This is a genomic window from Burkholderia lata, from assembly GCF_902499025.1.
Lineage (GTDB): Bacteria > Pseudomonadota > Gammaproteobacteria > Burkholderiales > Burkholderiaceae > Burkholderia > Burkholderia lata_C.
Window position 1 is genome coordinate 1 of record NZ_CABVPW010000041.1, and the last position, 81,553, is coordinate 81,553.

At 62.7% G+C, this 81,553-nt stretch carries 73 protein-coding genes and 2 tRNA genes; 21 read left to right on the top strand and 54 right to left on the bottom strand.

The annotated features are described in order from the left end of the window. Window positions 1-420: 420 nt before the first annotated feature. Window positions 421-6,675, bottom strand: a complete 6,255-nt coding sequence (locus BDI24065_RS32190) for a hypothetical protein (RefSeq protein ID WP_175034608.1) — start codon at window positions 6,673-6,675, stop codon at window positions 421-423. 18 nt (window positions 6,676-6,693) lie between these two features. Further along, window positions 6,694-9,930: a hypothetical protein gene (locus tag BDI24065_RS32195; RefSeq protein WP_175034609.1), complete on the bottom strand. Its 3,237-nt coding sequence runs from the start codon at window positions 9,928-9,930 to the stop codon at window positions 6,694-6,696. Between the two features lie 858 nt (window positions 9,931-10,788). On the opposite strand from BDI24065_RS32195, the gene BDI24065_RS32200 reads away from it, so the two are divergent. Beyond that, the gene (locus BDI24065_RS32200) at window positions 10,789-11,169 is read left to right on the top strand and encodes a helix-turn-helix domain-containing protein (RefSeq protein WP_254609896.1); all 381 of its coding nucleotides are present in this window, start codon (window positions 10,789-10,791) and stop codon (window positions 11,167-11,169) included. Continuing rightward, entirely contained in the window at window positions 11,169-12,494 is a 1,326-nt protein-coding gene (locus BDI24065_RS32205) for a type II toxin-antitoxin system HipA family toxin (RefSeq protein ID WP_175034610.1), read from the top strand. The genes BDI24065_RS32200 and BDI24065_RS32205 overlap by 1 nt, the downstream gene beginning before the upstream one ends. 358 nt (window positions 12,495-12,852) lie before the next feature. Here the strand turns inward: BDI24065_RS32205 and BDI24065_RS32210 are convergent, their stop codons facing one another. Further along, the gene (locus BDI24065_RS32210; protein ID WP_175034611.1) at window positions 12,853-14,760 is read right to left on the bottom strand and encodes a restriction endonuclease; all 1,908 of its coding nucleotides are present in this window, start codon (window positions 14,758-14,760) and stop codon (window positions 12,853-12,855) included. A gap of 366 nt (window positions 14,761-15,126) precedes the next feature. Continuing rightward, on the bottom strand, window positions 15,127-15,588 hold the full coding sequence (locus BDI24065_RS32215; protein ID WP_175034612.1) for a hypothetical protein: 462 nt from the start codon (window positions 15,586-15,588) through the stop codon (window positions 15,127-15,129). Window positions 15,589-16,712: 1,124 nt separating this feature from the next. Between BDI24065_RS32215 and BDI24065_RS32220 the strand changes: the two genes are divergently transcribed. Both BDI24065_RS32220 and BDI24065_RS32225 read left to right on the top strand, forming a co-directional pair. Beyond that, on the top strand, window positions 16,713-17,081 hold the full coding sequence (locus tag BDI24065_RS32220) for a hypothetical protein (protein WP_175034613.1): 369 nt from the start codon (window positions 16,713-16,715) through the stop codon (window positions 17,079-17,081). 8 nt (window positions 17,082-17,089) lie between these two features. Beyond that, window positions 17,090-17,368 (top strand): hypothetical protein, encoded by a 279-nt coding sequence (locus BDI24065_RS32225; RefSeq protein ID WP_175034614.1) that lies wholly within the window; start codon window positions 17,090-17,092, stop codon window positions 17,366-17,368. Window positions 17,369-17,440: 72 nt separating this feature from the next. Here BDI24065_RS32225 and BDI24065_RS32230 read toward each other — a convergent pair whose 3' ends face one another. The 10 genes from BDI24065_RS32230 to BDI24065_RS32270 form a co-directional block, all read right to left on the bottom strand. After that, on the bottom strand, window positions 17,441-18,208 hold the full coding sequence (locus tag BDI24065_RS32230; protein ID WP_175034615.1) for a hypothetical protein: 768 nt from the start codon (window positions 18,206-18,208) through the stop codon (window positions 17,441-17,443). A gap of 31 nt (window positions 18,209-18,239) precedes the next feature. Next, entirely contained in the window at window positions 18,240-19,013 is a 774-nt protein-coding gene (locus tag BDI24065_RS32235; protein WP_175034616.1) for a hypothetical protein, read from the bottom strand. A gap of 72 nt (window positions 19,014-19,085) precedes the next feature. Then, entirely contained in the window at window positions 19,086-19,448 is a 363-nt protein-coding gene (locus BDI24065_RS32240; RefSeq protein WP_175034617.1) for a hypothetical protein, read from the bottom strand. A gap of 67 nt (window positions 19,449-19,515) precedes the next feature. Further along, entirely contained in the window at window positions 19,516-20,178 is a 663-nt protein-coding gene (locus BDI24065_RS41215) for a site-specific integrase (protein WP_254609897.1), read from the bottom strand. A gap of 6 nt (window positions 20,179-20,184) precedes the next feature. After that, window positions 20,185-20,586: a hypothetical protein gene (locus BDI24065_RS41220; protein ID WP_254609898.1), complete on the bottom strand. Its 402-nt coding sequence runs from the start codon at window positions 20,584-20,586 to the stop codon at window positions 20,185-20,187. 590 nt (window positions 20,587-21,176) lie between these two features. Next, on the bottom strand, window positions 21,177-21,425 hold the full coding sequence (locus BDI24065_RS32250; RefSeq protein WP_175034618.1) for a hypothetical protein: 249 nt from the start codon (window positions 21,423-21,425) through the stop codon (window positions 21,177-21,179). Next, window positions 21,418-21,642 (bottom strand): hypothetical protein, encoded by a 225-nt coding sequence (locus tag BDI24065_RS32255; protein ID WP_175034619.1) that lies wholly within the window; start codon window positions 21,640-21,642, stop codon window positions 21,418-21,420. Before BDI24065_RS32255 ends, BDI24065_RS32250 begins: the two co-directional genes overlap by 8 nt. A 103-nt stretch (window positions 21,643-21,745) precedes the next feature. After that, entirely contained in the window at window positions 21,746-21,919 is a 174-nt protein-coding gene (locus BDI24065_RS32260) for a hypothetical protein (protein WP_175034620.1), read from the bottom strand. A 336-nt stretch (window positions 21,920-22,255) separates the two neighbouring features. Next, window positions 22,256-22,720 carry a hypothetical protein gene (locus BDI24065_RS32265; RefSeq protein WP_175034621.1) on the bottom strand — a complete coding sequence of 155 codons (465 nt, stop codon included), beginning with the start codon at window positions 22,718-22,720 and terminating at the stop codon, window positions 22,256-22,258. Between the two features lie 45 nt (window positions 22,721-22,765). Next, complete coding sequence (locus BDI24065_RS32270) at window positions 22,766-23,311, bottom strand: hypothetical protein (protein ID WP_175034622.1); 546 nt, start codon at window positions 23,309-23,311, stop codon at window positions 22,766-22,768. A gap of 715 nt (window positions 23,312-24,026) precedes the next feature. Here BDI24065_RS32270 and BDI24065_RS32275 point away from each other — a divergent pair. Together BDI24065_RS32275 and BDI24065_RS41575 are read left to right on the top strand one after the other, a co-directional pair. Further along, window positions 24,027-24,302: a nucleotidyltransferase family protein gene (locus tag BDI24065_RS32275; RefSeq protein ID WP_175034623.1), complete on the top strand. Its 276-nt coding sequence runs from the start codon at window positions 24,027-24,029 to the stop codon at window positions 24,300-24,302. A 2-nt stretch (window positions 24,303-24,304) separates the two neighbouring features. Beyond that, window positions 24,305-24,670 carry a HepT-like ribonuclease domain-containing protein gene (locus BDI24065_RS41575; RefSeq protein WP_175034624.1) on the top strand — a complete coding sequence of 122 codons (366 nt, stop codon included), beginning with the start codon at window positions 24,305-24,307 and terminating at the stop codon, window positions 24,668-24,670. A gap of 28 nt (window positions 24,671-24,698) precedes the next feature. Here the strand turns inward: BDI24065_RS41575 and BDI24065_RS32285 are convergent, their stop codons facing one another. From BDI24065_RS32285 to BDI24065_RS32295, 3 genes are all read right to left on the bottom strand, one after another. Beyond that, window positions 24,699-25,211 carry a hypothetical protein gene (locus BDI24065_RS32285; protein WP_175034625.1) on the bottom strand — a complete coding sequence of 171 codons (513 nt, stop codon included), beginning with the start codon at window positions 25,209-25,211 and terminating at the stop codon, window positions 24,699-24,701. A gap of 100 nt (window positions 25,212-25,311) precedes the next feature. After that, a tRNA-Arg gene (locus BDI24065_RS32290) sits at window positions 25,312-25,388 on the bottom strand. A gap of 168 nt (window positions 25,389-25,556) precedes the next feature. Further along, window positions 25,557-26,387, bottom strand: a complete 831-nt coding sequence (locus BDI24065_RS32295; protein WP_027787856.1) for an undecaprenyl-diphosphate phosphatase — start codon at window positions 26,385-26,387, stop codon at window positions 25,557-25,559. 478 nt (window positions 26,388-26,865) lie between these two features. Here BDI24065_RS32295 and BDI24065_RS32300 point away from each other — a divergent pair, with 478 nt between their 5' ends. From BDI24065_RS32300 to BDI24065_RS32320, 5 genes are all read left to right on the top strand, one after another. Beyond that, window positions 26,866-27,777 carry an aldose epimerase gene (locus tag BDI24065_RS32300; RefSeq protein ID WP_175034626.1) on the top strand — a complete coding sequence of 304 codons (912 nt, stop codon included), beginning with the start codon at window positions 26,866-26,868 and terminating at the stop codon, window positions 27,775-27,777. A 140-nt stretch (window positions 27,778-27,917) separates the two neighbouring features. Then, on the top strand, window positions 27,918-28,619 hold the full coding sequence (locus tag BDI24065_RS32305) for a peptidoglycan DD-metalloendopeptidase family protein (RefSeq protein ID WP_027787858.1): 702 nt from the start codon (window positions 27,918-27,920) through the stop codon (window positions 28,617-28,619). Between the two features lie 369 nt (window positions 28,620-28,988). Beyond that, window positions 28,989-30,617, top strand: coding sequence for an acyl-CoA synthetase (locus BDI24065_RS32310; protein WP_175034627.1), 1,629 nt, complete (start codon window positions 28,989-28,991; stop codon window positions 30,615-30,617). A 76-nt stretch (window positions 30,618-30,693) separates the two neighbouring features. Then, the gene (locus BDI24065_RS32315) at window positions 30,694-31,017 is read left to right on the top strand and encodes a DUF2288 domain-containing protein (protein WP_041492800.1); all 324 of its coding nucleotides are present in this window, start codon (window positions 30,694-30,696) and stop codon (window positions 31,015-31,017) included. A gap of 10 nt (window positions 31,018-31,027) precedes the next feature. After that, window positions 31,028-32,392 (top strand): MATE family efflux transporter, encoded by a 1,365-nt coding sequence (locus BDI24065_RS32320; protein ID WP_175034628.1) that lies wholly within the window; start codon window positions 31,028-31,030, stop codon window positions 32,390-32,392. 19 nt (window positions 32,393-32,411) lie between these two features. On the opposite strand, the gene BDI24065_RS32325 is transcribed toward BDI24065_RS32320, so the two are convergent. After that, the gene (locus tag BDI24065_RS32325) at window positions 32,412-32,588 is read right to left on the bottom strand and encodes a hypothetical protein (RefSeq protein WP_175034629.1); all 177 of its coding nucleotides are present in this window, start codon (window positions 32,586-32,588) and stop codon (window positions 32,412-32,414) included. 136 nt (window positions 32,589-32,724) lie between these two features. Between BDI24065_RS32325 and BDI24065_RS32330 the strand changes: the two genes are divergently transcribed. Beyond that, window positions 32,725-32,895, top strand: coding sequence for a hypothetical protein (locus BDI24065_RS32330; RefSeq protein WP_011351621.1), 171 nt, complete (start codon window positions 32,725-32,727; stop codon window positions 32,893-32,895). A gap of 202 nt (window positions 32,896-33,097) precedes the next feature. Here BDI24065_RS32330 and BDI24065_RS32335 read toward each other — a convergent pair whose 3' ends face one another. Together BDI24065_RS32335 and sixA are read right to left on the bottom strand one after the other, a co-directional pair. Further along, window positions 33,098-33,904 carry a GNAT family N-acetyltransferase gene (locus BDI24065_RS32335; RefSeq protein ID WP_011351620.1) on the bottom strand — a complete coding sequence of 269 codons (807 nt, stop codon included), beginning with the start codon at window positions 33,902-33,904 and terminating at the stop codon, window positions 33,098-33,100. A 170-nt stretch (window positions 33,905-34,074) separates the two neighbouring features. Then, window positions 34,075-34,536 (bottom strand): phosphohistidine phosphatase SixA, encoded by a 462-nt coding sequence (sixA, locus tag BDI24065_RS32340; RefSeq protein WP_175034630.1) that lies wholly within the window; start codon window positions 34,534-34,536, stop codon window positions 34,075-34,077. 161 nt (window positions 34,537-34,697) lie between these two features. Between sixA and BDI24065_RS32345 the strand changes: the two genes are divergently transcribed. Beyond that, window positions 34,698-34,774, top strand: a tRNA-Pro gene (locus tag BDI24065_RS32345). A gap of 161 nt (window positions 34,775-34,935) precedes the next feature. On the opposite strand, the gene BDI24065_RS32350 is transcribed toward BDI24065_RS32345, so the two are convergent. From BDI24065_RS32350 to BDI24065_RS32375, 6 genes are all read right to left on the bottom strand, one after another. After that, on the bottom strand, window positions 34,936-35,187 hold the full coding sequence (locus BDI24065_RS32350) for a PAAR domain-containing protein (RefSeq protein WP_175034631.1): 252 nt from the start codon (window positions 35,185-35,187) through the stop codon (window positions 34,936-34,938). A 56-nt stretch (window positions 35,188-35,243) separates the two neighbouring features. Then, window positions 35,244-35,729: a hypothetical protein gene (locus BDI24065_RS32355; RefSeq protein WP_175034632.1), complete on the bottom strand. Its 486-nt coding sequence runs from the start codon at window positions 35,727-35,729 to the stop codon at window positions 35,244-35,246. Beyond that, on the bottom strand, window positions 35,726-37,708 hold the full coding sequence (locus tag BDI24065_RS32360; RefSeq protein WP_175034633.1) for a LysM peptidoglycan-binding domain-containing protein: 1,983 nt from the start codon (window positions 37,706-37,708) through the stop codon (window positions 35,726-35,728). The genes BDI24065_RS32355 and BDI24065_RS32360 overlap by 4 nt, the downstream gene beginning before the upstream one ends. 3 nt (window positions 37,709-37,711) lie before the next feature. Next, window positions 37,712-38,293, bottom strand: coding sequence for a hypothetical protein (locus BDI24065_RS32365; RefSeq protein WP_175034634.1), 582 nt, complete (start codon window positions 38,291-38,293; stop codon window positions 37,712-37,714). Next, window positions 38,290-41,040, bottom strand: a complete 2,751-nt coding sequence (locus tag BDI24065_RS32370; RefSeq protein WP_175034635.1) for a type VI secretion system Vgr family protein — start codon at window positions 41,038-41,040, stop codon at window positions 38,290-38,292. Before BDI24065_RS32370 ends, BDI24065_RS32365 begins: the two co-directional genes overlap by 4 nt. A gap of 865 nt (window positions 41,041-41,905) precedes the next feature. Continuing rightward, window positions 41,906-42,361: a hypothetical protein gene (locus BDI24065_RS32375; protein ID WP_175034636.1), complete on the bottom strand. Its 456-nt coding sequence runs from the start codon at window positions 42,359-42,361 to the stop codon at window positions 41,906-41,908. Window positions 42,362-42,593: 232 nt separating this feature from the next. Here BDI24065_RS32375 and BDI24065_RS32380 point away from each other — a divergent pair, with 232 nt between their 5' ends. Beyond that, complete coding sequence (locus BDI24065_RS32380) at window positions 42,594-43,028, top strand: hypothetical protein (RefSeq protein ID WP_175034637.1); 435 nt, start codon at window positions 42,594-42,596, stop codon at window positions 43,026-43,028. Window positions 43,029-43,115: 87 nt separating this feature from the next. On the opposite strand, the gene ppx is transcribed toward BDI24065_RS32380, so the two are convergent. Further along, entirely contained in the window at window positions 43,116-44,630 is a 1,515-nt protein-coding gene (gene ppx / locus BDI24065_RS32385) for an exopolyphosphatase (RefSeq protein ID WP_166963122.1), read from the bottom strand. Between the two features lie 279 nt (window positions 44,631-44,909). Between ppx and ppk1 the strand changes: the two genes are divergently transcribed. Continuing rightward, window positions 44,910-46,973: a polyphosphate kinase 1 gene (gene ppk1, locus BDI24065_RS32390; protein WP_175034638.1), complete on the top strand. Its 2,064-nt coding sequence runs from the start codon at window positions 44,910-44,912 to the stop codon at window positions 46,971-46,973. Between the two features lie 127 nt (window positions 46,974-47,100). On the opposite strand, the gene phoR is transcribed toward ppk1, so the two are convergent. The 11 genes from phoR to BDI24065_RS32445 all read right to left on the bottom strand — a co-directional run bounded on the left by phoR (window position 47,101) and on the right by BDI24065_RS32445 (window position 59,348). Beyond that, window positions 47,101-48,420, bottom strand: coding sequence for a phosphate regulon sensor histidine kinase PhoR (gene phoR, locus BDI24065_RS32395; RefSeq protein WP_175034639.1), 1,320 nt, complete (start codon window positions 48,418-48,420; stop codon window positions 47,101-47,103). A 57-nt stretch (window positions 48,421-48,477) separates the two neighbouring features. After that, window positions 48,478-49,179, bottom strand: a complete 702-nt coding sequence (phoB, locus tag BDI24065_RS32400; RefSeq protein WP_011351614.1) for a phosphate regulon transcriptional regulator PhoB — start codon at window positions 49,177-49,179, stop codon at window positions 48,478-48,480. A gap of 31 nt (window positions 49,180-49,210) precedes the next feature. Continuing rightward, window positions 49,211-49,915, bottom strand: a complete 705-nt coding sequence (gene phoU, locus BDI24065_RS32405) for a phosphate signaling complex protein PhoU (RefSeq protein WP_011351613.1) — start codon at window positions 49,913-49,915, stop codon at window positions 49,211-49,213. Window positions 49,916-49,933: 18 nt separating this feature from the next. Next, window positions 49,934-50,782 carry a phosphate ABC transporter ATP-binding protein PstB gene (gene pstB / locus BDI24065_RS32410; RefSeq protein ID WP_175034640.1) on the bottom strand — a complete coding sequence of 283 codons (849 nt, stop codon included), beginning with the start codon at window positions 50,780-50,782 and terminating at the stop codon, window positions 49,934-49,936. A 15-nt stretch (window positions 50,783-50,797) separates the two neighbouring features. Further along, window positions 50,798-51,691 carry a phosphate ABC transporter permease PstA gene (gene pstA, locus BDI24065_RS32415; RefSeq protein ID WP_175034641.1) on the bottom strand — a complete coding sequence of 298 codons (894 nt, stop codon included), beginning with the start codon at window positions 51,689-51,691 and terminating at the stop codon, window positions 50,798-50,800. Further along, window positions 51,688-52,674, bottom strand: coding sequence for a phosphate ABC transporter permease PstC (gene pstC, locus BDI24065_RS32420; RefSeq protein WP_175034642.1), 987 nt, complete (start codon window positions 52,672-52,674; stop codon window positions 51,688-51,690). The genes pstA and pstC overlap by 4 nt, the downstream gene beginning before the upstream one ends. A 94-nt stretch (window positions 52,675-52,768) precedes the next feature. Continuing rightward, window positions 52,769-53,803: a phosphate ABC transporter substrate-binding protein PstS gene (pstS, locus tag BDI24065_RS32425; RefSeq protein WP_175012158.1), complete on the bottom strand. Its 1,035-nt coding sequence runs from the start codon at window positions 53,801-53,803 to the stop codon at window positions 52,769-52,771. Between the two features lie 455 nt (window positions 53,804-54,258). Beyond that, window positions 54,259-55,614, bottom strand: coding sequence for a phosphoglucosamine mutase (gene glmM, locus BDI24065_RS32430; RefSeq protein WP_175034643.1), 1,356 nt, complete (start codon window positions 55,612-55,614; stop codon window positions 54,259-54,261). 28 nt (window positions 55,615-55,642) lie between these two features. Continuing rightward, entirely contained in the window at window positions 55,643-56,536 is an 894-nt protein-coding gene (gene folP / locus BDI24065_RS32435; protein ID WP_438820041.1) for a dihydropteroate synthase, read from the bottom strand. An 84-nt stretch (window positions 56,537-56,620) separates the two neighbouring features. Next, complete coding sequence (ftsH, locus tag BDI24065_RS32440) at window positions 56,621-58,519, bottom strand: ATP-dependent zinc metalloprotease FtsH (protein WP_011351605.1); 1,899 nt, start codon at window positions 58,517-58,519, stop codon at window positions 56,621-56,623. Between the two features lie 166 nt (window positions 58,520-58,685). Further along, complete coding sequence (locus BDI24065_RS32445) at window positions 58,686-59,348, bottom strand: RlmE family RNA methyltransferase (RefSeq protein ID WP_043182280.1); 663 nt, start codon at window positions 59,346-59,348, stop codon at window positions 58,686-58,688. Between the two features lie 192 nt (window positions 59,349-59,540). Between BDI24065_RS32445 and BDI24065_RS32450 the strand changes: the two genes are divergently transcribed. Next, on the top strand, window positions 59,541-60,068 hold the full coding sequence (locus tag BDI24065_RS32450; RefSeq protein ID WP_175034645.1) for a YhbY family RNA-binding protein: 528 nt from the start codon (window positions 59,541-59,543) through the stop codon (window positions 60,066-60,068). Between the two features lie 79 nt (window positions 60,069-60,147). On the opposite strand, the gene BDI24065_RS32455 is transcribed toward BDI24065_RS32450, so the two are convergent. The 8 genes from BDI24065_RS32455 to gloB all read right to left on the bottom strand — a co-directional run bounded on the left by BDI24065_RS32455 (window position 60,148) and on the right by gloB (window position 70,619). After that, window positions 60,148-60,606, bottom strand: coding sequence for a DUF4149 domain-containing protein (locus BDI24065_RS32455; protein WP_011351602.1), 459 nt, complete (start codon window positions 60,604-60,606; stop codon window positions 60,148-60,150). A gap of 14 nt (window positions 60,607-60,620) precedes the next feature. Beyond that, window positions 60,621-61,097 carry a transcription elongation factor GreA gene (gene greA, locus BDI24065_RS32460; RefSeq protein ID WP_057927897.1) on the bottom strand — a complete coding sequence of 159 codons (477 nt, stop codon included), beginning with the start codon at window positions 61,095-61,097 and terminating at the stop codon, window positions 60,621-60,623. Between the two features lie 118 nt (window positions 61,098-61,215). Beyond that, the gene (gene carB, locus BDI24065_RS32465) at window positions 61,216-64,470 is read right to left on the bottom strand and encodes a carbamoyl-phosphate synthase large subunit (protein ID WP_175034646.1); all 3,255 of its coding nucleotides are present in this window, start codon (window positions 64,468-64,470) and stop codon (window positions 61,216-61,218) included. Window positions 64,471-64,518: 48 nt separating this feature from the next. Continuing rightward, a complete protein-coding gene (gene leuE, locus BDI24065_RS32470) occupies window positions 64,519-65,178 on the bottom strand; it encodes a leucine efflux protein LeuE (protein ID WP_175034647.1) in 660 nt (219 codons plus the stop codon). Window positions 65,179-65,215: 37 nt separating this feature from the next. Continuing rightward, window positions 65,216-66,361, bottom strand: a complete 1,146-nt coding sequence (gene carA / locus BDI24065_RS32475) for a glutamine-hydrolyzing carbamoyl-phosphate synthase small subunit (RefSeq protein ID WP_041492797.1) — start codon at window positions 66,359-66,361, stop codon at window positions 65,216-65,218. A gap of 365 nt (window positions 66,362-66,726) precedes the next feature. Further along, complete coding sequence (locus BDI24065_RS32480) at window positions 66,727-67,944, bottom strand: MFS transporter (protein ID WP_175034648.1); 1,218 nt, start codon at window positions 67,942-67,944, stop codon at window positions 66,727-66,729. Between the two features lie 157 nt (window positions 67,945-68,101). After that, the gene (locus BDI24065_RS32485) at window positions 68,102-69,661 is read right to left on the bottom strand and encodes a transglycosylase SLT domain-containing protein (protein ID WP_175034649.1); all 1,560 of its coding nucleotides are present in this window, start codon (window positions 69,659-69,661) and stop codon (window positions 68,102-68,104) included. A gap of 151 nt (window positions 69,662-69,812) precedes the next feature. Beyond that, window positions 69,813-70,619 carry a hydroxyacylglutathione hydrolase gene (gene gloB, locus BDI24065_RS32490; RefSeq protein ID WP_175034650.1) on the bottom strand — a complete coding sequence of 269 codons (807 nt, stop codon included), beginning with the start codon at window positions 70,617-70,619 and terminating at the stop codon, window positions 69,813-69,815. Between the two features lie 18 nt (window positions 70,620-70,637). On the opposite strand from gloB, the gene BDI24065_RS32495 reads away from it, so the two are divergent. Genes BDI24065_RS32495 through dnaQ form a run of 3 tightly spaced genes read left to right on the top strand, consistent with a single transcriptional unit; the run spans window position 70,638 to window position 72,663 of the window. Next, the gene (locus BDI24065_RS32495) at window positions 70,638-71,450 is read left to right on the top strand and encodes a class I SAM-dependent methyltransferase (RefSeq protein ID WP_174983220.1); all 813 of its coding nucleotides are present in this window, start codon (window positions 70,638-70,640) and stop codon (window positions 71,448-71,450) included. Next, entirely contained in the window at window positions 71,447-71,890 is a 444-nt protein-coding gene (gene rnhA, locus BDI24065_RS32500) for a ribonuclease HI (RefSeq protein WP_011351593.1), read from the top strand. The genes BDI24065_RS32495 and rnhA overlap by 4 nt, the downstream gene beginning before the upstream one ends. A 38-nt stretch (window positions 71,891-71,928) precedes the next feature. Continuing rightward, entirely contained in the window at window positions 71,929-72,663 is a 735-nt protein-coding gene (gene dnaQ, locus BDI24065_RS32505) for a DNA polymerase III subunit epsilon (protein ID WP_175034651.1), read from the top strand. A 30-nt stretch (window positions 72,664-72,693) separates the two neighbouring features. Here dnaQ and BDI24065_RS32510 read toward each other — a convergent pair whose 3' ends face one another. Further along, entirely contained in the window at window positions 72,694-73,026 is a 333-nt protein-coding gene (locus BDI24065_RS32510; protein WP_129514214.1) for a YnfA family protein, read from the bottom strand. Window positions 73,027-73,565: 539 nt separating this feature from the next. On the opposite strand from BDI24065_RS32510, the gene proP reads away from it, so the two are divergent. After that, complete coding sequence (proP, locus tag BDI24065_RS32515) at window positions 73,566-75,053, top strand: glycine betaine/L-proline transporter ProP (protein ID WP_175034652.1); 1,488 nt, start codon at window positions 73,566-73,568, stop codon at window positions 75,051-75,053. Window positions 75,054-75,162: 109 nt separating this feature from the next. Here proP and BDI24065_RS32520 read toward each other — a convergent pair whose 3' ends face one another. Then, window positions 75,163-75,357 carry a hypothetical protein gene (locus BDI24065_RS32520; protein WP_069249260.1) on the bottom strand — a complete coding sequence of 65 codons (195 nt, stop codon included), beginning with the start codon at window positions 75,355-75,357 and terminating at the stop codon, window positions 75,163-75,165. A gap of 185 nt (window positions 75,358-75,542) precedes the next feature. Further along, window positions 75,543-76,172, bottom strand: coding sequence for a glutathione S-transferase family protein (locus BDI24065_RS32525; RefSeq protein ID WP_175034654.1), 630 nt, complete (start codon window positions 76,170-76,172; stop codon window positions 75,543-75,545). A gap of 252 nt (window positions 76,173-76,424) precedes the next feature. Here BDI24065_RS32525 and BDI24065_RS32530 point away from each other — a divergent pair, with 252 nt between their 5' ends. Continuing rightward, on the top strand, window positions 76,425-77,645 hold the full coding sequence (locus tag BDI24065_RS32530; RefSeq protein ID WP_175034655.1) for a polyhydroxyalkanoate depolymerase: 1,221 nt from the start codon (window positions 76,425-76,427) through the stop codon (window positions 77,643-77,645). A gap of 7 nt (window positions 77,646-77,652) precedes the next feature. Here the strand turns inward: BDI24065_RS32530 and BDI24065_RS32535 are convergent, their stop codons facing one another. From BDI24065_RS32535 to mdcG, 5 genes are all read right to left on the bottom strand, one after another. Next, a complete protein-coding gene (locus BDI24065_RS32535; RefSeq protein WP_175034656.1) occupies window positions 77,653-78,297 on the bottom strand; it encodes a phosphoribosyltransferase in 645 nt (214 codons plus the stop codon). 125 nt (window positions 78,298-78,422) lie between these two features. Further along, the gene (locus tag BDI24065_RS32540) at window positions 78,423-78,944 is read right to left on the bottom strand and encodes a phospholipase D-like domain-containing protein (protein WP_175034657.1); all 522 of its coding nucleotides are present in this window, start codon (window positions 78,942-78,944) and stop codon (window positions 78,423-78,425) included. 117 nt (window positions 78,945-79,061) lie between these two features. Continuing rightward, entirely contained in the window at window positions 79,062-79,994 is a 933-nt protein-coding gene (locus BDI24065_RS32545; protein WP_175034658.1) for an acyltransferase domain-containing protein, read from the bottom strand. Next, window positions 79,991-80,857 (bottom strand): triphosphoribosyl-dephospho-CoA synthase MdcB, encoded by an 867-nt coding sequence (mdcB, locus tag BDI24065_RS32550; protein ID WP_175034659.1) that lies wholly within the window; start codon window positions 80,855-80,857, stop codon window positions 79,991-79,993. Before mdcB ends, BDI24065_RS32545 begins: the two co-directional genes overlap by 4 nt. Then, complete coding sequence (gene mdcG, locus BDI24065_RS32555; RefSeq protein WP_175034660.1) at window positions 80,854-81,522, bottom strand: malonate decarboxylase holo-[acyl-carrier-protein] synthase; 669 nt, start codon at window positions 81,520-81,522, stop codon at window positions 80,854-80,856. The genes mdcB and mdcG overlap by 4 nt, the downstream gene beginning before the upstream one ends. Window positions 81,523-81,553: the final 31 nt, after the last annotated feature.

An 81,553-nucleotide genomic window follows, 5' to 3' on the forward strand; every position in this document is an offset into this window, starting at 1 on the left:
ATAGATGTACTACGCTGTCTCAGGGTGGGTCAGATTTAGATGAAATCGGTGGGTTAAGACTCGGTGGAAATCAACACCCAACATGCCCATGGCACGGACCCCTCATCCGAATTGCCTAGCATGCAACCAGTTGCATGCTAGGCAATTCCATTTCAGAAATTTCAATCTTGAGCGGCGGGGTCAACGCAAGGCCGGAAGAATTGCTCATACAACGCCATCATCACCTCAGACTTTCGGGCATGACGGGCTCACGGCGGCGAGCATGCCAACATGAGCATTTTTATGTAACAACCTAATACCTAATGTCGGCGCCGATGAGTTGTGTGTTCGTTGCACTTTTTGAACGCAACAAGGGCTTGCCTCGACCGTTGAGCGTGCGTCCCGAAGGACACGACGCTCACGCTCGTTCCGAAATTGTCCTTAGCTCGCGCTTCGGGCATGGAGTTCCGCGCATGTCGCGGGCCCAGAACGCCATCTATCAGCGCTGGACAGTAGCCTCAACCAGACCGCCGCAGTTGCGGAAGGGGTTCCAATCGGTATCACAAGGCAAGCTCGCTTTGTCGCGTCGTCAAGCCACGCGCTACGCTCTTCGCACCCACGATAGGCTCCCGCAGCAATCGCAAGAGCTCTCAGCAGAGTTACCACCCTTTCCTCTGACGAAGCACCGCTCGCGCTCCGAATAAGGAGGTCACGCAACACATCGGATAGCTCGCGGTCTCCGGTTATCAAGGCTAGTAGTGCCACGGCTCCTAAGCGTACGGCCTTTCCCTCCCAATCCGGGTCCCCAGAATCGATTGTGTATGTCATCAAAGCGGCAACCCCGGGAGCGTAATCGTCCCTCTTCAGCGTCACTAAGTGAGCAAGTACTCCTAACGTAGTCCATACCACCGTTGTACAGTCCTTCTCTAGTTCCGCCCGCACAAATTCCTTATCGCTATCGCTTAAGTCGTTCACTTTTCGGTCTGCGGGCCCCCAACAAGGGCTAGAGAAAAAGAACGCGGCACGACTTTGCTCCCGTTGGCGCTCCAAGGCCTGATGAAGTACGTCGGCGTTCGGAATCGACTGCTCTGCCGCAGCAACTTCATCCGCAATACTCGCTAGAAGGCGGAGAACATTGCTCCGACAGGCCTCTGGCGTCGTCAAACCATTAGCAACCATCGGGTCCTGATAGAAATCGACGATTTCCACCATATCGGACGTTGGTTGCAAATGATGGTGGGCCCACGCATCTAAGGTCTCAAGGTTGAATCGAAATCCGGAGTATCCTTGGAGCACGACGCCCGCCTGCATCCAAGCTGCCATCCGCTTCCAATACGGCCGGAATGCTGCAGCCCCCTCAATTGTTTGTAGTTCAGAAAGCGCCACTTTCGCGAACTGCGCGGCAGCGATGTACATCTGGTCGTAGGCCTCACTCTCGACACAGAGGCTGACGATACAGTCACCTGCCATCTTCATAAAGCGCTCGTCGGCGCTTCGCCTCAGTGCAAGCTCCGTCAGGCCAAGAATTGAGTACGGGTCATTCAGCTTCCCCATATCCTTCAAGACCATCCACAATTCCTCGTCACCTACATGTTCAACCAATCGCGACGGAGCGAGTGTCGGATGGAGGAAGCCATATAGAGAGACGCGTAGGCCATGGCGCAGGTCTCGCTCCAACAGTTTGCGTCGATATGGCAGAAGCACATCCGAAAAATAGGATTCAACCTCGGACGACATCTCTACGGGACCAAACAACTCCGTGTAGTAGGTCAAGTCGGCAGGAGCGACCACCTGCAGCTCCGGCGGACGCTCTCGCCCAGCATAGATGCGTCCCCACCTGGACCGGACGCCGGTGATACGTTCTGTGAGCAGCAAATTCAGGTCGTGCGCCGACAGCTTGCTATCGGTCAACGAGTTCGAAATGCGCTTTGCGTCATCGAACGTTGGCCCAAGCTCCGATAGGGCACGTCCAACGCATTCTTGTCGAGCTACCGCAAGCGGAAGTACCCCCCCGAGCTCCGGAAGGTCGATTTCCTGCCAATGGTCACCCATCTTTACCGTTAGGGTGACTATGCGCCCGTCAGACTCGATACGGTAGAACGGTACATCCGCGCTTTCGTACACCCCCTCTTGCACGGCCTTTTGAGTGTTCTCGTAGAGCGCATCAACTTGTATAGCCGTTGAATCCGGGAATTGAATCACGTCGACCAGAATTGCCTTAGTTAGTGGCCCCAGCGTCGCGTGTTGGATTAAAAAGTTGCGGATACGTCTCGGCAATGTTGCTATCGTCGCGGTTATCCGACGGTTCACATCGACGGGGTCCGTACTGGACTCCTGCAACGCGACGAGCAGCGTCGCAATATGGCCCGCAATCGCTTCCAATGCATCAGGATTTGCTCTGCTCGTGGGTTGCAGCACCAGCGCTTCGATAGCCTCGTGAAACGCGCCCCTCCTCGCCGCCTTCCAATAACTTGACAGAACAAGTAGGTTTCCGATGGTCAAACCGACCAGTTGTAACGCAAGCTCGCGATTCGGCTCAGGATTACGAGACGCGGCGTACCAAAGCGTCCTCGCAAAATTCTCCATCAACCATTCTGTAGTGGCGGTTGCTCGTTCGAGTGAAGCCGAATCGTCCTCCCATAGCTTCACCAAGACGTCATTTATTGCGCGATGGATGGACTCAAAATACTGCCTGTCACGAAGGTCCCCAAAATCGAGAAGGCACGCTTGCACAACGTTTTGGCGAAGAATTTTGACTTCGAGTGATTCAATGAGTGCCCCATTTTTGTCGACATCGCAATCGTTCAGTAACCTCAACAGCTCATCACCTCGAACTGCGACATATGCGACCCCCATCGCCCGCAAGCGATGTTTCGCATGGCCCCCTTCGGCATCGGGTAACTCCCCTGCTTCCCAAAGCCCATCGACAAGTTCTTGCGTCGAGTACACGGGGACAAACTTGCCATGCTCGTCGCCAATGTGTTGCAGTCGCGTAAAGTAGCGGTCGTCAATAATCAGGCAGTCAATTTCACCTAACCCCTGGAGGAATGCGAACGCAGTGAAAGAATCAGCAATGCGAGAGTCGCTAAGCGCGAGAAGCTTGTCGCTTCGTGGCCGCTCAGCAAGCAAGTGGACGCGCCCCGTCTCAAGTCCAGCTCGCATGCAACTACGCGCGGCCTCGAGAGTGGAGATGGTTCTCTCACGTTCTTTGGATTCGTCTACAGTTTGCTCGAGTTCCAACCGCATTCTCGATGGGCAATGCAGCGCCAATCCCGATTGGCCAACGGCCTCCAAAATATCGGCATGAAACAAATTTCGGATTGTGACCGCATCTGCAAAGACATCGGTACTCAAAAAGTCACTTGCCACTTCGCTCCGTGGGCCACTATCGATTCGCGCAAGCGTCCTGTCTGCGCGTTCGGCCGTCACATGTGCAATCTTGCCCGCCTTTTCAAGCGCACTCACATACGTACGCGCCGATATTACGAGCAAGTTATACTCGCGCAAATTTGCCGTCTGCTCTCCAAGAGACCCGGCGCGAAGTAAAGGATGCGAAGCAACCACTCGGCCACCAGCAGCCTTTGCCTTTTCAAGAAGAAGCGCGAATTCATCCCCAGCCTCCTCAATAAGCCAATTGGGCGGTCTAACGTCGTCCATAGCCGGACGCAAAATCGAGCGCTTCAATGCATCGAGAAGACCCTCAGCAAGCCGAACCTCAGAAGGCTGCTGGAACCGTATACGGCGCCTCTCCTTTAGCAAAAGTTGCATCGTGTCGGGGGCAACATGAACGACATCGAAAGCAGCAAGCGCTTTCTCGAGAAGACCTAGTTGTGTCAATGTCAGAACGGATGTTATATCGAGACCAACACTTCCCGACATCTTCAGTGTGTGACGGTCGACTCGCGCTCCAATGAATGGCAAAGAGATTCGCTTTCGTGTGTCTGGCTGCGCCTCGTTCGAGGCGGGAATGGAGCAATAAAGTCTCCCAAGCGGGAGATTCATCATGCTGGCAAGAATTTGAATGGGCGCGGTGCTCTTACTAAAAGCCTCAAACATGGATGCGTTCCCACTTTGCATCGCCGGGAGGACATCTTCAACCATCTCCCTCAAAGTCATCCGCTTTATCAAGCCATCTGTATCGGACTGCGCTGCGCTGCTGAGCCACCCAGCACTCAACTCGTCCTCCATTCCAAGTTGCATCGCCGTGTTGTATGCCGCGACAAGAACGGAAGCGGTACCATTCGCCTTATCGGCAGCGAGTCTCACCAAATCAATTGCCTTCTCCGGCGAAGAACTCCCATTGTCCGCAAGCTGCGCGAGCAGTAATAGTGTGTGCGCAGAGAAAGAATCACGTACAGGCCACTCTCGTTCAAAAATCACTGGGAAGCGGTCCCATTCTCCCGACTTGATGGCAACGTTTATGTCCAGCCCGACATGGCGCTCGACATGCGGATACTTCAATAACAGTTCGTCATTTATCTTCTGGGCCTCGCGCCAGTCTCCGTATTCAAGTAGAGTCCAAGCCAGTTCGGATTGCAATTCTTCGTCCTGGCCCACAACATCACGCTGGGACTGCAGAAATTCGACGATTTCCTTTGCGTTTCGGTTGGATTTGGATTGCATTGCGACGACGACAAAGCGTGCATTGGCTAGCGAATGGTCAAGGTCATACAGCCGCATTGCTAGCGGCTCCATGGCATCGAAGTCCCTTACCCGTGCAAGATATTCAACAAGCGCGTGCAAATTGCGTAGAGTTGGAGCATTCCTATAGAGCTCCTCAAGTTGCGGGCGTATGTCCCGCCCTTCCGCCGCAGCGATTTCCGCTTCAACAAGTGCAGCCTCGGATTCGGAGAACGCGCCTCGGTGAACTTCCAGCTCAGTCCGAGCTCGCGTAGCCTGACCATCACTCTTCAGCAACGCCTCGATTTTTACGCGCGTGAGTATGCGTGCGTCAACTATGTCAGACAGCTCTGCTTCGTTATCCTCAAGGAATGCTAGCACCCCCGACCCATCATCCGTATCAAGCGCTAGGAAGAAGCGACTCACCCATTCATCCATGGTCAGCCCACCGATACTCCTTCTCGCCTCAAGGTATGTGACCAATGCAGGCCTATCAATCTCGAACTCAAATTGTCTAGCGATGGAATATAGCTTCGCTGCTTGCGATTTATCTACCAGCGCGCGTCTCATCTCTTCGGTTGCATGTGCGTGGACCGCCTCGTCTCGACTGCCAAGTGCAAGCCATAAACGGATTATCCACGCGTGCTCCGCACGTTCCGGGCTCCACTTGGCCATCTCGATATGGGCTTGCTGCAATAGCTCAATCGCACTGGACCGCCACGCGTCAGCCGCATCTCCCTCGACGGGTGGTGCAGTGCCATAGATGATATTACTGTTTAATACAGCTAAGCGAAACTCACTTGGCACCAGCATAACTGCGCGATGCATACCTTCAATGAACAATAGGTCCGGGTACTCTGTATGCAGTGGGCGTGCATATTCCAGCACCTGAATCGCACCTTCCCATCGTCCGAGCTGAGCGTAGGCATTCGCAAGAGCGGCCCAACCCAGTGGCGAAATATCGTTGCAAGTCAAATCATCCTTGCGGTCTTCGTACCACGAGACTGCTACCGCATGGCCACGAGTCTTCGCGAGTGTCCATATGAGCGCAGCGCGACTGTCGGCGGTCGAAATGTCACGCAATATCTGTAGCGCTTGGTCCGCCTCACCTTCTTGCAAAAGCAAAAGGGCTCGAACCACGGTTACTCCAGAGTCTGTCGATGTCGGCGCCAGAAGCGAAAAGTACTCCTTAGCATCGGCAGCAGAGGCAGCGTCGGCGGATAGAATACGTGCAGCCCACATGTAGACCCGCTGCTTTTGCTCTTGTGAAGCGTCAACCAAACTACCCTCTCTCACATCATTGGCAAGCGCTCTGATTCCTTGAGCCGCGTGAGGGTCAAACGTCCTCGTCATCAGTATGGACTCCAGTCTTCGAGCCGCCTCCGCCGATGCCAACGGCTCGGCAGACTTCCCGAAACTTGTTGCCACACTTTGCGAAACAGCGCCCAACTGCTCCTTTACCTGTGCTATATCGGCCCTTATCTCTCCACTTCTCGCATCCACCTTTTCTCCGATTGCATCGGCGACCATTGCGCTAGACTCATCAAAGTGTGCTCGATATCCCTCGACCATCGCGGCAACAACGCTATTTATTAACCCTTCCGCGAGCTGCACAGCGTCACCTGTATGTGCTGAATACGTTGCAGCGAGTGCCTCTCGCGCCCCCTCTTCCGCCTGACCTCCAACCAACCTGTTCTTGGCAAGACCGAACAGGCTCTGGCGCGTATCGTCAAGCTTCAACCACTCTTCGACTGATGGCCGCCGTAGGTAGCCGGCAACGATGACGAATTGTTCAAGCACAGCTACCTTTCCAGCGATAGATGAGCTCCCAGCTGATGCACCGACTAGGCGTTCGTAGGTTTCAGTAAATGACAGATGCATGCCGGGTGGTTCGTCTGCGGCTACGCCAACATACGCCCGACGCTCAGCGTTTAGTACCTTAGCTCTGTTGATGATTCTGGGCTTTACCAAATCCCAGATTTTCCAAAGAGCCGCCAAAATTTTTGCGCTGGAAATCAGCATTGTCATGTCAGTCGAAAAGTGCCACTTGAATTTCTTGAAAGGAAGAACGGCCAAGTATTAGGGTAATGCAAGTCAGGAAGAACTCCCATTCGCGCTGCCAATCGCAAAGCAGAAGCTCACGGTGATACAAATTTTCTCGTCACCCATCAGCGACCACGAGTAGTTGAGTGCGTTGGCAACGCCACTACCCCCGATACGCAATAACTGAACATCCTCCAAGGGTACGATGTAACAGCCCCCGTTGGGGGTAGGTAGCTCGTAAACTGGAACGTCGTTCACATAGGCCGGAGCGTTCTCGGCTTTGGTACCGTCGGGACCACGTATGACTACCCCATGGGGAAGCGGGGTCTGCCAATGACCGCTCCCCCACCAAAATGGTTGCAAATAGCCACTCAGATTACCCGGGCCGACCAAGATGACCGGGTGCTTGCTCGCGCACCTTAAAGCGTCACACAGAGACGCTATTGTCAACACAAACGCATGTAAATCTTGAACTGCTGGTTGGTCAATCGACTGCAAATTTTCGCTATCTACTGGGCGAAGTTCAGAATCAACCACATACTGATGAAATGCTGACACAATCATATTTTCAAATATCTGCTGCCCAACCGCTTCAACGAAACTATCTTCCGGTTCCGCATTGCTACCTTGCGCAAATATCTGCTTCTTGTGGCTTACGTAGTACTCACGTCGTGGGACGACCAATTTCGGTACGAAGTTGACGCCCTGAATCGGTGACGATGCGCCGTCCTTCAACTCGAATACCTGCTTCGCAATCCTTTCAACTGCACGACGAACCAAAATCTCACTGACGGTGAGTGAGCGTAGTGTTAGCGTGCGTTCTCGGGTAGCCTTTAAGCTACCTATCTTGTTGGCCCGAGCGACCTGCACCCGAGCCTGGCGCAATGAGCCGGTTCGGCCAATCGCGTTACGCAAAGTTGAGACAGCCGGCGCGCAGTCTGTGAATTCGCTCGAGAGCACAAGCTTCCTGATGTCTCGGCAATGGCGAGCTACCGAGTCGAGCGTCTCTAGGTCTCGCCACCAGCTCTCAATCAATTTCTCGGACCCTCTATTGTTAGAGCGACCTTGTGTAACAACCGCCGCCATCAGCTTCGCTTGTGCCGAAGTCATCGCGGTAACGTCGGTTGCGACTCCAGACCATCCATAAATCCAGAACGCGACCTCAGGCGATTGCTTCTCCCACGTAAGTCCCTCGGAGAAACCATCGATTCGTGCGCGGACAGCACGGTCACCAAAGCATGCGTTGAGAATTGCTTGTGACACGGCATCAGGATTGTCGAGAGGAAACGCCTCGACTTTTCCACCACTCCGCAAATTCTGGGCCTGAATGAGATACGCAGCAAAGCGAAGCTCCCTGCTTTCGCCATCAGCGTTGTCCCCGCCGTTCTGAATGAGGAGCAGTACAACGAAGAGTCGCATGCTTTCCCAATATCGCCGGATAGCAAGATTCAGCGCCTTTTCTGCCAGGCGAATCGTGACTGCATTGTCCCCGTTCCAAAGGTACCGTTGCGCCTCCACCCATGATTTGTCTGCAAGTGATAGCGCCACCGAGTCGAACCGAGAATCCAAATCGAGATGGTCAGTCTGCAACTCGTGGGCGCGATTTCCCCACCATTTGAGGAAATTTTCATACAACCACGTTGCAGCAATTTCGTCACCACGCGACATGGCCCTTAGGAACAACGTTACCGACCAGTCGATGTGACTCGCCAGTATCTTTGCTCTACCAGTAAGCGCCAACCAAATCTCGTTGTCCGCACATTCGCTTCTACTCGGAATACTAACGTGTACATTTCCCCACGACCCGATAAAATCGACAATCGCTCGCTCGTAAACCTGCCCGTTTGGCAAGGGCAAAATCCCTTCGAATTTTTGAGCATTGGGGACAAGACACGCTTGCGCGGCGCGTATCCACCAATTTTCGAGATGAAAGGATAAGTTCCCACTAATGTGGAATGCATCGATGATTAGCCGCTCAGGCCTCACCGGTAGCACTCGCACCAAACTACTGGGCACATGCGCCATTATTCTGAATAAGCGAACGTCCCTCTCCAGCTGGTCAACTGCAACGCGCGACACTTCTCGATACGGGGTAAGCCATTTCAGGTCGATGGGACTGCCGTTGATGCTGTATGGCGATGAGTGCATCGTCGCGGCGTTCTGCGCGACACCTTCCTCCTCCGCCACGCAGGCTAGCAGCAAAGTCTTGTGAAGCTCCAGGAGGACACGAAGCGTGTCCACTGCAGCCCCATGTCGGTTCTGGTCGGAGAGCGACTCGACCTCGCCAGCGACTTCGAGGAGCATCTCTTCCGCCGTCATCGACAACGTATCGGCCCGCGCGAATTTAAAGACAAACGCGGAGCGGACCAAAAATTTTTCAAGAAGCGTAAGAGTCGGACCGTCATGCACAACACATAGCTTGACCTCACCACTCTTAGCCGAGCCCACCTCCAGTGGAAAGGTAATAACGGGCTCTCGCTGACTCTTTTCCGTAAGCTCTCGCCGAGCCCGGCGAACCCACAGCCATGCAACCACTTTCAGCAAGTTAAGGTGAATATCACGGAGAACCTTCTTGTCGTGTAGGTCCAACTTAACCTCGGTACTCCCATCGCCCCAGATGCTCAAGAACGAGACTTGAGGGGCCTTGTCAACCTGGTCGTTTGGGTATGCATGTCGCCATTTTTCATACGGTGCGTTGACTACGAGGTGTTTCATTACGACGGCTGGAAGCTCCGACCGAAGCACTGTATACACTGCTAACCGCGTGAACGACTGCCTAGCCTCGCTATCTTGTACGAAACGGACCGTACGACCCAGGAAGAAGCCTGTTAGTAATATATTGAAGACAAGCCATATGCAGTTGATGGCCAACGCGTCTACCATGTGACTTTTCAGGAATTCTTGACTAGCGTAAAGCGATGCGAAGTACTGCACGCTCATAGCCAAAAGCAGTCCGATTGAACTTGCTCCGGCCGGCACAACTGCTGAATCCATGACGTAAACGCGCAGTGCTATGGACGAATGTGCTCGCCGTTGCAGCATTAGCGCAATAAACGATACGACTATCGGGTAGACCAACGCGACAAGCGGAACCTGAATTGTCCATGGAACGCCTGCAAACGCAGCAGCGTCAAATCCTTCGTTTATCGTTGGAGCGGGTAGAACGGGTAGCTTGCCCCAGAGCACATTGCCTCTCGTGACGACAAGAGACATGGTTACCGACAGAGCGGCAACCAGAAGCGGAAACAAGACCGTATGGCGTGTTCCCCAAAGCAGCAGCAGGCGCATTCCGCCATATCTCCAAGCGCGAGCGGTTTTGTTCTGCTTTGCCCAACTACGCACGACCCGCTTTGCTTGGGGTCCAACTCGGCCCGTTACCCAACGAGGCAACCAGCACAGCATCCGAGCAATCATTGGCTACCCCTTTTGGTAGTTATTTTGCTTGCCTACTTCTTCTGTTATCCGTGGCATTTTGCCAACTGTGCGAAACAGTTCGCAACTGCAACATGGCATCGAGACATATTTCCATGTTGCCTCGTGTGTATGACGCTTGGTGGGCCAGTGGTTAGGCCTCGTGTCCCGCAAAATTCATATTCAGGCGTCACTCGGACTTGGCTATCGCAGCTCGGTCAATGGACTGGTTCAACTCTTGACCCCATTCTGCCAAATAAAGAAGTACCTGTTCATTCCAGGCTTGCTGAGCGCGTCGGGACCATGGAAGGCGTCGCAATCGCACTCGACGGCAAGTCGAGCGTCGTTGGCCCCTTCCACGACCATGTCCAGACGATAGACGCCGCTCTTCCCCCTACTCGGCTGTTACCGACCTGACCAGATAAATGCGGTCACGCGCACGACTCGCCGCGACGTTGAAACACTGGGCATAGGCGTTCCCTGAAAGCGGGTGGCAGCGCTCGGGGTCGGCCACCATCGACAGGAACATGATGTCGCGCTCACGGTAGGGTGGCGTTCTTCAACAGGGAGCCTCCGGTCCCTTCTCGCGCCCGATTCCGATATAACGAGTCAGATATGACCTCTTAAATGAAATATTGACCTATATCTGACTGTTTACAACAGCGCACTGGCGTCCATCCGAGAGATGTCATATAGTGGCCAAATATGACGCCTTAACTACTTAAGGGTTCAGGTATGACCGATAAACCAAAGGCGGCGGCGACACCCAAACCTTCCGGCCGCTTCACCGAAAGTCCGATGCCCTTACCGGTCGAGCGTGCGTTGGTTGCTGCCGGAGATGACCTTGCGCTGGCCCGCCGACGCCGGGGGCTTTCTACGTCATCCATGGCGGAGCGAGCGGGCATCTCAAAAAAGACGCTCTACCGGCTGGAACAGGGCGACCCCGGAGTGTCGTGGGGCGCTGTGGTTCGGGTCCTGAACATCCTGAACCTCCTCCCCGAGCTCAACAAGGCCCTGAACACCACCAATGATGCGCTCGGCCTGGCGCTCATGAACCAGGCGGTGCCAAAACGCATTCGGGTACGCAAAACCAACCCGGACAGTGGAGCCCTGTAATGGCGACGACAAAAAAAGCAAAAACCAGCACAACGCGGACGCTGCTGGTCTCTCTGGGCGACACGGGACTGGAAGTGGGTGAACTGCAATTTTCCAGACAGGGGCAAAAAGAGGTCTCAGCGTTCCGGTACTCCCCCGCCTGGCTCAGTAATCCAGATTGCTTCGCACTGTCTCCGGACCTCCCCCTGAGCACCGACTTTCAATACCGCACGGGAAGCAAGGAGACTTCTACCTTTGCGGGTGCCATTGCCGATACGGAGCCTGATGGCTGGGGCCGCCGTGTCATTAACCGCGCCCATGCCAAACGGCGCAAGGCTGAAAAAGACGCCGGCCGAGACGCTGGTTCCGCACAGCTATCAGACCTGGACTATTTGCTGGGGGTGCTGGATTCCAGCCGCATTGGCGCACTGCGCTTCAAGGACAATGCCGACAGTCCCTTCCTCGATGTGCCCCATGACGACAACTTGCCTGAAGGAACTCACGAGGTCCCGCTGCAGACCTTGATTCAGGCGTCGCAAGCGGTCGAATCCGGCAAGGAAACGGCGACGGACCTCGCGTATCTGAAAGGGCGCGGCACCTCGCTCGGCGGTATGCGACCCAAAGCAACGGTCCTGAAGCCCGACGGCACCCTGACCATCGCCAAGTTTCCGAGCGTGAGTGATACGCGTGACGTGACGCGCGGTGAGGTGCTAGCGCTGTTGCTCGCGAAAGAGGCGGGCCTGAATGCATCCGAGGCCGAAGTCGTCATGTCTGGCACCCAGGCTGTCGCGCTTATCGTGCGGTTTGACCGACCCCGGGCTGGCGGTCGCATCCCTTACCTGTCTGCGGCCTCGCTGCTGCAGCTGGATTCCAGGGAGGATGGCGCATACACGCAGATTGCGGAGGCCATTGACCGGTTCTCCCCGAGACCGCTCGAAGACAAGCAGGAGCTTTGGGCGCGCATCTGCTTCAGCATGCTCATCACCAACGTGGATGACCACATGCACAACCACGGTTTCCTGCACAGCGGCGGGGGTCAGTGGCGGCTCTCCCCGCTGTTTGACGTGAACCCGTTCCCCGACAAGGAACCCATCCTGAAAACCGCCGTGACCGAAGCGACCGGTGAAACCGGAGATATCCAGGAGGCGCTGGATGCGGCGGCATACTTTGGCGTGTCCGATGACGACGCTCATGCAATCCTGACCCGGATGATGGCTGCGCTGAACGACTGGAAACGACTCGCCCGGTCCCCGTCCGTGGGGATGGGTGATGATGAAATCGACAAGGTCGCGCCTGCTTTTGAGAACGACAACTGGGATACGGTAGCGTCCTTTCTGGAACAATAAACCGGCCAATCGGACTGTCTGGGCAGGCGTCGCCGACGTGGTATTCGATTGGCGGGGTAGTAACATATGAAATGTTATTTCTGAACGGCGATTCTACGAAACGCCAATGCCATTTCCGATGGGAACCCGTTTGGTTTTCGAATCCGGCATTTTGAGGTTGCCGACGCCGGCGTGGCAAATTCTCGGTTTAGGGCTGTGGCCGAGCACATGGCGGAGCTCGTACGAAACGTCCGGCAGGATATGCCCGGCTATGAGCAAGCCGTTGCGTTGTTGGAAGACCTGACCGGCCTGAGGGTTGGTAGTTAGGCTGCGTTACGTCAGGCGCAGAAACGCGTCCAGCAAATTGTCCTGGCCCGCTTTACTTTTCCGAAAACGCATAACAGATAAAGTCTTCTTTCACTCTGTTCGCCAGTGGTTTCAGCATGTGTATTGCGTAGTCACGCTCCGACGGCGACAGGGAGAATTCCTTTCTGAAAATTTCCGTCAAGCATCGGAGAGCCAAGTCTAGGTCCCCAGACCAAGCGACAAGTTTTCTCCTATCAGCGAGTAGCTCATCGAGGCTAGCTTCCAGCGATTGCTTATCCATATGTAACTTGGAAGCGATGTACCCCCGACCGCCATCGGGCACCACTTTCAAGTGGCGACGAACGAGTATCAGTACGGCCTCCATCATCTCTGGATGTACAGGAACCTTGTCGTGCTGGTGAAAATGCATTTGATAGTAAGTAATTTCAGCAGCGAGTTCCTTAAGAGTCCTAGCGGTACCGACTCCGTGTCGAGGCAAAGTTGCGTTGGACGTGACGTCAAGCTTGAATGGCTGTTGACTGCTGCCATGCGTACCACTTAGCGACCGGAACCACTTAAACCACCTAGTTTCCACGGGTCGATTCTGAGTTCGCTGCGAGGTTACCCATTCTTCAACCCAGGGGCACAATTTATCGAGCATCCAGTCATGCGTAAATTCGGCGTCCCATGCGTCGCTCGGGCCCATGTTCATGGGTCTAGAGGAGATGTCCGTCAGCGGCTCCCACCCCAAGTCCAAACTGCCTTCCCACGGTAAAGTCATCCCTCCATCGCCAAATGCTCGCAGCATGACGTGGTACCCCCCATTTAGACCCTGGCGCCGATTTTCAACGTAGACTTTAAGCATTCCTTGCGATTGGTCGAAGATGTGACGCTCCGAGTCCCCTCGCGAACAATCGTGTTCATTGGCGAACGCGAGAATCGCGGCCCAATCTTGCCTCGACAGTGACGCGATTGAGAAGACTGCCCCGCTGTGCTCGAGTCGTTTAAATCGGAAAAAGCGCCAACTTGACTCAAGCTTGAACGCCGCGTCGAGGAAGTGCGGCCATGCCCTCTCAAATATCCAATCGAGGTGCTCCACCTCCTCTTTAGTAAGCGTTAAGCGTGTACTACGCGTCGCAAGAACAAACTTGCCCGGCGCCCAGGTCGAGGCTTGGGCATACGGGCGAGCCTTCGCATCCGCTGGAGCCCAGAATCGCCACTGCAACCATTGCACCAGCTGGTCCCCCGAGACAGAAAACGATATGCCGCTCAAGTCCGACCGTGCAAAATTGAAGATGGCACCGAAATGTGGAAACTGCGCGTTGGGAAGATTGACGGATATTGAGATTGATTCGTTCTCGAGCGTCAAGCTGGATTCGTACAAATTCTCGTACCGCGTTCGAAAGCGCGAGGGATAAGCGTCATTACCTCGAGTATCACTGCAAAATTTCTCCGCATAGTGTCGCCCAAAGAACTGAGTCACAATGCCGGGGAGCCTTCGTAGTCGCCTGTCAATTTCCTTGGAATCCCAAAGCTCAGCGTCTATTCCCACCTCCTGGCATTGTTGAAATAATTCAATCCAAGTGTCAGTTATCTTTGTATCGTTAATGGCGACAGCCACGCAGAGAACATATTTCTGCGTTCGATTTACCCACTTTCCGGCGAGGAATTTTTTGACCCAGTCGCTTAGTTGGGATTTTGAAAAATCCCGATATCGCTTGCACTCTGCAACTGTGACGCGAACTCCATCGTTGCTCGTAGCAATAATGTCGATACCGGCCTGGTCTTGCCCTTCTCTCCCGTAGCGAATGGCTTGACATACCTTTAGTTCACTGGAGTCTTTGAGCAAATGCGCACATAGGCTTTCGAACATCTGCCAAGGCAATTGTTCATACGGTAGTGCCTCCACAAGGGGTGCCACTATCGGAATATCTATCGGAGATGGTGTAGAGAACAGGTCGTCCAACGGCACTTCGGACATACCGCTCTGGAATGGCCCGTGGTTTGATTCGCTCATTGCTCGATAAGTTATACGTAACTAGTCAATCGAAACGCGTCAAATTATCTGGCCCGTGCACCGTCTTTCATGCACGAAACCCAGAATATCATCTCGACGAGGCACCCTTTCGACAAATTTTTCCGCCCCTGCCCCCCTTTTATCGACCTTCCTACTTACGGCTTTAAAATTCGTGCAATCATTCTACCCAAACTCTAGCTTGCACCACCGCAACGGGCCATTGTGGCAAGCATAACAGGTCGGCTCACCCACCTCTCCATGTTGAACTGCGTGCCGCGTTTTCGAATTTTTCCGCTACCAACTGAATCGCCAGACACCTCAGTCGGCAATCTATTCGAATGCTTTATACAATTCGCGCAACAATCTGATTGCGATTTCCCACACCCCATCGCCATCCCGCAACTCAACGGAAACGCCACAAATGGGCGGATGCCCGTTTCGAATAATGTTCGCGGTTGCACGAAGTCCTGCGTAGGCAATCTCAAACTGCGCGACCACCACGCCGCGCATATCCTGTGAGCGAGCAATGCGCTCAACGCTTATCGTCATTTCTGGCGTAACGCTATCTTTCCCGCCTATCGGCCAGCGGTACCTGGACTCGACTTTCAGGCATACCAGCATGGCGACGCAGCATCGTCCCGCGTCGTCCGTCGGAAACCCCGCGTGGTGCGACCAGTCGAGCGCCCCACTCATCTCGGACAACAGTGGCAATTCCCCGCGTGGCGCGGAGCGTATGCCTGCATAAGCCCTAGCAAGCCAGATTACTCTGCCCGATTTCTTGTTGTCGGTCATTTTTCACATGCTCCGTTGGCGTCAGGAAATAACTCCTCCGTGACGTCGGTCCATTGCTCTCCATCACCCAGCATGCCCGCAAAGCTTAGCCATACGTACTCTGCATCCTTGTCTGTACCAGGCCAGCCAACAAGCCTGTAGAGTCGGCCACTCTTCGTGAGGCCTGTTCTAGCAGCGACATTGAGCTCGACAATCCGAGTGCTGACTCGTCCATTACATCGCTCGATGCAATATCCGACGAAATGCTGCGCGCCTCCGGCGAATCGCCGAATCGACCACTGTGCAAGCGTAACCTCTCGATTACCTTTGCGTTGAAAATGCGGAAATGACGCCATCACAGTCTCCTTGCTTTCGATGAGTTCGTTTTCGAAGTCGTGCGCTTCGCCGCCGTTCGTACAACTCGTCTCGAATCGCGCGCCTGAACTCACGTCCCAGTTCTGCGGCTGACATCGTCATCAGGTCGACAAAGTGGCGCGGACGGAGCGAATCAAGTCGAGGCGGCAGATTCTGTACGACTGCGTTCACGAACTCTCTTTCCAACGCTGCGTGCCGGTCTGACGCAAGCCGATGCTTCATCACATTGTCCCGGTGCCATCGAGCAACTCTTTGAATCTCGCCTGGAATTGGAGGTCACAGTCGGCTCGGAGGGGGCCAGTGTAGGAACTCAGACGCCGCAGAGTATTTCCGCCGACCATAGCTCGAAGTACCTCGTCGTTGGATACTGGCCGCGTCGCAGCATCCCCGAGTTCGAGCAAACGTTTGTGGAGATTCCTCGCAGCCTCGCTGTCGAATCCCACTTCCGCGCGCACGTCGACGCGATTCGATACAGTCGCGTCGCTGAACTCAAAGTCCTTTGACGCGACGATGATGTACGGGTCCGTTCGATTGGTCATGAACGACATAATGCATGCCTCCTTCGTACTACCGATTGATTTCGCTGAATTCACGATTCTTCGCCCAAAGCCAACACAATTACGTCGTAAGACATTGACCTCGTAGAACAACGCCCAATCGTTCGCGATGACGACGAGTACACGGGTGCGGCGAATACGGCGGGCAGCTACGGCCAGGCCGGAGCCAATGCACTGACGCAGGCACCTCAGTACACGCTGGCCAGCGGCGCGTTGCCCTTCAATACCTCGCAGTCGCTCGCTGCGGTGCCGGGACAACTTGCCGACACATACGGTTCGTTCATGAATCGGAATATCTATGGCCCGGCTGAAGGGCTTATGTCATCGATCATTCCGTACATGAACTACGGTCAGGGTGCTCAGTCTGTTCCGTTCCAGAGCCAGGCGCAGGGCGCTGCTGCTGCAGGGAGTCTCGTCTCCCAGGGCATCCAAGGCTTGGGGAACAATACGCAGGTGCAAAACGCATTCTCGAATTTCTTCAATCCTGCTTCGGGATCGTTCAGCGGTGGAGATTTCAGCGGCGCATTCACGTCACCCACGTACTACTCGGGCGGCGGGAACCAGTACGGTTTCACGATGTGAGGTGATAAATGGCGAACGACACGAAACGGCCCGACGCCCCACTCCGCTACGTCGACATCACGCTCAGTCTGACCGGCGACGAAAACAGGCTCATCTGCGCAGCCATCTACCGCGCGAACGAGGCCGGCATGCTACGCGATTTCGCCGAGCATGCCGGCCCGGGGATCTTCGCCAGCTTCTTCAACAAGATTGCAGCCGCATCCGCCGAACAAGGGGATCCGTTCGCGCAGGTGTACTGCTTGCGTGCGGGTATCCCGTTCGGCGGGGGAACAGGCACGATGCAGTAGAGCCCAACCAGCAGCCCGGTACGGCCGTGCCGAGCGCGGGCAAGCCTATGATCCGAGCGAACGGCAGATGGCCTAGGTACCGCTAAACGTGAAGAAGTACGGAGCCTCAAAATGATCGAAATCGGGCGCGTTGAACGCTGGAAGCGGTTTGTCAGTCACGGACTCACATTCGCTCTTCATGCGTTCGACGAAATTCTGCATAACTACCTGAATGAATTCGCAAAGACTGGCCCCTACCCGATGGAGATCGTCGATCATAGCCTCGGCGCCAGCGAGCCAATTGTCTGAATCGACCTCGTGAAAGAACGCCATACCCGCCATCGCATCGGACGAGTGATATAGCAGGTTCCCGTCCAGGTCTCCGTGAATGAATTCAAATCCGGCATCATGCCTTTCGAGACTATCTAGCGCCGCTTCACATTGTTGATAGCCCGGATAGTGCATAGCATGTCCGTTGCGCGCACCGTTTAACCATTTGCAGGTCGACGCCGCGGAATTAAATGCCTTTTGTAGGGCATTCCCGGTGCCATCAGGCATGTATGGGAAGCAATGGGAAGTTAAAAAGGCTCTGATTTCTGCAGAGTTGATCCGCACTTGCGCTTCGTAGATCTTACCCGCGAGTAGACGGCAGAAGAGCGTCGCTTGGCATACACCGCCCGCCGTCTCTGCCTCGGTGGCGTTGCCACGCTTTACTTGAGTCGCATACGTCATCTTCAAAAGCACGATCGTCTCGTTGAAGATATGACCCAGGAGATGCAAGCTGTATCGGTCCGGCTTCGAGAGATGGGCGATGGCCGAGTACGGGATGACAATTCGCCGCAAGGCGACGTTTGTTGACATGTAAATCTCCAAAATCGCTAAGAGTCCCGTCTCATCCGTGGCAAGCGCGCATTGCCAACTGGTAAAACTCTTCGCACGCATGGCTCACAAGGACGTAAAAGTTCGTTCCCTTAGGATCTCGAGGACCACTACGTGGCTGTGCCGATTCTTCCAGCAATCCACAGTTCGCCAACTTCACGGCGAACGGTCCAACACTTCGGTAGAGGTTGAATGGCGCATCTGGCATGTATAGATCGAAATCGTTGAAGCTCGTATCGGGCCCCGTCATACCCTGAACTAGGATCGAGGCTTGAGCGCCCTCACAACCTTCCATCGACCATGTTTGCAGCAATTCTACGTACGAAGGCTCCTCACGCGCGTACTTCATCCACGCGAAGAATCGATCGAAGTCTCTGTCGTTCATCGCTTCAGCTGCCTCGAATATCTGCTCGTCTTCATCAGTCACATCGCGATCTTGCAGGAGGATGCGCGCAACCAACACACCGATCACCTGCGGGCCGATCTTGCGACTCGCCGAAAGCGCAACTCGCCTATACGCATCGAATAGCGCACTAGTATGCTTTTCCTTTTGAGCGATCGCCTTCAACAGGTGATTGAGGTCCGCGGACGTTGTTCGGACGTCGGCTTCCTTGCGAACCTCCTCCACAAATGCCGATAGGAACTGATCCGCCCGTCGTGTGCTCCATCGAGCAACTATCGACTCCTTGAAAAAATCTCCGACAACGTCCTTCAGTTGATCTTTTACGTAGTCTTTCATCGCATCGGCAGCGCCGAGTGCTAGAACAGTTGTGATTGGTTCGACCATGTCGCAGGCTCAAGATGGTGGGTTGGATGCAGTGAACAATCGGCACACTCCGTCTGGGCGGCACTCGTACCGTCAGTTGCAGCCGTATGCCGTACAGTAGCGGTTGAACGAATTCCCGCTCGAATCTGGACCAGACATTGAGCGGTTACCGTTTCCGAAGTTCTGGATCGTTTCGTTCCAACTCTGGCCGTTTGCAGCGGTGCCGTTGATTGTCGTGGTGTTGCCATATGTGTTCGACGTTTCGCGCCACGAGCTGCCGGTCTGGGTGTTATAACCGTTCACCGTGGTCATACTGCCCATTCGGTTGATGCTGTACGAATTGCCACTCGCGTCGGTGCACGTCTCCATCGTCGGTCCGCCGAAGCAGTTGGCATGCGCCGCGCCCGATGCGACAAGGCCGATGCCGAGAAATACGATTCCGATTGTCTTTTTCATGATGGTCTCCCCATAGTGGGAAAAGCAGGATAGCTGTGCCGCGGTGGATATCCCACTGATGGATTGCCTACCCCGTCAGCAATTTCAGGCCGGAATGTTCCTGATCACCGGTCGCTGATTTCCCCTCCGCCCAGATCGTCACCGCCGCCGCATGTGCCGCCAGATGATCCGGCGCGAGATGGGCGTAGCGCAGCACCATCTCGTACTTCGACCACCCACCGAGCGCCATGAGCCGGTTCAACGGCGTGCCGACCTGCACGTGCCAGCTGGCCCACGTATGGCGCACGTCGTGGAATCGAAAATTCTCGATGCCGGCACGTTCGCAGCTGCGCTGCCACTGCTCATTGTTCCAGCTCTCGATCGGGCGCCCGTTCCGAGCGAATACGCTGGTCTGGTGCTTGCCGATCCACCTGCGAATAGCCTCGACAGCGTCATTGTTCAGCGGCACGCCGATCGGATTACGGGCCTTCGCCTGGTCGGGATGAATCCACGCGCGCCGGTTCACCAGGTCGACCGGTGACCATTCCAGATTCAGCAGATTTGCGCGTCGCAGGCCCGTAGCGAAGCCCAGGATCGCAACATCGCGCAGCCAGTCGGCGCGAATAGCGTCGATCAGGTGCTGCGCTTCCTCGCGCGTGATCCAGCGGATCCGCTTCGGCTTTCCGGGCAGGTCGGACAGCTTCGGCGCTTTGTCGATCCAGTCCCATTCGTGCACCGCGCGATTCAGCATCCCGCGCTAGCTCGACAGATAGAGGTTCTTCGTGGTGCTGGACAGCGGCCTCGGTTTCTTCGCACGGCTGCTGTACTGCGGCAGCGCGTCGAAGATTTCGTCACGCCTCAATGAATCCAGATAACGACCAGAGAAATGTTGCCTCCAGTGCCGGATGTGGATGCACTTGTTCGTGTAGTCGGACGTCCCGGCGCACTCCTGCAGCAAGCGCACTGCCGAATCGTCGAACGTGCGACGGGGCCGCTCTCCCAGCTTTGCCACACGCCACGCCTCGTGTTTCAGCTTGGCTTCGAGCTCTTCCGCCTGCCTTTTATCGGTCGTGCCAGAAGTTTGTCTAACTCTGCCACCGCCCGGCTTGCGGAAATCGATGTACCAGACGTCGGAGCCTTTGCGCTTGCGGATTGACATGGCTTGCTCTCCTGCGCTCCCCGCGCCGGTCGATCCGGCGCTGGCTGGTTGGTTGCTTCCCTCAGTTTCTCGGGCCACACGCGCCACGCCGAGCCCACCTGGAAAAAGCCGAGCTCTTTCCGGTGCGCATACGCGGTCGCATAGCTGATTCCGAGCAGCGCTGCGGCCTCCCTGAGGTTCAGGGCGCGGTCGTTCATCGAAGGGCCGCGCGACGGTCCGGGGGGCGATGCTGGGGCGTCTGACATCTCGTCGCTCGACGGATGCCCGGCATGCTGCTCCGTGGGCGCCCCCTCGGGCGTCCCGACGGCTGCCATACGGCACTCGCTCGCCTTCGGCCCGTCAGACGCCTTCGCAGGCGCTGCTGCCCCTGCCCGGCTCCTCTCGCTTCCCGCAGTGGCAGCAGCTTCCTGCCCCCGCTCCTGCAGCAGTCGATCGAGGGCATCGGCTGCCTTCGCGTCGAGCGATCGCGCCTGAGCTCGACTGCTCGACGCGCGATGGCGAAGTCGTCGCACTACATCGTCGATGTCGTCCATCCTTGCCCTCGTTGCTCGCCGGATTGCGCGCCGCCGCTGCCCACGCCGGCGGATTTCTCAGGCACGCTGCGCCTCGCTGCCGGTCACGGTACGAAGCAACGCCGCAACCTCGCGCCCAACCTCCCGGACCAGCATCGACACCAGCGGGCGGTATTCGTCGCCGCAGTCCTCTGCCAGCATGATCAGCTCTTCGAGCTGCTGCGCGCGCTGCGCCGCGAAATCGCGCATATCTATGTTCTCGCGCACGGTGGTCACCGTTACGGTGCCGTCGCTGAGCGATTCGATGAACGATGGCAGCTTAGACATGGCGCTCCTCACGGTCGGCGAGGCAGAGAGCCGCCTCATGGAAATCGATCAGTCGACCGCTGAGTCGAGCGAAAGCGACTCGGGCGGCGATCCGCTCGCGCGCCTGCTCGAGGCTCACGTGCCAGGCATACGCGCAGCACGCTACGGCGTCGACTTCCTGGATGCTCCGAGCTCGGCGCACAGCTTCGCGCACGCCCGGCTTCCACAACGGAAACACGTTCTCTCCGCGCCGCCCGCGTCGACGCGGGTTGATGACACGCGGACGGTTGAACGTCGGGTGCGTCAAGACGATGGCTGTAGTCGGTTGACTGCAGGGCAACTTAGGCACGTGCCACCTCCACACACGCGAGGTCGGCCAATTGGCGCAGCGCATCGCCGGCCACGTCGAGCGCGGCACGATCGGACGGCGCGAGTGCGGCGGCGCGCAGTGCGTTGCGGATGATTTCGAGGGAAGACTGCGAGTGCTCGGGACGAGCAGATGCCTTGGCGGCCATGATTCGGACTCCTGTGTTTTTCAAGAGCCTGCCGATCCGTTTCCAGTCGGGGTGGGCAGGCACATAGCAGGGCTGGAAAACCGGAACACAGGAACCGGCAGGCGCGAGCGCCTCCCCACCATGGCCCACCCATAAAACTGAGCGCGCGATGATACTACGGACGAAAAAATACCGCCTGGCGGCGGCGGTCTGTCCGCCTGTGTTCGTTCGGGTTTCCAGGCCCGGCCGCTGTTGTCTCAGCAGCAATTACAGGATAGGTCCGCATTAAGCAGACGTCAAGCAATGACGTAGGCCACACACCATAAATCATGGCGAACGAACGGCGCCCGTAACGCTCTAGTAGCGAGCCAGTTTGACTTGTTGCCGTGACAGGAGCCTAAAGAAAAATTCTCCGAGAAAATGAGACGCATCCCGATGACCAGGCTGAAAGTGCCAACTCATATCTTCATCCGGCTCCCAAGTTGCACAGTGGTCGGGGTTAAACAACACGGCCCAGATCTCGGTTGCAGATACGACACCTCCAGGCATCGCTTGAACGGCGAAAAATCGGTACCGCCCCACCAGTCGATCGTATTTGAAAGCGTGATCGAAGATGGCTTCAATCTGACCATGGACCGTTGAGATTCGGAAGTTCATGCCGACATTCGTGCTCGACTCATGTATCGAGAACATCGACGTCGCGCTCGCGTTCGATAGCTCCGTCAAGCTCGCGATCAGATCGCTGGCAACTTGCGACAACGCGGGCGCTGCCCCGGCAGCAGCCCTTGCATCGCGGATTTCACGTGGTTCTGGGGATGGCATAAATACGATCTCCGGTAGTGAGGCGTGGCAGTTACCCAGCGATAGTTACGCCTGCTTCTTATGCTTGATTTCGTAGTTCGAGAACGGGATCACGTTAGCGAGGCAAGCGCGCCAGAAGGGAACGTAAGTCACATCAGCGCTGTCACCCCGTGATCGAGCAATTTCGTTTTGACAGATGCGCACGAGTAGGCTGTATGCAGAGGTCTCGCCCGATTCAATCTCTCGCAGACGCGCGCTCCATGCATTCAGGTCTGGTTCGGTGAAATCTCGTTCGCCGGTTCCTTCAATCGTGGACTCAAGCATTTTGAAGCTTGACGCCAGTTCTCCATGCTTTCTGGCGCTTTCCGAGAAGTCGAAAATCAAACTAGCAAAAGCAAGGACTACGAACGGGAGCGCGAGCCATGGGTTACGGTCGAGCGTGATGACCTGAGCGAAAGCCGCGGAGCCGAAAAGAAGCGTAAAAATTTTATCCCATCGATCTAGCAACGCGAAAAATCGCGCGCGCTTACGGTGGTACAAGGTCGACAACTCTGCTCTGTACAACAGGTTGTAACGGCGGTTCCACAAATGTTTGTGCTCGGCGTCAGTCATCGCGACCGCCTCCGCTCTATTTACTTCCCTTGGGCGGCGGTGGCGGCGGATTGCTGTGCGGCTGCTGCTGGCTGACCGTGGTCCCCTTTTCGATCTGGCGCCCAGGAATGGCGCTGTCGTTGGCAGTACGACCACCTTCAATTTGACGCCATCCGTCTTTCGTAGGCGTAGGCGTAGGCGTGATTTTCTTCGAGTCAGACATGTATTCCCCGATAGCTGCGTTAGCGATGATTCTGTTGTTCTGGTATCGGATCACTCGCGGCAAAAACACGTTGCCGTACATTCGCGGGTGACGGTAAGCGTTCCACCGCACTGCAAACCTCATGTTGCAGGCAGGGCGACTCAGCATACCACTCAACAGCAACGCCCTTAGACACGACAGTGACCGCATTCACAACACATCAACCCTGCGAGCAGGATTCAAGGAGCCTGGATAGAAAGTGCTGCGCCAAGGGATCCGCCGGACGTTGCAGCCTGACCACGATTTGTTACTGAAAGGATACATTCCAAGTCAAAACCATCAGCAACAGTCGAAAATTTCGTCGCAGGACTTCGTGCGTGGGGCTTGGCCTAGAAGTTGCGTATCGCTGTTCATCCGACCACCTCGCCCCGATAGACGGAAGCCCCACTTGACGTTCGTAAAATTGGCTGGATACTGTCTTTAGCGAGTTGTCAAGGCGCCCCACATACATGGCGCCAAACACGGGAGGACGCCATGAAGTCGATCGAATTTGTTCGCGGCCACAAGGCCGCGATCAGCGACGTGCTGGCGCAATACCACGTGCGCAATCCACGTTATGTGCCGGACGCAACCGAAGCGGCCGACGTCGTTTTGCTCGTCCAGCCCGAGCGCAGCGTTTCCTATTTCGACGTTTTCAAGCTCGAGACGGAGCTGGAAGAACATTTGCACGCGAAGGTTACGATCCTGACGGAAGGCGGACTTAAAGGCAGCGATCGAGACCGGATTTTGGGAATGGCCGAAAAGGTTTAGCGATGCCCACCGCCGGGGATCGCTGCGACCATATAACAGAGTCGATCGACGCCATTTTCGCCTATGTGAATGGGAGTAGTGAGCACGCCTTCCTTGCAGACGGTGGACTTCAGGCAGCCTGCTATTACCGATTCATTGTCATCGGCGAAGCTGCTGACCGTTTATGCAAAAGCTGCCCAAACGAGATCGCACAGCTTGGCGGCCGGCGCCCAAGCTTGCCAGCCGGCCTTTCCTGCGCCCACAAGCTTCGAACACTTTTGGCTCACATTTACCATCAGGTGGACGCAGCAATCGTTTGGGCGACTATCCGAAAGGATTTGCCCCAACTGCGGGCGGATGTCATCGCGCTTCGAGCATTACTGCCCTAGCTGACGTGGGAAATCGAGCCATCTAAGCCTAACTTGCGGAACTACTGACCTCTTTCTCGATGGCCGATTGCGCCGCATCCAGATCACGCACGAGCGCGCCGAAGTCGATCGGAACGATCAAGACAGTTCCCCATGGCGGAAGAACTTCGGGAATCAATCCCCTTACCCGGCCGATACATCGCTTGACGGTTGTCACGTTTGCCACCAGCGTTGCACTGCCGAGAGCCTCGATACGGATCGAATCAACGGCATCGGCGGCGATTTGCACGTCGTGAAGCGACTCAACGGAAACAGCATTCGTACCAGGCAGATTGGTCGGCGTCATCTCCGAATGGAGCCGCTGAAGAGCCACAAACGCCAACTGCGTGACGGCGCCTATCGCTTTGAGTCGCTTTTCCTCGGCCTGCCGCGCACGACGGCGATCCGAGGCCCAAAATGCCGTAGGAACGATCACCGCAACCAGGATCGCGCCGATCGACCCCACGGCCTGAACCCAGGCGGCGTGCACCTGCTGAATTACTCCCCAATCTGGTGTCGGCATGGGCTGGGTGTAGGTGGTCCACTGGACTCTGTTGTGGCTGTTTAAGCGCTCGCTTTGCGTAACCCCGGCGTAACCCCGGAACGTCTGGAAGTGCTCGGACTGGCCCGCCCTACACGATTCGAACGTGTGACCTACGGCTTAGAAGGCCGTTGCTCTATCCAACTGAGCTAAGGGCGGTCGGGGAGAAAAGACACGGCCGACACGGACCGCATTTGGCGCAGGGCTTCGAGCGACGGCAGAACCGCCAAAACCAAAGCCGAGAAACAAAACGGGCCCGGCATGAAGCCGAGCCCGAAATTATACCCGATCATCGCGTCACCTCACGCGAGATGGGCCACCGCAGCATCAAACCGGCTGCGGATGCATCATGAACCAGCCGAGGCAGAACACCCCGGCGATCACGCAATACACGCCGAACGAAGCCAGCCGGCCACGCCCTTCGAAATAGCGCATCAGGAACCGCACGCTCAGGTACGCGGCAATCGCCGTCAGCACGCCGCCGAGCAGCGCATCGGCGAGCTGGTCGCGTGCATGGAACAGCTTCGGCAGCTCGAGCACACCCGCCGCGAAGATGATCGGCGTCCCGAGCAGGAACGAGAATTCCGCAGCCTTCTCCGCCGTCAGCCCTGCGGCATTGCCGGCGATCATCGTCAGCCCGCTGCGCGAGAACCCCGGAATCAGCGCGCCGATCTGCGCCAGACCCACGAAGAATGCCTGCTTGAACGTCATCTTCTCGGGCGCCTGATGCGCACGGCTACGCTGGATGCGATCGCCGAGCCACAGCAGCACGCCGTTCACGATCAGCGCGATCGCGACGATCCGCAGGTCGTGGAACACGCGCTCGATGCGCTTCTCGAGGAGCAGCCCGACGATCCCGGTCGGGATCGTGCCGATGATGAGCGCCCACATCAGGTGCCCGTCGTCGTTCTTGCGGCCGCCGAGCTGCGCGAAGAAGCCGCCGATCAGCGCGATCCAGCGCGCGCGGAAGTACCACAGCAGCGCGAGCGCGGTGCCGAGGTGCAGCGCGACGAGGAACGGCAGCAGTTGCGGTGCGTGCTTGTCGATGTGCATGCCGAACAGCGCCGGCACGAGCAGCGTATGGCCAAGGCTGCTGACGGGGAAGAGTTCGGTGACGCCCTGCAGGACGCTCAGGAATACCAGAAACCAGAGACTCACGCGTCGGTCCTTTTAGTGAAGATTAAGCGGGAAGAGAAGCGGACGACGCGATGCGCGTCCGAAAAAACGCGCCCCGATTATGCCGAGCCCGGATTACTGCGCCAAGGCATTTGGCTGGATATTGCGGCAATGCACACAAACGTTTGCAATTTGTAAGCAATCAGAAAGCAAAAAGCCCGCCATTCGCATGGCGGGCCTTTCGACTTCGGCAGGAATTGCCGTCAGCGGCCGAGCTGATAGAAAAATAATACCGTGCTGCCGGTGAACATGCCGAACAGTGCGATACCCATTGCCATTGCCAGATCCATGGCCCCCTCCACGAAGTGTCATGACCCGGCAACCTCACCGGTTTAGAGGCATTATCCCGACCGTTGACAGTCTTAAAAACTCGCGATTTCCCGAGAAGGGTTTTCCCCGAGCCGTCACGGCCCGATAATGGAGCGCGCCGTTCCCGTCCACCCGTCCAACCCGATTCGCCATGCCGACCTTCCAGCAACACGACATTCACGAACTTCACGCCGGCCCGTCGCTCGTCCGGGTCGCTCCGCAATTCGGCGGCCGCCTGCTGTCATGGGAGGTCGACGGCGAACCGGTGATCTTCTGGCCGGATGCGGCCGACTGGAGCAACCTCGCGCGCGTGCGCGGCGGCAACCCGCTGCTGTTCCCGTTCCTTGGCCGTCACCGCGTCGACGGCGAACTCGGCCGCTGGCGCGACGCTGCCGGCGTGGTGCGCGACCTGCCGATGCACGGGTTCGCGCGCGACCTGCCGTTCGCCGCGCATCCGTCGGCCGATGGCGCCGCGCTGTCGATGACGCTCGACGCGACCGACGCGCTGCACGCGAGCTACCCGTTCGATTTCCGGTTCGAAACGACCTACCGGCTGGCCGACTCGCACACGCTTGAAGTCGCACTGACGACGACCAATCGCGGCGACACGCCGCTGCCCTACTACGCCGGCCACCATTTCTATTTCGCGCTGCCGCACGGCGAACGCGCCGAAACCACGCTCGAGCTGCCGCCTACGCATCGTTGCGCGCAGCAGCCGGACGGTTCGATCGGCACGCCCGAACCGGGCGAAGCCCGTTATCGCCTCGACAACGCGGACATCCTCGACCGCTTCCACTGCCTCGACGGCGTACCGGCCACGCCGGTGCGCATCGTGATGCCGGGCCGCCGCCGCACGATCGAGATCGCGCTCGACGTGCCGGGTTCGATCCCGTGGTACGCGGTGACGACCTGGACCGAGAAGCCGGATTCGGACTTCTATTGCGTCGAACCGTGGCTCGGCCTGCCGGACGCGATCCACAACGGCCTCGGGCTGCGCATGCTCGCACCGGGCGCAACGGAAACCGCCACACTGCGGATTCGCGTCGTCCCGCTCGCCGGCTGATACGTCATCAAGCAGCGCTCCGAACCGGCGCGCCGCAGCCCCGGCAACGGCCCAAACTGCGGTGCGCGGGTCGAACCCGTTAAAATCGGACGTTTTGTGTTGCCTGCCGCGTCACGAGCGGCAGGGTTTTGCGAGGTTCAATGTTCGGAACAACAACGAAGCGACTCTTCGCAGCCGCCTGCGCCGCCCTGCTCGTCGCGTGCGGCTCCGCGCCTGTCGGCCCCGGGTTCTATCGCGTCGAGCGCGGCGATACGCTCTACAAGATCGCGCGCGACAACCGCACGTCGGTATCGAACATCGTGCGCTGGAACCAGATGACGAACCCCGATGCGATCGAAGTCGGCCAGGTGCTGCGCGTCGCGCCGCCGCCCGGCACGACCACCGCATCGACGCCGTCAACCACCGGCACCGGCAGTGCCGGCCGGGCCCGCCCCGCGCCCTCCGCGCCGGTCGAATCGGCCGTCAAGCCGGCCACGAGCATCGCGCTGATCTGGCCGGCAGCCGGCAACGTGGTTCGCACGTTCGACGGCTCGAAATCGAAGGGCATCGACATCGCGAACTCGCCGGGCACGCCGGTGGTCGCGGCCGCGCCGGGTGTGGTGGTCTATGCGGGTAACGGGCTGCGCGGCTACGGCAACCTGATCATCCTCAAGCACAACGCCGACTACCTGACCGCCTACGCGCACAACCGCGCGCTGCTGGTGAAGGAAGGCCAGTCGGTCACGCAAGGGCAGTCGATCGCCGAGATGGGCAACAGCGACAGCGATCGCGTCGCGCTGCATTTCGAGCTGCGCTACGGCGGCCGATCGATCGACCCGTCACGCTACCTGCCGGCACGTTGAACGCCCGATGGACGACACGCGATGCCGGCGCGCATCGCGTGCCGTCGCGGTGAAAATCGGGAAAGGTGATGTCAGCGCTTGCGCAGACGTCCGGTGAACCGGCCGGACAACGGATCGACGTGACGGGCAAACGCTACCAGTACGCCGATTCCGATCAGGCTGAACCCCGCAGCTATCAGAAGCAAATCCATGGTCACACACTGATTTTTTCGTGATCTTATGCGTCATTGTCGAATCGTGCACTGAGCCGTGGCGATTGGACGAGTGCGAAGATTCCCTACCATCGGACGTCATTGTGGATTCGTCTGCGTGAAATCCTGATGTAAGCCGGTCGCCCGACACCACGTTCGCCATCCAGGAGACCTCTCGATGCTGCCCGCCGCCGACCGCTACGACGACCTGCTCTCCCGCTTCGCGTGGGACGTTCCGGCGCGCTACAACATTGGCGTGGACGTCTGCGACAAATGGGCCGACGGCAGCGGGCGCCTCGCGCTGATCCACGAAACGGCGCAAGGCGACGTTGTTCGCATCACGTTCGACGACCTGAGGAATGCTTCTAACCGGCTCGCAAACAGCTTCGTGCGCGCCGGTCTGCGGCGCGGCGACCGCATCGGCATCTTTCTCGCGCAGGGCCCCGAAACGGCCATCGCACACCTCGCCGCGTACAAGCTCGGCGCGATCGCGGTGCCCCTCTTCACCTTGTTCGGCGTCGATGCGCTCGAGTACCGGCTCGCGAACAGCGAGGCGGCCGCGCTCGTCACCGACGCGGCCGGCTACGCGAAAATCGCGCCGCTGCGCGCGCAGCTGCCGGCACTGCATACCGTCTACTGCATCGGCGACGATGCGCCCGATACGCGCGCCCAGCCGGGCGTGCTGCGCTACGACGCGGCGCTCGCCGCCGAAACGCCCGACTTCGTGCCGGCCGATACGGCCGCCGACGATCCGGCTGTCATCATCTATACATCCGGCACGACGGGCAAACCGAAAGGCGCGCTACACGCGCATCGCGTGCTGCTGGGCCACCTGCCGGGCGTCGAGATGTCGCAGCAGTGCTTCCCGCGCGATGCACGCCTGTTCTGGACGCCCGCCGACTGGGCATGGATCGGCGGCCTGCTCGACGTGCTGCTGCCGTCGTGGCATCACGGCGTGCCCGTGCTCGCCCGCCGCTTCGAGAAATTCGACGGCGACGCGGCGTTCGCGCTGATGGCACGGCACGGTGTCACCCACGCATTCCTGCCGCCCACCGCGCTGAAGCTGATGCGCACCGTCGCGGCACCGCGCGAACGCTACGCGCTGTCGCTGAAATCGGTCGCGAGCGGCGGAGAATCGCTCGGCACCGAGCTGACGGCCTGGGGGCGCGACGCGCTCGGCGTGACGATCAACGAGTTCTATGGGCAAACCGAGTGCAACATGGTGCTGTCGTCGTGCTCGGCACTGTTCGATGCGCAGCCTGGCGCGATCGGCAAGGCGGTGCCCGGGCATGCGGTCGCGATTGTCGACGCGGACGGCACGCCGCTGCCGCCCGGCGTCGAAGGACGCATCGCGGTGCGCCGCCCCGACCCGGTGATGTTCCTCGAATACTGGCGCAACGCCGACGCGACGCGCGACAAGTTCGCGGGCGACTACCTGCTCACGGGCGACACGGGCATGATCGACACCGACGGTTTCGTGCGCTTCGTCGGCCGCGACGACGACGTGATCACGAGCGCCGGCTACCGCATCGGCCCAGGCCCGATCGAGGACTGCCTGCTCACGCATCCGGCCGTGCGGATGGCAGCCGTCGTCGGTGTGCCCGATGCAACGCGCACCGAGATCGTCAAGGCGTTCGTGGTGCTGAATCCCGGCCACGCCGGCGACGATGCGCTCGTGCAGGCGCTGCAGGCGCACGTACGCACGCGCCTCGCCGCGCACGAGTATCCGCGCGCGATCGCGTTCGTCGACAGCCTGCCGATGACCGCAACCGGCAAGATCGTGCGCCGCGCGCTGCGCGACGCGTAGGCAGGCCGCCACCCGCGCCGCCCGCCCGGCCGGATGGTTTATAGTGGCGCCACTACGCAGTCTTTCCTAGAAAACGATGTCCTCTGATCACCACTCCGACGCGGGCGCGTCGCACAGCCCGCTCTACGCCAAACTCCTCGGCGAAACCGCCAAGATCGACTGGTGCGATCTCGAACGCTTCTTCGCGCAGGGCAAGCTGCTGTCCGTTGCACGCGACCTCGATCTCGTGAGCGTCGCTGAAGCGGTTGCCGGCGACGATGCCGAGCAGGTCACGCGCTGGCTGTCGGCGGGCCTCGTCGCACGCATGCCGGCCGAAACCGCTGCCGATTACGCGGCACGCAACCCGGAGCTGTGGGCGGTCGTCGTCTCGCCATGGGTCTGCGTGCAGGAACGCGCCTGACGCGTCCGCCATGTCCGAATCCGCGTTACCGCACGGGGCCGGCACGGCCGCCGTCACGCATCGGCGCGTCCTCGCGCTCGCGTTCCCGATCGTCCTCGCGAACCTGACCCAGCCGATCCTCGGGGCCGTCGACACGGCCGTCGCCGGCCACCTCGACGGCGCGCAATATCTTGGCGGCGTCGCGCTCGGCGGGCTGTTCTTCAATTTCGTGTTCTGGGGGTTCGGTTTCCTGCGGATGGGGACGACCGGCCTCGTCGCGCAGGCGCACGGTGCCGGCGACGCCGCCGGGATCCGCCTGAACCTGCTGCGCGCGTTGATCGTCGCGTTTGCGCTCGGCGCCGCGGTGCTGGCGCTGCAGGTGCCGCTGCTGTCATTTGCGCTGTCCGCGCTCGGCGGCAGCGAGGCCGTCCGCGCGACGGCGCTTGCCTACAGTCACGCACGGATCTGGAGCGCGCCGTTCGCGCTCGCGAACTACGTCGTGCTCGGCTACCTGCTCGGCATGCAGCGCGTGCGGCTCGCGCTCGTCGCGCAGGTGTTCATCAATGCGGTGAACATCGGCGCCGTGCTGCTCTACGTGTATGGCTTCGGCTGGGGCATTGCCGGCATCGGCGCCGCGACGGCCACCGCAGACGCATGCGGCTTCGCGCTCGGCGCGTGGATGCTGTGGCGGCTACGGCCGCGCGGCCTTGCGCCGATCGCGGTACGTGCGCTCGCCGACCGCGTCGCGCTCAAGCGGCTGATCGCGCTCAATCGCGACATCTTCCTGCGCACGCTGTGCCTGCTCGGCGCATTCGGCTGGTTCGCGCACCTCGGTGCAAAACAGGGCGATGCGACGCTCGCGGCAAACGCGCTGCTGCTGAATTTCCAGACGTTCATGGCATACGGCCTCGACGGCTTCGCGCATGCGGCCGAAGCGCTCGTCGGCGCGGCGGCCGGCGCGCGCGACCGCAGCGCATTCCGGCAGGCCGTGCGGGTCACGCTGTTCTGGTCGGCGCTCGGCGCGCTGCTGTTCGCGCTGGTGTACTGGGCCGCCGGCGGCTGGATCGTCGCGCGCCTGACCGACCAGGCCGAGATCCGCGAAATGGCGTTGCGCTACCTGCCGTGGGCCGCGCTTTCGCCGATCGTGTCGGTCTGGGGCTTCCTGCTCGACGGCGTGTTCATCGGCGCCACGCAGACGCAATCGCTGATGCGTGCGATGGTCGCGTCGTTCTCGATCTTCGTCGTGGCCACGCTCGCCGCCGTCGGCACGTTCGGCAATCACGGCCTCTGGTTCGCACTGCTGCTGTTCATGGCCGCCCGCGGCGCGACGCTCGCGCGCTACCTGCCTGGGCTGTTGCGGCACATCGGCACCGACGCGCCCGCAGCCCGCGCCTGACAGCGGGCCGAACCGGCCGTTACTGCGCGGGTTTCGGCGGCGGCGCGTCGAGCATCGACGGCGGTGTCATGTCGGTCGGCACGCCGTGATAGTCGGCCGGATCTTCCGGCGGATGGCCGCGACGGGCCTGGTGGGGATCGCTGCCGCAACCGGCGAGGAAAGACGCGGCCAGCACGGCCAGCATGAAACGGGTCATCGGGTATGGCTCCGGAAATCGGCGCGCCCATCGCACGCCGGGACCGCGCCGAGTCTAGCGGAAATCCCGCTTCGGAGTCGCGCCGCGCATGTCCTACTATGTACGCATGGCGCTGTGCCGTGGAAAGGAGGCTGCCATGTCGTCTGAAGAAATTGCCGGCCTGATTGGTCTGTTCGTCGGTCTGATGGTGCTCGTCGCCCTGTCGTTCTTCGAGTCGCGCGAATACAAGCGCAGCCATGAAGGCGAAGGGATGATCCATCACTGGATGGCCGAACACCACCTGCTCGACTGGCGGCGCAAGCACTAGGCGCGCCGTTGCCGACCGGCCCTTCCCAGGGGCCGTTCTCGAACGTGCCGCCGCGCGGCACGGCGGTGATCGCGTATCGCCGAAATAAACAGGGCCCGACTCACACACATCGATCAGATGGACGAACGCTGCCGCGCGGCTCGTACCGCGCGACGGCGTTCGCTTGCGCGCGCCCGGGCGGACGCGACGCGATTCACACGGCTCAGCCCAGGAAGTGGCGGGCGTAGCGCGCGTTGATGTCGGACAGGCGGAACAGCGTCAGGAAATCCGCGCAGTTGAAGTCGGGATCCCAGGCCGGCGCACCGCAGATCTTCGCGCCGAGGCGCAGGTAACCCTTGATCAGCGGCGGCGGCGCCACGACGGTGCCCGTCTGCAGTTCGTCGACCGGCAGGGCCGTGTGCGGGAACGCGCGATACTCGGGCGCCGTCAGCGAGCCCGCCGACAGCGACTGGTACAGGTTTGCCGCATAGTGGCCGCCGTCGGCCATCGACACGCTCGCGCAGCCGAGCATCGTCTCGTAGCCGTTCTGCATCATGTACGCGCCAAGGCCGCCCCACAGCGCCATGATGACGGCGCCGCTGCGGTAGTCGCTGTGCACGCACGAGCGGCCGACCTCGACCATCTTGCCGCGCAGGTGCGTGAGGCGCGACAGGTCGAATTCGCCTTCGGCGTACAGGCGGCCGACACGCGCCGCCTGGTGCGGCGGCAGCACGCGGTACGTGCCGACGACCTTCAGGGTGTCGAGATCGCGAACCAGCAGGTGGTCGCAGTACGCATCGAACGGATCGACGTCGAGGCCGGAGGGGCCGCTGACCTGCGCGCCCATTTCTTCGGCGAACACGCTGTAACGCAGGCGCTGGGCTTCACGCAATTCGTCTTCCGTACGCGCCCACGCGGCGCGCAGGCGATACTCCGATGTGACGGTTTCAGCAGCGCGCGGCAGGTGGCGCCGCGACGTGTCAAGAGGCAGCGAGGCAAAAGGGAGCGTAGGCGTCGGCAGTTCTCGCATTAGGCTTTCCTGGTCGTAAGGAATAGGACGACATGCCCGCCAATGTAGTAATCGGCCGTGACCGTTATGTGGCACGACCATGTCCTTTCAATGACGTGTCGCCGAATTGACTTTAGCAGAAAGCTTGCGAAACCGTATGACGAATCCCTTCAAAGCCCTTCAGGCGGGCCTCACAGCAAGTCGGGCGTCAATACCGCCCGCAGCACGGCCTGCCGGCTGCCGTCACGCGTGCGGCTCGCGAGCCACACGATTCCGCCCTTCTTGACGCTCCAGCTGTCATCGCCGCCGGCGATCAGCTGCGCGGCGACGCTGCCGAGCGTCGGCTGGTGCCCGACGATCACGACCGTCGGCGCAATGCCTTCCGGCCAGCCGGCCGCCGCCAGCACGTCGTCGACGCTGCCGCCCGGCGCGAGCGCGTCGATCGTCCGGTACTGGTCGGTCAGCGCCTCGACGGTCTGCACGGTACGGGCCGCCGGGCTCGCGAGGATCACCGTGTTCGTCTCGAGCCGGCCGCGCAGCCATTTGGCCATCGCCTGCGCGTCCTTGCGGCCCCGGACGGTCAACTGGCGCGCGAGATCGCTCGTCGCGTAGTCTTCGGCTTCGGCGTGGCGCCACAGGATCAGGTTCATCATGATGTTCTCCTTGCTTCGGCGAGCGGCCCCGCGCCCCTGCGTCCGGGCCGGCCGATGACGGTGCGAATTGTCGCAAATTGCGGCCGGTTCGCCGCCGCGGCATTTACCCGCATATGGGGATTGACCGGATCATTCATGCAAGGCTATACTCTTTGGCTCGTCGGAGCGTAGCGCAGCCTGGTAGCGCATCTGATTTGGGATCAGAGGGTCGTAGGTTCGAATCCTATCGCTCCGACCAAAGGAATCAAGGGGTTACGGTTAATCACCGTAGCCCCTTTTTCTTTGCGTCGTCGGAAAATCGTATTGCCGCTGTGCGAGATTAGCCTTGGCGACTTGTGCGGAAATCTCCGCCCCGCGCGCCATCGAGGCTTTCGACGCCGCCCGAACAGCGGCAAACGCTTAGACGACGCTCGAAATCAGCGCGCACCCGCATGTCGCGTGGTGTCCCTGCCGCGCCACGCGGACGCCGCGGTCGGTAATCCGGGCATCGCCCTCAAGAATCACATTCGGGTTCACGTCGGGATGCTGCGGGCACTTCACCAGATCCCCCTTGCGAGCCACCCGCCGCCCACCGTAACGCATGGTCTCGGACGCGGTAATCACCTCGCCCCCGTGGTCGGTGGTATCGCCGAGTCGAATCAGGTCAATCATGAGGCTTCCTTCGTTCCGTGATCGCCCTGCCGGATGCACCGCGTCGCATTCCGGCGTCAAGGCAGGTTGAAGACCTGACTGCAAGACAGTTTTGCGGCATTGTCGATCGTCAGGTTGAAGTACGCCTTGCGATCGAAATGCTTTTCGTCCGCATCGGGATCCGGGATGTTTCGAAACCGATCGAAAACGAGCGTCTTGCCGTTCTGCAACCGCAGGGACATGAACTTCATCGACTGATCGAATTGCGGCGTTCCCCACGACGCGTCGATCGCCTTTCCTTCTCCTCGCGACAGGTAGACCGACAGGACGTTGCCCAACGCCTCGCGAGGTACTGTCTTCATCTGATCGGCATCGGCCTGGGGCACGCCGACATTGACGAAAAGCTTCTTCCCGCCCTTTTCCGTGCAAACGAATTCCTGATTGCCGCCGAACCGCTGCTGAAACCCGACGAACGGGTCCTGGCTGCCTTGATCGGCCTGGACCGGTGTGCCGAAGCAAGAGAGCGCCACTCCGCAAACAACAAACAAACCCTTTCCATTCATTTGATCCAGACTCCTATCACCTTTCTTCCCTTTCCAATCAGCGTGGGCTTTTCGTCCTTTCGCATCACCCTGCTGTTGGGGCTGACGTAATCGCTCGCAAACAACGCTCCGGGCAACAAGACTTCGGCATGGCCATGCGTCGATTTGTCGGTCGTACCGTAGACGATCACGGCGCCCTCGGGCGCGTCATAGGGGCTCGCAATATGGTAGGCAGGATCGGAAAGAATGTTTTTGAATCCTGCTCGTTCAAGATCGATTCCGGCGTCTTTGGCTTCGACCTGGGTCGGATACGAATCGACCATGCCTGAAGCCAGGAGCGCGATTTTCACATACTTCCAGCACTCCATCGTCGACAAACCGGGCGCCTTGGCGACGCTATAGATCGGCTGACCCAGTTTCGCCTTGTGCGCGGCAACGGGCCCGCTGAAATTGGCGTTGCGCCTTCCGTACTTTGCGTCCCGGAGAAAGATCTCGAACATCTTCTGCTTGGGATCGCCTTCGGGAGGCGACGAGCTGGTTGCCGGCGCCACGGCAACAGGATGGCCGTTGTCATTGCGGGTCACTTTCGCTTGCGTCGGCGCCTGGGAGGCCGCGGGCGCGGAATCCGGCTGATCCGCCGAGGATGCCGCTGCCGGAGGCGTTGCTGGCGAAGATGCCGTGGTCGAAGGCGTACTCGTCGGAGACGCACCCGTTGAAGACGCGTCCATCGAGGGTGCACTCGTAGGAGACGCACCTGCTGAAGACGCATCCGGCGAAGACGCACCCGCCGAGGAAGCGCCTGCCGAGGAAGCACCCGCCGAAGAAGCACTCGCCGAGGAAGCACCCGCCGAGGAAGCACTCGCCGAGGAAGCACCCGCCGAGGAAGCACCCGCCGAGGAAGCACTCGCCGAGGAAGCGCCCGCCGAGGAAGCGCCCGCCGAGGAAGCACTCGCCGAGGAAGTCCCCGCCGAAGACGCCCCGCCACCCGACGGCAGCTTGATTTGCTGCCCGGGCGTAATCAAATTGCCGTCAAGCCCGGGATTGACGCGCCGGATTTCGGCAACGCTCGTTCCATGCTGGTGCGCGATTTTCCACAGCGAGTCACCTTGCTTGACCGTATAGGCCCCGAGCTTGCTGTTCCGGCGATGATCCCCCGGAGAGCCGGGATGCGCATTGGTTCGCGCTTCGATCTTGCTGTGCGGACTGGTCAGCGTCAAAGAGGAGAACGAACCGGACACCGCCCCTGTCCATGCCTTCTCGAGATTGGTTTCCACCTCCTTCACCCAGACTTCAAGCGTCTGAGTGAACGGAACGTTCCGGACGGGCTGACTGATTTTCCCGTGAGCGTCGCTGTGCCCTTCCTGCAGCACTTTTCCACCCGACTTCACTTGATAGTGCACACCGGCAATCGGCTCCTTCTTCTTGTTGACGAACTGGACACCCAAAGTCCCCGAGCAGCAGCCGAGATCGTAATCGGCAAACTTGCCGATATAGTGCGAAACCGTCGTGCCGTTTGCATCCGCAGGATCCTCGGCCCCGTTCGACTCCAGAAACTTCATCACGCCGGGATGCTTGGCCGTTCCGAAACCCTTGAGGTGGGCCGCGCCGACGATGCCGGAATGCGTGATCGTGATGCCGGCAATGACCTTGCCCTCGTATTGATCCGCGCCCTGCTTATGGGCTCGCGAACAAAGCAGCCGGACCCACGATACGGCCGCCACGTCCTGCTCATCCGGGGAGTTCCTGAAATCGTCCAGGCTGTGGATCCCGTCCTTTCCGGTCCACGTTCCCTTCCACTGATACTGGAACTTCGAATGGCCGTGCGGCAACTTGATAATGGGAGACGTGCCGTCCGACACGTAATAGCCCAGGTCGCTCAGCGCAGACTCGCCAAACTGATATTTGCCGACATATCCGTACTTGTTGACGACCTGGTAATCCCCGCCCCCCTCGCTCTGAAAGAGTGCGCTCAGGAACTCCTTGATTCCGCCGTTGCTCATGATTTACTTCTTCTGGCAAAAATAACGAACGTCCCCCGCATCGATCTTGACCGGGTAGCGGCTCTCGATCAGCGCCTTTTCCGCATCGCTCGGGTTCCCGAGCCATTGGGGCGTGCAGCGATACATCAAACGCCCGGCGGTGCGATGAGACTGTTCGTCGTAGAACATCGCGACATTCGTGGTGTTGCACTGATGCGCCTGGCAGATGTGGTAGAACCATTCGCGGGATTCGCCCATTTTCCAAAGCGCCCCTTGCGTCGCAGGGCCGGTCAGCAGGCGCTGTCGAAGCATTTGCACATCGAGGCCGGACTGCCCCAGAAAACGATCGAACGCGCTCGACACCGCCTGACCGGCCGCGGTCCCGGATTGATTGCCGTCCGGATCCACGAGGTTGAAGATTTCCGTCTTGTAGTCGGAGCTGGCCGGCGTGACGTTTTCCGCAGCGGCGGGTGCCTGGCTCTGGGCCTTGCAACCGAATGTCACGGAGCAACACAGAGCCATCAGCAAAAACCGGAATCGAGCGTCAAACAGACGCGCTCCGGAAGATCCGTTCTTTCGCATTTTTTCAGTGCGCCCTTGCATCATTCCTGCACTCCATCCTCAACAGAAAACAGGTCATCGTGGACAGTATCCATGTGATGAGTCCAGTCGCCATTTTTCACGCTCACCTGAACAGCCTCTTCCGCCGCCGTGAAAATGCGGCCGGTCATGCCGTCCTGATCGAGCGTTCCGTAATAGTGCGAGTCTTCGCCGACCTTGATCAGGTACGACGCGTTCTCGAGTATTTCGCCGTCCGCAAGCGCCCCCGACAGGTCGAATCGCAAGCTGTACGGTCCGGCACTCTGAGGCACCGGCATAGGCGGCAGCGGCATGCGCATCGAGTCCGGCCCCGGTACGTCCCAGCTTGCGGCCCGCTCCAGAATCGTTCCCGGCGAGCCGTTGACGATCCCGTTGCCGTTGATCTGGATGTACGACCCGCCCGCGCCGATCCAGACCTCCTTCGCCGCCGAGATCACGACCTTTCCATCGGTGCTGGTGATCGTGAGATCCTTCAGCGCCGCGAGCGCCATCTGATCGCCCTGCGCCTGAATCTCCACCTTGCCCTTCGCCGCGAACAGCTTCATCCCGGCGTTCTGCACGAACAGGCTGATCTTCTCCGCAACACTCGCCACGAGCGACTTCCCGCTGGCAATGAACATGCTCTGTCCGCTGACCAGATTGGTCTGCTGGTCGCTCGAAACATGCACGGATTGCTGCGTGGACACCGCCACGCCGGACGGGCTCGCAAGCAGCATGACGGGGCTCTGGAATGCGTTGGCGCTGCCGGTGCCCCCTCCCGCGGTTCTGCCGCCGGATTGCGCGCCCTGCATGCTGCCCTGCGTGGCATCGGTGAAGGCCTTCAGCGCGTCGTGCCCGTCCTTGAGACTTTCCGCCTGATTCGCCTGGCTCGCCTGCGACATCGCTTCGAGCCGGCTTTCGGCGCCAACGAGCTGCTGCTGAGCTTCGCGCGCGTCGAGCTGCGGGCTGCTGGCTTGCTTCGAATGGGTCGTGACGTACAGTCCGCGCGCGGCCCGCACGGCACCGTAGGAATCGGTTTTCAGGTCGAATCCCGAACCCAGATACGCGCCGCGCGCATTGCCGCTCTGGTCGATCAGGTAGCCCAGGTGCAGCAAGCTGTTTCCACTGCTGCTGAACAGTCTTGCGCGATTCTGTCCCGTCGCGTCGTCCAGCACCATTTCGTTGTAGCCGGCACCCGCATACTCCTTCGACCGGTAGCCCGACAGGATGCCGTTGCTGTGCCACTGCGGCTGAACGTTCCCGTTGTACACGCGATGCAGCACGATCGGCCTGTCGCAGTCTCCGCCCACGTATCCGATCAGGACTTCCTCGCCGACCCTGGGAACGTGCACGCTCCCGTAGCCGCCGCCCGTATCCGACTGCGCGACTCGCACCCAGCATGAAGCGCTTGCGTCCCCGGCATTCTGCCGGTCCCAGACGAACATCACTTTCACGCGGTTCAGCTCGTCCGTATAAACCTCTTCCCCCTGCGGCCCCACGACGATGGCCGTCTCCAGATGCATCACCGGCTTCTTGTGTTCGAACGGGCTGCGATACGGAACCGTCACACGCTGGGCCTCGACCTCGACAAGACAGAAACCCGTCGAACCGTCATCGCTGGTCAGGGTACCCGCCGCATAACCGGCCTTTGCCTGCGCCAGTTCGCCCTGCAGGCTGTGCGGAAAACTCGTTTCGTGCGCCGAAAGCGGCAGGTTGTTCTCGAGGTATCGAGCGACCTTGATCGCCGCGAACTGGCACTGGCCGGCATCGTCGCGATCGTGCTCGGGATGACCGCGCAATTCGAAGCGTCGTCCCGCATCGATCCCCCGCACGCCACCGACCGCATGGAACCGTTTGGCCCTCGACTCCCACTCTTCCAGGTGAATCCGGGAAAGCTGCTCGCCTCGCGCTTGCCCCGGGTACGTGTAGGCGCCCGTGTATTCATAGACTTCGGCCTGCTCCGGCAAATCGCCCTGGCCGGCCATCGTCGGCATCGTCGTGCCTTTGGGATTGACGGGCGACGACGGCTTCTTGTAGTCGAACGTGCGCGTCGTATGCACGGTACTCTGCAATGTCCGCGAACCCGCCCACTGCGTAAACGCATCCGTTTCGTTGCCCGTGCCCGACCTGGAAAAGCGGACCGGGTTGGGCGATATCTCGTCGAGTGCGTAGATGTTGTCGGTCACGACAAGCCGGTGCGACGTGCCTTGCTGGTCCTGCCGCCAGAACCCGAACAACCCCTCTTCTTCCATCAGCCGATGGACGAAATCCCAGTCGCTCTCGCTCTGGCGGCAATACGACCGCGCAGGCAGCGACTTCAGCAACGCGAACTCGAATTGCCCTCGCGCTTGCGGATGCGCATTGAATACGTCCGTGATGATGGTGTCGACGCTCTTGTCCTGCCAGTACCGCATGTCGCTGCGGAACCTGAGGAAATGCATCCATGAAGCGAAAACCAGTTGATAACCCGAAAGGCTGCCGTCAGCGCCGAGACGGCGCGCAGTATGAATGTATCCGTTGATCGGCAGATAGGACTTGTTCGCTTGCTGAATCCAAAGCGTCATCGGCTGGGCAATCAGCGTTTTGAGCTCGATGTCGCCAGCCGTGGAGACCATGTCCAGTGTGACGCTGAAGTCACGGCCGAGTTCGGAAAAGGTCACGGCCCGTCGTGGTACGAGCGCGTTCTCGGGCAACGCCGGGATGCTGGTCTTGAGCAGGCGGTCTCGCTGGATCAGGCCGCCACGAATCGCCTGAGCCACTTCGTTCATGTTCATTCGGTATCGATCTTCTTTTTTTTACAAACCTGCAAAGGCTTGTACTCTCGCGGAAACGGCTGGCCCGTTGTTCGGGCGCAATTCTAGCGACATCCCCAAGACCTGAGAATGCATTTTTGGTTGTTAAAACAACAATACCGCCGGATAAAAATTGAACACCTCCGGAATAAGTCATTTATACCGACTTCGGCACCTCCAATAATTCCAATATCCAAACAATTTTCTTTCGGGAATATTTTGTCGCCTGAAAAATCGCGTGGCGTTCCACTGCAAGTCGAGACCGGCCGGGACGGGGCAGGGACGCGCGATGCGAGCGGAATCGAGCTCATCGCTGCGAGGCTATGGCTGCGGGTACTTCATCCGCTGCGCACACGACATGGAGCGGGCCCGTCGCTGCTCGTCGCGAACAGACGGCAGACATCCGGGCGCTTGCCACGAACGTGACAACACCGCGCTCGACAGCGCCGGAACCGGCAACCGGAGCCCGACCTGAACTGCGGGATATGTGACCCGCCTTCATTGCGACTTGTCATCCTGACGTTCACGTCGAACACGATGAGCAAGAGTCAGATACCGGGATCATGAAGCGATTACACAAACACGGCCTTCCTTTTGAAGTGGAAATTTTCGCGGAAGTTTCAGCGCTGGAATTTATCCCCGGCCATCCAGAATGTTCAATATTCAATCAAACGACGGGCGCGATATCGGCACACGAAACTCGATGTCGATTTTATTTTTATTCAAGAATTTTTCATCATCGCATTCAATTTACCTGAAAATCACTTTCAGGCACTCTGCTGCGGCTTGCTCGAAGCGTTTCATCACTGCTCATTCACGCACGTTCGCCACTCATCGGTCTTCGCGATCAACGTGACGCAAATGGTTTGTGGCCCATCGACTTCAACGCGGCATTGATATCGGCAAAGGTATTGACGACACGGCCGTTCACCCGGCAATCCGATTGCAGCGGTTGGGCGCCTGCGGCAAATCCCACACCAGTGAGCCTGGTCGCCACCCATTGCGGGCTACGGTTTTCCAGCGCAAACGTCATGATTTCGGCCTGGTCATCCGTCATCTCCACGCCGCCATTCTTATCTGCCAGCGCCGCGCATACGAATGCCGCATTCCGGTCTTTCACCAGATCAACCACAAAATAGCGATATTGTTTCAGGTTCGGATCGTTGTCGTTCAATCGATGAATGGCCGCCAGTATATGTGCGCGGTCAGGGTCGCTTCGGTCCAGATCACGGGCATATGCGGCACTCGCCAGGGAAATGACCAGAATCACGGCATGCGCGGCCAGTCTCGATAATTTCATCATCGACAATTTTCCCTGAGAATGTGATCCAAACGATATGGAGAACCCCTGAACGACCGTGCAATGGCCTCGCGTGCATTGATATTCCGACCCCGCGAATCCATGCGCACGCCGAGCCGCATGTCCGCCCCGCCCCGTTGCCTGGGCGACCGACCGCCGGCCCTACCGCACGCCGCCCCGCACGCGGTACTTCCGGGAACACGCGATAATGCGCGTGGACAACCCGCCTTCGCACATGAAAAACAACATTCTCAAGACCACCCTCTGCGCATCGCTGCTCGCGCTCGCGACCTCCGGCACCGCATCGGCCAAGGCGCTCGACGACGCACTCGACTGCCACTCGACCGGCCACAAGTTCGTCGCGCCGCTGCTCGCCGCCGGCGACATCCAGTCGGAGCCGATGCACGTCGAATCGAACTCGGTCAACGCCTTTCGCACGAGCCACTCGCTGACAGCGTACGGCTTCGGCGTGTATGTCGTACTCGGATACCAGGCGAACGACCCGATCTTCCGCACGGGCGACGGCACGCCGATCGGCGACTGGGCCTACGGCGTCGTGGTGCGCGGCACGAAAAGCTCAGTGGAGGAAGCCGTGCGCAAGGCCGGCAGCGACGCGACCGTCAAGCAGGCGTTTCCGTTCCTGACTGCGATCGTCTGCTCATCGGACTGAACGGCCGCCAGGACGATCATGCGGCAATCCTGAGGGGCACCCAAGCCATCCTGCCGCCCGGCCCCTCCCGGCCCCGCCATCGACCTGTTACGCGCCGGTATACACCACGCGATACGGGATACCGACCTTCTCCCATTCGGCCGCCTCCTGGCTGAGGCTGTAGTCGGTCAGCGGGTTCTGCTCGACCCACGCGCCCGGCAGGCGCACTTCATACCCGCCCTTCTTCATCTGCGAAACGGAAATGTCGGGCAGCCCCGCATCGGTCCGGCGCCGGCACAGCAGCGCCGCGAGCCGCAGGCAGAACAACAGCGGCCACTCGACCTCGCGCGCCTGCGACAGCTTGCCGAGCTTGCCCGCGTGACCGAGCACGAGCGCGGCGAGCCGCGCCTGGTCGGTACGCGAGAAACCCGGCATGTCCGCGTTGCTCGCGATATAGGCCGAGTGCTTGTGATACGCGCTGTGCGAGATCGACAGGCCGATCTCGTGCAATGCGGCCGCCCAGCCGAGGAACATCCGCCCTTCCTCGCGCGCTTCGTCGTCAGCCTCCTCGAGTTCGTCGTAGAAACGCCCCGCCAGCGCGCCGATCCGCTCGGCCTGCGCGCGGTCGACACCGTAGCGGCGCGTGAAACCCTCGACGGTCACCGCGCGCATGTCCTCGTGCTGCGTCCGGCCGAGCAGGTCGTACAGCACGCCGAGGCGCAGCGCACCATCGGTCGTATCGACGTAGTCGACACCGAGTTCCTCGAACACCGCGAGCATGATCGCAAGGCCGCCCGCGAGCACCGGCACGCGATCGGGCTTCAGCGCGATCAGCTTCAGCCGGTTGACGTTCTCAGACTTGATCAATGCACGCTTCAGGCGCTCGAGGCCGCCGCGCGAAATGCCGTGCGTGATGCCCGGATCGTTGAAGCCGTTCGCCTCGACGAGCTCCGCGAGTGCGCGCGCAGTGCCGGACGAGCCGATCGCCTGATCCCACCCGGCCTTCTTGTACTCGCTCGAAATGATCTGAATCTCGCGCTTGGCCGCGAGTTCGGCCTGCCGCATCGTGTATTCGTCGACGTTGCCGGCCGGGAAGAACGTGCGGCTGTGGCTCACGCAACCGATATAGAGGCTCTCCATCACGATCGGCGTGTAGTGCGACCCGATGATGAATTCGGTCGAGCCGCCACCGATGTCGACGACGAGACGCTTGCCGGCGCTTGCGGGCACCGAGTGCGCAGCACCCGCATAGATCAGACGCGCTTCTTCGCGGCCTGCAATCACTTCGATCGGGAAACCGAGCGCCGCTTCGGCCTCGCCGAGAAATTCGCCCGCGTTCTTCGCGACACGCAGTGTATTGGTCGCCACCGCGCGCACATGATCGGGATGGAAATCGCGCAGGCGCTCGCCGAACCGCTTGAGCGCCTCCCAGCCACGCTCCTGCGACGCGCGATCGAGCATCTTGTCGCTCGACAGGCCCGCGGCCAGCCGGACGGGCTCGCGCAGCGCGTCGACGGGATAGATCTGGCTGCCTGCCGGCGTTTCCTCGACGCGTCCGACGATCAGCCGGAAGCTGTTCGAGCCGAGATCCACGGCAGCCAGCAAGTGGGGGGTTGTAACCATCAGAAGGGGGCTCCGTGCGCGTTCGCCCGCGGCGGCCGGTCCGGCAACCCTGGGCGATCAATCAAAGGCGACATTTTAAGCGTGGAACGCTTGCCATTGCCACGCTTCACGGGCATGCACACCGCTCGTTTGCATATCGTCGAAACATTTATGAGACGAAACGGTTACAGCGTAGAATTTCCCGATATAAATACATCATTGTCATCAGCACGTCATCGTACCGTGAGAGTTTCCGAGCGTCCTTTCGAATCATCGCCTGAATCACCCCCTACTCTGCCGATGTCCGTCCGTTACCCGCTTCTCAATCGTGAACTCGGCATCCTCGGCTTCAACGAGCGCGTGCTGGCCCAGGCAGCCGATCCGCAAGTCCCGTTGCTCGAGCGCCTCCGCTTCATCTGCATCACCAGCAGCAACCTCGACGAATTCTTCGAAGTCCGGATGGCGGGCCTGCAGGAGCAGATCCGCGACAACCCCGGCGCACTGACGCCCGACGGCATGTCGTTACAACATGCTTACGATCTCGTCGTCGAGCGGGCGCAGCGGCTCGTCCATCGACAGTACACGATGCTGCACGAAACCGTGCTGCCCGCGCTCGAACAGGAAGGCATCTACTTCCATGCGAGCGACACGTGGAACGACGAGCAGCTCGAATGGGCGCGGCGCTACTTCCTCGACGAGCTGCTGCCCGTGCTGACGCCGATCGGCCTCGATCCCGCCCACCCGTTCCCGCGCGTCCTGAACAAGAGCCTGAACTTCGTCGTCGAGCTCGAAGGCCGCGACGCATTCGGCCGCCAGGCCGTGATGGGCATCGTGCAGGCGCCGCGCGCGCTGCCGCGCGTCGTGCGCATGCCGCACGCCCTGTCGGGCTTCGAGCACGGCTTCGTGCTGCTGAGCTCGTTCATGCAGCGCTTCGTCGGCGAACTCTTCCCGCAGCTGACCGTGAAGAGCTGCAACCAGTTCCGCATCACGCGCAACAGCGAGCTGTTCGTCGACGAAGACGAAATCACGAACCTGCGCGTCGCGCTGCAGGGCGAACTGCCCGCGCGCCACCTCGGCAACGCGGTGCGCCTCGAGGTGTCGGCCGACACGCCGCCGCACATCGTGCGACGCCTGCTCGTGGAAAGCGAACTCGGCGAGAAGGACTGCTATCGCGTGGCCGGATCGGTGAACCTCGTGCGGCTGATGCAGATTCCCGATCTGGTCGACCGCCCCGACCTGAAGTTCACGCCGTTCACCGCGTCGACCCCGTCCGCGATCACGAACGCGCCGACGATGTTCGATGCGATCGACAACGGCGACATCCTGCTGCACCACCCGTACGAGAGCTTCCAGCCGGTGCTCGAACTGCTGCAGCAGGCCGCGAGGGATCCGAGCGTCGTCGCGATCAAGCAGACGATCTACCGTACCGGCACCGATTCGCCGCTGATGGACGCGCTGATGGAAGCCGCGCGCAACGGCAAGGAAGTGACCGTCGTCGTCGAACTGCTCGCGCGCTTCGACGAGGAAACCAACATCAACTGGGCGTCGCAGCTCGAAGCCGTCGGCGCGCATGTCGTGTACGGCGTGGTCGGCCACAAGTGCCACGCGAAGATGATGCTGATCGTGCGTCGCGTCGTGCAGGCCGGCAAGGCGTCGCTGCGCCGCTACGTGCACCTCGGCACCGGCAACTACCATCCGCGCACGGCACGCCTCTACACCGACTTCGGGCTGATGACGGCCGACCAGAAGATCTGCGAGGACGTCCATCACGTGTTCCAGCAACTGACCGGCATCGGCGGCGAACTCACGCTGCACGAGCTGTGGCAGTCGCCGTTCACGCTGCATCCGCGCATCATCGACGCGATCCGCGCGGAGATCGACAATGCGCGCGCCGGCAAGCGCGCACGCGTCGTCGCGAAGATGAACGCGCTGCTGGAGCCGACGGTGATCGCCGCGCTGTACGAAGCGTCGCAGGCCGGCGTCAAGGTCGACCTGATCGTGCGCGGCGTGTGCGCGCTGAAGCCCGGCGTGCCGGGGCTGTCGGAAAACATCACCGTGCGCTCGATCGTCGGCCGCTTCCTCGAGCACCACCGGATCTACTATTTCCACGCGAACGGTGCCGAAGACGTCTATCTGTCGAGCGCCGACTGGATGGACCGCAACCTGTTCCGCCGCGTCGAAGTCGCGTTCCCGATCCGCGATCGCAAGCTCAAGCGGCGCGTGATCGCCGAAGGGCTGTCGGTGTGCCTCGGCGACAACCAGTCGGCGTGGCAGATGCACAGCGACGGCCACTACCGCCGGCGCCGCGCCGGCAAGACGATCCGCAACGCGCAACTCGGGTTGCTCGCGAAGTTCTGTTCCTGAACCGGCAGCGCGGCGCAAGTCTCGCGCCGCGTCGCCAATAAAAAAGCGCAGCCCGCGGGCTGCGCTTTTTTATTGCGGATCCAGCATGCCGCCGCTCGCCGGACGAGCGGCGGATGCCGTGACGCGATCATGCCTCGTATGCGGCCGGCCGGATCGCGATGATGCGCGAGCCCGGGAACCGCGCGGTGAACGTGCTGCCGCGCCCTTCCTCGCTCTGCACGTACAGGTGCGCGTCATGCCGCTGCAGCACGTGCTTGACGATCGCGAGCCCGAGCCCCGTGCCGCCTGTGTCGCGCGACCGGCTGCGGTCGACGCGGTAGAAGCGTTCGGTCAGCCGCGGCAGGTCGGCAGCCGGAATGCCGAAGCCGCTGTCCGTGACGGAAAACACGCCCTGCGCGCCTTCGCGCCGCCACGTGACGACGATCTTGCCGCCTTCCGGCGTATAGCGGATCGCGTTGGTGACGAGATTCGCGAACGCGCTGAACAGCTCCGTCTGCGCACCGGTGACGCCGAGCGTCTCGTCGATCGTGAACCCGATATCGTGATGCCCGTTCGACAGCGTCTGCGCATCCTCCTTCAGATGGTCGAACACGGCACGCATGTCGATCGCGCGATCGAGCGGCGGCTTGCTCTCGCCTTCCAGCTTCGCGAGCACCAGCAGGTCGGTCACGATGTGACGCATCCGCGAAGCCTGCTGCTCCATCATGTCGAGATAGCGCGCGCGGTCTTCCTCGTTCAGCGGCAGCTCGCGCATCGTCTCGAGGAAACCCGACAGCACGGTGAGCGGTGTCTTCAACTCGTGCGACACGTTCGCGACGAAGTCGCGCCGCATCGCGTCGGTCCGCTCGAGCTCGGTGATGTCCTGCGTGAGCAGCAGCTTGCGATTCTCGCCGTACGGAAACACCTGTACTTCCAGCACGTTCTGACGCGAGTCGCCCATGCCGCGCATCACGAGCGTCTCGTCGTAATGCTGCGCATTCAGGTAGCGGACGAACTCGGGATGGCGCACCAGGTTGGTGATGTGCTGACGCAGGTCGCGCTTTGCATCGAGGCCGAAGTGGACCTCGGCGATCGCATTGCACCACTCGATCTGGTCGTGGTCGTCGAGCATCGCGACGCCGTTCGGCGACGCCTGGATTGCCTGGATGAAGCGCGAATGCTGCTGCTCGACCTGACGCACCTGCGCATGCCACTGCTTTGCGAGTTTGTGCAGACGATAGTAGATCTCGCCCCAGATGCCCGGCGCACTCGGCACCTCGCCATAGACCGGTGCATCGAGCAGGCGCCACAGACGCTGCGTATGAAAGGTGCTGAAAAAGCCCTGCGCGACCAGCATCACGACCACGAACACGAGGCCCGCGGTCGGGCCGGCGAAGACGCCGACCAATACGCCGATCAGCACGAGCAGCACGAGCGACACCAGAAAGCGCGCCCAGATGATGTTCATGATTCAGCGCCCGAAAGAATGAACGGCATGCCGTGGCACACGGCATGCGTGGATACGTTACGCGTGCTTGGCGAGCCGGTAGCCGCTGCCGCGCACGGTCTCGATCATCGCATCGCAGCCGGCCGGTTTCAAGGCCGCGCGCAATCGTTTGATATGGACGTCGACGGTGCGCTCCTCGACGAATACATGGTCGCCCCACACCTGGTCGAGCAGTTGCGTGCGGCTGTGCACGCGCTCCGGGTGCGTCATGAAGAAATGCAGCAGGCGGAACTCGGTCGGGCCGAGATCGAGCTTGATCTCGCTGCCTTCCGCATGCGCGGCGACACGATGCGTGGCCGGGTCGAGGCGCAGGCCGTTGATCGCCACGACGTCCTCGGTCAGCTGCGGCGCGCGGCGGCGCAGCACGGCCTTGATCCGCGCCATCAGCTCCTTCGGCGAGAACGGCTTCGTCACGTAGTCGTCCGCGCCGATTTCGAGGCCGAGCACCTTGTCCTGCTCGTCGCCGCGTGCAGTCAGCATGATGATCGGGATGTGCTTGGTCCGTTCGTTGTTGCGCAGGTCGCGCGCAAACGCGATACCGGACTTGCCCGGCAGCATCCAGTCGAGCAGCACGAGATCGGGCAGCACGTCGCTGATCAGGTTCTGCGCCTGTTCAGCGTTGTACGCGCGGATCGGGCAGTGACCGGCGTGCTGGAGATTCACCGAGATTAGTTCGGAAATCGCGGGCTCATCTTCAACGACGAGAATGTTGCTGGGCATCGGCACCTCTATTCTTCCTGTACGGAGTCGATTAACTGTTGGCTTCGCGATCGAGCGTGTCGCGCGGCTGGTGCCGCACGTCGGTGCCCTTCACGATGTAGATGATGAATTCGGCGATGTTCTTCGCGTGGTCGCCGATTCGCTCGATCGCCTTCGCGATGAACAGGTATTCCAGGCCGACCGAGATCGTGCGCGGATCTTCCTGCATGTACGACACGAGCTTGCGCACGAATGCGCGGAATTCCAGGTCGATCTCCTTGTCGTCCTTGACGATCTGCGCGGCGGCCACCGTATCGAGACGCGCAAACGCGTCGAGCGCGCGGCGCAGGATCGTCACGGCCATCTCGCCCGACACCTTGATCTCGGCGATGTTGACCGTGCGCGCGGCCGGCTCGTCGACCAGGCGGCGCACGCGCTTCGCGATCTTCTCGGCCTCGTCGCCTGCGCGCTCGAGGTTCGTAATCGTTTTCGAAATCGACATCAAAAGGCGCAGGTCACGCGCGGCAGGCTGCCTCCGCGCGATGATGTTGCCGCACTCCTGGTCGATGTCGACTTCCATCGTATTCAGGACTTCTTCGTTCGCGATCACTTTCTCGGCTGCATCGCGGTCGAAGTCGTTCAGCGCGTGCATCGCACCGACGATCTGCGACTCGACGAGCCCACCCATTTCCAGCACTTTCGACGACACGGCATTCAGGTCCGCGTCGAACTGGCTCGACAGATGTTTATCCGACATGGCTGTTGTTCTCCGTCATCAGCCGAAGCGGCCGGTGATGTAGTCTTCCGTTTCCTTGCGTACCGGCTTGATGAAGATCTTTTCGGTCTCGCCGAATTCGATCAGCTCGCCCAGGTACATGTAGGCCGTGAAATCCGAGCAGCGTGCGGCCTGCTGCATGTTGTGCGTGACGATCACGACCGTGTAGTCGCTCTTCAGCTCCGCGATCAGCTCTTCGATGCGGCCCGTCGAGATCGGGTCGAGCGCCGAGCACGGTTCGTCGAGCAGCAGCACTTCCGGACGGATCGCGATGCCGCGCGCGATGCACAGACGCTGCTGCTGGCCGCCCGAGAGGCCGTAGCCGCTCTGGTTCAGCTTGTCCTTCACTTCATTCCACAGCGCGGCCTTCGTGAGCGCCCACTCGACGCGGTCGTCCATTTCCGAGCGCGTGAGCTTTTCGAACATCTTCACGCCGAACGCGATGTTGTCGTAGATCGACATCGGGAACGGGGTCGGCTTCTGGAACACCATGCCGATACGCGCGCGCAAGAGCGAGATGTCGCGCTTCGTCGTCAGCAGGTTCTCGCCGTCCATCAGGATTTCGCCTTCGGCGCGCTGCTCCGGATAGAGCGCGAACATCTTGTTGAACGTGCGCAGCAGCGTCGACTTGCCGCAGCCCGACGGGCCGATGAACGCCGTCACCTTCCCTTCGGGAATGCTCAGGTTGATGTTCTTCAGCGCGTGGAACTTGTTGTAGAAGAAATTGAGGTTGTTGACCTCGATCTTCGCGTTCAGCGGCTCGAGCGGGCGGCCGTGCGCCGCTTCTTGCGTGCCGGCCGGCGCTGCAGCGCGCTCGACAGGATTCAGGTGGCTTTCTGCCATATTCATCGGATTGCTCCGCCGTTACTTTTTCGAGAAGATCGAGCGCGCCAGGATGTTGAGTCCGAGCACCCCGAGCGTAATCAGGAACACGCCCGCCCACGCGAGCGACTGCCATTCCGCGAACGGGCTCATCGCGAACTTGTAGATCGTGACGGGCAGGTTCGCCATCGGCTGGCTCATGTCCCACGAGAAGAACTGGTTCGACAGCGCGGTGAACAGCAGCGGCGCCGTTTCGCCGGCGATCCGCGCGATGGCGAGCAGCACGCCCGTCACGATCCCGCCGACCGACGCGCGCAGCGTGATCTTCAGCACCATGCGCCACTTCGGCGTGCCGAGTGCGAAGGCCGCTTCGCGCAGTGCGTTCGGCACGAGCTTCAGCATGTTCTCGGTCGTGCGGATCACGATCGGAATCTGCAGCAGGGCAAGCGCGATCACGCCGGCCCAGCCCGAGAAGCGCCCCGACTTCGCGACGACGATCGCGTACACGAACAGGCCGATGACGATCGACGGTGCGGACAGCAGGATGTCGTTGATGAAGCGGATCGTGCTCGCCAGCAGGTTTTTCTGGCCGTATTCGGCGAGATAGACACCTGCCAGGATACCGATCGGCGTGCCGACCAGCGTGCCGAAACCGCACAGCAGCAAGCTGCCGACGATCGCGTTCGCGAGACCGCCGCCTTCCGTGTTCGGTGCCGGCGTCGATTCCGTGAACAGTTGCAGCGACAGGCCGCTCAAGCCGAGATGCACCGTCGTGTAGAGAATCCACACGAGCCACAGCAGGCCGAAGGCCATCGCGCCGAGCGACGCGGCCAGCGCGATCGCGTTGACGGCCTTGCGCTTGCGCTGCAGGCGGTTGCGCATCGCGTCGAGCACCGCGCCGTCCGGCCCCGGGAAATTCATGATGGGCTCGCTCATTTCTTGCCCTCTCCCTTCTCGAGACGAAGCAGCAGCAGTTTGGAGATGGACAGCACGATGAACGTGATCACGAACAGGATCAGGCCCAGTTCCATCAGCGCGGACGTATGCAGGCCCGGTTGCGCTTCCGCGAATTCGTTGGCCAGCGCCGACGTGATGCTGTTGCCCGGCGCGAACAGCGACACGCTGTCGAGCAGGTTCGTGTTGCCGATCACGAAGGTCACGGCCATCGTCTCGCCGAGCGCGCGGCCGAGGCCGAGCATCACGCCGCCGATCACGCCGGTCTTCGTATAGGGCAGCACGACCTTCCACATCACTTCCCAGGTCGTGCAGCCGATCCCGTATGCCGATTCCTTCAGCAGCACGGGCGTGACTTCGAACACGTCGCGCATCACCGACGCGATGTACGGGATGATCATGATCGCGAGGATCACGCCCGCGGCCAGGATGCCGATCCCGATCGGCGGGCCGGCGGTCAGCGGGCCGAGAATCCAGACGTCCTTGAACAGGCGGCCGAGCGGCTTCTGGAAATATTCCGCGAAGATCGGCGCGAACACAAGCAGGCCCCACATGCCGTACACGATCGACGGAATCGCGGCGAGCAGCTCGATCGCGATGCCGAGCGGGCGGCGCAGCCACACGGGAGACAGCTCGGTGAGGAACAGTGCGATGCCGAAGCTGACCGGCACCGCGATGACGAGCGCGATGATCGACGTCACGATCGTGCCGTAGATCGGCACGAGCGCGCCGTAGATGTCCGAGTTGGGATCCCACTCGGATTGCCACAGGAAGCCGAGGCCGAACTTCTGGATGGTCGGCAGCGACGCGATGATCAGGGAAACGATGATCCCGCCGAGCAGCAGCAGGGTCACGATGGCGGCAAGCCGTGCAAGACCGCCGAATACGACATCCCCGACGCGGCTCGGCGCGCGTTGCTGCGCAACGTCGGCGGACCGTGAGGACGTATAGGAAATATCAGACATGGGTGCCTGCTTTTGATTGCCGGACGCCGTAACGCCCGGCTTTACCGCACACACTGCCCGACCGGCACGGCCGGGCAGCGAACCGCTGCAATACTTACTCGGCGGCGACCGACTTGCCCGAAGCGTCCGTCACCTTCGCCTTCCACTGCTTGCGGATTTCCGTCTCGACCGCCGGCGGCAGCGAGATGTAGTCGAGGCTGTCAGCAGCCTTCTCGCCGTTCTTGAACGCCCAGCTGAAGAACTTCAGCGTTTCCGCGCCCTGCTCCGGCTTGTCCTGCTTCGCGTGCAGCAGCACGAACGTCGCGCCGACGACCGGCCATGCTTCCTTGCCCGGCTGGTTCGTCAGGATCTGGTAGAACGACTTCGACCAGTTCGCGCCTGCAGCAGCGGCCTTGAACGTTTCCGTCTTCGGCTCGACCACCGTGCCCGTCGAGTTCTTCAGGGCCGTGTAGACCATGTTGTTCTTCTTCGCGTACGCCCATTCGACGTAGCCGACTGCGCCCGGCAGACGCTGCACGAAAGCTGCGACGCCGTCGTTGCCCTTGCCGCCCGTGCCCGTCGGCCAGTTGACCGTCGTGCCTTCGCCGACCTTCGACTTCCACTCGTCGTTGACCTTCGACAGGTAGTTCGTCCAGATGAAGCTGGTGCCCGAGCCGTCAGCACGGCGAACGACGGCGATGTCCGTGTCCGGCAGCTTGACCTTCGGGTTCAGCGCGGCGATCGCCGGGTCGTTCCACTTCTTGATCTTGCCGAGGTAGATGTCGCCGAGCACCGGGCCCGACAGCGTCAGTTCACCGGCCTTCACGCCCGGCACGTTGACGACCGGCACCACGCCGCCGACCACCGTCGGGAACTGGAACAGGCCTTCCTTTGCGAGCTCGTCATCCTTCAGCGGAGCGTCCGAACCGGCAAAATCAACCGTCTTCGCGACGATCTGCTTCAGGCCACCCGACGAACCGATACCTTGGTAGTTGACCTTCGCGCCGCCGGTCTGCTGGTAGTCAGCAGCCCATTTCGTATAGATCGGCATCGCGAACGTGCTGCCTGCGCCCGTGATGTCGGCAGCGTGAGCGGCGACGGCGAAAAGCGCGCCAGCCAGGCCGGCAATCGCGGTTTGCATCAATTTCATGAGACCTCCAGTGTGTGAGCGGATGACTACGGCACCGCGAAGGTTAGGGGCTCCTCATGACGGTAATGTGACAATCGATGAAACTGGCGTGACAGTAACATGACTGGTTGAAAGGGAGTATCGGGTGCGGCGCGCGCGGCGCCCGGGCGGCGCCGGAACGGCGATGGCGGCAAGAATTGCCTGCCTGGAAGGGACGGGATGACTCCCCGTTTCACCTGGGTGCGAGCGGATCGTAGCGCAGCATCGGCGGCACGGAAAGCCCCGGGTCGTGGCTGGCCCACTATCAGGGGTCTGACGATTTTTCGACCCCGGAATGCGGTGGTCGATGCGCCCTTCCTTATAGGTATCGCAAACCTTTGCGTCTGACGAAATTGCGGCGCCCCGAAGGCGCCGCATACCGGTTCACGGCAGCGCCGGCGCGCGGGCGTTCGACCGCCCCGCGCCGGACCTGCGCGTCAGGTCGTCGCCGCGCGCACCGCGTCGGCGATCGTCTCCGCATGACGGACCGCGTCGGCCGCCTGTTGCGCTTCGACCATCACGCGCAGCACGGGCTCCGTGCCCGATGCGCGGATCAGCACGCGGCCGCTGCCGGCGAGCGCGGCTTCGGCTGCGTCGATCGCGGCGCGAATCGACGTGCTGCCCTTCCAGTCGGCGCCCGGCTTCATCCGCACGTTGATCAGCTTCTGCGGGAACAGCGTGACGCCGTCGAGCATCTGCGCGAGGGTCTTGCCGCTGCGCTTCAACGCGGCCAGCACGAGCAGCGCGGACACGATGCCGTCGCCGGTCGAGTGGCGGTCGAGCGACAGGATGTGGCCCGAGCCTTCCGCGCCGAGCTGCCAGCCATGCTCGCGCAACTGCTCGAGCACGTAGCGATCGCCGACCGCCGCGCGGACGAACTTCACGCCCTCGCGCTGCAGCGCGACTTCGACGGCGAGGTTCGTCATCAGCGTGCCGACCGCGCCTTCGACCTTGCCGTCGGTCGCGATCCGGTCCTTCACGAGCACGTAGAGCAGCTCGTCGCCGTTGTACAGGCGACCGGCTGCGTCGACGACCTGCAGGCGGTCCGCATCGCCATCGAGCGCAATGCCGAGATCGGCGTGGTTCGCACGCACCGCGCGCACCAGCGCGTCAGGCGCGGTCGCACCGACACCGTCGTTGATGTTGAAGCCGTTCGGCGCGACGCCGATCGGGATCACATCCGCGCCGAGTTCGTGGAACACGTGCGGCGCGATCTGGTACGCGGCACCGTGCGCGCAGTCGATCACGAGCTTCAGCCCGCGCAAGTTGAACGCGGCCGGGAACGTGCTCTTGCAGAACTCGATGTAGCGGCCGGCCGCATCGTCGAGGCGGCGGGCCTTGCCGAGACCGTCGGACGACGCGCATTCGAGCGGCTTGTCGAGCCACGCTTCGATTTCGGCTTCGGTGTCGTCCGGCAGCTTGTTGCCGTCAGCCGAGAAAAACTTGATCCCGTTGTCGTGATACGGGTTGTGCGATGCGCTGATCACGACGCCCGCCGACAGGCGCAGCGCGCGCGTCAGGTACGCGACGCCCGGCGTCGGCATCGGGCCGGCCAGCATCACGTCGACGCCCGCCGCCGAGAACCCGGCCTCGAGCGCGGCTTCGAGCATGTAGCCGGACACGCGCGTGTCCTTGCCGATCAGCACGGTCGGACGCGAGCCTGCCGCGACATCGGCCGAGCCGGCCAGTACCTTGCCGGCCGCATAGCCGAGACGCAACACGAAATCCGGCGTGATGGGCGCCTCGCCCACCGTGCCGCGAATACCGTCAGTGCCGAAATATCGACGTCCCATGGCGAATCTTCCTCCTTCGTCTTCTGACTTATCGTTGCCGCGCGGCTTCGCGCACGGCATTCCAGATTTTCAATGCATCGACCGTCGCCGCGACGTCGTGCACGCGCACGATCGCCGCCCCACGCTCGACCGCACACACTGCAGCCGCCACGCTCGCCGCGACGCGTTCCATCGGCGGCTTGCCGCCGATCACCGCGCCGAGCATCGACTTGCGCGACATCCCGGCGAGTATCGGATACGCGCGACCGTCGGGCCGCGCAGGAGCCGTGTCCGGCAACGCGGCCAGCAGCGCGTAGTTATCGCCGACGACCGCCTTGCCGAACCCGAAACCGGGATCGACACAGATCCGCTCCGGCGCAATCCCCGCGTCGCGCAGCGCCTGCGCGCGCTCGGCGAGAAAATCGCGCACGTCGGTCACGACATCGCCGTAGTCGGGTTCACCGACCTGCATCGTCTGCGGCTCGCCGAGCATGTGCATCGCACACAGCCCGCAGTTGCCGTCGCGCACCGCGTCGATCGCACCCGGCTGGCGGAACCCCCAGATGTCGTTGATCAGGTCGGCGCCTGCGGCCAGCGCCGCGCGCATTACGGCCGGCTTGTAGGTATCGATCGACAGCGGCACGTTCAGCGGCCGCAGCGCTTCGACGAGCGGGATCACGCGTGCGAGTTCCTCGTCGAGCGGCACGGGCGGTGCACCGGGGCGTGTCGATTCGCCGCCGATATCGAGGAGATCGACGCCTTCGGCAATCATCCGCTCGGCCTGGCGCAGCGCATCGTCGCGCGCGAGGAAGCGGCCTCCGTCGGAGAACGAATCGGGCGTGGCGTTGAGGATGCCCATCACGAGCGGGCGTTCGAACGTCAGTTCGAAGCGGCCGCACTGAAGTGGCGCGGGAATGGTTGGGGAAACAGCGGAATCGGACACGAGCAACGGGCGTGAATGAATGCAAAACGGGCCGGTGTGAAGCCACACCAGCCCGTGAACGGCGCTAAAGCGCTCGAGCGGAGATTATGCCGCCGGCGACGCAGGTGCCGGCGCGTTGCCGGGTTTCACCTCGGCGCTGCTGCCACCGCCCGACGAATCGCCACCGACAGCCGGCGAGCTCTTCGGCGAGCGCGGCGGACGGCCTTCCATGATGTCGTTGATCTGATCGGCGTCGATCGTCTCCCACTCCATCAGCGCGGCGGTCATCGCTTCGACCTTGTCGCGGTTCTCGTCGAGCAGGCGGCGCGCAAGGCTGTACTGTTCGTCGAGTACGCGGCGGATTTCCGAATCGACCTTCTGCTGCGTCGCTTCCGAGATCGTGCGCGTGAAGCCACGGCCGAACGGCGATGCATCGTTCTCGTCGTCGACGTAGACCATCGGCCCGAGCGCGTCGGTCATGCCGAAACGAGCCACCATCGCGCGCGCCGTCTGCGTTGCCTTGTTGAAGTCGTCCGATGCGCCGGTGCTGACGAGGTTCATGAACAGCTCTTCCGCCACCCGGCCACCGAACAGGATCGCAAGGCGGTCCAGCAGGTAGTCCTTCGAGTACGTTTCGTTGTCATGCTCCGGCAGCTGCCACGTGACACCCAGCGCGCGACCGCGCGGGATGATCGTGACCTTGTGCACCGGGTCGGCCTTCGGCAACAGCTTCGCGACCACCGCGTGGCCCGACTCGTGATAAGCGGTCGCACGCTTCGCTTCCTCGCGGATCACGGCCGACTTGCGCTCCGGACCCATGAAGATCTTGTCCTTCGCGTCTTCGAAATCCTGCATCTCGACGATGCGCTTGCCACGGCGTGCGGCGAACAGCGCAGCCTCGTTCACGAGGTTCGCGAGATCGGCGCCCGAGAAGCCCGGCGTGCCACGCGCGATGACTGCCGCATCGACGTCGTTCGCGATCGGTACCTTGCGCAGGTGCACGCGCATGATCTGTTCGCGGCCGCGGATATCCGGCAGGCCGACGTAGACCTGGCGGTCGAAACGGCCCGGACGCAGCAGCGCCTTGTCGAGCACGTCGGAACGGTTGGTTGCCGCGATCACGATCACGCCCGAGTTCGCCTCGAAGCCGTCCATCTCGACGAGCATCTGGTTCAGCGTCTGCTCGCGTTCGTCGTTGCCGCCACCCATGCCGGCGCCGCGATGACGGCCGACCGCGTCGATTTCGTCGATGAACACGATGCACGGTGCATGCTTCTTCGCCTGCTCGAACATGTCGCGCACACGGGCCGCGCCGACGCCGACGAACATTTCGACGAAGTCCGAACCCGAGATGCTGAAGAACGGCACCTTCGCTTCACCCGCGATCGCGCGGGCCAGCAGCGTCTTGCCGGTACCCGGGGGGCCGACGAGCAGCACGCCGCGCGGAATGCGACCGCCCAGCTTCTGGAATTTCTGCGGATCGCGCAGGAAGTCGACGAGCTCGGACACTTCTTCCTTCGCTTCGTCGCAGCCCGCGACGTCGGAGAAGTTCACCGCGTTGTTGTTCTCGTCGATCAACCGCGCTCGCGATTTGCCGAACGAGAATGCGCCGCCTTTGCCGCCTCCCTGCATCTGCCGCATCATGTAGAACCAGAACACGATGATCAGGATCGTCGGCCCGAGGTAGTACAGCGCGGACATCAGCGCGTTCGGCTCGTCGTCGGCCTTGCCGCTGACCTGCACGCCGTACTTCATCAGATCGCCAACCATCCAGATGTCGCCGGGCGACACGATCTGGTATTTCTGGCCATCAGCCGGAGTGACGGTGAGGTTGCGCCCCTGAACGATGACGTTCTTGACCTTGCCGTTCTTGGCGTCGTCCATGAACTGCGAATAGGACACGCCTTCCTGGACGCGGGGCTTGTCGAACTGCTTGAACACCGTAAACAGCACCAGTGCGATCACCAGCCACACCGCTGCCTTCGAAAACATATTGTTGTTCAAAGCACCACTCCTTCACTCGTAGACGAGCGCCTACATTTTCCTTGCGGCGCCCCTCGGTCATTCTAATCCAGTCCGACCACCCTCGCCATAAGCATTGACAACCGCCGCGATAGCGCTTCGCTTGTCTGGCAAGGGCCGGAGCCCGTTTGCGGCACCCCGCTGCGCATCAGCGCGGACGTTTCAGATGCCGACCCAAAATGAACGTTTCGGACGATTTGTCGCGGGACGCCTTCGGCTTGCGCGGCGCGACGGTCTTAAACTGCTGTTTGAATTTCTCGACGATCTGGCTGTAGCCGCTGCCGTGAAAGCATTTCACGAGCAGCGCACCGTCCGGCTTCAGATGATTCTGCGCGAATTCGAGCGCCAGATCGCACAAATGCTCGATGCGCGCCGCGTCTGCCGAGGCCACGCCTGAGAGGTTGGGGGCCATGTCGGAAATAACAAGGTCCACGTCGCGCCCTTCGAGCACTTCTTCGAGTTGGTGAAGGACTTCATCCTCGCGGAAGTCGCCCTGGAGGAAGTGGACGTCGGCGATCGGCTCCATCGGCAGGATGTCGAGCGCCACGATCGTGCCGTCGATGCCGCCCTCGCGCTCCGCGTCACGCTTCTTGCCCTGCGCGAGCTTGTTGCGGGCATACTGGCTCCAGCTGCCCGGCGTCGCACCGAGGTCGACGATCACCTGGCCCGGACGGATCAGCTTGTCCTGCTCGTCGATTTCCTTCAGCTTGTACGCGGCGCGCGCGCGATAGCCCTCCCGCTGCGCCATTTTGACGTAGGGGTCGTTGATGTGGTCGTGCAGCCAGTGCTGGTTGAAGCGGTTTTTTGCCATTCGAGAGAGAGATTGCTGCCAATTGCTTCGTGAAGCCGCGCTTTTAGCGGATAATACGCGTCTTCTTCGCGCGGCTGCGGCCCCTTTCAGGCCCAAGCCGCGATTTTACGTGGTTTCGGCGCACGGCTGACGCGGTAACTTCCCGCGATCGCTTTTCGGCCAGCGCGCCCCTATTTAGATTTCGACATTTCCATGCCCGCCCTTTCGCTTTCTCCCGCCGAGCGCTCCGCGCTGCGCTCCCAGGCCCATGCGCTCAAGCCCGTCGTGCTGATCGGCGCCGAAGGGCTGACCGACGCCGTGCTGAAAGAAATCAAGGTGCACCTCGACGCGCACCAGTTGATCAAGATCCGCGTGTTCGGCGACGAGCGCGACGCGCGCATCGCGATTTACGACGAGATCTGCGACCGCCTGAGCGCGGCGCCGATCCAGCACATCGGCAAGCTGCTGGTGATCTGGAAGCCCGAAGCCGCCGCAGCGGCCCCGGCCCGCGGCCGTCGTGCCGGCACGCTGCCGAGCGCGGCCGAAGCCGTCGACGACAAGAAAGGCCGTGCACCGCGCACCGTCAAGGTCGTCAAGGTGTCGCCGAACGCGAGCCCGGTGCGCCGTCCGAAGCCGACGAAGGTCGTCGTGCGCGGCAACGAGCGCGTGACGGCAGGCGGTAACGTGAAGCGCGCCAAGAAGCGCCAGGCCAGCACGAAGCGTCCGTTCCAGGACAAGTAAGCATCGGGGCGGCACGGCACCACCGTACCGCCGCCCTGCCCGCAGGCCCGGCATCGACCGGGCCTGCGTGGCATTCGCGTCAGGCGTCGCGCGCCGGCAGACGCCAGATCAGCATCAGCCCCAGCACACTCTCGACGAGGTAGAACACGCTCGAGACGCCGTGCAGCATCCCGAAACGGCTCGCATACGGCGAGTTCGCGATATCGGTGCCCGCGTCCATCGCGGCCACCCGCAGTGCGTTCATGAACGGCTGCAGCGCAAAATACCCGACCAGCACGCACACGACCATCGCGGCGACGACCCAGCGCACGCGGCGATATTCGTTGCTGCCGCGCCGTACCTGCTGGTTCGACAACGCGAGCAGCAGCACGCCGCACACGACACCGAGGATTGCCTCGATACGGAACAGCTGGGCGGCGACCGAGCCGGCCGTCATCCGCTCCAGCGTCTTGAACAGCACGGGCGCGACCGCATACCCGATCGTCAGCAGGCTGCCGACCCACACGGCCGACAGCAGACGGAACACGCGATGCGGCATCACGTCGCCCCGCTTCAGATGTAGCTGACCGAAATGATTTCGTACTCGCGCACGCCGCTCGGTGCCTGCACGGCCGCGACGTCGCCTTCGGACTTGCCGATCAGTGCGCGCGCGATCGGCGAGCTGACCGAGATCAGGCCGTGATCGATATCGGCTTCGTCGTCACCGACGATCTGGTACTTGACGGTGTCGCCCGACTCGAGATCCTCGAGTTCGACGGTCGATGCGAAAACCACGCGACCTTCGGCATCGAGCACGGTCGGATCGATGACCTGCGCGGCCGACAGCTTCGATTCGAGTTCCGCGATACGACCCTCGATGAAGCCCTGCTTTTCCTTCGCGGCATCGTATTCGGCGTTTTCGGACAGGTCGCCCTGTGCGCGGGCCTCCGCGATCGCGTTGATCACGGCCGGCCGCTCGACGGACTTGAGGCGCTGCAATTCATCGCGCAGAAGTTCTGCGCCACGCTTTGTCAACGGAATGGTGCTCATAAACGGCTCAATCGCTAAAAACGGCTATAAAAAAAATCACCGCGATTAAGCGCGTTTCCGATGCACTGGAAACACCGCCTAATCGCGGCACGTGTTGCTTCGACAGGTAACTGACTGCTTAGTTTAGGCGAGCGTGAAGACCTTGTAAATCATAGACTTCCAGATCCTTCAGGTAGCGCAAGCCTTCAACCGCCGCGCGCGCGCCCGACATCGTCGTGTAGTACGTGACCTTGTGCGCCTGCGCGCTCATGCGGATCGAACGCGAATCGGCGATCGCCTGGCGCGTTTCGTCGACCGTCGTGAACACGAGGGCAATCTCGCCGTTCTTGATCATGTCGACGATGTGCGGACGGCCGTCCTTCACCTTGTTCACGACCTTCACCGGCACGCCGGCCGCTTCGATCGCGGCAGCCGTACCCTTCGTTGCGACGATCGGGTAGCCGAGGTCGTGCAGCATGCGCGCGACTTCGACTGCCTTCGGCTTGTCGGCGTCCATCACGGTCAGCAGCACCGTGCCCGACTCCGGCAGGCGCGAACCGGCCGCGAGCTGCGACTTGAACAGCGCTTCGCCGAACGTCTGGCCGACACCCATCACTTCGCCGGTCGAACGCATTTCAGGCCCGAGGACCGGATCGACGCTCGGGAACTTGACGAACGGGAACACCGCTTCCTTCACGCTGAAGTACGGCGGCTCGACCTCCTTCGTCACGCCCTGCTGCGCGAGCTTCTGGCCGACCATCGCGCGCGCCGCGATCTTCGCGAGCGGCAGGCTGGTCGCCTTCGACACGTACGGCACCGTGCGCGATGCGCGCGGGTTCACTTCCAGCACGTAGATGATGTCCTGCTTCGAGCCGTCCGCCTGCGGCACCTGCTGGATCGCGAACTGCACGTTCATCAGGCCGACCACGTTCAGCGCCTTCGCCATCGCGCCCGTCTGGCGCTTCAGCTCGGCCACGGTTTCCTTCGACAGCGAGTACGGCGGCAGCGAGCATGCCGAGTCGCCCGAGTGGACACCCGCCTGCTCGATGTGCTCCATCACGCCGCCGATGAACACGGCTTCGCCGTCGCAGATGCAGTCGACGTCGCACTCGATCGCGTCGTTCAGGAAGCGGTCGAGCAGCACCGGCGAATCGTTCGACACCTTCACGGCCTCGCGCATGTAGCGCTCGAGGTCGCGCGGCTCGTGGACGATTTCCATCGCGCGGCCGCCGAGCACGTACGACGGGCGCACGACCAGCGGATAGCCGATCTCTTCCGCGAGCGCGAGCGCTTCGTCTTCGGCGCGTGCGGTGCGGTTCGGCGGCTGGCGCAGGCCGAGGTCCTGCAGCAGCTTCTGGAAGCGTTCGCGGTCTTCGGCCGCGTCGATCATGTCCGGCGACGTGCCGACGATCGGCACACCGTGCGCCTCGAGGTCGAGCGCGAGCTTCAGCGGCGTCTGGCCACCGTACTGGACGATCACGCCGACCGGCTTTTCCTTGTCAACGATCTCGAGCACGTCTTCCAGCGTCAGCGGCTCGAAGTACAGGCGGTCGGACGTGTCATAGTCGGTCGACACCGTTTCCGGGTTGCAGTTGACCATGATCGTTTCGTAGCCGTCCTCGCGCATCGCGAGCGCCGCGTGCACGCAGCAGTAGTCGAACTCGATGCCCTGGCCGATCCGGTTCGGGCCGCCGCCCAGCACCATGATCTTCTTGTTGGTGGTCGGCTGCGCCTCGCACTCGTCCTCGTAGGTCGAGTACATGTACGCGGTTTTCGTCGCGAACTCGGCCGCGCAAGTATCGACGCGCTTGTAGACCGGGCGCACGTTCAGTTCGACGCGGCGCTTGCGGACGTCTTCCGGGCTCGCGCCGAGCAGCTTCGCGAGGCGGCGATCGGAGAAGCCGCTCTGCTTCAGGTAGCGCAGTTCGTCGAACGACAGCGACGCGAGCGTGCGGCCGCCGAGCGCCTTTTCCTTCAGGACGATCTGCTCGATCTGCTCGAGGAACCACGGGTCGATCGCGGTTTCCGCGAAGATTTCCTGGGCCGTCATGCCGATACGGAATGCATCGCCGACATACCAGATGCGGTCCGGGCCCGGCTCGTGGATCTCGATCGCGATCTCGTCTCGGTTGGTCGACTTCTCGTCGAGACCGTCGACACCGACTTCGAGGCCGCGCAGCGCCTTCTGGAACGATTCCTGGAACGTGCGGCCGATCGCCATCACTTCGCCGACCGACTTCATCTGCGTCGTCAGGCGCGAATCGGCTTCGCGGAATTTCTCGAACGCGAAGCGCGGGATCTTCGTGACGACGTAGTCGATCGTCGGCTCGAACGACGCCGGGGTCTGGCCGCCGGTGATTTCGTTCTTCAGCTCGTCGAGCGTGTAGCCGACTGCCAGCTTCGCCGCGACCTTCGCGATCGGGAAGCCGGTGGCCTTCGATGCGAGCGCCGACGAACGCGACACGCGCGGGTTCATCTCGATGACGACCATGCGGCCGTCCTTCGGGTTGATCGAGAACTGCACGTTCGAGCCGCCCGTGTCGACGCCGATCTCGCGCAGCACCGCGAGCGAGGCGTTACGCAGGATCTGGTATTCCTTGTCGGTGAGCGTCTGCGCCGGCGCGACCGTGATCGAATCGCCGGTGTGCACGCCCATCGGGTCGAGGTTTTCGATCGAGCAGACGATGATGCAGTTGTCGGCGCGGTCGCGCACGACTTCCATTTCGTATTCCTTCCAGCCGAGCAGCGACTCTTCGATCAGCAGCTCGCGCGTGGGCGAGAGATCCAGGCCGCGCCTGCAGATCTCTTCGAACTCTTCGCGGTTGTACGCGATGCCGCCGCCCGAGCCGCCGAGCGTGAACGACGGACGGATCACGACCGGGTAGCCGCTGCCGCCGGTGAGCGCCATGATCTCGGCGTGCACCTGGGTCGCTTCTTCCATCGAGTGCGCAACACCCGACTTCGCGGAACCGAGACCGATCTTGGTCATCGCGTCCTTGAACTTCTGGCGGTCTTCCGCCTTGTCGATCGCTTCCGGCGACGCGCCGATCAGCTCGACGCCGAACTTCTCGAGCACGCCGTGGTGGTGCAGGTCGAGCGCGCAGTTCAGCGCGGTCTGGCCGCCCATCGTCGGCAGGATCGCGTCCGGGCGCTCCTTCTCGATGATGCGCGCGACGACTTCCCACGTGATCGGCTCGATGTAGGTCACGTCGGCCGTGTTCGGGTCGGTCATGATCGTCGCCGGGTTGCTGTTGACGAGAACGACCTTGTAGCCCTCCTCACGCAACGCCTTGCAAGCCTGCGCGCCCGAATAGTCGAACTCGCACGCCTGGCCGATGATGATCGGGCCGGCGCCGATGATGAGGATGCTCTTGATGTCTGTGCGTTTTGGCATGGCTGTGAATTCAATAAGTAATCGTTGTCGTGGGTCGGCCGGCTGCGCTCAGCTCATCGTGGCGAGCGCGAGCTTCACCGAGAATCCGATGAACAGGCCGCCCACGCTGCTCGCCGCGCCTGCTGCAAGCTTGCGGCGGCGGCGGAAGTGCTCGGCAAGCCGCGCACCCGCGAAGATCAGCGTGCTCAGGTACAGGAAGCTCGCGCATTGCGCGATCGCCCCGAGCACGACGAACGACAGCGCGGGATGCGGGAATGCCGGGTCGACGAACTGGATGAAGAACGAGATGAAGAACAGGATCGCCTTCGGATTCAGCAGGCTCACGATCAGCGCCTTGCGGAACGGCCGCTCGCCGTCCACCGCGGGCGCTGCCTCGGCCGGCGCATTCGCCGGCGTGCGCAGCTTCTGCCACGCGCTGCGCAGCATGCCGGTGCCGATGTAGAGCAGATACGCGGCGCCGCCGTACTTGACGAAGGAGAACAGCAGCGGGTTCGCCTTCAGCAACGATGCGACGCCGGCGGCGGACAGCACCATCAGCACCGTGTCGCCGACGAACACGCCGCACGCCGCGCGATAGCCGGCCTTCACGCCGCGCTGCGCCGCGAGCGACAGCACGTACATCGAGTTCGGCCCCGGCAGCAGGATGATGAAGATCACGCCGAACACGTAGGTCCAGATATCCGTGATGCCGAGTGCGTGGCCGAACATGATGCGAATCTCCCGTTCTTCGGTTGCGTCGGTGACGTTAAGCGTTGCGCTGCTTCGCCGCGTCCATCAGCGCGGTGAAACGGTCGAACAGGTAGCCGATGTCGTGCGGGCCGGGCGACGCTTCCGGGTGGCCCTGGAAGCAGAACGCCGGCTTGTCGGTCAGTTCGAAGCCCTGCAGCGTGCCGTCGAACAGCGACACGTGCGTCACGCGCGCGTTGGCCGGCAGCGAATCCGCATCGACCGCGAAGCCGTGGTTCTGCGACGTGATCACGACACGACCGTCGCCGAGATCCTTCACCGGGTGGTTCGCGCCGTGGTGGCCCGTCTTCATCTTCAGCGTCTTTGCGCCGACCGCGAGGCCCATGATCTGGTGACCCAGGCAGATGCCGAAGGTCGGCACGCCGCGCTCGATGAACTGCTTCGTGGCCGCGATCGCGTAGTCGCACGGTTCCGGATCGCCGGGGCCGTTCGACAGGAACACGCCGTCCGGATTCAGCGCGAGTGCATCTTCCGCGCTCGCCTGTGCCGGCAGCACCGTCACGTGGCAGCCGCGTTCCGCGAGCATGCGCAGGATGTTGTACTTGACGCCGAAATCGTACGCGACGACGCGGTACTTCGGCGCTTCCTGCATGCCGTAGCCGCCTTCGAGACGCCATTCGGTCTGCTTCCACTCGAACGGCTTCGTGGTCGACACGACCTTCGCGAGATCCATGCCGGCGAGACCCGGGAACGAGCGCGCGAGCTCGATTGCCTTCGCTTCGTCGTCCGAGCCCGTCAGGATGCAGCCGTTCTGCGCGCCCTTGTCGCGCAGGATGCGGGTCAGCTTGCGGGTGTCGATGCCGGCGATCGCGACGACGCCTTCGTCGCGCAGGTAGTCGCCGAGCGTGCGGTCCATTCGGAAGTTCGATGCGAGCGAGGGCAGATCACGGATGATCAGGCCGGCGGCATGGACTTTCGTGGCTTCGACGTCTTCGGCGTTGACGCCGACGTTGCCGATATGCGGATAGGTGAGCGTGACGATCTGGCGCGAGTAGCTCGGGTCAGTCAGGATTTCCTGATAGCCGGTGATCGCGGTATTGAACACGACTTCGCCGATCGTGTGGCCTTCGGCCCCGATCGAATAACCACGAAAGACCGTGCCGTCGGCGAGTGCAAGCAAGGCGGGAGTAAAAGACGGCAACACGGGAGGCTCCTTGGGGAACACCCTGCTGCCGACCTGTTTACCCTGCCGCGCGAGCGCCGCGCTGCGTGGGCGCGCGTGGTCGCTTGCTGGACGCGGCCTGCGTTGTCGAGACGCGAACCCGGCGCGTGGCGCACGAGGCTTCGCGGCATCGCCCGGCAGGCGGCGTGCGGCGGATGAACGGGATGAATGAGGTAGGCGCTAGGGTGCGAGGTTGATCAGCACAAACTTTCAAATTATAGCCTGAAAATGGCCCTATCTTCAATCGATATGGCCGTCCGATCGTGCGCACGCGGCGTCCGGCGACGCGGCGCAACGCGCTGCGGCCCCGTTTGCGCGGCCGCCCTACCCGCCAGCGTACCGCCGGATCAGTGCACTTGACCAGCGCCGCGCGCGGGCCAGACGTACCAGACCGCGCTCGCGAGCTGCAGTGCGAGCAGCACGCCCCATGCGGTGAAGTGCGCGGCGACCGGATAGTGGCCGTCGACCGCGGGCCAGTGCGACAGCACCGCACCGACACCGATCTGGAACGCAAAGATCAGCAGGAAGATCACGAGCGTGAGCGTCGTGTTCGCGCGGCCGATCAGGTGAGCGGGAAAATGCCCGGCCATCACCGCATAGGTCAGGATGCCGACGCCGCCGAACATCCCGTAGGCGGCCCACAGCACGGCCGGCGGCAACGGCACGCGCGCGACGATCGCGGCCTGCGTCGCGACGAACAGCGCCATGCCGACGCCGCAGAACGCGTACACGGACACGCCGCGCCGCTCGAGCACCCGCGCCGCGGCGCCGAAGCCGACGCAGCCGGCCATCATCGCGAAGCCGAGCACCGACACGAGGCGCGCGGCATGCGACGCATCGAACCCCGCGACGTCACGCAGGTACGGCCCGACCCACAGCGACTGCATCGCGTAGAACACGCCCTGCGTAACGACGGAGAACGACGAGATCTTCCAGAACGCGCGGCTGCTCAGGATGTGCCACGTGCCCTTGAACTGGCTGACGAGCCCGCCCTGGTGACGCACCTGCTTCGCCTCCGGCGCGCCCAGGCCGATCGACGCCGCGACGATCACCGTCAGCACCGCGAGGCCGAAACAGATGGCACGCCAGCTCGTCCAGCCGAGCAGCCAGGTCAGCGGCGAGCCGACCATGACGCCGCCGAGGCCGCCCACGGCCATCACGAGGCCGTTGACGAGCGGCAGCCGGCCGACCGGGAAATGCTGCGCGAGCGCCTTGAACGCCGCGCCGAGGCACACCGATACGCCGACGCCGATCAGCAGCCGGCCGACCATCATCGTGCCGAGGCTGTGCGCGGCACCGAACACGGCCGCACCGGCGGCCGCGAACAGCAGCATGCCGGCCGTCACGCGGCGCGAGCCGAAGTGGTCGAGCATCACGCCGGCCGGGATCTGCGCGCCCGCGAAGCCGAGGAAATAGAGACTGGTGAGCAGGCCGAGATCGGCGGCCGACAAGCCGAGCTCGTGCGTGACGAACGGCGCGAAGCCCAGATTGACACCGCGAAACACGTACGACACGAAATACCCGACCGAAAACAGCGCGAGCACCCTCACCTGCACCGACGACATCACTTCCCCTTGTTATACGAAGACATTCGAAGCGGCGCCCCCGCGCCGCGCACAAACAAAAACGCCGTCACCTCGGTGACGGCGTTTCGTCGCATTTCGTCGGATGATAACGCAATCGCGCGAACCGGGCCGGCCGCACGATGCGTTCGCGACCGCGTTACTTCTTCTTGCCCTTGTGCGCTGCCGCCTTGGCCGGCGCCGCTTTCGCCGATTTGGCGGCCGGCTTCGCCGTGCCGCGCTTCGCGCCGTGCGACTTGCCGCCCACCGCCAGGCTCGCGCGCTCGATGTGCGCACCGCCGGCCGACGTCGCGATCCGCTCCGGACCGGGTTCCGCCGGCACCGAACGGCCGACCGGCACGTGCAGCACGAGCGCCTGGCCCGGCATCACGAGATCGCGGTGCGTGCGGTTCCACGCCTTGAGCTGGCCGACCGACACGCCGTAGCGGCCGGCGATCGCCGCCATCGACTGCTTGCGGCGCACGCGGATCAGCATCTTGCGCGTGTCAGGTACGTCGGGTTCCATCGCGAGCGCGCCGTTTTCGGCGACGTCGGCGCTGATGTCCTCGTCGTCGTCATCGCCGCGCGGCACGACGATCGTCGAGCCCGGCTTCAGGCGCATGCCGGCCGGAATCTTGTTGATCGACATCAGCGTATCGGCGTCCACGCCGATCTTCTCGGCGATCGCGGCCGGCCGCGCACGTTCGCTGACCGTATAGGTGGTCCACGACGACAGCTGGCCGTTGTACGCCTTCAGGTTCTTCTCGAACGCCGACGCGTTGTCGAACGGCAGCAGGATCTGCGGCTCGGTCGCGCCGAGGATCACCGGCTTCGAGAACGACGGGTTCAGCGAGCGGAATTCGTCGAGCGACAGGTTCGCGAGCTTCGCGGCCACCGCCACGTCGATGTCGCGCGACGTCGTGACCGTCACGAAATACGGGTGGTTCGGGATATCCGGCAGCGTCAGGCCATATTGCTGCGGATTCGCGATGATGTTCTTCACCGCCTGCAGCTTCGGCACGTAGTTGCGCGTCTCGTTCGGCATCCGCAGGCTCAGGTAGTCGGTCGGCAGGCCGGCCGCCTGGTTGCGCGCGATCGCGCGCTGCACGTTGCCCTCGCCCCAGTTGTACGCGGCCAGCGCGAGATACCAGTCGCCGAACATGTCATGCAGGCGCGACAGGTAGTCGAGCGCGGCGCTCGTCGACGCCAGCACGTCGCGGCGCTCGTCCTGCCACATGTTGCGCTTCAGGTTGTACGTGCGGCCCGTGCCCGGCATGAACTGCCACATGCCGGCCGCCTTTGCGACCGACAGCGCCTGCGGGTTGTACGCGGACTCGATGAACGGCAGCAGCGCGAGCTCGGTCGGCATGTGACGCGCCTCGAGCTCCTCGACGATGTGGTACAGGTACTTCTGCGAGCGCTCGGTCATGCGCTGCACGTAATCCGGGCGCTGCGTGTACCACGTGGTCTGCATGTCGACGAGGTCGGTCTGCAGGTCGGGCATCTGGAACCCACGGCGGATGCGACCCCAGAGATCGGAGTCTGCACTGGTCAGATCGCCGACGGATTGCTTGTCGACGTCGACAGTTTCTTTGGCGGTGGCTGATTTACGGAGGTAGTTGGACGTCGCCTGCGAATCGGCGGCGTTGTTGGCGACAGGGGCCTGGCTCGCACAAGCGGCGAGTAGCAGAACCACCATCGCACTCAATATAAGTCGCATGAAAATCTCTGCTTCCGACGGCTGGAAATTGCAGGCGATACTACGGAAGTGCGTGCTTCACGTCAATAAAAACACCGAAAACTCAGCGAAATCCTACATTTGGAGCAATTTTTACAGACACCGCTTGAGCTTTGGAGTCCTCCGGAAATCATCATCGGAACCGGTTTTTCCACTCGCGCATCAGCGTGAACGCCGCCAGACGATCCGGCACCGTTTCGTGCAGTTCGGCCTCGAGCGTCGCGCGGATCGCATCGCTGTCGGCCCGCATGAACGGGTTAACGGCACGTTCGTGTGCGATCGTAGTGGGCAGGGTCGGCACGCCGCGCGCGCGCAGCGCCTGCGCGTCGTCGCGCCACGCGGCGAGCGCCGTGTTGCCGGGCTCGCATGCGAGCGCGAAGCGGATGTTGGACAGCGTGTATTCGTGTGCGCAATGCACGTGCGTGTCGCCCGGCAATGCCGCGAGCGCGTCGAGCGACGCGAGCATCTGCGCGGGCGTGCCTTCGAACAGGCGGCCGCAGCCGCACGAGAACAGCGTGTCGCCGCAGAACACGTGCGGCGCCGCGTTGCCCTGCCCGGCTGCCTGGAAATAGGCAATGTGGCCGCGCGTATGGCCCGGCACGTCGAGCACGTCGAACGCGACGGTCGGCGCGTCGAGCGTCACGCGCGCGCCGCCCGAAAGCGGCCGTGTGACCACGCCGATCGCCTCGGCCGCGGGGCCGTAAACGACGAGCGGAACATCGTCCGGTTGGCTATCGCGCAGTGCCGCGACACCGCCGACGTGGTCGGCGTGATGGTGCGTGAGTAAAATAGCGGTCAACCGCCAGCCTCGTTCGGCAAGAACCCGGCACACCGGCGCGGCTTCACCCGGATCGACGGCGATCGCATCGCGGCCGTCCGAGACGAGCCAGATATAGTTGTCATCGAATGCCGGAACCGGCACGTATTCCAGCTCGTTCATGGGCGCGCAATCATCGTTATGTCTGACCGTCAAATTATAGACTGGCCCGCCTGGACCGACTCACCGCCCGGCCGCTACGTGCTGGACTGGGAACAGGCGCAGCTCGACCGGATCGTGTCCGACGTCTTCGGGTTCCACGCGCTGCAGCTCGGCCTGCCGCAGCTCGACGCGCTGCGCGAGAACCGCATGCCGTATCGCGGCCTCGTGCTCGACCCGGCGAGCGGCGCGAGCGCGCCGTACCAGTATCCGTGGGCGCGCGAAGCGCATGCGCCCGAGCACGCGCCCGACGGCCGCAGCACGACCTGGTGCGACCTGCTCGACCTGCCGTTCGAGTCGCAGAGCGTCGACCTGATCGTGATGCCGCACACGCTGGAATTCACGTCCGACCCGCACCGCCTGCTGCGCGAGGCCGAGCGCGTGCTGATGCCGGAAGGCCAGCTCGTGATCACCGGCTTCAACTCGCTCAGCCTGTGGGGCATGCGGCAATCGTTCGGGCGCATGGCAAACCGTCCGTTCGTGCCGGCCACGCGCGACCAGATCGCGTTCATCCGGCTCAAGGACTGGATCAAGCTGCTCGGCTTCGACCTCGAACGCGGCCGCTTCGGCTGCTACCGGCCGCCGCTCGTCACCGACAAGTGGCTGTCCCGCTACGGCTTCATGGAAGCCGCCGGCGACCGCTGGTGGCCGATCTTCGGCGCCGTCTACATGGTGACGGCCGTCAAGCGCGTGCGCGGCATGCGCCTCGTCGGCCAGATCCGGATGAAGAAGCCCGTGCTCGCCCCGGGCCTGACACCGGCGGCCTCCCCGACTACCCATCAAGAACATTCATGACTACCGATACCATCGACATCTATACCGACGGCGCCTGCAAGGGCAACCCCGGCCCCGGCGGCTGGGGCGCACTGATGCGCTACGGCGACAAGGAGAAGGAGCTGTTCGGCGGCGAACCGAACACGACCAACAACCGCATGGAGCTGATGGGCGTGATCGCCGCGCTCGAAGCGCTGAAGCGGCCGTGCCAGGTGATCGTGCATACCGACTCGCAATACGTGCAGAAAGGCATCAGCGAGTGGATCCACGGCTGGAAGAAGAAAGGCTGGATCACCGCGGCAAAGACGCCCGTGAAGAACGCCGACCTGTGGAAGCGGCTCGACGCGCTCGTCGCGCAGCACGAGGTCGAGTGGCGCTGGGTCAAGGGCCACGCGGGCCATCCCGAAAACGAGCGCGCGGACGCACTCGCGAATCGCGGCGTCGAATCGCTCACGGCCTGAACGCGGGCCGCTCCCCTGTTTCTTTTGTTTTTCCCGACATGCGCCAGATCATTCTCGATACCGAAACCACCGGCCTGAACGCCCGCACGGGCGACCGCCTCATCGAAATCGGCTGCGTCGAGCTGCTGAACCGGCGGCTCACCGGCAACAACCTGCACTTCTACGTGAACCCCGAGCGCGACAGCGATCCGGGCGCACTGGCGGTGCACGGGCTCACGACCGAATTCCTCAGCGACAAGCCGAAATTCGCGGAAGTCGCCAACCAGATTCGCGACTTCGTGAAGGACGCCGAGCTGATCATCCACAACGCGCCGTTCGACCTTGGCTTCCTCGACGCCGAATTCGCGCGGCTCGACCTGCCGCCGTTCACCGAGCAGTGCGGCGGCGTGATCGACACGCTGGTGCAGGCCAAGCAGATGTTCCCCGGCAAGCGCAACTCGCTCGACGCGCTGTGCGACCGCTTCGGCATCAGCAACGCGCACCGTACGCTGCACGGCGCACTGCTCGACTCGGAGCTGCTCGCGGAGGTGTATCTCGCGATGACGCGCGGCCAGGACAGCCTCGTGATCGACATGCTCGACGACGCGGGCGCCGACGGCGGTGCGGGCAACGGCCAGCGCGTGTCGCTCGCCGCGCTCGACCTGCCCGTGTTGGCCGCGAGCGACGACGAACTCGCCGCCCACCAGGCGCAGCTCGACGAGCTCGACAAGTCGGTCAAGGGCACCTGTGTGTGGCGCACGTCCACCGACGCAGGCGCTGCCGAAACGGCTTGACGCACACGGCACGCGCCGCTGCAGCCGCGCTCACGCGCGCGGCTGCAGCGCGATGACCGCCATCCCGCCGAGCGCGAGCACCGCGCCGGCCACGTCCCAGCGGGTCAGCGCAACCCCGTCGACGACCCGCAGCCAGATCAGCGCCACCGCGATATACACGCCGCCGTACGCGGCGTACGTGCGCCCGGCCGCACTCGGGTGCAGCGTCAGCAGCCACGCGAACAGCGCGAGCGACAGCGCGGCCGGCACCAGCAGCCAGACCGGCCGCCCCGCCTTCAGCACGAGCCACGGCAAGTAGCAGCCGACGATTTCGGCCAGCGCGGTGGCGGCGAACAGCGCCGCGATTCTCATCAGTTCGGTCATCCGGTTCCTCGTGAATTCGGCCCCCGTCACCGGGGGCTGCACGGCCCCGCCGCGCGCCGCCGATCATACCCGAGCCGCCTCCGCCGGATCCCCCGCCAGACGGGCGCTTCCCGGCAATTTGCGCGATCATCCGTCATCGTGCTATCATGTCGCCTGTTTCAACATTCAATCTCTGTCTATTCGATTTCGAAAGAAGTCCGTCCGCGCATTGCGGGCCGGCCCTTCGACCGAAATTGCACCCACAGGAAAGCCCGCCCGACAGGCCCGCTTTTCTCGTTTCGTTGCCCCTCCGGGGCGCTTGCCGGAACGCTGGACACCGTCCGCACCGGCATCTGCCGCCTGTATCACGCGGCCCATTCTTCATGAGCGCACTGTCGCGACGGCCCATCGGGCCCGCGTCGAAGCAGCCCCTTATGGCCCTTTACCGCCTGTTATGCAGTAAGTGCTTAAAGGTCTGCCCCGACGCGCCGCACACGACACCGCGCTCGCCGGCAAACCGTGTCGGACGGCCCGCCCGTTCGGCGCAGTCAAAGGAGTGCATGACCTTGACCGCAACACACGTCAGCCCGACCGCTGCTTCTTCCTCCGCTTCGTCGTCCGGCGAAGCCCCGCTCGTCGCGGACGACATAACCGTCGTCGACCAGAGCCTTCTCAAGCGCGCCGTCAGCGCCATGGCCATCGGCAATGCGATGGAATGGTTCGACTTCGGCGTCTACAGCTACATCGCCGTCACGCTCGGCAAGGTGTTCTTCCCGTCCAGCAGCCCGTCCGCGCAGCTGCTCGCGACCTTCGGCACGTTCGCGGCCGCGTTCCTCGTGCGCCCGCTCGGCGGCATGGTGTTCGGCCCGCTCGGCGACCGCATCGGCCGCCAGCGCGTACTTGCCGCCACGATGATCATGATGGCCGTCGGCACCTTCGCGATCGGCCTGATCCCCAGCTACGCGTCGATCGGCATCATGGCGCCCGTGCTGCTGCTCGTCGCCCGCCTCGTGCAGGGCTTCTCGACCGGCGGCGAGTATGGCGGCGCAGCCACCTTCATCGCCGAATTCTCGACCGACAAGCGCCGCGGCTTCATGGGCAGCTTCCTCGAGTTCGGCACGCTGATCGGTTACGTGCTCGGCGCCGGCGTCGTCGCGCTGCTCACCGCGTCGCTGTCGCAGGAAGCGCTGCTGTCGTGGGGCTGGCGCGTGCCGTTCCTGATCGCGGGCCCGCTCGGCCTGATCGGTCTCTATATCCGGATGAAGCTCGAGGAAACGCCCGCGTTCAAGCGCCAGGCCGAAGAGCGCGAAGCGCAGGACAAGGCCGTGCCGAAGGCGCGCTTCCGCGAAACGCTGATGCGCAACTGGCGTGCCCTGCTGCTGTGCGTCGGCCTCGTGCTGATCTTCAACGTGACCGACTACATGGTGCTGTCGTACCTGCCGAGCTTCATGTCGTCGACGCTGCACTTCGACGAATCGCACAGCCTCGTGCTCGTGCTGATCGTGATGGTGCTGATGATGCCGCTGACGCTCGCCGCCGGCCGCCTGTCCGACCGGATCGGCCGCAAGCCCGTGATGCTCGCCGGCTGCGTCGGCCTGCTCGTGCTGTCGATCCCGTCGATGATGCTGATCCATGCGGGCACCACGGCGTCGGTGTTCGGCGGCCTGCTGATCCTCGGCGTGCTGCTGTCGTGCTTTACCGGCGTGATGCCGTCGGCGCTGCCCGCGCTGTTCCCGACCGAGATCCGCTACGGCGCGCTCGCGATCGGCTTCAACGTGTCGGTGTCGCTGTTCGGCGGCACGACGCCCCTCGTCACCGCGTGGCTGGTCGACGTCACGCACAACCTGATGGTGCCCGCGTACTACATGATGGGCGCGGCCGTGATCGGTATCGTGTCGGTCGTCGCGCTCGCCGAAACCGCACGCCAGCCGCTCAAGGGCTCGCCGCCGGCTGTCGCGTCGCGCCGCGAAGCCCACCAGCTCGTGCGCCAGATGCGCGAGGACGACGAATCGGAGATGTACGGTGTCGTGTCGCCGGCACGCGCCTGAGCGTCGCCCATGAAAAAGCCCCGGCCGAAGCCGGGGCCCGATCGAACCCGATCCGCCCGACCGGCTTGCGCCGGCCGGGCTTTTTTTCATTCATGCGACGCGAGCGCCCTCATGCCTGCGCTTCGCAGTGGCGGCAGAAAATCAGCGCACGCGAGCGCGACACCGCAGCCTGTGCACCGCGCGCCGCGACGATCAGCCCGACCTGACCGAGATTGAAATCGCGCTCGACCATCAGCTGCGTCAGCGCGGCAAGCGGCAACACGAGGGACGGGTGGTACAGGCTGGATTCGATCAGGGCTTTCATCTTGGGCTCCATCAGGCAACGCGTGATTCGATGGAGTGGATTCTAGGGACCGGCCGCATCCGGATAAACAGCACGAATGCGAAGTCACTTGTCAGCCGCCGAGAACAATCGGCAACGGCTTGCGGGGTAAGGCTGAGCGGGCGGCGGGCAGCAGCGCGGGGCCGCTGCGCGCGCTGCGGCGCCGCCTAGACGAGCGGTGTTTCGACGAACGCCGGCAGCGCTTCCGCCCGCGCCGAATGCGCAGCCAGTGCCGGATAACGGGCCGGATCGATCCGTTCGAGTACCGGGTAGTCGGCCGCCATGAACTGCGTGAAACGCCATGCCACCGCGACCGTCACGTCGGACTGCAACAGGCGCGCGCCACCGAACCAGCCGTTCGCGGCCGCGACAAGCGGCTCCAGTGCGCCGTATGCGCCCTCGATCTGGCTCAGCACGCGCTCGAGCCACGGCGCGTGCTGCTTGTCGGCCGGACGCAGCGCCTGCTCGTAGACGACTTGCACGGTCTTCTCGGCAGCCGCCAGTGCGAAACCGACCGGCACGAGCGCGCGCAACCGCGCGTCGGCGGCATCGGGCAGCAGGCGCCGTTCGGGCGCGACCAGGTGATCGAGATAGTCAACGATCAGCGACGAGTCGATCAGCGTCGCGCCGTCGCCGGTCACGAGCGTCGGCGCCTTGACGACCGGGTTGATCGCCCTGAACTGCTCGAAATGACGGAACACCGAAATCGACGCGTGTTCGAACGGCAGGTCGAGCAGCTTCGCCGAAATGGCGACACGGCGCACGAACGGGGAATCCAGCATACCGATCAGCTTCATCGCAAACGCTCCGCTTGAGGGAATGGGATCGACGACTGTAGCAGTGTCGTATGCCATCGCCTAGAGCCCGCTCCCGCGAGCAACGAGACTGAGCCGGCTCCACGAACGAGTTTGCCGACATTGCGGAACGTGCGCGGCCGGGCGTCGCGCCCGCGCGCTCGATGCGCATCAGCCGGCCGTGCGCGGGACTCACGTTGTCCGGCCACAGTGACCATAATGCAAGTTCACGCCCCTTCCGTCCCAAGGTTCGCCATGTGGTATGCCCTCGTCGAGCAGCAGCGGGAATGGATGCGCGCCTGGCGCGCGGCGACACGGCACGCGTTCGACGCGTGGCCCGCGGCCACGCTGCCGCACACCGCGTCGTCGTGCTACGACGACCTGTTCGAGCCGTTGCTCGGGCCGTCGGACGGGCCGCCGCACTTCGATATCGGGTGGCCGGCCGTCGGCGAGCGCGTCGTCGCGCGCACGCCGTTCTGCGACCTGCGGCGCTTCACGCGCGCCGATGCGCGCCGCACGGTGCTGCTGTGCGCGCCGCTCGCCGGGCATGCGGCCGTGATGATGCGGGAAACCGTCGAGACGCTGCTCGCGGATGGCGACGTCTGCGTGACCGACTGGCGCAATGCGCGCGACGTGCCGCTCGCGTCGGGCCGTTTCGGGCTCGACGAATATGTCGCGATGCTCGACGGCTTCGTCGACGGGCTTGCGCACGACGACCGGCCGCTGCATGTCGTCGCCGTGTGCCAGGCGACCGTGCCGGTGCTCGGCGCACTCGCCCTGCGCGCCGCACGCGGCCTCGTACCGCCCGCGAGCGTCACGCTGATCGGCGGCCCGCTCGACGCGCGCCGGAATCCAAGCTCGCTCGGCACCGCCGCCGCCGCCCATTCGCTCGACTGGTGTCACCGCCACCTGATCGACATCGTGCCGCCCGGCTTCGCAGGGCATGGCCGCCACGTATTTCCGACCTATCTGCAGCAGGGCGAGATCGCCCTCGTGTACCCGCAGCGCTTCCTGACCCTGATCGAGGCCTACGCGCTGGCCGCATCGCGCTTCGACATGACCGGGCTCGCCGGCGCGCGGCGGGCGCTGCTCGAATACACGGCGCTGCTCGACATGCCGGCCGAGTATTTCCTCGATACGGTCGACGTCGTGTTCCAGCGCATGAGCCTCGCGCACGGCACGTGGGACGTGGGCGGCCAGCGCGTCGAGCCAGCCGCGCTGCGCGGCATCGCGCTGCTGACCGTCGAAGGCGCCTGCGACAAGGTCACGGGCGCCGGCCAGACACATGCGGCGCTCGACCTGTGCAGCGGCCTCGCCGCCGACGAACGCTTCCGCGTCGATGTCGACGACTGCGATCACTACGGGCTGTTTACTGGGGCGCGCTGGCACGGCAATGTCCATCCGATGCTGCAGCACGTGTTCGCGTGGGCCGAAACCCGCCGCCGCCCTCGCCCACGCCGCATCCGGCGGACCTGATGCCGCGTCAGAGCCTGGCCGCGTCGAGCAACGCGCGCACCTCGTCGTCGCTCGTCTGCTCGAAGCGCGCATAGAACTGGCTGATCCCGAAGAACGGCAACGGCAGCGTCACCGTGACGAACGCGTCGGCCAGATCGTCGAACGCATGCCGGGTGCCCGCCGGTGCGACCGGTGCAGCCGCGACGATCCGCGCCGGATGACGCTCGCGCAACGCCTGCAGCGCGACGCGCATCGACGCGCCGGTCGCGACGCCATCGTCGATGACGATCGCAATGCGCCCCTCGACCGGCAGCGGCGGCGCGGCACCGCGATACAGCGCTTCGCGGCGATGCAGTTCGGCCGTCTCGCGCGCGATCACGTCGGCGAGCTGCGCGTCGGACACCCTCATCGAACGAAGCACCGAACGCTGCAGATGAATCGCACCGCCCGTCGCGATCGCGCCCATCGCAAGCTCGGGATCGTACGGCACGCCGAGCTTGCGCACGACCAGCACGTCGAGCGGCGCGCGCAGCGCGCAAGCGACCGGATAGGCGACGGGCACGCCGCCGCGCGGCAACGCGAGCACGACGACATTGCCACGCCCCGCGTAATCGCCCAATGCGCCGGCCAGCTGGCGGCCCGCATCGGCGCGATCGGCAAAACACTCGAACACGATCAGCTCCCTGCCGTTGCGCCGGATGCGCGAATCCCGCGTCGGCACCTGTCAACGAGCATGGTTCATCGGCCGCGCCGATGCAAGCAGGGTCACACCGGCGCGCGCGGCGCCGAAGGAAAGGGTCAGAGGCCGCCGGCCTGCCGGTACAGCCGCCAGAACGACTGCGCATAGGATTGCGCGAGCTCGGGCGCGCGCTGGAACACGTTCACCGTTTCCGCATGCGTGGCCGCGCCTTCGGACAGCGTCGTCAGCGCGACGCTGTCGTCGACGATCACGAAGCGCGGTGCAGGATCGCCGTGCCGCGAATCGATCGCCACGTCGATCCCCGAGGATTTCAGATAGCCCACGCCGCTGTACCTGCCCGCGCGCGGCGAGCGCACGAGCACGACACGCACCTCGATCCCGCGCGAGCGGGCCGCGCGCAGCGCGCTCGCGACCGCCGGCGGCACGTGCGTATAGCCGGCCAGCAGCACGCGGCGCTGTGCCTGCCCGATCAGGTCGACGGTCGCGTCGGCCGCCGCATTGTCATACGAAAAGTATGTGCCGACCGATGCGGCATCGGACGGAATCTGCGCGGCGTGGGCGCTCGCCGTGCAGCAAAGTGCGGCGAGAAGGAAGGCGGCTGGTCTCATGGCGGGCGCCATTGTAGCGACGCCAATTCGCGTGGCAAGCACCGGCTGCGATGCTGCTGCGCCGGCGCAACACACAGCGCAAAACCGCTGCCCGATGAACGCGTGACAGCCCGTTTTTCTCGCCGTCGATCAGCCCGCCGCGACGCGCGCGAGCCAGCTCGCCACGCCGTCGACGGAACGGAAATCCGCGAGGCTGCGCGCCGGCAGCGCCGGATACGCGCCACCGGCCATCTCGGCCAGCGCACGGCCGGGGCCGAGCTCGAGGAACGCGGTGGCGCCGGCCTCCACGCACGCGGCAAGACAGGCCGCCCACTCGACCGGCTCCGCGATCTGCCGCGCAAGCTTGTCGAGGCCCGCGTCGATGTCGAGCACCGATGCGCCATCGATCCCCGAAAACAGCCGCGTGCCGGGCAGCGGCCGCCGCACGGGCGTCGCGGCGAGCGACGCGCGAAACACCGGCACGGCCGCGGCGAGCCGGCGCGTGTGCGACGCGATCCGCACGCAGACGGGCGCGACGCGCAGCGCACCGTCGCGCGACGCATCGTCGGCCACCGCATCGACATCGGCCTGCCGCCCCGCGACCACGAACGCATCGCCGGGGTTCGCGATCGCGATAGCCGCGTCGCGGCCGTCGCACAACCGCGCGAGCTGCGCGCGCGTCAGGCCGCGCACGAACACCATCCGCTCGTCGCCGCCGCTCGCGGCATCCATGGCGCACGCACGCGCATCGGCCAGATCGAGCGCGGCTTCCGGCTCGATCATCCCGGCGACGCTCCACGACGCGACTTCGCCGACGCTGTAGCCGGCGACGCAGCGCCGGCGCGGCCACACCGCATCGAGCAGCGCGACAGCCGCGAGCGCCTGGACCGTGCAGAGAATCTGCGCGGCCCGGTTCTCGCGCAGCGCGTCCGGCCCGGCCTGCCGGACCCAGGCGCGCGGATCGTCGCCGAGAAGCCGGCCCGCGTGCGCGAACAGCGCGTCGGCCTGCGGCGCAGTGCCGGTCAGGTCGAACATGTCGGCGCGCTGCGCGCCCTGTCCCGAACAGAGGATGGCCAGCGTCATTGCTCGTCCCCGTCCGCTTCGAGCGCATCGACGAAGACGCTCATCGCAAGCAGGTCGGCCGCGCCGCCCGGGCTCAGCCGGCGCGCCACGAACGCACGATGCGCGGCCGCCGCGCGCAGCCGCCAGTCGCGCGCGCGCACGCCACCGCGTGCCACGAACGCACGGGCGGTCGCCCGCGCGAATTCGAGGCCGGCCTGCCCACCCCGGTGCAGCAGGTTCGTGTCGTCGAGCGCGGCGATCAGCGCAAAGCACGCATCGACGCGCGCGGCTTCCGGGTCGCCACGCAGGTCGCGCCGTGCTCGACGCAACGCGGGCAGCCCGACTGCATACACGGTCGTAAAACCGTCGGCCGCCTCGCGACGCGCGCCGCCGACGCCGTAGCGGCGGCTCGCGCGTTCGCCGTGGCTGTCGGGCAAGCGCGGGCCGCCGAGAATATCGGTACCCCAGCGGCGGGCGACGAATCCACCCAGCGTCATCCCGTCCGGCACGGATCCCGGCATCGCACGCCGACCCGCGGCCGCACACAGCAGCCCGAGCCCGAAGATCGCGCCGCGATGCGTATTGACGCCGCCGGTCGCCGCGAGCATCGCGTGCTCGGCACGCAGGCCGATCTTGCGCAGCACGGCCATGTCCGCATCGCGCGCGCCGGCGTCGGCGAGTTCTGCAAAGTACGGCCGCAGCACGGCGGCGCTGCGTGCGAACGTCGCGGCATCCATGTCCGAATGACTGCCGGTGTCGACGTGACTGACGAGCCCCGGCTTCGGATAGGTCTCGATTTCGAGCACGAGGCTGCGCTCGGCCAGTTCGGCGATGCGCTCGGCTTCGGACGGCGCCGGTACGCGACAGGCAGCCCATGCGCTCATCGCGCGCCTCCGGTGAATGCGTCGGCGGGCATCAGCTCGACGGCGATCGCGGTCTTGACCGCGACTTCAGGCTGCCGCGCATGCAGTTCGCGCCAGTTGACGCCCGCGCCGTCGTCGCGCAGCAGTTCGCCGTCGATACGCATCGGCGCGCGCGCGTCGATCGCCGCGAGGCCGTCGAGCAACGACGCGAGCGATGCGGAATCCGGCAGCGGAAACACGATATCGAGATCGGACGACGCACCCAGGTAGCGCTCGCCCGTCAGCGCCTGCCATGCGAGGCTGCCGAACACGCGCCCCTGCACGCCGCAACGCGCGCCGAGCGCATCGAGCTCGCGCAATGCCGTACGCCATGCATCGGGCGCGGCCGCGAGCACGTCTGACAACGCGGGCAACGGGCGGACCGTCGCGAGCGCGTCGGCGGCGGCGTTCAGCGCGATGCGCCGCTTGCCCGCGGAAGGCGGCAGCGGCAGGCCGAGCGGCACGCGGCCGGCATCGGCCTCGTCGGGCGACGCACGGCGCACGATCAGCGGCCAACCGCGTTCGGCCCAGGCCTGCACGAGCGGATCGGCCGCGAGCGCGGGATCGCGCGCGAATGCCGCGCCCCACCCCGCCGCCGTCAGCGTGACGAGCGTGTGGCGGCGCAGCGGCAGCTCAGCGTGCGGCACGCGCGAGCGCCTCGACGCGCTGGGCGACCTC

Bases quoted from the DNA above. Each gene is read 5' to 3' on its own strand.
- BDI24065_RS32445 (WP_043182280.1), bottom strand. From the start codon at position 59,348: ATGGCAAAAAACCGCTTCAACCAGCACTGGCTGCACGACCACATCAAC.
- BDI24065_RS32450 (WP_175034645.1), top strand. From the start codon at position 59,541: ATGCCCGCCCTTTCGCTTTCTCCCGCCGAGCGCTCCGCGCTGCGCTCC.
- glmM (WP_175034643.1), bottom strand. From the start codon at position 55,614: ATGGGACGTCGATATTTCGGCACTGACGGTATTCGCGGCACGGTGGGC.
- phoR (WP_175034639.1), bottom strand. From the start codon at position 48,420: ATGAACATCATCTGGGCGCGCTTTCTGGTGTCGCTCGTGCTGCTCGTG.
- BDI24065_RS32210 (WP_175034611.1), bottom strand. From the start codon at position 14,760: ATGTCCGAAGTGCCGTTGGACGACCTGTTCTCTACACCATCTCCGATA.
- ppk1 (WP_175034638.1), top strand. From the start codon at position 44,910: ATGTCCGTCCGTTACCCGCTTCTCAATCGTGAACTCGGCATCCTCGGC.
- phoB (WP_011351614.1), bottom strand. From the start codon at position 49,179: ATGCCCAGCAACATTCTCGTCGTTGAAGATGAGCCCGCGATTTCCGAA.
- BDI24065_RS32260 (WP_175034620.1), bottom strand. From the start codon at position 21,919: ATGGCCGCCAAGGCATCTGCTCGTCCCGAGCACTCGCAGTCTTCCCTC.
- BDI24065_RS32250 (WP_175034618.1), bottom strand. From the start codon at position 21,425: ATGTCTAAGCTGCCATCGTTCATCGAATCGCTCAGCGACGGCACCGTA.
- BDI24065_RS32480 (WP_175034648.1), bottom strand. From the start codon at position 67,944: ATGTCGTCGGTGCAGGTGAGGGTGCTCGCGCTGTTTTCGGTCGGGTAT.
- BDI24065_RS32455 (WP_011351602.1), bottom strand. From the start codon at position 60,606: ATGCCGCATCGCGTGTTCCGTCTGCTGTCGGCCGTGTGGGTCGGCAGC.
- carB (WP_175034646.1), bottom strand. From the start codon at position 64,470: ATGCCAAAACGCACAGACATCAAGAGCATCCTCATCATCGGCGCCGGC.
- BDI24065_RS32270 (WP_175034622.1), bottom strand. From the start codon at position 23,311: ATGACTGACGCCGAGCACAAACATTTGTGGAACCGCCGTTACAACCTG.
- BDI24065_RS32235 (WP_175034616.1), bottom strand. From the start codon at position 19,013: ATGGTCGAACCAATCACAACTGTTCTAGCACTCGGCGCTGCCGATGCG.
- pstA (WP_175034641.1), bottom strand. From the start codon at position 51,691: ATGAGCGAGCCCATCATGAATTTCCCGGGGCCGGACGGCGCGGTGCTC.
- BDI24065_RS32265 (WP_175034621.1), bottom strand. From the start codon at position 22,720: ATGCCATCCCCAGAACCACGTGAAATCCGCGATGCAAGGGCTGCTGCC.
- BDI24065_RS32275 (WP_175034623.1), top strand. From the start codon at position 24,027: ATGAAGTCGATCGAATTTGTTCGCGGCCACAAGGCCGCGATCAGCGAC.
- BDI24065_RS32485 (WP_175034649.1), bottom strand. From the start codon at position 69,661: ATGCGACTTATATTGAGTGCGATGGTGGTTCTGCTACTCGCCGCTTGT.
- BDI24065_RS32495 (WP_174983220.1), top strand. From the start codon at position 70,638: ATGTCTGACCGTCAAATTATAGACTGGCCCGCCTGGACCGACTCACCG.
- BDI24065_RS32530 (WP_175034655.1), top strand. From the start codon at position 76,425: ATGTGGTATGCCCTCGTCGAGCAGCAGCGGGAATGGATGCGCGCCTGG.
- gloB (WP_175034650.1), bottom strand. From the start codon at position 70,619: ATGAACGAGCTGGAATACGTGCCGGTTCCGGCATTCGATGACAACTAT.
- pstS (WP_175012158.1), bottom strand. From the start codon at position 53,803: ATGAAATTGATGCAAACCGCGATTGCCGGCCTGGCTGGCGCGCTTTTC.
- phoU (WP_011351613.1), bottom strand. From the start codon at position 49,915: ATGTCGGATAAACATCTGTCGAGCCAGTTCGACGCGGACCTGAATGCC.
- sixA (WP_175034630.1), bottom strand. From the start codon at position 34,536: ATGATGAACCTGATCCTGTGGCGCCACGCCGAAGCCGAAGACTACGCG.
- BDI24065_RS32225 (WP_175034614.1), top strand. From the start codon at position 17,090: ATGGCGAACGACACGAAACGGCCCGACGCCCCACTCCGCTACGTCGAC.
- BDI24065_RS32200 (WP_254609896.1), top strand. From the start codon at position 10,789: ATGACCGATAAACCAAAGGCGGCGGCGACACCCAAACCTTCCGGCCGC.
- BDI24065_RS32300 (WP_175034626.1), top strand. From the start codon at position 26,866: ATGCCGACCTTCCAGCAACACGACATTCACGAACTTCACGCCGGCCCG.
- BDI24065_RS32325 (WP_175034629.1), bottom strand. From the start codon at position 32,588: ATGACCCGTTTCATGCTGGCCGTGCTGGCCGCGTCTTTCCTCGCCGGT.
- BDI24065_RS32330 (WP_011351621.1), top strand. From the start codon at position 32,725: ATGTCGTCTGAAGAAATTGCCGGCCTGATTGGTCTGTTCGTCGGTCTG.
- BDI24065_RS32365 (WP_175034634.1), bottom strand. From the start codon at position 38,293: ATGATGCAAGGGCGCACTGAAAAAATGCGAAAGAACGGATCTTCCGGA.
- BDI24065_RS32545 (WP_175034658.1), bottom strand. From the start codon at position 79,994: ATGACGCTGGCCATCCTCTGTTCGGGACAGGGCGCGCAGCGCGCCGAC.
- BDI24065_RS32305 (WP_027787858.1), top strand. From the start codon at position 27,918: ATGTTCGGAACAACAACGAAGCGACTCTTCGCAGCCGCCTGCGCCGCC.
- pstC (WP_175034642.1), bottom strand. From the start codon at position 52,674: ATGTCTGATATTTCCTATACGTCCTCACGGTCCGCCGACGTTGCGCAG.
- BDI24065_RS32360 (WP_175034633.1), bottom strand. From the start codon at position 37,708: ATGAGCAACGGCGGAATCAAGGAGTTCCTGAGCGCACTCTTTCAGAGC.
- BDI24065_RS32520 (WP_069249260.1), bottom strand. From the start codon at position 75,357: ATGAAAGCCCTGATCGAATCCAGCCTGTACCACCCGTCCCTCGTGTTG.
- pstB (WP_175034640.1), bottom strand. From the start codon at position 50,782: ATGAATATGGCAGAAAGCCACCTGAATCCTGTCGAGCGCGCTGCAGCG.
- BDI24065_RS41575 (WP_175034624.1), top strand. From the start codon at position 24,305: ATGCCCACCGCCGGGGATCGCTGCGACCATATAACAGAGTCGATCGAC.
- proP (WP_175034652.1), top strand. From the start codon at position 73,566: ATGACCTTGACCGCAACACACGTCAGCCCGACCGCTGCTTCTTCCTCC.
- BDI24065_RS41215 (WP_254609897.1), bottom strand. From the start codon at position 20,178: ATGCTGAATCGCGCGGTGCACGAATGGGACTGGATCGACAAAGCGCCG.
- BDI24065_RS32510 (WP_129514214.1), bottom strand. From the start codon at position 73,026: ATGACCGAACTGATGAGAATCGCGGCGCTGTTCGCCGCCACCGCGCTG.
- BDI24065_RS32215 (WP_175034612.1), bottom strand. From the start codon at position 15,588: ATGACCGACAACAAGAAATCGGGCAGAGTAATCTGGCTTGCTAGGGCT.
- BDI24065_RS41220 (WP_254609898.1), bottom strand. From the start codon at position 20,586: ATGTCAATCCGCAAGCGCAAAGGCTCCGACGTCTGGTACATCGATTTC.
- BDI24065_RS32240 (WP_175034617.1), bottom strand. From the start codon at position 19,448: ATGAAAAAGACAATCGGAATCGTATTTCTCGGCATCGGCCTTGTCGCA.
- BDI24065_RS32205 (WP_175034610.1), top strand. From the start codon at position 11,169: ATGGCGACGACAAAAAAAGCAAAAACCAGCACAACGCGGACGCTGCTG.
- dnaQ (WP_175034651.1), top strand. From the start codon at position 71,929: ATGCGCCAGATCATTCTCGATACCGAAACCACCGGCCTGAACGCCCGC.
- BDI24065_RS32370 (WP_175034635.1), bottom strand. From the start codon at position 41,040: ATGAACATGAACGAAGTGGCTCAGGCGATTCGTGGCGGCCTGATCCAG.
- BDI24065_RS32195 (WP_175034609.1), bottom strand. From the start codon at position 9,930: ATGCGCCTGCTGCTGCTTTGGGGAACACGCCATACGGTCTTGTTTCCG.
- BDI24065_RS32315 (WP_041492800.1), top strand. From the start codon at position 30,694: ATGTCCTCTGATCACCACTCCGACGCGGGCGCGTCGCACAGCCCGCTC.
- leuE (WP_175034647.1), bottom strand. From the start codon at position 65,178: ATGTTCGGCCACGCACTCGGCATCACGGATATCTGGACCTACGTGTTC.
- BDI24065_RS32285 (WP_175034625.1), bottom strand. From the start codon at position 25,211: ATGCCGACACCAGATTGGGGAGTAATTCAGCAGGTGCACGCCGCCTGG.
- rnhA (WP_011351593.1), top strand. From the start codon at position 71,447: ATGACTACCGATACCATCGACATCTATACCGACGGCGCCTGCAAGGGC.
- BDI24065_RS32540 (WP_175034657.1), bottom strand. From the start codon at position 78,944: ATGGCGCCCGCCATGAGACCAGCCGCCTTCCTTCTCGCCGCACTTTGC.
- BDI24065_RS32350 (WP_175034631.1), bottom strand. From the start codon at position 35,187: ATGATTGACCTGATTCGACTCGGCGATACCACCGACCACGGGGGCGAG.
- BDI24065_RS32335 (WP_011351620.1), bottom strand. From the start codon at position 33,904: ATGCGAGAACTGCCGACGCCTACGCTCCCTTTTGCCTCGCTGCCTCTT.
- mdcB (WP_175034659.1), bottom strand. From the start codon at position 80,857: ATGAGCGCATGGGCTGCCTGTCGCGTACCGGCGCCGTCCGAAGCCGAG.
- BDI24065_RS32355 (WP_175034632.1), bottom strand. From the start codon at position 35,729: ATGAATGGAAAGGGTTTGTTTGTTGTTTGCGGAGTGGCGCTCTCTTGC.
- BDI24065_RS32525 (WP_175034654.1), bottom strand. From the start codon at position 76,172: ATGAAGCTGATCGGTATGCTGGATTCCCCGTTCGTGCGCCGTGTCGCC.
- BDI24065_RS32310 (WP_175034627.1), top strand. From the start codon at position 28,989: ATGCTGCCCGCCGCCGACCGCTACGACGACCTGCTCTCCCGCTTCGCG.
- ppx (WP_166963122.1), bottom strand. From the start codon at position 44,630: ATGGTTACAACCCCCCACTTGCTGGCTGCCGTGGATCTCGGCTCGAAC.
- BDI24065_RS32320 (WP_175034628.1), top strand. From the start codon at position 31,028: ATGTCCGAATCCGCGTTACCGCACGGGGCCGGCACGGCCGCCGTCACG.
- BDI24065_RS32230 (WP_175034615.1), bottom strand. From the start codon at position 18,208: ATGTCAACAAACGTCGCCTTGCGGCGAATTGTCATCCCGTACTCGGCC.
- greA (WP_057927897.1), bottom strand. From the start codon at position 61,097: ATGAGCACCATTCCGTTGACAAAGCGTGGCGCAGAACTTCTGCGCGAT.
- BDI24065_RS32380 (WP_175034637.1), top strand. From the start codon at position 42,594: ATGAAAAACAACATTCTCAAGACCACCCTCTGCGCATCGCTGCTCGCG.
- BDI24065_RS32375 (WP_175034636.1), bottom strand. From the start codon at position 42,361: ATGATGAAATTATCGAGACTGGCCGCGCATGCCGTGATTCTGGTCATT.